Below are 112027 nucleotides of genomic sequence, written 5' to 3'. Positions count from 1 at the left end.
AGCTCGAAGGCGGCCCGGTGCGCGCGCTCGCCGTGACTTCGGCCGAACGCTCCAAGGCGCTGCCTGATATCCCGACTGTCGCTGAATCAGGAGTCCCCGGCTACGACGTCTCCGTCTGGTGGGGCATGCTGGGACCCGCAAAAATGCCGCCGGAGATCGTGGCCAAGCTCGAGGCCGATCTGAAGGCGGCGCTGCAGGATCCGAACGTCGTCTCTACGCTTGGGAAGATCGGCGCAGCCCCGGTCGGCTCCTCTGCCAGGGATTTTGACGCCTACATGCATGCCGAGGCGGTCAAATGGGCGCCGGTGCTGAAGGCCGCCGACATCCGCGCGCAGTGAGGCGCTTCGCATGAGACCCTTCCATCGGCTTCTTTCGCTTACTGCCCTGCTCGCGGCTGTAATCGTCAGCTTGCTCGGCACACCCGCGCGCGCCGACGGCGAAGCAAAGCTGCTGGCCCCGAGCGGCGCCTTGCGCGTCGGCATCTACCCGGGCAGCCCGACTTCGATGGTGACAGATGTGGACGGCAAGCCGCATGGCCTTGCCTACGATCTCGGCGCCGAGTTGGCAAAACGGCTTGGCGTTCCCGTAGACTATGTCAGGTTTCAGCGCGTCGCCGACATCGTCACCGCGATCCACGAGGGCCAGGTCGACTTCACCGTCACCAACGCGACACCGGCCCGCGCCAATGAGGTCAGCTTCAGCCAGCCAGTGCTGGCGATCGAGCTCGGCTACCTCGTTCCCGCGAATTCGCCGATCAGCAGGATCGAGGATATCGACACATCAGGCGTGAAGATTGGCGTCACCAGGGGCTCGACGTCGGAGCGCACGCTGCCCGCAAAGTTCAAGCAGGCGACGATCGTCCCCGCCGAGAGCGTCAAGGTCGCTATCGCGATGTTCGACCGCGGCGAGATCGATCTCTACGCCACCAACAAGCCGACGCTGTTCGAGATGTCCGACCAGATGCCGGGCGCAAAGATCCTCGACGGCAATTGGGGCGCCGAGCATATGGCCATTGCAGTCCCGAAGGGGCGCGAAGCAGCAATTCCCGTGCTCAACAGCTTCGTCGTGGAGGAGCAATCGTCCGGCGCGCTGGACACGATCCAGCAGCAAGCGGGCTTGCGCGGCGCGAGCAAGGTGACGCGCGAGTAGCTCGCAACAGGGGCGCTTCCCTCACGAAAAGGGCGCGCCGCCAATTGCGCATTCCAAAGGTGCAACTGCCACCGAACCGCGCTAGCTTAGGCCGGTCATGACTCGTCGAACCGGCAGCGCCGATCTTCCTCTCCACACCGGACGGGTTCCGCCGTGGCTGGCAAGCCGCATGGCGTCGCTCGGCGCCATCGTCACGCAGGCCATCGTCCTTCATTACGGCCGCGATGCGTTCATGCAGCGGCTGTCGCATCCGTTCTGGTTCCAGTCGTTCGGCGCCGTGATGGGGATGGACTGGCACTCGTCCGGCATTACGACGTCCGTAATCGGCGCGTTGAAGCGCGGGCTCGGTCCGCTGCAGGATGAGCTCGGCATCTATGTCTGCGGCGGTCGCGGCCAGCATTCGCGCAAGACGCCGGACGAGCTGTTGCAGCTCGGCGACCGCGTCGGTTTCGACGGCGCCAAGTTGACGCGCGCCAGCCGCCTTGTGGCAAAGGTCGACAGCGCCGCCGTGCAGGACGGTTTTGATCTTTATCTGCACGGCTTCTTCGTCACCGCTGACGGCAAGTGGACGGTGGTGCAGCAAGGCATGAACGGCGACAAGCGGCAGGCCCGCCGCTATCACTGGCATTCGGAGGCGATGAAGAGTTTTGTCGAGGCGCCGCACAGCGCGATCGACGGCCCGCAGCAGGGCGAGATCGTCAATCTCACCGACCATCGCGCCGATGTCTCGCGCAGCGCGCAGCTCGAGCTCCTCACCGACCTCGGCCCCGATCGCATCCTCGCTGAATTCGAGCGACTGGCCGGGACTAGGCCAGAGCCGGCGCAAGGCATGCTCCCGCATCTGATCATGCCCGCGCATCACGATGTCAGGCCGAAAGATGTATTCGCGCGCCGCCTGCACGGCACGCTGGCGGCCGCAGCCGAGCGCGGCCCGGTCGATTTCCCCGAGCTGCTGCTGACGCCCGGCGTCGGGGCACGCACCGTGCGCTCACTCGCAATGGTCGCCGAGGTCGTGCACGGCGCGCCCTATCGCTTCAAGGATCCGGCGCGCTTCTCGCTCGCCCATGGCGGCAAGGACCGGCATCCCTATCCCGTTCCGATCAAGGTCTATGACGAGACCATTCGCGTGCTCAAGGGCGCGATCCAGAACGCAAAGCTCGGACGCGACGAAGAGATGCGGGCGATCAAATGCCTCGACGACCAGGCGCGGCGGCTGGAGCGCACCGCAAGCGGGCCTTCGGTCGAAGCCTATATCGCCGGTGAACGCGAAGCCTCGCCCGATCTCGACGGCCGCTCCGTATTCGGCTGGGAACGCGATCTTGTCGCGTCGCGCAAATCGACCGGCTGACGATCGGACGCGATGACCGGCAGTCTCGCGATCGCGCGAAGGCCCGGCCGTTTGCGCCAGTGAATCTGCGATGGATCGACAGCAAGTCGAAGCCGCGGCCAGCGCGTGAACAGCGCCTGCAGCGCGCAGGCGCCCTCGATCCGCGCCAGCTGATGGCCGAGGCAGAAATGAATTCCCGTGCCGAAGGAGATGTGGCGATTTGGCTTGCGTTCGAGATCGAGCTGCTCCGGCCGTTCGTGCACCGCCGGGTCCATGTTCGCGGCGGCGAGCATGACCATGATGCGATCGCCCTTCTTCAGCGGCACGCCATCCAGCTCGACATCCCGACGCAGATAACGCGGTTTTGAAAATTGCACCGGCGAGACAAAACGCAAAAACTCCTCGACCGCGAGCGAGGCGCGGTTCCAGTCTTCTTCCAGCCAGTCACGCAGGCCAGGATTTCTGAGCAGCTCGAAAACAGAGCCGCTGATGAGATGCGTGGTGGTCTCCGAGCCGGCCGCAAGCAGCAGGAACACCATCGAGACCATTTCGTCCGGCGTGATCTCGCCGCCCTCGCGTTCGACCTGGACGAGCTCGGCAATCAGGCCTTCGCCGCCGTGCTCGCGCGCGATCTGCAATTGCTGTTCGAGATAGACGCGCATCTTGCGGAACGCGAACAGCAGGCGAAAGAAGCTGACCACGCCCGTCAGCGACGACATCGCATTGGCCCAGGCGATGAAGCGCGGGCGATCGGCCTGCGGCAGGCCGAGCAGCTCGGAGATCACCGAGAGCGGCAGGATGCGCGCGTAGCACTGGACCAGATCGGCCGGGCTGCCCTTCGCGAACAGCTCATCGGCAAGATCATCGGCGATGGCGCGGATGCGCGGCTCCATCGCGACGATGGCGCGGCGGCGAAAGGCTTCATCCACGATGCTGCGCAGACGGGTGTGATCGGGCTCGTCCATGGTCAGCATGTTGTTGGCGATGGTCCTGACCAGACCCGGCATCCACCAGCGCAGACCCGCCACCTCGCCGTCTTCCTTGCGCAGCGTGAAGATCGTGCTGTCCTTCAGCACTTGCGCGGTGGCATCGTGGGTGGTGGTGATCCAGACGTCGCCAACGAGGGGGAAACGCGTTGCGACCACAGGACCTTGCGCGCGCAGGGCCGCAATGGCCTTGGGCGGATCGCGAAAGAAGGCCTCGCTGGTGAAATCGAGGCGCGGTGCCATAGGATCACCGGAGTGGTTGGTGGCGCCTCAACCAGATGGTGTGCGATACCGGAGGCGCAAGGGCTGGAACCGGCCCTTCACGGGCGCTAGCCGCGCCCCGGCGTACGCGGCCCTGCCTTGCGCTGCTGCGTATAGGCGTCCCAATGGCTCCAGCTGCCGTTGCTCAAGCTTTGCAGGTCGGTGCCGAGCGGACGGCGCGTGCGCTTGTCGTGATCGCCAATCACGCGTTCGGACTGTGCGATCTTGCGCTTGAGGTCGGCGAGCGTCTTCTGGGTCTGGCCGTTGCGCTTGGAGGACGCGATCTCGCCCATCGTGAAGCGCGCGGTCTCGAGCGCCTTCAACTCGGCGCGGTTCTTCTTCAACTGGACCCGGTGCCAGGCGATGTTGCTGTCGCTGTCCGCAACCATGTGGGAACTCCGCTGATTCGCTCCCACAGTGTATCAAGCGCCGAATCGGCGGGGCAACGCCCGGGCCGCGGCGAAAATGCGGTCTTATTGGGCAAGAAGGCCGAGCTTAGCGCTCGGCAAACGCCTTCTCGACCACGAACTGGGCCGGCTCGCCATGATTGCCTTCGACGAAGCCGCGCTCGCCGAGGAGCACCCGGGTGTCAGCGACCAGCGCCGGGCTGCCGCAGATCATGACGCGGTCGTGAGCGGCTTCAAGCGCTGGCAGGCCGATATCGGCGAACAGCTTGCCCGAGGTGATGAGGTCGGTGATGCGGCCGCGATTGCGGAAGGGATCGCGCGTCACGGTCGGGTAATAGATCAGCTGGTTCTGGATGTACTCGCCGAGCATCTCGTCCTTCGGCAAATGCTCGGTGATCATCTCGCCATAGGCGAGCTCCTTCACGTGACGGCAGCCGTGCAGCAGCACGACCTTCTCGAACCGCTCGTAGGTCTCGGGGTCCTTGATCACGCTCAGGAAGGGAGCGAGGCCCGTGCCGGTGCCGATCAGGTAGAGGTTGCGGCCCGCTTCCAGATTGTCGATGACGAGCGTGCCTGTGGCCTTGCGGCTGACGATGATTTCGTCGCCTTCCTTCAGGTGCTGGAGCCGCGAGGTCAGCGGACCATCAGGCACCTTGATCGAGAAGAACTCGAGGGTGTCCTCGTAGTTGGCGCTGGCGACGCTGTAGGCGCGCAGCAGCGGCTTCTCGCCGACCTTGAGCCCGATCATGGTGAACTCGCCGTTGCGGAAACGGAAGGTCGGGCTGCGGGTGGTCTTGAAGGAGAACAGCGTGTCGGTCCAATGGTGGACGCTCAAAACGCTTTCCTGATTGAAATTGCTCATCTCAGCTTCCCTGTCGCGTCATCAGCGGTTCCGAGGCCGGCAGCTATGCGTCGTTTGTACACGATCATTCGTATACTAATGAATAATCCTGCTTGATCCCGCGGTCAAGGCTGCCCAAGATCGAAAGCGTTGCAGTTAGGAATAAGGAGCCCCTTCCATGGCGCATGACGCACCCCAGGCCACCGGACCCTCGAAACTGGTGATCCGCAATATCGGCCTGATCCTGTCCGGCGCGCTGGAAAAGCCGATCCTGGACGGCGACACCATCGTCGCCGAGAACGGCAAGATCACCGCAATCGGCCGCTATAAGGATCTCAATACGGAAGGCGCAACCACCATCGTCGATGCCAATGGCACGACGGTCACCCCCGGCCTGATCGACAGCCACGTCCACCCTGTGGCCGGCGACTGGACGCCGCGCCAGAACCAGATCGGCTGGATCGACAGCTCGCTCCATGGCGGCATCACCACCATGATCTCGGCTGGCGAAGTGCACATGCCCGGCCGCCCCCGCGACGTCGTCGGCCTCAAGGCCATGGCGATCTTCGCTCAGCGCGCGTTCTGGACCTTGCGTCCGGGCGGCGTGAAGGTTCACGCCGGAGCGCCCGTGATCGAATGCGAGATGGTCGAGGAAGATTTCAAGGAGATGGCCGCCGCCGGCGTCAAGCTGCTCGGCGAAGTCGGCCTTGGCGGCGTCAAGGACGGTCCCACCGCACGCAAGATGGTGGGCTGGGCGCGCAAATACGGGATCCAGAGCACGATCCACACCGGCGGTCCCTCGATCCCCGGCTCAGGCCTGATCGACAAGGACGTGGTGCTGGAGGCCGACACCGACGTGGTCGGCCACATCAATGGCGGCCACACGGCGCTCCCCGACGATCAGATCCGCTGCATCTGCGAGGGCTGCAAGCGCGGGCTCGAGATCGTGCACAACGGCAATGAGCGCTCGGCGCTCTACACGCTGCGCATCGCACGCGAGATGAACGAGCTGCATCGCGTCATCCTCGGCACCGACGGGCCGGCCGGCTCCGGCGTGCAGCCGCTCGGCATCCTGCGCATGGTCTCGATGCTGTCCTCGATCGGCGAGCTGCCGGCCGAGATCGCCTTCTGCCTTGCCACCGGCAACACCGCGCGGATGCGGCAGCTCGACTGCGGCCTCATCGAAGTGGGCCGTGCCGCCGATTTCGTCATCATGGACAAAGCACAGCACTCGCCAGGCAAGACTATCCTGGAAAGCGTCCAGCTCGGCGACCTCCCCGGCATCGGCATGACCATCATCGACGGCATAGTGCGCACGCAACGCAGCCGCAACACGCCGCCGGCAGGGAGGGTGCCGGAAATCGTGGCGAAATGACGCAGCCGCAAATGGGCATCAGCATCGAGTTGCAGACCGACCTCAACACCATGCCAGGCGAAGTGAGCTCAGCCGCCTTCCATCGTGATGGCGACCAGCCCATGATTGCATGGCAAGGTTGAGCTCGCGTTTCGGACCTCGCACCGGCAACTCGCCGTCACCATCCAGGGCCAGCCGAGCCGAATTTATCCGATCGATCTGACCGCCTGGGCGCCGCATACGCCTGAGTTCGGCACGTGGCGGCGGCTTACTGACGGCAGCGATATCCGCTATCGGGCGAAGTGGCCGGGAAAGCCGTAAGCGCTCAGCGCTTCTTCGCGATTTCACACCGCACATAGGTCTGGCGCTTGGCCTGCCCAACCGGACCATTGTCCATCACCAGCTTGCCGTCCGCCGCGATGGACACCCGGGGATTGGAGCGATACTTCTCCCCCTCGCCTTCGCAGGCGAGCTTCATTGTCCAGCCAAGCTTGCCCTCAGGGGTGATCTGGCTGGCGCGGCACCGCGTCTCGTACCAATAGAAGCGGTTGCCGCCTTCAATGCTCATGCGGTTGGCGCTGTCCTGATCGCGACAGTCCTTGTGGGTCGATGCCCAAAAACCCTCGTAGGGCTGCGCCGCCCAAGCGGAAGCGCACTCGCCTGCCAGCGCCGCGCCAAGACTCAAAATCATCGCAACTTGTGTCGCCGCTCTCATACCGCAAACCTCGATGGCATCTTCACCGAGGTTAGTCGCGCGACACTGCTGCTTGTTCAACAGGTCGCGTAGGGTGGGCAAAGGCGCGAAGCGCCGTGCCCACCGATCTTTCCTGATTGAGAAAAATGGTGGGTACGCTTCGCTTTGCCCACCCTACGAGACCGAACTCACCGCAGCTTGTTCAACAGCGCCATCAGCAGCTCGCGCTCCTTAGGCTCCAGCGGCGCGAGCGTCTCCCGCGTAATCGCGATCGCGTTGGGCGCGACCTTCTCCGCAAGCTGCTGACCGGCCCGCGTCAGGCTCACTAGCAGGCGCCGTCCGTCCTCGGGATCCTGGCTCGTCTCGGTCAGGCCGCGCGCCGTGAGGCGATCGATCACCCCCTTGATGGTGGCGACGTCCATCGCCGTGAGGCGTCCGAGCTGGTTCTGCGAGCACGGCCCGGTCTCTGCGAGCTTTGACAGCGCGGCCCACTGCGTCGGCGTCAGGTTGGTGCCGATGTCGCGCGAGAAGATCGAGCTGTGGCGCTGCCAGACCTGACGCAGGATGAAGCCAACCTGCTCGTCGAGCACGTAAGGCGGTTTGCCCTGCTTCACACCCTTCTTCGCCGTGACGCCTCTCGCCATTCGTCCACTGCCCTTCCCTTTGCTCTCACAACGACAGATGCGCGTCGCGGATGTCCGGACGCGCGTCGAGCTCGGCCATGGTGCCGCCGAAGCAGATACGGCCGCGCTCGATGATGTAGGCGCGATCGGAGATCAGCCGCGCGAAGTGCAGATTCTGCTCGGAGACGACGATGCTGACGCCCTCCTTCTTCATGGTCAGGATGGCATCGACCATCTGCTCCACGATCTTTGGCGACAGGCCTTCGGACGGCTCATCGAGCAGCACCAGCGATGGATTGCCCATCAGCGTGCGCGCAATGGTCAGCATCTGCTGCTCGCCGCCGCTCATGCGGCCACCTGGGCGATTCTTCATCTCGCCCAGGTTCGGAAACAGCGTGAACAGCTTTTCGCGATCCCAGTGCGGCGCATTCGGACGCTTTGGCTGGCGACCGACCTCGAGATTCTCTTCCACGGTCAAATCCGTGAAGATGCGTCGCTCCTCCGGCACATAGCCGAGGCCTTCGCGCACGATCTCATGCGTCGGCTTTGCCGAGACGTCCTTGCCCTCGAACATGACCCGGCCGGTGCGCTGCGCGACGAGGCCGACGATCGAGCGGAACGTGGTCGACTTGCCGGCGCCGTTGCGCCCGAGCAGCGCAACCACCTCGCCCTCGCCGACCTCGAAGCCGATGTCGAACAGGATGTGCGCCGGGCCGTAGTGACTGTTGAGGTCTTGCACCGTGAGCTTCATGCCGAGGCCCCTTCGCGATGCCCGCTCTCGTAAAGCAGCCCCTCGCCGAGATAGATCGCCTGCACCTGCGGATTGCCGCGCACCTCGGCCGGCGAGCCTTCGGCGATCATCGTGCCGCGATTGAGCACGATGATGCGGTCGGCATGCTCGAACACGACGTCCATGTCGTGCTCGGTGAAGAGCACGCCGATCGACTTCTCCTTGGCGATCTGCGCCGTGAGCCGCATCAGCTCGACGCGCTCGCGTGGCGCCATGCCGGCGGTCGGCTCGTCCATCAAGAGCAGTTTTGGATCATTGGCGAGCGCCACCGCCAGCTCGAGCCGCTTGAGGTCGCCATAGGCGAGCTCGCCGCAGGGCCGATCCGCGTAGCCGCCCATGCCGACGAGCTCGAGCAGCCGGCCGGCCTCGTTGCGGTCGACGTCAGGCGCCGAGCCCCAGAGATTGAAAAGCTGCTTGCCGTGCGAGATCAGCGCGACCTGCACGTTCTCGCGCACGGTCATGGTGGCGAAGGTCGCCGTGATCTGAAATGTCCGCCCGACGCCCATGCGCCAGATCTCGCGCGGTTTCTTGCCGGTGGTCTCCTCGCCGAGCAGGCGCACGTGGCCGCTATCAGGCCGGTTCTGGCCATTGAGCATGTCGAAGCACGTGCTTTTCCCCGCGCCGTTGGGGCCGATCAGCGCCAGGATTTCGCCTGATCGCAGCGAGAACGAGACGCCGCGCACGGCGTGGATGCCGCCGTAGGATTTGGTTAGACCTTCGACCGCGAGAAGTGGGGGTGCGAGGCTCATTCGACAGACCCGATCGGCTTGGCCAGCAAAGGTGATCCCGGCGGCGATGACTTCCTTCGCCGCTGCGCCAGCACCTCCAGCATGCCGACGATGCCCTTGGGGAAGACGACGACGATCAGCACGATGAAGCCGCCGAGCACCAGTTTCGACAGATCGGTCTGGCTCACCAGCCAGATATTGAGCGCCTTGTAGACGATGGCGCCGATCACAGCCCCTGACACGGTCTCGACGCCGCCGAGCAGCACCATCACCAGCGCATCGACTGACAGCGAGATGCCGAGATTGTCCGGGAAGACGCTGCCCTTGAGATAAGCAAACAGCGCGCCGCCGATGCCGGCGGTGGTGCCCGCGATCACGAAGGCGGTCCACTGGATGCGCTTGGCGTTGATACCCACGGCCTCACTGCGCAACAGCGAGTCACGCGTGGCGCGCAGCGCGTAACCGAACGGCGAGAATACCGCGATGCGTAGCGCAACGGTCACGAGCGCTGCAATGCCGAGCGCGAGCCAGTAGAAATGCGACGGGCTCGCCGCCCAGCTCGCGGGCCAGACACCCAGGATGCCGTTGTCGCCGCCTGTCACGCTCACCCACTGGAACGCGATCGACCAGACGATCTGCGCAAACGCAAGCGTCAGCATCGCGAAGTAGACGCCGGAGAGCTGAACGGCAAAGAAACCGAACACCGCCGCGCCCATGCAGCCGAGCAGCGGTCCGAGCAGCAGGCAAACGATCATCGGCAGCCCCGCCATCTTGGCGAGGAAGGCGACGCCATAAGCACCGAGCCCGAAATAGGCGGCATGGCCAAAGGACGCGAGCCCGCCGACCGACATCAGGAAGTGCAGGCTGACCGCGAAGATCACGAAGATCGCAATCTCCGAACCGACGGTCAGCGCGTAATTGCCGGCGAACAGCGGCAGCATGGCCGCGATGACGAGGGCCGCCAGCGACGCCAGCCGCTCGTTCGACGTCAGCGGCCGCCAGGGATTGACTGTGAGGCCTGGCGTCTTGCGCGCGGCCGCCTCGGGCTTGCCGAACAGGCCCCAGGGCCGGACGATCAGCACCACCGCCATCACCAGGAAGACCAGGATGATCGAGATCTTCGGAAAGATCAGGATGCCGAAGGCGTTGAGCTCGGAGACCAGCACCGCCGCAACGAACGCACCCACAATGCTGCCGAGCCCGCCGATCACGACGACGACGAAAACTTCGACGATGATGCGCAAATCCATGGCGTGATGCACGGCATCGCGCGGAATCTGGAGCGCGCCGCCGAGCGCGGCGAGGAAAACGCCAACCGCGAATACCGACGTGAACAGCCATTTCTGGTTCACGCCGAGCGCCGCGACCATGTCGCGGTCCTGCGTGGCGGCGCGCACCAGGACGCCCCAGCGTGTGCGCTGGAACAGCAGCCAGAGAATGCCGAGCACGACGGGGCTGAGCACGATCAGGAACAGATCATAGCTCGGGATGTTCTGGCCGAAGAAATCGACCGCCCCCTTGAAGCCGGGCGCGCGGCGGCCGACGAGATCGTCGGGGCCCCAGATCAGCACGACGAGGTCCTCGACCATCAAGGTCAGGCCGAAGGTGCCGAGCAGCTGGAACAGTTCTGGCGCATGATAGATCCGTCGCAGCAGCACCATCTCGACGAGGACGCCGATCAGCGCGACGGCGAGCGCCGCCGCGACCACCCCGCCCCAAAAGCCGAACGCGCCGGAGAAGCGCTCGGTCAGCGTGAAGGCGATGTAGGCGCCGATCATGTAGAAGGCGCCATGCGCGAAATTCACGATCCGCGTCACGCCAAAGATGATCGACAGGCCCGAGGCCACCAGGAACAGCGACGCTGCGCTGGCAAGACCTGTCAGAAACTGTACGACGTAAAAGGCCATCGGCGGTCCGGGTTAGAAAGTCTCAATTCTGGGCATCATCCTTCGAGACGGCGCTCGCGCGCCTCCTCAGGATGAGGTCCGGGACCCTCATGGTGAGGAGCGCGGCAACGCCGCGCGTCTCGAACCACGAGGCCCCGGTCTCTCGTCGTATCAATCCTTCGGCCGCAGCTTCTCGACTTCGGCGTCGCGGGGCAGATAGTCCGCGCCCTTCTTGTAAGACGTGTCCACCATCACGCCCTTGCCGTCCTTCTGCGCCGTCTTGCCGACGAAGGCCCCTAAGGTCGACTGGTGGTCGATCTTGCGGAAGGTGATCTCGCCGAACGGTGACGGCATCGAGATGCCTTCGGCCGCAGCGATCATCTTGTCGGTGTCCGTCGAGCCGGCCTTGGCGATGATCGCCGCCGCCGCCTTGATGGTCTGGTAGCCGACGATCGAGCCGAGGCGCGGATAGTCGTTGTACTTGGCCTGGTAGGCCTTCAGGAACGCGTCGTGCTCGGGCGTCTTGATCGAGTACCAGGGGTAGCCGGTGACGATCCAGCCCTCGGGCGTCTCGTCCTTCAGAGGATCGAGATACTCAGGCTCGCCGGTCAGGAACGACACGACCTCGCGCCCCTTGAACAGGCCGCGGGTGTTGCCTTCACGCACGAGCTTCACGAGGTCAGGACCGAAGGTGACGTTGAGGATCGCTTCAGGATTGGCCTGCGCCACCGCCTGCACCACCGGACCCGCATCGATCTTGCCCTGCGGCGGCCACTGCTCGTCGACCCACTGGATGTCAGGACGCTTCTCCGACATCAGCTTCTTGAACACCGCGACTGCCGACTGACCGTATTCGTAGTTCGGCGCGATCGTCGCCCAGCGTTTTGCGGGCAGCTTGCTGGCGGCTTCCACCAGCATCGCGGCCTGCATGTAGTTGGAGGGGCGCAGGCGGAAGGTGTACTTGTTGCCCTTCGCCCAGGTCACGGCATCCGTCAGCGGTTCGGCCGCGAGGAAGAACACCTTCTTCTGGTTGGCGAAGTCAGAAACCGCGAGACCGATGTTGGACAGGAACGTGCCCGTCAGCATCGCGACGCCTTCGCTGGAGACGAGCTCATTGGCCGCGGTCTGCGCATCCGCAGGCTTGCCGCCGTCGTCCTTGGAGACCACGACGAGCTTCTTGCCGTTGATGCCACCAGCGGCGTTGATCTCCTCGACCGCGAGCTGCCAGCCCTTGCGGTAAGGTTCGGTGAAGGACGGCAGCAGCGAGTAGCTGTTGATCTCGCCGATCTTGATGTCCTCCGCCAGGGCCGAATGGCCCATGCCGGCAGCCAGAAGCGCAAAGGCCGCGCCGACGACGTAATTTCTTGCTCGCATCCCAACCTCCAGTTTTGGACTCTCTAGCGTCTTCTATCTCAACCCGTCTTCGCCCTTGATCTCGGCAACCGTCAGCCCGCCGACGCGCGGCAGCGGACGGCCGCTGTCGGTGACGGCAACCGCGACCATGATCTCGTTGGCGCGCGGGGCATCGTTGATCTGCACCTCCATGCCGTCGAAATGACTGCGCACGAAGGCTGCGTCCTTGTGGCCGAGCGGAATGTCCAGCGTCGTGCCGGGACCGCTGCGCTTCTTCGACGAGGGAATCAGCGCCGCGCCCTTGCCCAGCACCTTGCGCACCGGTGCGCCCATCTTGGGGTGAAGGATCGCGGCGGCATGTTCCAGCTCGCCATTCTCGCCGACGGCCGCGGCCTTGCCATAGCTCTGTGCCTTCGCACCATCGATCCCGAGCGCAGCGACCGCGCGCTTCGACAGCAATTCACCGAGCTCCTCACCGATCGCGATCAGCGGCGAAAGGTCCTCGACATATTTTCCGGCAAAGGGATTTTCGATGACGGCGATGGCCGCCGCGCGCCGGGTCGGGGGCGAGACCTGGCGGCCCATCTCCATCTGCGTCTCTTCGACGACGGTGACGATCTTGCGGATGATCGCGCTCATGCTTCGCTTCCCTGTTCAGGCATCGACCGCGTTCTCCAGCACGAGCGGGCGCGGATGTTGCTCTTCTATATCCTTGGTTCCGATGACAAGCATATCACCACAAAGCCTGAGCACGGCACCCTCGATCAATCCGCGATCGAATAATTGCCGTGCACAATCCGCGCCAGATTCGAGCGCTGTCGCGATCTCTTCTTGCGACAATTTACCGACCTCGCGGGTCACCGGCCGCGCGCCGAGATCGCTGTCAGGCTGAAGCGCGTTGGCGGGCTGCCTGACGATGGCGGGATGCCCGGGCAGATCGACGGCGTTGGCGATCACAGTCGCTGCCGCATCGGCCTGCGAGGCCGTCGCCGCCAGCACCGTCACCGCATCGGCAATGCCGAGCGAAAAGCTGCGGCCATGGCGTCCGCTGGTCGCGATGCCGCGGACCGGATCATCCGCATCGACCCTCATGACACGCATCACGCCATTGCTATCCGGCCGATCCATCAGGCCGACGGAAAAATGCTCGCCTACGCCAAGGTGCAAGGCGATGTCGCCACCATTATTGACATAGGCCTGATCGAGCGTCGCGACATGAAGCATAGCGCCGAGAATTTCCTCGGCCACGCTGCCCGCCACCGCGGCCATCGGCGTGATGAAACGATCCCAGGCGTAGGGAGTAACGGCAGCATACATGCGCCGGGCGACCGTGCCCGTCAGCGAACACGCGGCCGGCAGCGCCGCCCGCCGGAGTTCCGGCAATTCCGCACAGAGCTCATCGAGCAGCCCGGCGAAGCGGCGCGCCGCGGCCTCATAAGCCACGCGGACTTCGTCCGCACGCCCCCTCGCCTCAATGATCAGATCAATCGGTCCATCCTGCAAATGCAGCCGCCGGCCATCAGACAGCAATGCGATTTGCGGAAGCCGTGTCATGTCCGCGGTCCCGGGATCGGGTGCTGCCAGGGCAGCTGGCGGACATCGTCGCCACCCCTCACCTCGGAAAGCGGCTTGACGTAGTCCATGTGGCCGCCGAGCGCAGCATAGTCGGACAGCTTCATCGTGAATTCGATCGGCGCGACCAGCGCCGGCGTCGGCACATAGCCGAACGCGCCCGCCGGCATCTGCGTCACGTCGACCATGTAGGTGATGCCGCCGCCCGGCCAGACATAGACCGCCGCTCCGCCGCTGGTGACGCGGGTCAGCGCATCCTTCACCGAGCGCGTCAGCCGCACCGGATTATCGGTGACACCGGCGCGCAAGGAACCGCCGGCGCCTGCCATGAACAGCACCGTGCACAGCGCCGGCTCGCAATTCTCCTGGATGCGCTCGACCGAGAATTTCAGATCGGCCGGCATCTCGGTCTCGACCGGCTTCAAGGCCTCATCGAGGACGTAGTAAGAGGAGTGCTCGCCTGTCGTGGACACCATCAGCATCGAGAGACCAGGCTTGGCCTCCTTGGCGTCGAACGGACCGAGAATCGCGAGCGGATCCGAAATATTCGTGCCGCCCCAGCCCGTACCGGGATCGGCGACCTGGAAATAGCGGCCGGGCGTCGAGCGCCGCCCTTTCATCTTGATCCCGGTGTCAGGGATATCGAGCAGCTTGCCAGCCTGATGCTCGCTCAGCACGCCGGTGATGTGGTCGTCGACCACGACGACCTCGTCGACCTTGCCATGCCACTGCTTGGCGAACATGCCGATCGTCGCCGAGCCGCAGCCGACACGCATGCGCTCTTCTTTCACGCCATTCACGATCGGGGGCTGGCCGGCCTGCACCACCACACTGGCGCCGCCGTCGATGGTAAGCTCCACTGCCTTGCAATTGGCGAGATCCATCAGCGTGTCGCAGGTGACGCGGCCCTCTTTCTTCGAACCGCCGGTGAGATGATGCACGCCGCCGAGCGACAGCATCTGCGAGCCATATTCGCTGGTCGTGACATGGCCGACCGCCTCGCCCTGCGCACGCACGGTCGCGGTTTCGGGTCCGAGATAACGATCTGTGTCGATCTTCACCTTGACGCCGCAATAGGAGAAAATGCCCTCGGTGACGACAGTCACCATGTCGACCCCATCGACCTCGGAGGAGACGATGAACGGCGCCGGCTTGTAGTCCGGATAGGTCGTGCCCGCCCCGATCGCGGTCACAAAAGTAGAAGGCTCGTGGACGATCTTGCCGTCCCAGTCTTCGGTGCGGCTGAACGGAACGAGCTTGCCGCCGTGCTCGACGGTGCGCTCCAGGATCACATGCGGGTCGACGCGGACGAGCTTGCCGTCGTCGTTGGCGTAGCGGTCGCAGGCGCCTGCCGCGCCCGGCTTGATGTAGCACATCACCGGACAGGCATCGCAGCGGATCTTGTCGGTGGCAGCGCTCGTTGTTTCCATCACCATGTCAAAGCCGGCGGACACTGCGGTTATCATTCGTATACGAACGATGGTGCGCGCGGTCCTGATAGCTGTCAAGCGGCGCCACGCGCGAAAAGATGCGCCTGCCGAATAAAACCTCATTTGCCTCCCGGCCTTGTTCACAAAGCGGGCAGTTGCGCTGCACTGCGGCATGACCGCTTGCACGTTTGTGTACAAACGGTATCGTCGCGACGTAGAATTCTTGCCATCGCAGAGTCTTGGGCTTGGGAACGAGGATGACGCAGGCACCGATCCGCCTCACCGTGAACGGCAGGATCCACGAGGTCACGGCAGAACGCCAGACGCCGCTGCTTTATGTGCTGCGCAATGATCTCGGACTGAACGGCCCGAAATACGGTTGCGGCTTGGGTGAATGCGGCACCTGCACCGTCCTGATTGACGGCACGGCCGCACGCTCCTGCGTCATTCCGATCGGCGGTTGCGCCGGGCGCGAGGTCGTGACGCTCGAAGGGCTCGGCACGCGCGAAAAGCCTGACGTCGTGCAGCAGGCCTTCATGGACGAGCAGGCGGCGCAATGCGGCTACTGTCTCAACGGCATGATCATGACCACCAAGGCGCTGCTCGCAATCAATCCCCAACCGACTGAGCAGGAGGCGCTGGCAGCACTCCGCTACAATCTCTGCCGTTGCGGCACGCATGTGGAAATCCTGCGCGCGGTGATGCGCGCAGCGGGTCAGCTCGCCGAGGCCCGTGATTGATGGCCTCCCCTGTTTCGAACGGAGTTGAGCGGGGCTCGCTCGTCGTCGCCCGCACGGTGGACGAGGTCACGTCTGAAACCTTCATCCGCATCACCGCGGACGGCGCGGTCACCGCTTATAACGGCCATGTCGATCTCGGCACCGGCATCCGCACCGCACTCGGGCAGATCGTTGCCGAAGAGCTCGACGTGTCCTTTGCACGCGTCATCGTCGTGCTCGGCGACACCGCCGTGGTGCCGAACCAGGGCGCGACGATCGCCAGCGAAACCATTCAGATCACCGCAGTGCCCCTGCGCAAGGCTGCGGCGCAGGCGCGGCACTTTTTGATTGCGCGCGCGGCCGAGCGCCTGGAGCTGCCCGCCGATGCGTTGAAGATCGAAGACGGCCTCGTCCGCGGCCACGACAACCGCAGCGTCAGTTATGGCGAACTCATCGGCAGCGAGACCGTCCGCCTCGAGCTTGCAGATGACGTCGCGGTCAAGGCCGTCGGCGACTACGCCATCGTCGGCCAGTCGATACCGCGCGTCGATCTTCCCGCGAAAGCAACGGGCGAGCCGACCTTCGTCCACGACATCCGCGTGCCAGGCATGCTGCATGGCCGTGTCGTCCGCCCGCCCTATTCCGGCGTCGATGCCGGCCCGTTCGTCGGCACCAGCCTGATCGCGGTCGACGAATCCTCGGTGCGCGACATTCCCGGCCTCGTGGCCGTCGTCCGCATCGGCGATTTCGTCGGGGTCGTTGCCGAGCGCGAGGAGAATGCGATTCGTGCGGCCGAGCAGCTCAAACTGAGCTGGAAGCCGACGCCCACACTGACCAATCTCGCCGATGTCGAGACTGCGCTGCGCACCCACCCGTCGATCCCGCGCACGCTGATCGACAAGGGCGACGTCGATGCGGCCATTTCAGGCGCGGCCAGGTCGATGCAGCGCACTTATGTCTGGCCGTATCAGATGCACGCCTCGATCGGCCCGTCCTGCGCGGTCGCCGACTTCCAGGACGGCAACATCCGCGTCTGGTCCGGCACGCAGAACCCGCATGTGCTGCGCAGCGACCTCGCGCTGCTGATCGAGCGCCCGGAGAGCGAGGTCGAGGTCATCAGGCTCGAAGCCGCCGGCTGCTACGGCCGCAACTGCGCCGATGACGTCACGGCCGACGCGCTGCTGCTATCGCGCGCGGTCGGGCGACCTGTACGCGTACAGCTGACGCGCGAACAGGAGCACGCCTGGGAGCCCAAGGGCGCCGCGCAGCTCATCGATGTCAATGGCGGCCTCGATGCCGATGGCGGCATCGCTGCTTACGATCTCGCCACGCGTTATCCCTCGAACGCCGCGCCGACGCTGGCGCTGCTGTTGACCGGTCGCATCTCGCCCGAGCCCGCCGTGCTGCAGATGGGCGACCGCACCGCGATCCCGCCTTACGATTACGACCACATGCGCGTCGTCGCCCACGACATGGCGCCGATCGTGCGCGCGTCCTGGTTCCGCGGCGTCTCGGCGCTACCGAACACCTTTGCCCATGAATCCTACATCGACGAGGCCGCGACCGAAGCCGGCGTCGATCCCATTGAATATCGGCTGCGCTATCTGAAAGACCAGCGCGCCGTCGATCTCGTCAATGCGGTTGCCGAACGCGCGGGCTGGACGCCACGGCCGGTGCGCGAGGAGAAGGACGGAGAAATCGTCCACGGGCGCGGCTTTGCCTATGCGCTCTACGTCCACAGCAAATTCCCCGGCTATGGCGCGGCGTGGTCGGCCTGGGTTGCCGACGTTGCCGTCAACAAGACCACCGGCGATGTCAGCGTCACCCGCGTTGTCGCCGGACAGGATTCCGGATTGATGATCAATCCGGACGGCGTACGCCACCAGATCCATGGCAACGTCATCCAGTCCACCAGCCGCGCGCTGATGGAAGAGGTCTCGTTCGAGCGTGGCGCGGTGGCGGCACGTGAATGGGGCGCCTATCCGATCATCCCCTTCCCCGACGTGCCGGAGATCGACGTGCTGATGCTGCCGCGGCAAGACCAGCCGCCGCTCGGCGTCGGTGAGTCCGCGTCGGTCCCCAGCGCAGCGGCGATTGCGAATGCGATCTTCGATGCCACCGGCGTGCGCTTTCGGGAGCCGCCGTTCACGCCGGAACGCATCTTGAAGGGGCTGCACGGCAACACGGCGCCCGTGCCGCAAGCCCTGCCCGCGCCCGCAGCGACAAAGCCATCCCGCATCTGGGAAAATCCGTTCGCCAAACGCGCCGGCATTTTCGCGACGATCGCAGCGGTCTGCACCGCCGCGATCGGCATCGGTGCCGCACTCATGCCCGGGCGCGCCATCGTGCCGATCCCGCGGCCCGACGCATCGGTCTATTCGGCCGCGACCATCGCGCGCGGCGAGCGGCTCGCAGCGCTCGGCAATTGCGCGGAATGCCACACCAGCCTCAATGGCGTGCTCAACGCCGGCGGCCGCGCGCTGGAGACGCCGTTCGGCACGATCTATTCGACCAACATCACGCCCGATGTCGAGACCGGCATCGGCGCCTGGTCCTACCCGGCCTTCGAGCGCGCGATGCGCGAGGGGCTGCATCGCGATGGACGGCAGCTTTATCCCGCCTTCCCCTACACGCATTTTTCCAGGACCAGCGATGCCGACATGCAGGCGCTCTACGCCTATCTGATGGCGCAGCCTGCGGTGCGGACGACCGCGCCTGCGAACACGCTCGCGTTTCCCTTCAATCTCCGCCCGCTGCTCGCGGGCTGGAATGCGCTGTTCCACCAAACCCAGGAGTTCAAGCCCGATCCCTCTCGATCCGAACAGTGGAATCGCGGCGCCTATCTCGTCGAGAGCCTCGGCCATTGCAGCGCCTGCCATTCACCGCGTAACGCCCTCGGCGCCGAGCAGCGGCAGGCCTATCTCGCCGGCGGCATTGCGGAAGGCTGGGAAGCGCCGCCGCTGACCTCGCTCTCGCACGCGCCGATCCCGTGGAGCGAGGACGAACTGTACGCATACTTGCGCACCGGCTATTCACGCTATCACGGGGTCGCCGCCGGCCCAATGGCGCCGATCGTGCGGGATCTCAAGGCGCTGCCCGATCAGGACATCCGCGCAATGGCGGACTATCTCGGCTCGTTCAACGACGCTGCTGCCGACGCGCCCGCGCTGGCGGCGAGGCTCGAGAGCGCAACGCAAGTCACCGTCGCCTCGTCCACCGGCGCCCGGCTCTACCAGGGCGCCTGCGCCGTCTGCCACGAGGTCGGTGGGCTGCCGCTGTTCGGCAGCCGCCCCTCGCTCGCGCTCAACAGTAATCTGCACAGCGCAACGTCGGACAATCTCGTGCAGGTGATCCTGCACGGTATTACCGAGCCGGCGTCGAGCGACCTCGGCTACATGCCGGCGTTCGGGAATAGCATGAGCGACGCGCAGGTCGAGGACCTCGTCAGCTTCCTGCGCAGCCAGTTCGCCCCGGATAAGCCGGCCTGGACCGGCATCCGCGAAACGGTCGCGCGGGTGCGATCGTCCCTGCATTGATAGAAGCGCGCAATCACGCGTGCTTCTTCGTCTCCACCGGCGGCGTGCCGTGGGTGTGGAAGGACTCGATCGTCTTCAGGCCCCAGGCCTGGCCCTTCTTGCGCTCTTCCTCCGTCCACACGATCGGCTTCCAGTCCGGCGCGAGGATCAGGCGTGCGCCGGCGTTGGCGACCTCGACGCGGTTGCCGCCGGGCTCGTAGACATAGAGGAAGAAGGTCTGCTGGATCGCGTGCTTGTGCGGCCCGGTCTCGATGTGCACGCCATTCTCGAGGAAGATATCGGCGGCGCGCAGAATCTCCTCACGGCTATCGAGCGCGTAAGTGACGTGGTGGAAGCGGCCGGGCGTGCCGGAATGATCGAGCGAATAGGCGAAATCGTAGCTCTTGTTCGACATGGTCAGCCACATCGCCGCTTCCCGTCCGTCGTTCAGCACGATCTGCTCGGTGAGGCGGCAGCCGAGATAATTCTCGAAGAACTCCCGGTTGGCCTTGATGTCGACGGCGAGGCAGTTGAGATGATCGAGCCGGCGGACATTGACGCCGCGCGCGGGAAAGCGTTGCGCCTGGTTCTTCAGCGCCGGCTTCAGCTCCGGCGGCGCCTGATACCATTCGGTCTCATAATACAGTTCGACGATGTGTCCATCCGGATCCCGGCAGCGGAACGTCGGTCCCTGCCCCATGTCGCCGTCGATCCAGCCGATATCGAAGCCCGAGCCCTTCAGCGCGGCGACGCGGCGCTCCAGCGCCTGCTGGCTACGTGCCCGCAGCGCCATGTGCTCCATGCCTGAGGTCTTCGAGGCCGTGAGCTTGAGCGAATAGCGCTCGTAATCGTCCCAACCGCGCAGATAGACCGACTCGCCCTTGCGCCCGCTGATGGTCATACCCATCACGTCGACGAAGAATTTCAGGCTCTCGTCGGGCTTCGGCGTCAGCAATTCCATGTGGCCGAGATGGGCGAGATCGAGGATCGGTTCGGGCTGCATGGGGTCCTCCAGAACTTGGTCGCGATCGCCGGACCGGATCGCGTATTCGAACGCAGAGCCGGCAAGAGGCTCATGCATCCGGGGCGGCGCCGAGGCCGCGGGTTCATTTGTACCAATGTACAAATGATTAGGTCCCGTCAACAAACTCCTGCGGCGGGGCTTACCCGGGTACGGTCGGCAGCGGCCGGATCACGCGGGTTACGCGGACATCGCACCCGGCTGCCCTGCAAACCCGACGCGCGACAATGAGGCTCCAGCCTGGGCTGATCTTGACGACAACCGCTATCTAAAGGTGTACTAGAAGCCTGCGCCGCGCGACGATCGGCGCGCCGGGAGTTGGGAGAGCTCGATGGCCAGACAATCCGGGAGCACGCAGCCGGCGGGCAATTCAGCGTCAGGACATATCGCCATGATCCGCGCGCTCGGAGTGCCCCCGACGTCCATCGACCATCCCGAGCGGCTGCCGCGCCTGGCACAGGAATGGGCCTATCTCCTGCGGGTGCGCTCGCGATGGGCGTCCGATGTCGAGTTGCGCAAGTCCATCGCCAAGCGCGCAGTCGACGACCTCAAAAGCGTCGGCGTATCGCTCGACCGGCTGCGTGCGATGGCGCAAGCGGATCGCATCGAGATCGAGCTGCACGACTGGGATCGTCAGGACGCACAGGCCTGCGCGATCCATGAAGCAGCCTGCGAGATTCCCTGGGAATATCTGCTCAGCTCCGGCACGCGCTCGGAAGGCCGCTACAAGAGCGTCTTCATCTCGCGCCTCTTCGACAACGGGCTGGCGCGGGTCAAGCCGCATCCACCGGCCAACGTTCTGTTCGTCGAGAGTGCGCCCGGACGTTTCAAGGACAAGTACGAATTCAAGGACGAGGAAGATCGGATCAGCGCCGCGGTCGGCGCCGCCAACAAGCCGGATGACGACGATTACCGGAAGATCCTCCGCACGCCCCAGAGGAGTGAGCTCGTCGATGAGGTTCGCAAGAACTGGGAGGCGATCCATGTCACGGGAATAGACACCCATCAGGCCGGATGGGTGATCGACGACTTCTACGTGGACATGAAGGACAAGAACAAGCCGCTGTTCGAAAGCCTAATCGATTCCGACGGCCGGCTGGTCGATGGAATAATCCTTCGCCAGGACCACGAGAGCGAGCTTCCCGTTCGCTACGACGAGCTGGCCAGGATCCTGGTGAGCCCCACGCCGCCGCGGATCGTGACGCTCAATCTCTACTATTCCGGCGCACGCATCGCGCGCGAGCTGGTCAGGAACAAGGCCCATGTCGCCGTCGGATTTCTCGACGAGATCGACGACGAACTGGCGGAGCTGTTCTTTCAGGCCTTCTACTGGAACTGGTGCGATAGAGAGAGCAACAAGATCTTCTCGATCCCGGATGCCTTCGTGAAGGCTTGGAAGGCGATGCCCATGGACAAGGCGCACGGCACCTCGATCGTGATCTGGATGGGGCGCAGCATCTTCGAGCCCGGCAGCGAGTCCATCAGCAAGACGGCGTCGAGATCCTCCGCAAGGAAGAAGGCGTCTCCTCGAAAGAAAAGGGCAGCCCGATGAACCCGATCCAGGTCGACCTGGAAGTGCCAGAGGCGATCAACTACTCCCTGCTGCACAACAACAGGCCCTTGCTCGACAAGCTGACGCTAACGCGGCTGGTTCGCAACACCGTCCATGCCATCACGATTCGGGTCGAGCTTTGTGTGGGCGCCGAGAACTATCCCTACCGCAACACGATCACCGAGATGGAGGAATTGCAGCTCCCGCTGTCCTCCGACGTGATCATCCCCCTCACCGCCAGCCTGACCCGTTCGCTACACGAACGTGTGCAATCCGCCGTCTACGTCAAGGTGACTTGCGGCGGGATCACAGTGTTCGAGGATACCAGGCGCGTCACGTTGATCCCGGTGGACGAATGGCTCGACGACACCGAGAACAATCCCTGGCTGCCGTCCTTCGTGCTGCCGCGAGATCCGGCCATCCTGCAGATCATCCACGTCTCGCGGCGCTACCTGATCGGCATCCTCGACGATCCCGGCGCAGGGTTCGACGGCTACCAGCAGGGCGTCCAGCGTGCCGTCGATCGCCAGGTGCAGGCGATCTGGACCGCGCTCGTGAACGAGTACCGCCTGCAATACATCAACCCTCCCCCCGCCTACTCGGAGCAGACGCAGCGGCTCCGCACGCCGAGCGAGATCGTCGCGTCCAACACCGGCACCTGCATCGACCTCGCGCTGCTGCTCGCCTCGTGCCTCGAATACGTCGGCATTTTCCCGGTCGTGGTCCTGCTCACCGATCACGCCTTCGTCGGCTACTGGCGGTCCGAAGAGGCGCATGACGACTTCAAGGGCGTGGTGAAGGTGCCCGCCACGGTGCCGGCAGTCGGCGATGCCGCGACCCGTGATGCGGGACTATGCTACGTCGACCCCTATGGCTGGCGGCTCACCAGGATGAGCTACACCGAGGTGATGGCCTATGTGGCATCGGGCGATCTGGTGATGCTGGAAGCCACCTATTTGACGGGGGCTTGGGGCTTCAAGGACGCGCAGAAGGAAGGCCGGGCCAATCTGCGCAGCCAGAAGGAGTTCGACAGCCTGCTCGACATCCAGCGCGCCCGCGAATTGAACGTCACACCGCTTCCGATCATCAACGAATGACGGCATCGATCATGTCACAGCTAGCCGCGGAAGATCCCAGGCGTTACCTGTCGCTGATCAAGGCGGCCGAGGATCACGACGACCTGTTCCAAGCTCTCTATGTCGACCATGATGACGAGATGGACTCCGTGTCTGGCCTGCGACGCCGCCGGCGGCGCGCCTCCAACTCGCCCGACAGCACCATTCTCGCAGCGTCACTCGTCGAGGAAAACGGCGTGCTGCGCTGGTATGACGGCGTTCCGGCCCGGGAGGACGCGCCGCAGCGACGCCGCCGCCGTGCACGACGCGCCGGGGCACCACCGCCGCTTCCGGACCAGACCGTCGTTCTGACCAAGGAGTTTCCAAGGCTCCAGCCCAACAAGGCCGCCGCCGCCGTCGGCGCCATCGACATGCGCCTCAATTCCGCGATCGGCGTCACGCTGCAATCCCACCTCAGGCAATTGCAACGCGGCCCGCAAGGGTTTGCCATTGGCGTCGACGTCCGAGGACCATTCAAAGGCCGCACCCTGTTGTTCGTCCACGGAACCTTTTCCAACGCCGTCAACATGATCGGCGAATTCCAGGCAACGCCCGACGGCCAGGCATTTCTCAGCGCTGCCTTCGAGGGCCCCAACAAGTACGATCAGATTCTTGTGTTCGAGCACGCGACGCTCGCCGTGAGTCCGGTGCTGAATGCGCTCGAGCTCGGACGCGCTTTCGGCAACAGTTCAGGAGAGCTCCGCGTCATCGCTCACAGCCGTGGCGGACTGATCGTGCGCTGGTGGCTGGAGGCCTTCGGTGCAGCGCTCACCGCCGAGACCCGCGTCGTCTTTGCGGGCTCACCGCTCTACGGCACCTCGCTGGCTGCGCCCGACAAGCTCCAGCACGCGTTGAGCCTGATTTCCAATATCGGGACGTTTGCCGAGAAGACACTGCTGCTCGCCGGTGGCGCCAATCCGTTCCTCTGGGTCGCGGGCAAACTTGTCGAGGTGGTGATGACCGTCACCGGCACACTTGCCAACACGCCGCTCCTTGACGGTCTCATCGCGCTCATTCCAGGACTGTTCGGACAGTCCCAGATATCCAACAACTACGAGCTCAATTTGCTCCGGCTCGGTCCGTGCACGACGCGTCCTGTCTATTTTGCTGTCAAGGCGAATTTCGCGACAGTAAATCCTGGATGGCAGTTCTGGAAGAACTTCAGAGCATTGAGGGTCGGCGACCTTGCCGCCGATCAGATCTTCCCGGGCGACAACGACCTCGTGGTCGATACGGCCTCAATGACCAATCTGGGAGAAAAGGACTTTCCGCTCAGCATCAGCGACGTCGAGGATTTTGGCGACGCACCTGACGTCTGGCACTGCAACTATTTCCGCCAGCAGCGGACCATCAACTTCATTCGGTCCAAATTCTAGCCTCCCAGCACCGACAGCTTCGCCGCATGCTCGCGAAACAGCACCCGCAGCTTTCGCCGCAGCGGCAGTAGCGGCTTGGACGCCGCGCCGAGCTTGCTCGATGGTGCGATCAGGTAGGCCTGGGTTTCGTCCTCGATGACGTGCTGCGCGTAGCCGGCCTTTGCGATCTGCCGCCCCAGCGTGCGCGTATCGTAGGAACGCATCGCCTCGCGCACGCCCTTGCGATAATCGGAATCCGTGAAGAACAGCGCGTGCGCGAGCTCGTGCGTCAACGTGCTGCCGCGGCCCTCATAGATGCCGATGACATAAAACCTTCCCTTCAGCCCCGCGAACAGAGCGAGCAACCGCCTCTCCTTATGCGTGAGCGGATCGAACGCGCCGGCATAGAACGGCGCGAACGCGGTGGACGGCACGTTGAAGCCGGACCAGTCCTGATAGTAGGTGAAATTGCCATGCCGCGCGGCGTACCAGTCCATGTACTGTTCGAGCGAGAAGACGCGCCCGTGAAACTCGGGAGACTCGTAATGCTCTTGCACGCGCAGGAAGGTCGATGTCAGTTCGTATTGCGTCTTGAACCGAAGCACGTAGATGCCCGGGCCGACCCGCCGCTTGACGATCTTTCCCGACATTCCTCGCGCCTTCCCATTGTCGATTCCCGCCGTCGCGCAGCTCTTCGGCCTATGGTAAATTATTTTTTAACCGGCGGCAGCCTCATCGGCCCAACAAAGCAGCATTTTCCGGCCGATTCCGCCCCAAAGTATGCATCGGGAACAAATCGCCTCACCGAATTACCGCGGATTTAACAAAGCCGGCGCGCCTGCCGTTTAACCGTTTGTGCAGCGACGACCCGCATAGTTGGAGAAACAGTCTGACTTTTCAGGTTCATCCATCGTGACATCCTTTGGACGCGTGATTTCGGTACGCGGTTCGCTCGCCCGGGTCGGGCTTCTGGCGGAAAGCCGGATGCCGATCTCGGAGGTGCGGGCCACTGTCGGCCGCTTCGTCAGCATCCGCTGCGACAGCTCGGTCATCGTGGCGATGATCACGGAGGTGTCCTGCGAGAATCTGTCCAGCACCGACAATTACATCGCGATTGCCTCGGTCGACCTGCTCGGCGAGATTCTCAACGCCACCGACAAGCCGAAATTCCAGCGCGGCGTCACCAATTACCCGACCATCGGCGATGCCGTGGACCTGATCACCAGCCAGGAGCTGCGCACCATCTACGCGCCGACCGGGTCGGACCAGATCAATGTCGGCTTCCTCCAGCAGGACCGCTCGGTCATCGCCTATGTCGATATCGAGGAGATGCTGTCCAAGCATTTTGCGGTGCTGGGATCGACCGGTGTCGGCAAATCGACCGGCGTGTCGCTGCTGCTCAACGAGATCCTGAAGGCGCGGCCGAACCTGCGCATCTTCCTGCTCGACGTGCACAACGAATATGGCCGCTGTTTCGGCGACCGCGCGCTGGTGCTCAACCCGCGGAACCTGAAGCTGCCGTTCTGGCTGTTCAACTTCGAGGAAATCGTCGACGTGCTGTTCGGCGGCCGCGCCGGTGTGCCCGAGGAACTCGACGTGCTCGCCGAGGTCATTCCGATCGCCAAGGGCATCTACACGCAATACCAAAACACCGACCGTCTTGGCCTCAAGCGCATCGATCCCAAGCAGATCGGCTTCACCGTCGATACACCGGTGCCGTACCGCCTGGTCGACCTGGTCTCGCTGATCGACGAGCGCATGGGCAAGCTGGAAAACCGCTCCTCGCGCATCATCTATCACAAGCTGATCTCGCGCATCGAAGCCGTGAAGAACGATCCGCGCTACGCCTTCATGTTCGACAACGCCAATGTCGGCGGCGACACCATGGCCGAGGTGATCAGCCATCTGTTCCGCCTGCCCGCCAACGGCAAGCCGATGACGGTGATGCAGCTGGCCGGCTTCCCGGCCGAGGTCATCGATTCGGTCGTGTCGGTGCTGTGCCGCATGGCGTTCGATTTCGGCCTGTGGAGCGACGGCGTCTCGCCGATGCTGTTCGTCTGCGAGGAAGCGCACCGCTACGCCTCCGCCGACCGCAATATCGGCTTCGGGCCAACCCGCAAGGCGGTCTCGCGCATCGCCAAGGAAGGCCGCAAATACGGCGTCTATCTCGGCCTCATCACGCAGCGCCCGGCCGAGCTCGACGCCACCATCATCTCCCAGTGCAACACGCTGTTCACCATGCGTCTTGCCAACGACCGTGACCAGGCGCTGCTGCGTGCGGCGGTGTCGGATGCGGCCGCGAACTTGCTGTCCTTCGTGCCGTCGCTCGGCACCCGCGAGGTGCTGGCGTTCGGCGAAGGCGTCGCACTGCCGACGCGCCTGCGCTTCAAGGAAGTGCCGCCGCATCAATTGCCGCGCGGCGAAGCCACCATTTCGAGCGTGCCGTCGGTCTCCGCCGGTCACGACATGCACTTCGTCGGCGCCGTGCTCGAGCGCTGGCGCGGTGCGACCTCGCAGCGCGACGTGCCGAACGACCCGGTGTTCGCCGCGCCTCCCGCCAAGACGCTCGCGCCCGCCGAAACGCCGATGCTGCAGCCCTCGATGGGCCTCGATCCGGATCGTTTCTCGCTGCTGAAGAAGCCGTTGCGGTAAGCCCTTCTCGTGTCCCGGACGCGCCGCAACGCTCTGGAAGCGCTGCGCTGCGACCGAGGCACGAGACCAGCACATTGAGGCCGCCTGCCGCATCGACTATGGTTTCCAGACCCCAAGCCGGAATCCATGCCCATGACAAAGCCTGCGCAACGCTTCCCCGCCCCCGCCATCGACAGCCTGCCGGAGGACATCCGCACGCGCCTGCTCGCCGTGCAGGAGAAGAGCGGGTTCGTGCCCAACGTGTTCTTGACCCTGGCCTACCGGCCCGACGAATTCCGCGCCTTCTTCGCCTATCACGACGCGCTGATGGAGAAGGACGGCGGTCTCACCAAGGCCGAGCGCGAGATGATCGTGGTCGCGACCTCGGCGGCCAACCAGTGCCAATATTGCGTGATCGCCCATGGCGCGATCCTGCGCATCCGCGCCAAGAACCCGCTGATCGCCGACCAGGTCGCGATCAACTACCGCAAGGCCGACATCACGCCGCGGCAAAAGGCGATGCTCGATTTCGCGATGAAAATCTCGGCCGACGCCCAGCGCATCGCCGAGGAAGATTTCGCCGCGCTTAGCCCCCATGGCTTCAGCGATGGCGATATCTGGGATATCGCGTCGATCTCGGCCTTCTTCGCACTGTCGAACCGGCTCGCGAATTTCACCGGCATGCGGCCGAATGACGAATTCTATCTGATGGGACGTTTGCCCAAGAAATGACCAGTGCTCACGACCCCAGCGACGTCTCGTTCGCAGGTGACGTCACGTTCGACTTTCGCGAACTGTCGGCGCGCGACAAATACAAGCTGCTGATCGGCACCGTCGTGCCACGGCCGATCGCGCTGGTGACGACGGTCGATCCCGACGGACGGATCAACGCCGCGCCGTTCAGCTTCTTCAATTGCCTGTCGGCAGATCCGCCGATCCTCGCACTCGGCGTCGAGAACCATCCGGACATGCGGTTCAAGGACACCGGTCTCAATATCCGCCTGACCGAGGTCTTCACCGTCAACATCGTCTCGCACGCGATTGCCGAGGCGATGCATGTCTGCGCTGTGCCGTTCGCGCCTGACCATGATGAGCTGAAGGCGGCCGGCCTGACCGCCATGCCGGGTAAGACCGTCGCGTCGCCCTGGATCAAGGAAGCGCCCGCCGCGTTCGAATGCCGTCGCCACATCACGCTGGAGCTCGGCAAGTCGCGGCAGATCATCATGGGCGAGATTCTGTTCGCGCATTATCACGCCGACGTCGTCGACGCCGAGCGCCTGCACATCGACCCTGCCAGGCTCGATGCCATCGCCAGGCTCGGCGGCAGCACCTGCTCGACCATCCGCGACCGTTTCGACATGGCGACGCCGACGCTCGAGGACTGGAACGAAAGCCAGTCATAGCCCGATCACAACGTCGGGGACTGGTGCAGATAGCGGCGGTCGAAATCCGCAAGCTCCAGAAATCTCGGTTCGTCGAGCACAGTGACGCGCCCCCGTTGCAGCTCGACGATGCCCTCCTCGCGCAGCTGCCTGATCACCCTGTTGGCGTGCACGGCGGTGACGCCCAGGGCTTCGCTGATCTGCTCCTGGGTTAGCGGCATTTCGAAGCTGGCCCCGTCGACACGTCCGATGATCCTCAGGCGCTCACGCAGCTCGATCATGACATGGGCGAGCCGCGCCGGCGCGGGACGCTGGCCGACATTGACGATCCATTCGCGGAACATGGCAGCGTCGATCAACGTATCGCGCCAGAACATCTCGGCGACGACAGGCCTGCGCCGATGCAGTTTTCGCAGCGTCTCGTGGCTGATGAAGCCGAGCGTCGCCGGCGTCAGCGTCGACAGATCGTGGTCCATCACGTGCAGGAACAGGCTCATGAGATCCGGGATCTCGCCGGGAATGTGCAGAGACAGGATCTGCCGCTTGCCGTTTGCGATCGTCTTGGAGCGGGCGCAGAAGCCGTCCGCGATCAGGCAGCAGTCGGTTGCGCGCTCGCCATCGCGCACCACCGCCGTTTCGGCGGGAAACTGCCGCACCGAGATCGGCAGGGCCTCGATCTCCTTGATGTCTTCCTCCGCAATTCCGGAAGAAACGCGCAGACGCCTGATGAGCGCTGCGCGGATCGCATCGCTGGACACTTGTTTGGCTCCGGTGTGGAGATGGAACTCAAAGCGCCGCAGCGCCGTCAGGTCAGAACCCGCTATCGGGTTGCCCGGTTCCAACAAAAGTTAAGGACGCGGCTTGCAAGCCTGTGGTTGGCTCGGCCTCGAAAGGCCAACCATGACCAAGAAACGCAACCGTACGCGTCCCGCCCTGTCGCTCCAGGAACGCCTGAGCAAGTTCACTGAGGACGCTCGCGCCGCAGCCAAAAGGCTGCCGGCCGGCGCCGAGCGGCACACGCTCCTGCAAAAGGTCCGCGACGGCGAAGCCGCCGCCGACATGGATCGCCTGCTGTCCTCATCCGGCCAGCAGAGCCCGACTAATTCGCGGGCGAACCGCTAGTGCTTGACCATCAGCGGAAGCGCCGGCGCGAAGCGCTCCTCGAAGGTCAAAGTCCTCGCCTGGTGAACTGCGGCAAACGATGCCGAGATTCCAGCTGACGCGACCGCGACCAAGGCAATTGCGAAAATCAGACGACGCATGTGAGCCTCCTGTTATGAGCTCCACCACCCTATGTGAGTGCGCTCGCTCTGTTTCAGGACGGTTTCATCGGCGCGGAAAATGGTTGCGTTCAAGCGGCTGTGATGAGGTCCGGCTTATCGGATCGTGCGCCGTCACCAACTAACAGATGTTGCAGCTGTCTTGCAGCGGGCCGGAACGATATCGGGAATTTCACGTCCGCAATCTCGATCGTGAATCGCAAGGCTGTCGCAACGGGCAGGAATTGCTTGCGTGCAGCGTCGTCGAGGAACACTCAAATGAAAGTCGTCATCCAAAGGCTCAATGGTTTGTGGCACCTCATCGTCGGGTCTTACCGGATCCGAACGCCGTTCCTGGCAACTCAGGACCGCGCGCTGGTCGTGAACTACGCCAGGCGTGCGTATCCTGGCGCCAAGATCTTCCAGCGCGACTGATGTGAGCATGCGCCTTCCATCGAGATCGCTCGACGATACTGTGCGTCGCGAGGAGCCGATGGCGGCGCTATCGCACCAGGTCCAGCTCGAGCCCGGGATGATCTCCGGGCAAGACCGAACTCAAGATCGCCTTGGCGAGCGGCATCCCGGCCTCAGACGAGGTCAGCACGACGACCGCATCGCGTGATTCCAGATCGGCCATGGCGAGCGAACGAAAGCCGGGATTGCTGCCCCAGTGCCAAATCGCGGCTGAACGCCCTCTCTGCTCGATCCCCCATCCCAGTCCCCAGAAGAGATTTGGCATCGGGAGCTTCACCGGATCGCGCGTGATCAGCGCCAGCAATTGTTCATCGCCGAGCACGGCGGCCACGAAGCGCGCGTAGTCATTCGCCGTGGTGTAAAGCGAGCTGGCCGCGATCTCATAGGGAAAGCGGAGTTGGCGAGGCGCCCCCGAAACGAGGTTTGGTTGTATCGCCGGGGTGAGCTTGAACGCGGTGCCTGTCAGTCCAATCGGAGCAAACACCTCCTGCTCGGCAAGTTGCTGGAGAGGACGCTCGGTCACGACTTCGAGCATGCGCTGGAGCAGCACGTATCCCTCGCCTGAATATTGCCAGCGCGCAGCTGGGGCAAAACTCGGCGTCAGCGGTCCCTTGGAGGCCCAGTTCGGAAAGCCGGCACTATGAGACAGCAGTGCCCGCGGTGTTACGGTGCGCAAGACTTCGACGGGAACCGTGTCGACGTTAGGAGCTTCCTTCAGCGCGAAGATATTTTGGCGGTGCAAATAACCGTTGGGAAATATCTCGCTGAGCGGACTGTCCAGCGACAATTTTCCGCGCCGCGCCATCTGAAGCACGATGTAGGCCACGACCGGCTTCGACAATGACGCGGCTTGCAAAACAGCGGCTGGGCCAGGATCGGTGCCGCAGCCGGACACTGATAGTTGTCGTGCCTGGTGTCCGTTTCTCAGGACGGCCGCGGACACCGCACATATTTTTGCCTCGGTCGCCAGCCGGACCGATAGGTCGTCAAGGTCATCTGCGTAACCTGGCTTCGACAACGCCATTGCGGCGCAAGACGCCACCAGGAATGAGCGCCGGTCCATCAACACTCCACACCCACCCGTGACATCAGAGCGATGCGACGCGCCTCAATCGTCCGATGCCGGCCCGCACCAGCCGGGCAGATAGATCGCATCCTTGCTCTTGGCCGCGGCCAGAGCCTTCTCGAGCGACTTGTCGAAATTGGCATCGACCGCCTTGCGCGTCAGCTTGCGGCGCAGGAAATCAGCCCACAGGAATTCGGAAAACGGCGTGGTGTCCTTGGCGAAGCCGCCCATGCGGCGAAGCTCGCCGGCAAGGCTGCGGAACGGATCGTCCTTGAGGTCGACGACCGACTTCGGCAGATCGCGGAACGGACGCCGCTCGCCCTTGCTGTCGTAGGGATAGACCCAGCGCTTGTTGTCCATCACGCCCCAGAACGCCTCTTTCTCGACCATGCGGAGATCGCCGACGACGGTGACCAGCACCTCCTTGATGCCCTCGTCGTGCAGCGCGCGGCCGAGATGGTGATGGTCGATCACGTAGTAGCGCCCGTCAGGCCCGAAGACGACGGGGATCATGTGGGTGCCGAGCAGGTCGGACTGCTTCTTCTTGTCGTGCTCGCGCCAGCGCTTGCGCTTCTCCTTGACCTCACGCATGCCGACCGTCATCTGCGTTGGCCGAAGCGACAGGATCGGCACCGGGTGCACTCTCGGCTCGCGCGCGTTGGGGGTCATGATCGAAGCGCCTCTCAGTTGATTGCCAAGGCTGGTGATTGCCAAGGCCGGTGATTCCAAGGCTGGTGATTCCAAGGATGGTCCAACGGCTGGGCCAGGGTTCCCGATTATGCCATCGGCCCCGTCGCGGCAACATGCGTTCGAAGCGGACGGCGCCCTTGTCCAAGCGATTGCTGCAACGCAACCCGGACGTCCCTGACAGCGCGATGACAACCGGCTTCGAACATCGCTTGCGGCGATGATGAAAGATAATGCGAACGCGCAATGCATGTGCGCGTTGAGAAGATTTTCTGCACCCGCTGTGTCGCCTATGCTATCTAAAAATCGCTGCTTCGGAGTAATCCCCGCCTCATGAAATCCCAGCGGCCCATAACCTCGGACGACGAGCACCGGGTGCTCCAGTTCAGGCCGCGCACGACGCCCTCTCCCGTGATCCACCGGGGCAGCGGTGTCGTCCAGAAGCTGCATGCAGCGGCGCCCGAACCGCTCGACCTGTCGCGCTATGAACAGCCGCGCGAGGAGCCGGACGACTACCGCCATCGCATGCTCGCCAATATCGCGGCGCTCGCCTTCACCATCGCCCTGACTGCGATCGGGATCTGGCTCGCCGTCAGCATCGCCGATTTGCGGCGGACCCAGGATTGCGTGCTGATGGGTCGGCGGGACTGCGTCAAGATCACGACCCCGCACATCTAGACCCGGCCTCCCCGAGACATCTTGCGAGCGGAAGGCGAAGTCAGGCAGAAACCCGCCGCCGGGGCGGCGTCCCCAGCCCTCTCCCCACCCTGTCCGGCTCCATTGAACTCAGGGCGGCGCTCCGATATACGGGCTCTCGACCCGTCCAGAGGGGGGTTAGAGGGCGTCATCAGGGGCGCGATGCCCACCCACCGTGCCACTCTGGGATACCTGATAAATATCCGCAATATATCAAAGGCTTAGTGATGTCCTCCACATTCGATCAGGTCGCAACGATCATCGCTGAAACCTGCGACATCCCGCGCGACACGATCACGCCGGATAGCCATGCCATCGATGACCTCGGCATCGACAGCCTCGATTTCCTGGACATCGCCTTCGCGATCGACAAGCAGTTCGGCATCAAGCTGCCGCTGGAAAAGTGGACGCAGGAAGTCAACGACGGCAAGGCGACCACCGAGCAGTATTTCGTGCTGAAGAATCTGTGCGCGCGCATCGACGAGCTGGTTGCCGCCAAGGGCGCGAGCGCCTAATCGGGCGACCATGCAACTCGAATACTTCCACATGATCGATCGCATCGTCGACCTCAAGGTCGACGAGAAGACGATCGTCGTCGAGGCCCTGGTTCCCAAGGAGAGCACCATCTTCGAGGGGCATTTCCCGGGCTATCCCCTGATGCCCGGCGTGCTGCTGATCGAATCGATGGCGCAGGCTTCGGGCTTTCTCCTGCTGGGCGTCTTGAAGTTCGAGCGCATGCCGATTCTCGCTGCCGTGAAGGAAGCCAAGGTCCGCGGCTCGGTGTTTCCGGGCGACCTCATGACGCTCGAGGCGAGCGTCGCCCATGAGGGCTCGGGCTACGCGATGACCGAGGCGAAGCTCCGGGTTGGCGGCAAGCTCCGTGCGAACTCGAGCCTCACCTTTACGCTGATCCCCTTCCCCAATTCGGATATGCGCGGATACATGGACGCGGTCGCAGCCCGCGTCGGTTTTCCGCAACAGGCCGTCTCGCCATGACTGACACCGCTTCGAAGCCCGGCCAGACGGAAGTCTGGATCACCGGCATTGGTCTTGCCACCTCGCTCGGCGAAGGGCTCGACGCCAACTGGGCCGCGCTCCAGGAAAAGCGCATCAATGTCGACGAGAAGGGCTTTGCGCCCTTCATCGTGCATCCGCTGCTGCCCGTCTCCTTCGACAGCCAGATCCCGAAGAAGGGTGACCAGCGCCAGATGGAAGCCTGGCAGCGCATCGGCGTCTATGCTGCGGGCCTTGCGCTCGACTCGGCCGGCATCAAGGGCAACAAGGACATCCTGTCGAAGATCGACATGGTGGTCGCCGCCGGCGGTGGCGAGCGCGATCTCAACGTCGACACCGGCGTGCTGAACGCCGAAGCCAAGGGCGCCAACGCGCCCGGCTTCCTCAACGAACGGCTGATGAGCGATCTCCGGCCGACGCTGTTCTTGGCGCAGCTCTCCAACCTGCTCGCCGGCAACATCGCCATCGTCAACGGTCTCGGCGGCACCTCGCGCACCTTCATGGGCGAAGAGGTTGCGGGCGCAGACGCGCTGCGCATCGCGCTGTCGCGCATCGCCTCGGGCGAGAGCGACATTGCGCTGGTCGGCGGCTCGCATAATGGCGAGCGCAAGGACCTGCTGGTGCTCTACGAATTCGGCGACTTCAACCTGAAGGACAAGTTCGCACCCGTCTGGGCGCGCAAGGACCACGCCGGCTTCGCGCTCGGCTCGGCCGGCGCCTTCCTGGTGCTGGAGTCGAAGGCGCATGCCGAAGCGCGCGGTGCCAAGCCATACGCAAAACTCTCGAGCGTCGTGACCGATTTGGCCCGGCGCAAGCAGACCGGCGACATCAAAGCGACGCTGGAAAAGCTATGGGACAAGCTGCCCAAGCACGCCGGCAAGGGCGCGATCATCTCGAGCGCGACAGGCGCGGAGCCGGCGACGTCGGAAGAGCGCGACTTCCTGAGGAAGCACGCTGATTTCCCGGTGCGTGCGACCGGTACGATGTTCGGGCACACCATGGAAACGCAATTCCCGCTCGGCATTGCGCTCGCGGCGCTCGCGATCTCGCGGGGGGCGCTGTTCCCACCGAACGATTCGACCGGGACCGAGATTGAAATGCAGGGGGCGCCCACCCAGATTGTGGTGGTGGGAGCCGGACACTGGCGCGGCGAAGGCATGGCGCTGGTCGAGGCAGTAAGCTAAAGCGCGCCGCGCTTTAGCCGGTTGTTGTTTTGAGCATGATCTGGTCGGAAAACCGCGTCACACTTTTCCGGATCATGCTTTAGCTCTATCGGGGGACGATCGACATGACTGCACCACGCGACAAACTCGGGCGTCCCGTTGTCGTCGTCACCGGCATGGGCATCACGACTTCGCTCGGTGCCGGTAAGGCCGACAATTGGTCCAAGCTCGTTGCCGGCGAATCCGGCATCCGCACCATCACGCGCTTTCCGATCGACGGCCTGAAGACCACCATGGCCGGCACGGTCGATTTCGTCAGCGTCGATCCGTTCTCCTCCACGGGCCTGTCCGAGCGGATGGCTGAGCTCGTCACCCAGGAAGCCCTAGAGCAGGCCGGCATCGGCGCCAAGGGTGACTTTCCGGGTCCCCTGTTCCTCGCGGTCGCGCCTGTCGAAGTCGAGTGGCCGCAGCGCCGTGAGCTCGGCCGCGCGGTCGGTGCGCCCGATTTCACCTATGACGATTTGCTGCGCATCTCCGGCGGCGGCAAGTACAGCGCCTATCATCACCGCTTCATGTTCGGCTCGGTCGCAGCCCACCTCGCCGAGACCTTCGGTACCAAGGGCTCGCCGATCTCGCTGTCGACGGCCTGCGCGTCGGGGGCAACCTCGATCCAGCTCGGCGTCGAAGCGATCCGCCGCGGCGAGACCGATGCGGCGCTGTGCGTCGCCACCGACGGCACCGTCAATCCGGAAGCGCTGGTGCGCTTCTCGCTGCTCTCGGCGCTGTCGACCCAGAACGATCCGCCGCAGGCAGCCTCCCGTCCCTTCTCCAAGAACCGCGACGGCTTCGTCATGGCCGAAGGCGCAGGCGCGCTGGTGCTCGAAAGCTATGAGGCGGCCACCGCGCGCGGCGCAAAAATTCTCGGCGTGATCGCCGGCTGCGGCGAGCTCACCGACTCCTTCCACCGCACCCGCTCCTCGCCCGACGGCAAGCCGATCATCGGCTGCATGAACAAGACGCTGGCCGATGCCGGCATGACGCCTGACCAGATCGACCACATCAACGCGCACGGCACCGCGACGCCGGAAAACGACAAGATGGAGTACAACACGACCTCGGCCGTGTTCGGCGATCTCTTGCAGAAGATCCCGGTCACCTCCAACAAGTCAATGGTCGGCCATACCATCTCGGCCGCCGGCGCGGTCGAAGCGATCTTCTCGCTGCTCACGCTCGAACATCAGCGCATTCCGCCGACCATCAATTACGACAATCCGGATCCAACGATCCTGTTCGACGTGGTCGGCAACAAGGCGCGCGATGCCCGTGTTACCGCCGTCATGTCGAACTCATTCGGCTTCGGCGGCCAGAACGCCTCGCTGATCCTGACCCGCGAACCGGCCTGACCGGACGCATGGCGCTGATTTCTATCGGCACGAAGATTCGCGCGCGGAATGCAGCGAAATCGATCGGCGGCGCCCTGATCGGCGCGGCCACCGTCGGCATGCTGCGCACCACGCGCTATTTCGATCCGGTCAAGACTTCGGACTTTTTCGCGCGCGTCACCAAGATGATCGGTCCGCGCCTGCGCGAGCATCGTATCGGCCGCGCCAACCTCACGGCTGCATTTCCCGAGAAATCGCCGGAAGAGATCGAGCAGATCCTGATGGGCGTATGGGACAATCTCGGCCGCGTCGGCGCCGAGTTTGCCCATATGGACCACGTCTGGGACTACGATCGCGAGCATCCGGAACGCAGCCGCATCGAACTGCCGCCGCGCACCGTCGAGTTGCACGACCAACTCAGGGACGACGGCAAGCCGGCGCTGATCTTTGCCTCGCATCTGGCCAATTGGGAATTGCCGGCGCTCGCCGCTGTCGCACATGGACTCGACACTGCGATCCTCTATCGCCGTCCGAACATCGCCTCCGCCGACCGCATCATCCAGGAGATGCGCCAGGTCAACATGGGCACGCTGATCCCCGCGGGCCGCGATGCACCCTTGCGGCTCGGACAGGCGCTCAGGGACGGCAAGCATGTCGCGATCCTGATCGACCAGTATCTCACCGGCGGCGTCGAGGTCACCTTCTTCGGCCGCAAGACCCGCGCCAACCCGACGCTGGCGCGCTTGGTGCGCCAGGTCGAGTGCCCGATCCACGGCGTGCGCATCATCCGCCTTCCCGGCTACCGCTTCCGCGCCGAGCTGACCGAGGAGATCCCGCCGGTGCGCGATGCCGACGGCAAGATCGATATCCAGGGGACGACGCAGGCGATCACCAACGTGGTGGAAGGCTGGGTGCGCGAATATCCCGAGCAGTGGCTCTGGCTGCACCGGCGGTGGCGGTAAAGGCTCTCGCGCTTAGCTCGGGACCGCAAGCGATCCCGAGCACCGCGCCACCGACCTCACTGCCCCGTCGCCGCCTTCACCGCGCGGAAGAACGAGTCGTGGCCCCTCACCGCGGCGTAGAGGTTGAGCCGGCCCCAGCCATCCCAGGTGTTGCCGTCGAGCAGAGCGAAGCCCGCCGGCAGTGCCGTGCTGCGCAGGATCTCGGTGCGCTGCTCGTCGGTCGCATAGGGGAAACGGGTCAGCAGCAGCACCTGCGCCTGCACCGGGACGGTCTCAGGCAGTTTCATCGATGCCGCGAGCGCGAGCCCGTAGGTCATGCGATAAGTGTAGCCCCTGATATCGTCTGGATCGAGGTTGTAGTCGAACCCGTCGCGATCGTGATCCCACCCGTCCCGACGGTCGCGGCCATCGCGATGATCGCGATCGTCGTCGTCGCGATGACCGCCCGTCCGCTTGAGGCACTCTTCCACCGTGCTCGTGCCGCAGGACTGCGCCAGGTATTTCTGGGTCTTCATGTGGGCCTGGTAGATCGCATAGGCGGAGGCGTTGGCGGAATTGGTCCAGTCCAGCCGATTACCAAAAGGACCGTAGAGCGCGCCGTAGATGTTGGTTGCGACGATGGCCGTCGCCTCGATGCGGCCGCCAATCACATCCAGCGGCGCGTGCATGCCGGCAAAGATGCGATTGTTGCCGAGGTCGGCAGCGCGGACCAGCAGGCTTTCGAATTGCTGCGGCACCAGGAAGGCCAGGCCCAGCGCCTGGTTGTAGGCCAGATTGGTGTGGCCACTGACGAAGGCGCCGTCACCGTAGGGATTGGTGCCGTTCGCGATCTGCCACAGCAGCGTGGGGACCTTGACCTTGGTCGACAGCCGGAACGGGCGCGGCGCGGTGCCGATGCCCGGAACGAAGTCACCCGCACCGAACTGAACCGGCGTGAAATTGCCTGACGCATCGAAGCTTCCGACGTCGGGAACGGTGATTGGCTGGCCGCCATTGGCGGCAACCAGAGCCGGCGTCACCGCGAAGCCGCGCACCCAGTTCAGCGTGTTGTAATAGGCAACCGGGACTGCGAAGCTGCTGAAATAAGTGGGAACGACGAACTGCGCGGTGTCCGCGACCGAGAGACCGGCCTTGTTGCTCACGGCGTTGTAATTGCCGTAGCGCGCATCGAGCGGGCTGATCACACCCGAAGTGATCGACGCGGGATTCACCACCGGTGTGGTCGAGCCCATATAGCGCTCGAAGGTGCGCTTCGGCGGTTCGGTCGAGGCGTTGTTGCGGATGGTGGTGTTGAGGAAGGTCGCGGCTTCGGCCAATGGCGTCGCGGTGCCATCACCGAAGGCGGTGAAGCCGATGGTGGCGCTGTTGAGATAGTTGATGCCGTGCGCACTCGCATCGTAATCCTGCAGCGTGGTCACCTGATACGAGGTCGGCGTCAGGCTCGCAGGCGGCGTCGCTGTCGTGGACGAGCCGATGCCCGTCATGAAGGACGACGTCAGCGGGCCGAGCCCGTTGAGGACGCTGTAGGGCTGCGAGGTCCGGTCGTCGTGGATGGCGGCGAGCGTCTGCGCCGGCGTGCGCTCCTGGGTCATCCTGACGACGGTCAGGTAATTCTGCTCCATGACCCCCGCGCCGTTGCGCAGCCTGGGATCGGCCTGCATGAGATGAGTATAGGAATCCAGGATGTTGACGATCGTGGATCCGACCGACGCGCTCGAACTGTTGGTGAAATTCACCGGCGGCGTCGACGGAATGGAATCGGCGTGCGCCAGTGACGGCAGCAAGGCCGCGCCAAGCGTCGCATATTTCCAGAACTTCGGAGATGTCATTTAAGCAGGCTCCTGACCCGGACGTGCAAAATCCACCCGGCGCTCCTGCGCGCGGGTGAGGACGTCCGCGACGAACTGCTGCCATCCCCGCGCCTCACCTATTTATCGTTCATTACAGAATGATAACGTTAGTCTAACATCATCGTGCGATGCGCGCGGAATAGCCTGAATTTGATTCGTCGCTTCGTTGCTAGCAATGACGGAGCCAGTCGATCAGCTGGCAATCAGCTTAAGAACGTAATGGCGCGAGTGCACCTCGCCGCCGGCATCCCATGCAGCTGTGAGCTGAAAGCCCATCCTTTCGTAAAGCCGATGCGAGGCCGTCAGCGCGTTGTTGCTGGCCAAGCGGATGCGATCATATCCCGCATTCCCGGCAAAGCTGACGAGGCGATCGGCAATCGTCCGCGCGATCCCGCGGCCTCGGTAGACGGGGGCGACGAACATGCGAACCATTTCGCACTCTCGATCGTCGAACCGCTTGATTGCGCCGGTGCCGACGATTGCGCCTTCGGCGATCGCACACAAGAACAGAGCCCGGTCGGCGTAGACGCTGTCTGCGTTGTCGACGTCCGACAGACGGGAATAGATGAAGTCCCGGACGAATGGGTCCGGGTGATCTTGAAAGTGCTCACACCAGACGGATTCGATGAGCCGCCGGACCTCCGGCGCGTCACCGCGCCGGAACGGCCGAATTGTCCAGTCTGGATCGAGGTGTGTTGGCATCACCACGCGCATCTCCTCCGGGGATCGCGAGCCCGGAGCTCGCTGGATTGCTGGAGAGCGTCAGGCGCCGGCGAGTTCGGCGCGTCGAAGGCTGACCTGGACGCCGACCAGGTTGATCGCATGAGCAATCGGCGGACTGGACTTCGCAACGGCGACCGTCACGCTGTCCATGACGAAGAAGCGTCGCAGCAGTCCTGCAGCGATCGTCTCGCCAAGTGCTTCCAGGGTCTGGAATTTGCCGGATGCCGCGATCTGCACGGCTTCGTCGACGACGGCGTCATAGCGCACCGACGAATCCAGATCGTCGCTGAGGTGGGTCCGGACTTCCTGCAGGTCGGCAAAAATATCAAAACTGAATTTTTGTCCGAGCGTTCGCTCCTCCTCGAACAGGCCGTGATAGCCGTAAGTCTGCAGTCCGGTGATCTTGATCGACGTCAGCATGGGCCGCTCCAAATGAAGCATTTTGATCGGGGTTGTTCCCCCAATCGCCCAGGCGAGCGGCAGATGCCCCGCGCTTCCCGATGGTGCTCCATCCGATGTCGCCAGTCACGCGAGGTCTTCACCTCTATCAGCTTTCCGCAACACCGACAATGAACATCGTGTTGCGGCTCAATTCGCGCGGCGGATCGGATGATTGCGCCCGCCGGCCGATAAACCCAATCAACATGAGGACTTAACGACCGCCGCCGTCGACAACGCGGCAGAGACAGCTCTACTGTGCATGGGGTTGTTTTGCGGGTTTGAGTTGCCGGATGGTCCTGCGATCGACCGCGGCCCCGCTACCGTCCCGTCTTCACCTTGGTCCAAAGCCGGTTGATGATCCGCTGCGTCGCCGGATCGCGCGCGGTGATGACGAAGAGTTTCGCGAGCGTCGCCTCGTCAGGATAGATGTTCTTGTCGTTCAGAATTTTCGGATCGACCAGCTTCTCGCTCGCGAGGTTGCCGTTGGCATAGGACAGGAAGTCCGAGTTCTTGGCGGCGACCTCCGGACGGTAGAGATAGTTGATCAGCTCGTAGGCTTCCCTAACGTTCTTGGCATCCGCGGGGATCGCGAGATTGTCGAAAAACATCTGCGCGCCCTCCTTCGGAATGGCGTAGCCGATCTCGACACCGCTCTTGGCCTCCGCGGCGCGGGCGCGGGCTTGCATGATGTCGCCGGACCAGCCGACCACGAAGCAGATCTCGCCGGTCGCGAGCGCGCTCAGATATTCGGACGAGTGAAATTTTCGCACCGAGGGACGAACCTTCGCCACGACGTCGGCGGCCTTCTCGAGGTCGGCCTGCTTGGTCGAGTTCGGATCGAGCCCGAGCCAGCTAAGCGCCGCCGGAAAGATGTCGTCGGCGGAGTCGAGCATGTGCACGCCGCAGTCTTTGAATTTCGCCAAATTCTCCGGCTTGAAGACGATGTCCCAGCTATCGACCTTCGCGTCCGGCCCGAGGATCTGCTTCAGCTTGGCGACGTTGTAGCCGATGCCCGTTGTGCCCCACATGTAGTTCGCGGCGTAGACATTGCCGGGATCGTAGGTGCCGAGCCGCGCGGTCACCACGCTCCAGGCGTTGGCGAGGTTCGGCAGCTTCGCCTTGTCGAGCTTCTGGAAGATGTTCGCCTTGATCTGGCGCTGCAGGAAATAGGCCGTCGGCACCACGACGTCGTAGCCGGACTTGCCGGCCATCAGGCGGGTCTCCAGCGTCTCGTTGGCATCGAAGGTGTCGTAGACCACCTTGATGCCGGTCTCCTTGGTGAAGTCCTCAAGGACGCCGGGTGCCATGTAGTTCGACCAGTTGTAGAAGTTGACGACCCGCTCCTCGGCCCCGGCGGGAGCGGAGAGCAACGTCAGCGCGGCGGCGATTGCGAGGCCGAGGCGGAACCCCGGGCGGCTGACGTTCGTCATCTCTGTCTACCTCTTGCGTGCGCGTATCGCGTCCGACAGCCGCTCGAGTGCAGTGTCGAGCGTCTGGTCCTTCTTGGCAAAGCAGAAGCGGACCACCGAGGTCACGGGGTCCTGCTCGTAGAATGCGGAGACCGGGATCGCGGCGACCTTGTAATCCCTGACGATCCGCCAGCAGAACTCGGCATCGCTCTCGTTCAGCCCGAGCGGCGACAGGTCGACGGTGAGGAAGTAGGTGCCTTGCGACTTCAACACCGGAAAGCCGAGGCTCTCCAGCCCCTTGGTCAGGCGGTCCCTGCTCCGCGTCAGATCCTTGCGCATCGACAGGAAGTACTCGTCCGGCTTGCCGAGGCCGTAGGCGACGGCGGCCTGGAGGTTCGGCGCGGTGGTGAAGGTCAGGAACTGGTGCACCTTGGCAGCAACACGCAAGAGCGGCGGCGCGGCGCAGACGAAGCCGACTTTCCAGCCCGTCAGCGAGAAGATCTTGCCGGCCGAGCCGACCTTGATGGTGCGCTCGCGCATGCCGGGAATGGTGATCAGCGGGATGTGCTTGTGCTCGTCGAAGGTGACGTGCTCCCAGACCTCGTCGCAGATCGCGATGACGTCGAACTCCTGGCAATAGCGCGCCAAGAGTTCGAGATCCTCACGCGGATAGACCACCGCGCTGGGATTCAACGGGTTGTTGAAGAGCACCGCCTTGGTCTTTGAATTGAAGACGCTTTTCAGCATGTCGTCATTCAGTCGCCAGCCCGGCGGCTCGAGCCGGACCAGGCGCGGAATGCCACCGGCCTGGCGGATGATCGGCAGGTAGGAATCATAGACCGGTTGGAAGCAGACGACTTCGTCGCCCGGCTGCACCACCGACAGGATCGCCGAGGTCAGCGCCTCGGTGCCGCCTGACGTCACCATCACCTCGCTCATCGGATCGAGCTTGAGGCCGTGCCAGTGACCGTAATGGGTCGCGACCGCCTGGCGCAGCTCCGGGATGCCCATCATCGACGGATACTGGTTGTAGCCGTTCAGGGAGGCCTCGGCCGCGGCACGGCGGATGTCCTCGGGGCCGGGATCATCAGGGAAGCCCTGGCCGAGATTGATGGCGTTGTTGTCGCGCGCGGCCTGCGACATCGCCTCGAAGATGGTGACGGGAAGGTCGGCGAAGACCTTGTTCAGCGAGGAGCTCTTGGTCGTCATCGCTGCCCTTAGCCACCGACCTTGCTGGGAAGACCCGCCGCCTTCCAGCCGAGCATGCCGCCGGCCAGATGCTTGTCGTAGGGAAGGCCCGCGGCCTGGGCGGCGAGCGAGGCGGTCACCGAGCGCTTGCCCGAGCGGCAGGCGAACACGACCTGCTTGCCTTGGGGATCAGGGATCGCCTTGGGATCGAAGGTCGAGAGCGGCACGACCACGCCGTAAGGATAGGCCTCGGCCTCGACCTCGTTGGGCTCGCGGACGTCGACCAGCAGGTAGCGGCCCTCCGCGACACCCTTGGAAACCTCGTCGGGGGTCAGATCCTGTACTTGATTTGCCACTTCATCCTCCAACGTCGCGGGTCGCTCGCCGGGCGATCCCGGCCGGCGCGCAACCTCGCCTCTCGGCATGCGAAAATCAAGCGCTACAAAGGCTTGAGCTGCCTTGCGCAAGTTAAAGCTAAATCGCAGCGACTTGAAGTGCGGCTTTGGTTTGCCTGCCTAGATGGTCACCTGCGTGCCGACCTCGACGACGCGCCCCGAAGGGATCTGGAAATAGTCGGTGGCATCGTTGGCGGAGCGGCTGAGCGAGATGAACAGGCGGTCCTGCCAGCGCGGCATGCCCGAATGGGCCGCGGGCTTCAGCGCCCTCCGCGACAGGAAGAACGAGGTCGACATGATGTCGAACTGCCAGCCAAGCTTGCGGGCGATGGCAAGCGCCTTCGGCACGTTGGGCGATTCCATGAAGCCGAACTTCAGCGTCACCTTGGAGAAGGTCGGGCTGATCGCCTCCAGCTTCACCCGCTCGGCCGGATCGATGCGCGGGGTCTGCGCGGTTTCGATGGTGAGAATGACATTCTTCTCGTGAAGCACTTTGTAGTGTTTCAGACTATGCATCAGCGCGGTCGGCGCGCTCAGGGGATCACTGGTCAGGAACACGGCGGTTCCCGGCACCCGCTGCGGCGGCCGCTTCTCCAGCATCGCCACGAGGTCAGCGAGCGGGAATTCCAGCTTGCGCGACTTCTCGAACAACAGCCGGCTGCCCCGCCGCCATGTGTACATCATGATGATCATGAGAGAGCCGAGCGCCAGCGGCACCCAGCCGCCCTCGAACACCTTGAGAAGGTTCGCAGCGAGGAAGGTCAGGTCGAGGAACAGGAACGGCGCGATCAGGGCGGCCGCCCCCAGCGGCGACCACTTCCAGGCCTTCCAGACCACGACAAAGCCCATCATGCCGGTGACCACCATGGTGCCGGTCACGGCGATGCCATAGGCCGACGCCAGCGCGCTGGAGGAGCGGAACAGCAGCACCATCATGATCACCGCCACCAGCAGCAGCTGGTTGATGCGCGGGATGAAGATCTGCCCCGAATGGGCTTCAGACGTATGGCGAATTTCGAAGCGCGGCAGCAGCCCGAGCTGGATCGCCTGTCGCGTCAGCGAATAGGCGCCGGTGATGACGGCCTGGCTCGCGATGACGGTGGCGGCCGTAGCCAGCACGACCATGCTGCCGCGGACGAAGCCTTGCGGGAAGAGCTGGAAGAACGGGCTCTCGATCGCGGCGGGATCGCCGAGGACGAGCGCGCCCTGCCCCAGGTAGTTCAGCGCCAGCGACGGCAGCACGATGAACAGCCAGGCGGTCTGGATCGGCCGTTTGCCGAAATGGCCGAGGTCCGCATAGAGCGCCTCGGCGCCAGTGACCGCCAGAAACACCGCGCCCAGAGTGACAAAGCCGATGATGCCGTGGTGGAGCATGAACGACATCGCATAATAGGGGTTCAGCGCGAGCAGCACCTGCGGCTGCTGGATGATCGGAACGATCGCCGCGGCCGCAATCACGCCAAACCAGACGCACATCACCGGTCCGAAGAACGCCGCAACGCGGGCGGTGCCGCGCGATTGCACGGCGAACAGGACGACCAGGATCACCACGGTCAGCGGTACGATGTAGGGCTCGAAGGTCAACGTGACGTCCTTCATGCCTTCGAGCGCCGACAGCACCGATACCGCCGGCGTGATCACGGCATCGCCGTAGAACAGCGCGCCGGAGATGATGCCGAGCATGACGATGGTCGACCCGCCGGTGCCGACCGCGCGCTGGGCCAGCGCCATCAGGGCCAGTGTGCCGCCCTCGCCGTTGTTGTCGGCGCGCAGGAGGATCACGACGTATTTGAGCGTCACCACGACGATCAGCGCCCACAGGATCAGGGACACCACGCCGAGGACAGCCATCGGCGTCGGCGCGCCTTCCGCACCGGACGCCGCCATCACCGCCTCGCGGAACGCGTAGAGCGGGCTGGTGCCGATATCGCCATAGACCACGCCGATGCTGCCAAGCGTCAGCGCGCCGAAACCGGCGGTGGTGTGGGCATCGCCATGCCCATTGGCCGCCGCCGTTTCCGGGGCGGGAACTGCTACGTCACTTGTCATGGGAGAGCCTGGTGGCCTCTAACAATGCTTCACTGCACAACGGCTGAAGAGAGCGCGCGGCTTATAGTCCTGCGCTGCCGGCATAGCCTAGCCCGATTCTGGGCCCTTGGCATGCAAAATCTGCATGGGTCCGCTCTTGCGTCCCAATTGATCCCTCAGATGGTGACTTGGGTTCCGACTTCAACCACGCGGCCGGTCGGAATCTGGAAATAGTCGGTCGCATCGTTCGCAGACCGGCTGAGCGCGATGAACAGATGGTCCTGCCAGAGCGGCATGCCTGATTGCGCCGACGCCTTGAGCGATCGCCGCGACACGAAGAACGACGTCGACATGATGTCGAACTGCCAGCCCTGCTTGCGCGCGATCGCCAGCGCCTTGGGCACGTTCGGCTGCTCCATGAAGCCGAAGCGCAGCCGGACCTTGGAAAACTTATCGCTGATCTTCTCCATCTTGAAGCGCTCCGAGAGATCGACCCGCGGCGTGTGCGCGGTCTCGATGGTCAGGATCACGTTGTGCTCGTGCAGCACCTTGTTGTGCTTGAGATTGTGCAGCAGCGCGGTCGGCACGAAAGCAGGATCGCTGGTCAGGAACACCGCCGTGCCCTTGACGATGTGCGGCGGTCGTTTTTCGAGGCTCCGGATCAGCTCGTCCAACGGCACCTCGATCCGGCGTGTCTTCTGGATCAGGATCCCCGAGCCGCGCCGCCAGGTCCAGACCGTCCCCGCCATCGCGGCGCCGAACAGCAGCGGCACCCAGGCGCCTTCGAGCAGCTTCAGCAGATTGGCACTGAAGAAAGTTATGTCCACCATGACGAAGGGCAGGATCACGGCTGCTGCGGTCGCGGCCTTCCAGTTCCACAATTTCCAGATCACCACAAAGCCCATGATGCCGTCGGCGACCATGGTGGTGGAGACCGCGATGCCATAGGCCGACGCCAGATTGCTGGGCGTGCGGAACAGCAACACCAGCAGCATCACCCCGATCAGCAGCAACCGGTTGACGCGCGGCAAATAGATCTGGCCAGCATGCGTTTCGGAGGTGTAGCGCACCTCAAAGCGCGGCAGGAGGCCGAGTTGCACCGCCTGATAGACCAGCGAATAGGCGCCTGTTATCACCGCCTGGCTCGCGATGACGGTGGCCGCGGTCGCAAGCCCGACCAGCGGCAGCACCAGATGCTCGGGCACCATGCGGTAGAACGAGTGCTCGATTGCGCCTGGGTCGGACAGCACAAGCGCGCCCTGCCCGAAATAGTTGATCAGCAGCGACGGCAGCACGAAGAACATCCAGGCCGACTGGATTGGCTTGCGGCCGAAATGGCCGAGATCAGCATAGAGCGCTTCGCCGCCGGTCACCGCCAGGAATACGGCGCCAAGCGTCACCAAGCCAATCGTGCCGTGCGACAGCAGGAATTGCAGCGCGTAGTAAGGATTGATCGCAGCCAGCACCGACGGATCGTCGGCGATGTGAATGACGCCCAGCACCGCAAGGACCGTAAACCAGATCACCATCACCGGCCCGAAGGCCGAGGCCACCAGCGCGGTCCCCTTGCTCTGCACCGCGAACAGCAGCACCAGGATCAGCACCGTGAGCGGCACGACATAGTGCTCGAACGCAGGCGTTGCGAGCTTGAGGCCGTCGACCGCCGACAGCACCGAGATCGCCGGCGTGATCATGGAATCGCCGATGAACATGGAGGCGCCGACCACGCCGAGCGCCAGCAGGGGCCAACTCCGACGTCCCAGCGCGCGCTGACCGAGCGCCATCAGCGAGAGCGTGCCGCCCTCCCCATTATTGTCGGCGCGCAGCAGCAACAACACGTATTTGGCGGTGACGACGATCAGCAGCGCCCACAGAATCAGCGAGAGCACACCGAGCACCATGATCCGCGTCACCGGCGCGCCATGAGCCGCGCCCCTGACCGCCTCATGAAACGCGTACAGCGGCGAGGTGCCGATGTCGCCGAAGACGACGCCAATGCTCCCGAGCGTCAGGGCCCAAAAACCTGATTTGACCGGCCCGTCCTGGGTCTCGGTCGATGTGATGCTCGCCGTCATGCGGGTGGAAAACGCTTCGTCCCAGGAATTGATCCGGCGCTCTCGACACTTCCGGGGCGCCTCGGCCCGTCACCATAGCAGGCGCCACGGCAGATGCTGTGACGGCGCGGCCACGCTGGACGCCATCGCGACCGACAGCCTCAGGTAAAATGGTAGCTCAGGGAACTTAGGGCTTCAAGTTCGGCGGCAGCGGCGGATCTTCGCGCATCAAGGTGATGGTCACACGGCGATTCGCGGCGAGCGACGGATCGTCCGGAAACAGCGGCTGGGTGTCCGCCTTACCGGAGACGGCAAAGATGTGCGACGGCGGCAGACCTTCCCGTTCGAGGATCTGGCGCACGGCGTTGGCGCGGTCAGCCGACAAGTCGAAGGCGCCGTAATCGCTGCGCGTCGGCACGAAGCCCGCAGCGGTGTGACCGGCGATGGAGACGCGCAAGGGCGTCGCCTTGAGCGGAACGGCGAGCTTCTCAATCAGGCGACGGGTGCGATCGTAGGGCACCTTGGATCCGTCAGCGAACATCGAGCGGCCGTCCTGGTCGACGATCTCGAGGTTAAGGCCCTGCTTGGTTTCCTCGAACATGATGTGCTTGGACATCTCGGTCAGTTCCGGCATGTCCTGCAACGCCTGACGCAGCGAGGCTGCGGCGAGCGCAAAATTGCGGTCGATCTTCATCTTCGCGCCCTGCGTGCGGTCGCGATCCTCCTGGTCCGGCGTCGGCGTGTTGGAGGCGTCCTCGGGCTCGATGTGATCGACGTTCTTCAGCCGCGGCCGGGTCGGCAAACCGTCGGACTCGACGATGCCGGCGTAGCGAGCTTCGCTCTGGACACCGAAAGCATCACGCATGGAGCCGGCGACGACCTTCAGCTTGTTGGCATCCTGCGTCGAGAACGCCACGAGCATCACGAAGAAGCTCATCATCAGGCCCATCAGGTCGGCGAAGGTCACGAACCAGCCGTGACCGCCTCCGTGAGCATCGCCGCGCTTCTTCTTGGCCATCTCTCAATATCCCGGCGGACGGGCTTACGCCGGCACCGGCTCACCCTCGGCGTGGCGATGCTTTTCCGGCAGGTAGGCCAGCAGCATTTCACGCACGAGCGTCGGGCTCTTGGAGTCGCGGATCATCAAGATGCCGTCGATGATCAGCGTTCGGTTGGTCTCTTCGTCGAGCAACTTGCCATGCAGCTTGTCGGCGATCGGGATGCAGAACAGGTTGGCGACCAGCGCGCCGTAGAGCGTCGCGAGCAGCGCGGTCGCCATGAACGGGCCGAGCTTGGACGGGTCGGTCATGTTGGCGAACATCTGCACCATGCCGATCAGCGTGCCGACCATGCCGAAGGCCGGGGCGCAATCGCCGACGGCACGATAGATCTTGCTGCCCTCGTCCAGATGCATCAGGAAATTGTCGCGATCACGCTCGAGATTGTCGCGGATGAAATCGAGGTCGTAGCCGTCGGCGACGTAACGGATGCCCTTGGCGAGGAACGGCTCATCGGTCTCGACCTTTTCGAGGCCGACCGGGCCTTGCTTGCGGGCGATTTCGGCAATGCGGGCGAGCTCGTCGACGAGATCATGAGCCGACAGACGGCTCATTGTGAAGGCGAACTTGGCGCCGAGCGGCAGGCCGTGCATCAGCGCCGACAGCGGAAAGCGGATCATGGTCGCGGCGGTCGATCCACCGAAGATGATGATCATCGCATGTTCGGAGATGAACATGTGGAGATCGCCGCCGAGCAGCATCATCGTCGCGATGACGATAATGCCCGCCACGAGGCCGACGCTCGTCATGATATCCATGGGAGACTCCAACGCATACGCGACAACGGCCGTCCTGGCCGGTGGTGCGGCCCAACCCCGAACCGCATCGGAAACCCTAGAGCGCCGCCCTTAAAGCCGCGTAAAGGTTAAGTTCAGCCGATGCGACGGAGCGGCGCAGCGCGTAGAAAGAACGACGGCTTTGCCGTTCTGCGACATGAATCTCAACGTTTTGCTAACCATAAATGAGGCCGTCAGGACGATAATCCTGTCAACTCCAGGCTGAGCGCGCGAAGGCGCCTGCGCGCGTCGGCATCATAGGCCTGGGGATTGGCGCGCGCCTCGTTCATGCCGTTGAAGAACAGGCCGCTCCTGCCGGCGACGTCGTCGCCTTCGACCAGATGCAGGATCGCCGCGCCGCCCTGCTCGACGGTCGACATCGGCGTGATGCCGCCGGCGCGGACCATGGTGGTGTTCATGTAGGTCGCTGGGTGTAGGGAGTTCACGGTGATACCGGTGCCTTTCAACTCCTCGGCGAAGTCGATCGTGAACATGATCTGCGACAGCTTGCTCTGCGCATAGGCGCGCGAGCCGCTATAGCCCTTGGTGATCATGACATCGTCGAAATCGATCGGGTGCTGGCCGAGCGAAGCAACGTTGACGATGCGCGACGGCGCGGCGGCTTTCAACAACGGCAGCAGCAGATGGGCGAGCAGGAAGCCCGAGAGGTAGTTCACGGCAAAGCGCAGTTCGTGACCGTCGCGGCTCTCCTGCCGATGCGGCCCGTCGTTCTGCGAGCCGATGCCGGCATTGCTAACGAGAACATCAAGACGTCTGTGATCACGGATCACGGCCGCGGCGAGCTCACGCGTACCAGCCATCGACGACAAATCGGCCTGATAGAAGGTCGGCGCGGCGTGCCCGGCCTTCACGATGTCGTCGATCAACGCCTTCGCGCGCTCGGCACTCCGGCCATGGATCAGGACGTTTGCGCCTTCGGCGGCAAGGCGGGTTGCAACATAGCGCCCGACACCATCGGTCGAGCCCGTGATCAGCACCGTCTTGCCGCGCATGTCCATGGCGTTACTTAGTGAATCTCCGCCGAGCGCTTCAGCGCAGCCTTGAGCTTTTCCAGCGAGAAGTCGGGACTGCGCGCGATATCGAGGATCGGCGTCTCGCGGCGGCCGCAGAGTTCGGCGGCCTCAGGCAGTTTCGCAGCAACATCGATCGGAATCACGATCGCGCCATGCTGGTCGGCGTGGATCAGATCATCCGACTTCACCGTCATGCCGGCGACGCGCACCTCGCCGCCAAAGCTCTCCGCATGCACCCAGGCATGGGACGGGCCGATCGAGCCGGCCAGCGCCTGGAAGCCCGGGGCCCATTGCGGGATGTCGCGGATCGAGCCGTCGGTGATGACGCCGAGGCAGCCGAGCGCCTTGTGCACATTGCTCTGCACCTCGCCCCAGAACGCGCCATAGCCGACGTCGGGGCCGTCGATGTCCTGGATCACCGAGATGCGCGGGCCGTGGCCGGTGCCGACATATTCATAATAGTCGATGCGGCGCTTCGACTGCTCTTCGGCTGATAGCGAGGACTTCAGCACCGAGCGGATCGCAACCGTGCGGGCATAGCCGACGATCGGCGGCAGATCAGGGAACGGGCAAACCAGCTGCTTGGTGGTGTAGCCGATCAGGCGGCGCTCGGGCGCCACGATCTCCATGGCATTGCAGATCGTCGGCGTATCATAGCGGCCCAGCGCTTCGAGGACGGAAGCGGGCAGCGGCCCGGTCGCGGAATTGGTCACAGCGTTCTCTCCCAGATTGGCGGCCGCTGTTGGCGCGGTGCCGCCGTCACAGGCGATATAGCCGAGATTAGGCCTCAACCCAACTCAGGCGCCCTCATGGCAGATATCCGCGATGGATCGCTCAGTGCAGCCGCCCAGGCCGGTCATCGTCATGCGGCGGCTCGGACAGGTTTGCCAGCGTCGGCGCCGAGGGCGGTGACGGGACTTCGCCTCCTCCCGCGGCCGCACTGGCTTCCATCGCGCGTGCCTGGTCACGATAGGATTTGAAACCGAACGGGAGGGAGGCCAGATACAGCACCGTGCCGATCGAGAGCACGTACCAGGGATAACTGATCAGCAGAGCGATAAAGAAGATCACCGCAACGAACGCGAGCAGCACCAACTCGGGCGGCACCCGCATGCGAATGCTCTTGCCCGAGAACACAGGCAGGCGCGACACCATCAGGAAAGCGATGAGCAGCGTGTAGCCGGCCGTCAGCGCCGCAGGCCAGCGCCCCAAGTCGAGGAACGCCGCATAGATCGGCAACATCACGGTGATTGCACCCGCTGGCGCCGGCATACCCGTGAAGAAATTGGCGGCGAAGGCCGGCTTGTTCGGATCGTCCAGCGTGGCGTTGAAGCGCGCGAGCCGCAGGCACATCGAGATCGCGAACACCATCGCGGCGATCCAACCGGCATTGCCGAGTTCGTGCAGCTGCCAGAAGTACAGCATCAGGCCGGGGGCGACGCCGAAATTGACGAAATCGGCGAGGCTGTCGAGCTCGGCGCCGAATTTGGACTGGCCCTTGATCAGGCGCGCGACGCGGCCGTCAATGCCGTCGAGCGCGGCCGCGAAGACGATGGCGTAGACGGCAAGCGTCATCCGCCCCTCGATGGACAGCCGGATCGCCGTAAGCCCGGCACAGATCGCCAGCAGCGTGATGACGTTGGGCACCAGCATCCGCACCGGGATCGGGCGGAACCGCCGGCGGCGGAGTTCGGGGTCTCTCACATCATAAGGCGTCATGGCTTGTCCTTACCTCGTAGCGAGATATAGCAAGCCGCTTCTGCCTCCGCCATCGCGGCAGAACCTCGACTTAATGGTTAACTGGCGCGGTAGGCGCGGCTCGGATCGTCGCCGGTGAGATCAGCCAGGATGGTCTCGCCGGCAATCGCGGTCTGCCCCTCCGAGACCAGCGCCTTGGTGCCGACAGGCAAATAGACGTCGAGCCGCGAGCCGAAGCGGATCAGGCCGAAGCGCTCACCGGCGCCAAGCGCCTGGCCCTCCTTGACGAAGCAGACGATGCGCTTGGCCACGAGGCCGGCAATCTGGACCACGCCGATGCGCCCCTGAGGCGTCGAGATGACCAGCGAATTGCGCTCATTGTCCTCGCTCGCCTTGTCGAGCTCGGCATTGATGAACAGGCCGGGCCGATAGGCGATGCGGTCCACCCTGCCCGCGACGGGAGCGCGGTTCACGTGGCAGTTGAACACGCTCATGAAGACCGAGATGCGCGGCAGCGGCCGGTCGCCGAGCCCGAGTTCGGCCGGCGGCAGCGCCATGGTGATCATCGAGACGCGCCCGTCGGCGGGCGATATCACGAGCCCGTCGCGCTGCGGCGTCACGCGCACCGGATCGCGGAAGAACAGCGCGCACCACACGGTGAGGATCGTGCCGATCCACCCCAACGGTGACCAAAGCCAGAACAGGATCAGGCTTGCCAGCGCAAAGCCGCCGATGAAGGGATACCCTTCCTTATGGATTGGCGGGATCTGACGTTGGATCGAATCGAGGATGGACATCGCTATCTGCCGCTCGGGTTATGGCACGGGTCGTCGCGGGCCTGTTTAGGCCAGAGTTGGGACCGGAGACAAGCTCACTCCGCGGCCGCCTGCGCCGTCAGGGCATCCTCGACCGGCGGCGGCTCCCGGTTGGGCGCCTCGCTGCTGTCGGCCATCCGGGCCAGTTTCTCGCGCGCAGCCTCGGCCTCGCGCTGCCTGTTCCACATGCTGGCGTAGAGACCGTCCTGTGCGAGCAGGCTGGTATGGGTGCCGCGCTCGGCGATGCGGCCCTGGTCGAGCACGATGATCTCGTCGGCACCGACGATGGTCGAGAGCCGGTGCGCGATCACCAGCGAGGTGCGGTTCTTGGCCACGCGGTCGAGCGCGCCCTGGATCTCGTGCTCGGTGTGGGTATCGAGCGCCGAGGTCGCCTCGTCCAGCACCAGGATCGGCGGCGCCTTCAGCACGGTTCGCGCAATCGCGACGCGCTGCTTTTCGCCGCCGGACAGTTTGAGGCCGCGCTCGCCGACCTGGGTCTCGTAACCCATCGGCGCCATGCGGATGAATTTGTCGATCTGCGCGAGGCTCGCGGCTTCCTCGACCTCGGCGTCGCTGGCGTCCCAGCGGCCGTAGCGGATGTTGTAACGGATGGTGTCGTTGAACAGCACCGTGTCCTGCGGCACCATGCCGATCGAGGCGCGCAACGAGGCTTGCGTGACCTCGCGGATGTCCTGGCCGTCGATCAGTATCTTGCCGCCGGAGACATCGTAGAGGCGGAACAAGAGTCGCGAGATCGTCGATTTGCCCGCACCGGACGGGCCGACGATCGCAACCGTCTTGCCGGCCGGCACCTCGAAGCTGATGCCTTTGAGGATCGGCCGCTTCGGCTCGTAGGCAAAGCGCACGTCCTCGAAACGCACCGTGCCGGCGGAGACGACGAGCGGCTGCGCGTTGGGCAGGTCCTTGATCTCGGCCACGCGGCCGATCACATCAAACATCTTCTCGATGTCGATGATCGCCTGCTTGATCTCGCGATAGACCATGCCCATGAAATTCAGAGGCTGGTAGAGCTGGATCATCATGGCGTTGACCAGCACGAAATCGCCGACCGTGTTGGTGCCGTTGCGCACGCCGATCGCGCACATCAGCATGGTGGCGGTCAGCCCGAGCGTGAAGATCACGGCCTGCCCCGTGTTGAGCACGGCAAGCGACGTATAGGCGTGGACGCTCGACTCCTCGTAGCGCGCGACCGAGCGGTCGTAGCGTTGCGCCTCGCGCGCCTCGGCGCTGAAGTACTTGACGGTCTCGTAGTTGAGCAGTGAGTCGATCGCCTTGGTGTTCGCCTCGGTGTCGGAATCGTTCATCTTGCGACGGATGCCGATCCGCCACTCGGTCGCGACATAGGTGTAGTACATGTAAACCGCGACCGTGATCAGCGTCGCGACCACGTAGCGCCAATCGAATTGCCAGAGCAGCACGGCCATCAGCAAGCTCACCTCGACGATGGTCGGGATCAGTTGCAGGATCACCATGCGGACGATGACCTCGATGCCCGAGCGGCCGCGCTCGAGCACGCGGGTCAGGCCTCCGGTCTTGCGCTCCAGGTGAAAGCGCAGCGACAGCTCGTGCATGTGGACGAAAGTGATGGTGGCGAGCTTGCGCACGGCGTGCATGGCGACGCGCGCAAAGATGCCGTCGCGCCATTGCGTCAGCACCGCCATCACGATGCGCATGACGCCGTAGCTCGCAGTCAGGAGCAGCGGCGATGCGACTACCCAGAGGTGCCAATTGTTGGCCTGCACCGGCGCGGTGTTGGCGCCCGTCAGTGCGTCCGTCGCCCATTTGAAGCTGAACGGCACCGCCAGCGTGATCAGCTTGGCCGCGAGCAGCAGCACAACCGACCAGACCACCCGCATCTTCAGGTCGACGCGGTCGCCGGGCCAGATATAGGGCCACAGATGCGCCAGCGTGCCCATCAGGGTGGCCCGCTCCAGCGGTCCGGCCGCGGCAGCAGGAACGTCGGGCGAATGCGGAGGGCTCATGAAGAAACCTGGAGGGCCCGCCGGATGCGGGCGCGTTGCGATTAACTGTTTTCGCTCGTCATATAGAAGCTTCGAGGCTCGAGCGCACCCCGCCAGATGGCGAATCTTCGATTGTTTGTCGCCATTTACCGGTAGATTTCCGGGTAGTCCGAATCACCTGAGGGGCTTGACGCCCCCTCGCTGCAATGCATCATGGCACCAATGAGCACGATCAAAACTGTCTGTGTCTATTGCGGCTCCGGTCCCGGAACCAATCCCCACTTCACCGAAGGCGCCAAGGCGTTCGGCAAGGCGCTCGCCGAGAACAACATCCGCCTGGTCTATGGCGGCGGCTCGCTGGGCCTGATGGGCTCGGTCGCCACCTCGGTGCTGGATCACGGCGGCACCGTCACCGGCATCATTCCCGAATTCCTGCGCAAGCGGGAGAACGCGCTGACCCGGGTGCAGGAGATGATCGTCACCCCCGACATGCACGAGCGCAAACGGCTGATGTTCGAGCGCTCCGACGCGTTCGTGGCGCTGCCGGGCGGCGTCGGCACGCTGGAGGAGCTGGTCGAGCAATTGACCTGGAAACAGCTCGGCCGTCACGCCAAGCCGGTGCTGCTCGCCAATATCGACAATTTCTGGGAGCCGCTGTTCTCGCTGCTGTCGCATATGCGCCAGACCGAGTTCATCCGCGCCGGCCTTTCGGTCGATATCCTCAAGGCCGATCGCGTCGAGGAGATCCTGCCGAAGCTGAAGGCGGCGGTGGCCCAGATCGCCGAGGCGGAAAAGCAGATGGCGCCGGAAGTCGCGCGGAAACTGTAATCACTCCTGCGGAAACGTCACCGCCTCGATCCGGTTGCCATCGGGGTCGAGGACGAAGGCTGCATAATAGCGCACGCGGTCGTGTGGCCGGATGCCCGGCGCGCCATCCGATGCGCCGCCGGTCGCAAGCGCGGCAGCGTGGAATGCATCGACTTCGGCCGTTGTCTTCACCCGCAGGCAGATGTGCACGCCGCTCTCCGGCAGGACGCGCGGCATGGCTTCGCGTAAGTTGATCCAGAATTCGGGATAGGCCTTGCCGAAACCGACTGTGCGCGGGCGTGTGACGAGGCGCGTGAGTCCGAGCGCAGCGAGCGTGGCCTCGTAGAATGCGGCGGAGCGTTCGAGATGACTGACGCCGACGGAGATGTGGTCGATCATGCCCTGCTCCCTCCTCCTCCTACGCGGGCGCGCCCGATTTCACGAGCTTGTAGATCACCGAATCCATCAGCGCCTGGAACGAGGCGTCGATGATGTTCGGGGACACGCCGACCGTGGTCCAGCGATCGCCGTTCTCGTCCTCGCTCTCGATTAGCACGCGCGTCACCGCGCCGGTACCGCCGTTGAGGATACGGACGCGATAGTCGATCAGCGTCAGGCCCTCGATGTATTTCTGGTACTTGCCGAGGTCCTTGCGCAGCGCGACGTCGAGGGCGTTGACGGGGCCGTTGCCTTCGGCGGCGGAGATCAGGCGTTCGCCGGCAACGTCGACCTTGACCACGGCCAAGGCGACGGTGACGCGCTCGCCATGCGAATTGTAGCGCTGCTCGACATTGACGTCGAATTGCTCGACCTCGAAATAATGCGGCACCTTGCCGAGCGTGCGGCGCGCCAGAAGGTCGAACGAGGCGTTGGCGGACTCATAAGCATAGCCTTGCGCCTCGCGCTCCTTCAACTCCTCGACCAGCCGTGTCAGCTTCGGATCGCTCTTCTCGTAAGCGATGCCGGCACGGTCGAGCTCGGCGATGACGTTGGAGCGGCCGGCCTGGTCGGAGACCAGCACCTTGCGGTGATTGCCGACGGTCTCCGGCAGCACGTGCTCATAGGTCTGCGGATCCTTCATCACGGCGGAGGCGTGGATGCCGGTCTTGGTGACGAAAGCGCTCTCGCCGACATAGGCCGCATGACGGTTCGGCACACGGTTGAGCATGTCGTCGAGCGTGCGCGAGACTTTCACCAGCGTCGCCAGCTTCTCCGGCGTCACGGAGATCTCGAACGCATCCGAAAACTCCTTCTTCAATTTCAGTGTCGGGATCAGCGAGCAGAGATTGGCGTTGCCGCAACGCTCGCCGAGACCGTTCAGCGTCCCCTGGATCTGCCGCGCGCCAGCGCGGACCGCAGCCAGCGAGTTCGCTACCGCCTGCTCGGTGTCATTATGGGCGTGGATGCCGACGTGATCGCCGGGAATGTGCTTCGTCACCTCGGCGACGATGGCCTCGATCTCATCGGGCATGGTGCCGCCATTGGTATCGCACAGCACCACCCAGCGCGCGCCGGCCTCGTAGGCGGCCTTGGCGCAGGCGAGCGCGAAGCTCGCATCTTCCTTGTAGCCGTCAAAGAAGTGCTCGCAATCCAGCATGACTTCGCGGCCGGCGGCCTTTGCGGCTGCGACGCTATCGCGGATTGAGGCGAGATTCTCTTCCTTCGTCGTCTCCAGCGCGACGCGCACCTGATAGGCCGAAGACTTTGCCACGAAGCAGATCGCGTCGGCCTTGGCTTCCAGCAGTCCGGCGACGCCGGGATCGTTGGAGACCGAGCGCCCTGCCCGCCGCGTCATGCCGAAGGCGGTAAAGCGCGCATGGTTGAGCTTCGGCTTGGAGCCGAAGAACTCGGTGTCGAGCGGATTGGCACCGGGATAGCCGCCCTCGACATAGTCGATGCCGAGCTCGTCGAGCATCCCCGCGATGACCTGCTTGTCCGTCAGCGTGAAGTCGACGCCGTTGGTCTGCGCGCCGTCGCGCAGCGTGGTGTCGAACAGATAAAGGCGCTCTTTACTCATTGCGGCGCTCCGAGCGTCTTTTTCATGGTGGTGTTGGCGAGCCATTCGTCATTGATGGTGACGCTGTTGCGCTGCTGGGCCGTGTAGCCGCGCTTGGCGAAGAAATTCTGGGCGGTGTCGCTGGCCTCCACCGTGAGGGCCGCGGCGCCACGGCTGCCGGCGAGCTTCTCCAGCGCGTCGACCAGCATGGTCGCGATGCCCTGGCGGCTGACGGCCGGATGCACATAGAGCATGCGGATGTGATCAGCACCGCGCAGCGAGGCGAAGCCGACGGGCGAGCCGTCGAGCGTTGCGATCAGCGTCAAATCGGCGGCCAGCCGCTTGCCGAACTCCTCGGTCTCGGCCGCCGACATCCAGGCTTCCTGCTGCGCCTCGCTGTAATCGTCGCCGGTCAGCTCCTGGATGCTGGCGGCGAAGATCGCGGCCAGCATCGGCACATCGGCCGGCAGGAACGGCCGCAAGCCGGGCTTGGGATGCGCCTGTGCCATCACGCCAGCTCCCAGGTCGTCACCGGCTTGCCGTCGGCGTCCTTGCCGTCCTTGATCACGACGCCTTTGGCCGCGAGCTCGTCACGGATGCGATCGGATTCCTTAAAATCCTTTCGCGCGCGCGCAGCCGTGCGCTCCGCGATCAGGCGGTCGATCTCGGCAGCGTCGACGCCGCTCGCCTGCTGCTTTCGGCCTTCCCATTGTGCCTTGCTCTCGGACAGGAAGCCGAGCAGACGCAGCGACGCCGAAAGGCCGGCCGCGTCGGACGCATTACGCAGACCATGCAGCGCCGCAATCGCCTGCGGCGTGTTGAGGTCGTCGAGCAGCGCATCGACGACGGTCGTCGCCGGCCGGGACGGCGCAACGTCGGCCGCAAAGCGGTACCAGTCGTTGAGCGTCTTTGCGCTCTCCTCCAGCGACTTCGTGGTCCAGTCGATCGGCGAGGTGTAGTGCGTCTTCAGCATGTTGAGGCGCAGCGCCTCGCCCGGCCAGTCCGCGAGCAATTCTCGGATGGTGATGAAGTTGCCGAGCGACTTCGACATCTTCTCGCTCTCGACCTGCAGGAAGCCGTTGTGCATCCAGTAGTTGGCCATGCGCTGCTGGTGGAAGGCGCAGCAGGTCTGCGCGACCTCGTTCTCGTGATGCGGAAACACGAGATCGATGCCGCCGCCATGGATGTCGAACTGTTCGCCGAGATGCTTCCAGGCCATCGCCGAGCACTCGATGTGCCAGCCCGGGCGCCCCTCGGCCTTGATACCGGCCGGCGACGGCCAGGACGGCTCGCCGGGCTTCGACGGCTTCCATAGCACGAAGTCGGTCGAATCCTTCTTGTAGGGCGCGACGTCGACGCGGGCGCCGGCGATCATCTCGTCGAGCGACCGCTTCGACAGCGCGCCATAGCGCGGCAGTCCGTCATTGGCCGCGTTCATCGCCTGCGGCGAGAACAGTACATGATCCTCGGCGACATAGGCGAAGCCACCCTTGACCAGCCGTTCGATAATCTCGCGCATCTCGATGATATGCTCGGTCGCACGCGGCTCGACGCTCGGTCGCAGCGCGCCCAGCGCATCGACGTCGGCGTGAAACTGCTTGCCGGTCTGCTCGGTGACCTTGCGGATCGCCTCGTTCAGCGGCAGGCCGGGAAAGTCCCGCGCGGCGCGGTCGTTGATCTTGTCGTCGACGTCGGTGATGTTGCGGACATATTTGACGTGGGCCTCGCCATAGAGATGGCGGAGCAGCCGGAACAGCACGTCGAACACGATCACCGGCCGGGCATTGCCGATATGGGCGAAGTCATAGACGGTCGGTCCGCAGACATACATGCGGACGTTGTTCGCATCGAGCGGCACGAACGGCCGCTTCTCCTTCGTCAACGTATCGTAGAGGCGCAATTCCATATGGACACCCGTCGGCTGTTGGCCGGGCGTCCAGTGCTCTCAATGTGGTTTGAGAAAAGACGGCTCCAGCCAGCGAATCGCTAGCTCGTAATCTCGCGGCAAATAATGCAGATGGCGAGGAGACCGTTCATGCCGGTCATATGGGCTATGAGGCCGCCTTCCGTCAAGAGAGCCGCGAAAATGCCGCTTTATTTCCGCAAAGCGCGGCCGCCCCGCCCTGATGGTTCATCATCCTTAACCATTTGAGCCCATTCTGGAACCGGCAACTCCTCCTTTTGCCCCAAGGTGATTTCATGCGGCCCTTGCTCGCGCTCATCTCCTGCGCCTCCCTCCTTGCGGCTTCCAGCGCTCTCGCCGAGACCCGCGTCTTCATCATCGCCAACCCGGCGGATGGCTATGGCGTGGATCAGTGCCTGGCCAAGGGCGAGAAATGCGGCGCGCAGGTCGCCCGCACCTATTGCCAATCACGGGACTTTGCACAGGCATCCGCCTACCGCCGGGTCGATCCGGACGAAATTACCGGCTCTGTCCCCAAATCCGGCGCAAACTGCTCCCATGGCCATTGCGACGAATATGTCGCAATCACCTGCCAGCGCTGAATTCGCTCGGAACTGGCGGACCTTAGGACCCATCTTCGGCCCCTGAAACGACGTGACGATGCCGCAGGAAGCGGCTATGGGAGGGCGCGCTTCGGCCTCCCGGATCACTGTTGGCCGTGACCTCGCTAGAATGGCGGATATGCCTGAATTTTTGTCTCTGTCCCGTCCCCGCTTCCTCCTTGCCTGCACCGTGCTTCTCAGCGTCGTGCTCGCCACCGGCGCGTTTGCCCAGGCTGGGCCTCCGGGCGCGCCGCCGCCTCCGCCGGCCCAGGGCGGCCTCGGGCCGAACCCGATGTGCTCGCGGCTGGAGGGACAGCTCGCCGCGCTCGACCGGGGCGGCAGTAGCGACCCCGCACGCGACGACCAGATCCGCCGCTACCAGGATTCCCAGACCAAGCAGCAGGCCGAGCTCGACCGCGTCACCATGCAGGCCAAGCGCATGGGCTGCGATTCCTCCGGCTTCTTCTCGCTGTTCAACGGCCAGTCGGCGCAATGCGGTCCGGTCAACACCCAGATCCAGCAGATGCGCGCCAATCTGGACCAGATCACCGGCAATCTCGAACGCCTGCGCGGCGGCGGCGGCGGCAGCCCCGAGCGCGACAGCCAGCGTCGCTCAGTGCTGGTTGCGCTCGCGCAGAACAATTGCGGCCCGCAATACGCCAATGCCGCGCAGTCGCAGGGCGGCGGCAACTTCCTGAGCAATCTGTTCAACGGCGGCAACAACAATCCGTCGGGCGCACCGCCCTCGGATCTCGGCCCGCAATCCGGCACCTACCGCACCGTGTGCGTGCGCACCTGCGACGGCGCTTATTTCCCGATCTCGTTTGCGACCGTGCCGGCGCGCTTCCCCGATGACGAGAAGACCTGCAAGGCGCTGTGCCCCGCCGCCGAAGCCGTGCTCTACGCCCACCGCAATCCCGGCGAGGACATGAGCTCGGCCGTCTCCATCAGCGGCCAGCCCTACTCGGCCCTGCCGACCGCCTTCAAATTCCGCAGCGAGTTCAACCCGTCCTGCTCGTGCAAGGCGGCAGGCCAGAGCTGGGCTGACGCACTGAAATCTGCCGACGACAAGGCCGCGGTGGAGCAGCAGGGTGACATCATCGTCACCGAAGAGAGTGCCAAGAAGATGCAGCAGCAGCGGCTCAACAAGGGCACGCCTGCGAATGCAAAGAAGGGCGCAGCTCCGCTACCTGCAACCGCCGCCGCACCGGCCTCGACGCCGCCTGCGGATGCAAGTGCGACGACCGGGTCAGAGAACAAGCCGATCCGTTCAGTCGGTCCGGCCTTCCTGCCGCAACAGCAGAAGTAAGCCTACCCCTCGAACGCGTCGATCGAGGCCTTGCTGCCGCGCGAGACCAGCGTGTCGTCGGGCGCGGTCAGCTTCTCGCCCCGGTCGCGAAAACGGTTGGTGATGGGATAGCGGCGGTCGCGGCCAAAATTCCTGGCCGTGACCTTCACGCCAGGCGCGGCCTGGCGGCGCTTGTATTCGGCGACGTTGAGGAGGTGATCGATGCGGGTCACCGTCTCGCGGTCGAAGCCCGCGCCGATGATCTGGTCGAGCGGCTCCTCGCGTTCGACCAGCCGCTCCAGGATCGCATCGAGCACGTCGTAAGGTGGCAGCGAATCCTGATCGGTCTGGTTCTCGCGCAATTCGGCCGTCGGCGGCCGCGTGATGATGTCGGGCGGGATCACCTCGCCCGCGGGTCCGAGCGCGCCTTCCGGCTTCCAGCTGTTGCGCAAGCTTGCCAGCCGAAACACCTGCGTCTTGTAGATGTCCTTGATCGGATTGAAGCCGCCGTTCATGTCGCCATAGAGCGTGGCGTAGCCGACCGACATTTCCGACTTGTTGCCTGTCGTCACCACCATCAGCCCGGTCTTGTTGGAGATCGCCATCAGCAGCGTGCCGCGGGCGCGGGCCTGAAGGTTCTCTTCGGTGATATCGGGCGGCAGGTTCTTGAAGAGGCCGGACAATATGGTCTCGAAGCCGGTCACGGCTTCCGCGATCGGCAGCACTTCGTAGCGGATGCCGAGATGGCCGGCGAGCTCGCCGGCGTCGGCAATCGAGTGCGCAGCCGTATAACGATAAGGCAGCATCACGCCATGCACTTGATCGGCGCCGAGTGCATCGACGGCAATCGCTGCGCACAGTGCGGAATCGATGCCGCCGGAGATGCCGAGCAGCACGCCGGGAAAGCCGTTCTTGGTGACATAGTCGCGCAGGCCCAGCACGCAGGCCGCGTAATCGGCCTGGTCGCCCTCGGGCAGCTCTGCAATCGGTCCTGTGCAGCGCCAATCGTCACCGTTGCGTGCGAAACGCAAGGTAACGATATTCTCCTGGAACGCCGGCAGTTGCGCCGCGAGCGAGAGATCGCCATTAAGCGCGAACGAGGCGCCGTCGAACACGAGCTCGTCCTGGCCGCAGACCTGGTTGAGATAGACCAGCGGCAGGCCGCTTTCCGTGACCCGCGCGACCGCCACCGACAGACGCACATCGTTCTTGTCGCGGGCATAGGGCGAACCGTTCGGGACCAGGATAATCTCGGCCCCGGTCTCCGCCAACGTCTCGACGACGTTCTCGTAGTCGTCGGACTCTTCCAGCCAGATGTCCTCGCAAATCGGCACGCCGATCCGCACGCCACGCACGGTAACGGGGCCCGCTGCAGGGCCGCGCACGAACAGACGTTTCTCGTCGAACACGCCGTAATTCGGCAGATTGCACTTGAAACGAAGCGCCGCGATGCGTCCGCCGTCGAGCAGCGCGCAGGCATTGTAGAGCTTGCCGTCCTCGACCCAGGGTGTGCCGACCAGCATGGCCGGGCCACCGTCAGCAGTCTCGCGCGCGAGCGTCTCGATCGCGGAGCGGCAGGCGGCCTGGAAGGCCGGCTTCTGCACCAGATCCTCCGGCGGATAGCCGGCGATGAACAATTCCGGAAACAGCACGAGATCGGCGCCGTCGGCGATCGCGCGCGCGCGTGCGACGCGAACCTTGGCGGCATTGCTCTCGATGTCGCCCATCGTCGGATTGAGCTGGGCGAGCGTGACCGCGAAGGTGCTGAGACGTTCGGTCATGGCCGCCGTCCTCGGGCTAGAGGAATCCCAATCGCTCGATGATGGCAATGATCCAGAACGCGCCGGCCATCAGTAGCGCAACGCCGACTGCGGCCGAGCCCATATCCTTGACCCGCCCGATCTGCTTGTCGTGATCCATGGTCAGCCGGTCGGCGAGCTTCTCGATCGCGGTGTTGAGCAGCTCGACCACCAGCACGAAGGCGACCGAGCAGACCAGCTCGACCGCGCGCGTCGCGCTCGCCGCGACGAACCACGCCACCGGAAGCGACAAGATCAGCGCAAAGATCTCCTCGCGGATGGCCTGCTCCGAACGGAAGGCAAATGCCATTCCGTTGCGGGAGTTGATCGTCGCCTTCCAGATCCGCAGCAAGGTGTTAGAGCCCCGCTGCGGCCGGCATCGGCCGGACCTTGCCGGCGCGTTCCTGCTTCAGCAGTTCCGCAACCAGGAAGGCCATGTCGATGGATTGCTCCGCATTGAGGCGGGGATCGCAGACCGTGTGGTAGCGGTCGTTGAGATCCTCGTCGGTGATGGCGCGGGCGCCGCCGATGCATTCGGTGACGTCCTGGCCGGTCATCTCGAGATGCACGCCGCCCGCATGGGTGCCTTCGGCCGCGTGGATCGTGAAGAACGACTTTACTTCCGACAGCACGCGGTCGAACGGCCGCGTCTTGTAGCCTGACGTGGAGGTGATGGTGTTGCCGTGCATCGGATCGCACGACCAGACCACCACCCTGCCCTCGCGCTTCACGGCGCGGATCAGGCCCGGCAGATGATCGGCGACCTTGTCGGAGCCGAAGCGGTTGATCAGGGTCAGCCGGCCCGGCTCGTTGTCGGGGTTGAGCACGTCGATCAGCTTCAGCAGTTCGTCCGGCTTCAGCGACGGGCCGCATTTCAAGCCGATCGGGTTCTTGATGCCGCGGAAATATTCGACATGGCCGTGATCGAGCTGGCGGGTGCGGTCGCCGATCCAGATCATGTGACCTGACGTCGCGTACCAGTCGCCGGTCGTGGAATCGACCCGGGTCATGGCCTGCTCGTAGCCGAGCAGCAGCGCCTCGTGGCTGGTGTAGAAATCGGTGGCGCGCAGCTCCGGATGGCTTTCGAGATCGAGACCGCAGGCGCGCATGAAGTTGAGCGCGTCCGAGATGCGGTCGGCCAGCTCCTTGTAGCGGCGGGACTGCGGAGAATCCTTGAGGAAGCCGAGCATCCACTCGTGCACGCTGCCGAGATTGGCGTAGCCGCCGGTCGCGAACGCGCGCAAAAGGTTCAGCGTCGCAGCCGACTGGCGATAGGCCATCAGTTGGCGCTGCGGATCGGGAATGCGCGCGTCCTTGGTGAAGGCGATGTCGTTGACGATGTCGCCGCGGTAGCTCGGCAGCTCGACGCCGCCCACCTTCTCGGTCGGCGACGACCGCGGCTTGGCAAACTGGCCGGCGATGCGGCCGACCTTCACCACCGGCACCGCGCCGGCATAGGTCAGCACCACCGCCATCTGCAGCAGCACGCGGAAGAAGTCGCGAATGTTGTTGGCGCCGTGCTCGGCAAAGCTTTCGGCGCAGTCGCCGCCCTGGAGCAGGAAGGCATCGCCGGCCGCAACGCGGGCCAGCGCCTTCTTCAGGTTGCGCGCCTCGCCGGCGAACACCAGCGGGGGAAAGGTCGCAAGCTGCGCCTCGACGTCGGCCAGGGCCTTGGCGTCGGGATAATCGGGCACCTGTAGCACCGGCTTGCTGCGCCAGGACTCGGGCGTCCACCGCTCGGACATCGCAATCTCTCCGTGAAGCAAAAAGTGCAACCTGATCTGTGGGTTGCGAGGGCCGCCTTATACACAGGCTGGCGCGACACCGCCAGTTGTAAATCCATTTCGCAATGCAAACCCTTGCGGGCAAAGCCGAATTCGCATTTGCTAGGAAGCACAGAGGAAACCGGCAAGACACCTTCTATCCATGGACGCGCCACTGGACGACGTTTTCATCGACGAGATCAGCTTCCCGGCGACCGACGGGTATGCGCTGACCGGCACCCTGTTCCTGCCGCGCGGTGCGAAGCGTCATGCCGTCCTGATCAACTCGGCGACCGCCGTCCCGCGCAAGATCTACAAGGGCTTTGCGTCCTATCTCGCCCATCGCGGCTGCGCGGTGCTCACCTATGATTATCGCGGCATCGGCGACTCCCGGCAGCCGGCGATGGTCGGCTACAACCAGCCGAAATCGCTGGTCGGCTTCAAGGCCTCGATGTCGGACTGGGCGGCGCAGGATGTGACCGCCGCGGTGCGCTGGATGCGCGAGCGCTATCATGGCCTGCCTCTCGCTTACGTCGGCCACTCCTTCGGCGGCCAGGCGCTCGGGCTGATCGAGAACAACAGCGAAGTTTCGCGCGCGGCGTTCGTGGCCTCGCAGGCCGCGACATGGCAGCTGATGACGTCGCCGGAGAAATATCGCGTGTTCGCCTTCATGAACCTCATCGGCGTGCCGCTGGTCCACGCGCTCGGCTATGCACCGGCCTGGGCCGGCATCGGTGAGGATCTGCCCAAGGGCGTTTTCCTGCAATGGGCCGACTGGGTCTCGAGTCCGCGCTATCTGTTCGACTCCAAATTGCCGGCGCTGGAGAACTTCGCAAAATTCAAGGGCGAACTGCGCGCGCTGTGTTTTTCCGACGATCCCTGGGCGACGCGGCCGGCGGTCGAATTGCTGACGTCCGGCTTCACCGCAATCAAGCCGGAGGTGCTGACGGTGAAGCCGTCCGATGTCGGCGCCAAGGCGATCGGCCATTTCGGCTTCTTCCGCCCCGAGCACCGCGACACGTTATGGCGCGGCGTTGCCGAATGGATCCAGGGGGAGTGAGAATCAAGCCGCCACTGCGGGTAGCCTGACCAAAACCCGCAGTCCGGTGCATCCATCATCGGCAACGTTCACAGCCTCGATCGATCCGCCAAGTCGATCGACGATCCGCTTGACGATCGACAGGCCGAGGCCAACACCATCTCCTTCCGGGCGCTGGCCGCGAAAGAACGGCTCGAAAATCCGGCTGATCTCCTCGGGCGCAACTCCCGGCCCGCTGTCCTCGATCTGCAGGATCGCTGCGCCGCTGTCGCGATAGACCCAGGCATCGATCCGTCCGCCCCGCGGTGTGAAGCGCAGCGCATTGTCGAGAAGATTGCGGGCAAGAGCGGCGAGCATCACGGCTTCACCACGGATCCATGCGGGTTCGAGGCGGGCAAAGCCGAGATCGATACCGCGATTGGCAGCCTCGGGCAGAAGGCCGGCGACGACCTCTCTCGCGATCTCGTCCAGCTTCACGACGGACATTGTCGTGGTGTCATCCTGCCCCGCATCCTGCCTCGCGAGCGAGAGCAGTTGATCGAGCAGATGTCTCGTCCTGCCGATGCCCTGCCGGAGCGTTGCGACACGGTCGCGCGCGCTCTGGGATAGATCGACCGGATCAAGATTCTCCACCTGCAAGCTCAGCGCTGTGATTGGTGTGCGCAATTCATGGGCGGCGTCCGCAACCAAGCGGCGCTGCTGATTCATCAGGAGATGCTCCCGCTGCAACAATCCGTTGATGGAGGCGACGAACGGATGCAGCTCGCTCGGCATCTGCTCGGCTGGCAGCGGCGTCATGTCATCGGCACGACGTCGATCGAGATCGCCCGCCAAACGAACCATCGGCCGCAACGAGCGCGCAATGACGATCGCGGTTACCAGCAGCAGACAGGGAATGAGCGCCGCTATCGGCAGCACCGTGCGGAAGGCCATGTCGCTCGCGATCTCGTCGCGCACGGAGGTGCGCTGCGCGACAGCGAACCTGGTGCCATCCGGCCGGGTCCGCAGCAGCACGCGGATCGGCCGTCCCTGTCGGGTCGCCAGCGCGAGGCCATCCTTGAGGCTCCAGAGGTTTGCGTCATCCTCGGATGCCTGGTCGATCAGCCACACCTCGGCGTCTTTGTCCACACCACGCAGCTCCCGGCCGCCGGTAAGACTGCCTGACAGCACGAGACCTGCGATCTGGATCAGGACCGAGTCCTGCATCTCGATCGCCTCGTCGAACGCCCAGTGATAGGCGAACAGACCGCCGACCAGTCCCGTCAGCAGGATGATCGCGGTGAGACCGGCGAAGAGACGGCCGCGCAAAGACCTGATCATGAACGGTCCACCATCCAGCCGACGCCGCGTACATTACGGATCGCATCGGCTCCGAGTTTCTTGCGCACCGCGTGGATCAGGAATTCGATTGCATTGCTCGCGACCTCCTCGTTCCAACCGTAGAGATGTCGTTCCAGCTCGGCGCGCGACAGGATCGCGCCGGGTCGTGCGAGCAGCGCCTGAAGCAGCGCGAATTCGCGGGCGGTCAGCACCGCGGATTTCGTCAAATACGAGGCCTCCCGGCTCGCGGGGTCCAAACGGAGCACTCCATTGCCAAGCAGAGCCGGCGCGCCGCTGGCTTCGCGGCGCGTGACCGCGCGCATCCGCGCCAGCAATTCGCGGACTTCGAACGGCTTGACGAGGTAATCGTCAGCGCCGAGATCGAGCCCCTCGATCCTGTCGTCGATGGCATCGCGTGCCGTCACGATGATGATGGGAAGCTTGCGGCCGTCCGCACGCAGCCGCCGCAGGATGTCGCGGCCGTCCACGTTCGGCAGGCCGAGATCGAGCAGCAGCACCTCGTAGGACTCGCTTTGCACGGCAAGCAGCGCGGTTTCGCCATCGCGAACCCAGTCCACGGCGTAAGCGGCGTCCTTCAGCGCCTGCTCGACGGCCGCGCCCACCATCCTGTCGTCCTCGATCAGCAGCACGCGCAAAAATCGATCCCCAGGCTACGCCGGACCATCCGGCCGTCACATCCTGTCCACCACGACTTAGCGCAGAGTTAGGAAGCGCCAGCAGGCCCAAATTGCGGCGAAGGCCGCGCATTCAGGAAATTTCTCGTCCCTAAGTCGGACCTAAGTCCGCGGCGCGACGGTCCCGCATCGCTTCGGCCTTGGGAGATTTCGCGTGTCGCAATATCAGGGATCTGGCGCAAGACAGATGCTGAACAAGGTTCCGGAGGTCACCGCGATCTTCTGGGCCATCAAGATTCTCTCCACGACGGTCGGAGAGACCGGCGCCGACTATCTCGCGGTGCATGTTGGTCTCGGCGCCGGCTGGACCACAATCTGCATGACCGGCTTGCTGGTTGCCGCACTCCTCGCGCAACTGAGCCGTCGCGCCTATGTGCCCTGGATCTACTGGCTCACCGTCGTTCTCGTCAGCATTGTCGGCACGCAGCTCACGGACCTTCTGACCGACAAGCTGGAAATCAGCCTCTACATCAGCACCGCTGCCTTCGCCGTCGCGCTCGCTGCGACCTTCGCGGTCTGGTACGGCGTCGAGCGCACGCTGTCGATCCACAGCATCGTCACGACGCGGCGCGAGCTGTTCTACTGGACGGCGATCCTGCTCACCTTCGCGCTCGGCACTGCTGCCGGCGATCTCGCCACGGAAGCACTTGGCCTCGGGTTCCAGCTCGGTGTCGTCGCCTTCGGCACGCTGATCGCGGCTGTCGCCGTCTCCTACTATGTCGGCGGCAATCCCGTCCTCACCTTCTGGCTCGCCTACATCCTCACCCGCCCGCTCGGTGCCTCGCTCGGCGATCTGCTCTCGCAGTCGCGCGAGTATGGCGGCATCGGCCTCGGCACGATCCAGACCAGCATCGTCTTCCTGACCGTCATCGTCGGCCTCGTCGCCTGGGTGACGTTCGAAGGCGACGGCACACGCCGGGCCGATTCGGCTCTGTAACACCGATTTCAGACTTCAATTCATCCCACCAGGAGAGACCAAATGAAACTCATCCCCGCCCTCGCCGTTTGCCTCGTGACGACGTTCGCTGGCGAGCCCAACATGCATGCAAGCCAACACATCACCTTCGTGCCGCTCGCGGAGGCGGCGACCGCCAAGCTCGGCGACCTTACGCCGTTCCGCAGCATCGTCGTCGATGTCGCAGGACTGATCGACAAGGGTGACCTGTCAGGCGCCAAGACCAGGATCAAGGACCTCGAAACCAAATGGGACGAGGCCGAAGCCGGATTGAAGCCGCGCGCAGGGGCCGACTGGCACACCGTCGACAAGGCGATCGACCATGCGCTGGAGGCGCTGCGGGCGGGCACGCCGGACGCCGCAAAGTGCAAGCAGGCGATCACCGACCTGCTGGCGATCATGGATAGCGTCGCCAAGGCCTGAGCCTTCCACGCATCGCTCCCCGCCGGTCGCGAACGACGTTTCGCGACCGGCGCAGCAAAGAGGACATCATGGACGATCATACAAAGAGCAGCCTCGTCAGTGAGAGCAAGGTCCCCGAAGTCACGCTCGGCTTCTGGATCATCAAGATCGCCGCGACGACACTCGGCGAGACCGGCGGCGACACCGTCACGATGACGCTGAACTGGGGCTATCTCGCAGGCACGTGCCTGTTCCTGGCGGCGATGATCGTTCTCGTCGCCGCGCAAATCCGTGCGCATAAGTTCAATCCGGCACTCTACTGGGCGACCATCGTCGCCTCCACCACCTTCGGCACGACGATGGCCGACTTTGCCGACCGTTCTCTCGGCATCGGCTATGCCGGCGGTTCGACCTTGCTGCTCGCCTGCCTCGTGCTGGTGCTCGGCCTCTGGTACCGCTCTGAGGGAACGATCTCGGTCAACAGCGTCAGCACGCCCCGCGTCGAAGCGTTCTATTGGGGCACGATCACCTTCTCGCAAACGCTGGGTACCGCGCTGGGCGACTGGATCGCCGACACTGGAGATTTGGGCTATCGCGGCGGCGCGCTGATCTTTGCGGCGGGACTGGCTATGATCGCGGCACTGTTTGTCTGGACCCGGGTCTCACGCGTCACGCTGTTCTGGGCCGCTTTCATCCTGAGCCGACCGCTGGGCGCAACCGTCGGCGATTTCCTCGACAAGCCGCTCGATCACGGCGGGCTCGCGCTCAGCCGACCATTCGCCTCCGCCGTCATCGCGCTGTTCATGGTGGTGTGCCTGCTGCTCGTCCCGCAGCGCGCGGGGCAGCATCCGGGCAATCACGCAGCCGAGCTTAACGGATGAACGTCGTCAGCGACGAGTAGCGCTTGTTCGGCTTGGCCTCTGCCGCGGAGAACTGCGCAAAGGCGTCGCTGACGCGGGTCGCCGGCGGCGTATCGCCGGCGAAGCGGAATTCCTGCGGCTTCGGCGCGTAGAAGCTGGCGCTGTAATAGGAATCGTCGAAGCGCGCCTCGCCGACCCCGAACATGGTGTCGCAGACGAACAGGAGCGCGTAGACTCCGACGACCGCGACGATGACCTCCTTGAGAACTGACATGCTGATGCCCCACCCTTTTGCCGTGAGGATGCACGCCGGTTCCGAAGCGGAGGTTTAAGGCAATCCCCTTCTTGTCCGCATGGTTTGCTGCCAGCGACCAAATTGCAGACAATTTTATCGATCCCGAAACAAGAGAACCGACCTGACCTTGTTCGTGCTGGGTAAGGATGGCAGTCTTGGTTGATGAGTCATTCGAGAGACCGTCTCATGCCGCGCCCGAGCATCGCACCATGCTGCTGATCGGGGTCAATCGCTCACCATTTACGCGACGCGTCGCGATCACGCTCAATATCTACGGGGTGCCGTTCGAGCAGCGCCCGCTCTCCGGCTTCGGCAACCGCGCCGAGGTCAGGGCCAGCAATCCGCTCGGGCGAATTCCGGCGCTCGTGCTCGACAGTGGCGAGACCCTGATCGACAGCGATGCCATCATCGATCATCTCGATGAGGTCTACGGCGGCGAACGGCCGCTGACGCCGCGCGACGGCGCCGATCGCCGCACTGTGCTGAAGGTCGCGGCGATGATGATGGGTGCGTGTGAAAAATGCCTTCATGCAGCCTATGAGGGCAACCACCGCCCGCCGGAGAAGGTGCACCAGCCCTGGATCGACGATTGCATGGCTCAGGCGGCAAATGCCCTTGGCGCGGTCGAAGCGATGATCACCCCAAACCAGCAATATCTGTTGCTTGAGCGCCCGACCCAGGCGGATGTGACTGCCGTCGTCGCCGAACGCCTCGCGCGCGCCCGCGGTATCGATACCGACGCTCGCATGCCCAAGCTCCGCGCGCTGACGAACAGGCTTTCGGAACAGCCATTCTTCCAGCTGAGCGAACCCTAGTTCGGCCGCACCGTCGTCTCAGGGCATCGGCTGGGTCAGCGCTCTGCCGAGCAGGCTCTGCTCGCCGTAGCGAGCCTTCTATTCATCCTTGAGCGCTGCAATCACCTGCTCGCCCGGCGTGGTCAGGCGATAAGTGACCAGCGGGCGGCTCGACGGCGGCTTGCGGTCGATCTCGACGAGATAGCCGCGCACCATCAGCGCTTCGAAGCTGCCATAGTAGCCGTGCATGCTGATCTGGTTCTGCTTGAGCAGCTTGAACTCGCGCAGCAGGCGGATCTCGTTGCCCGAGAGCAGCGAACGACGGACGCGCTGCACGAAGCTCGCGCGCTGTTCGAACCAGGCGTGATCGGGCAGCTCGCGCGCGGATGGCACGGCGTCGCGCTCGCAGGGACGCGCATCGACATCGTCTCGCGCTGCCGGCGGCGACGGTATGCTGCTGCCGACCGCTTCCCTGGCTTCGTCGAGCAGCGCGATCGGCCAGCGCCGCTTGTTGTCGACCATGACCGGCGGCGGCACGACATTGTCGCGCACCAGCTGCTCGAAGCGGCCTGCGGTCACGCCGACATAGGCGGCCGCGCGGCGCCGGTCGACGAGACGGGCATCCGGCCCGTGCTCCGGCTCGCAAGCGATCGTCTCGTTCACCCCAAAATCCCCCACCGCATCTTTGCGGGCGCGTCGCCGCGCGGGCCCGACAGGCCCGTCAGCACATGACACTAGGGTGAAATCAGCGCTCTCAAAAGGCAGAGAATTTCGTACATGTTGCTGCCGTTTCGGCAACAGCTATAGTGGCGCGAGGGTCCAATGCGCTTTCACTCACCTTCCATCCAGTACTTCCATGCCGTCCGCCGCACCGGCTCGATCCGCGCCGCGGCGCGCCTTCTGAACGTCGCCTCTTCAGCGGTCAGCCGCCAAATTCTCAAGCTTGAACAGGAGGTTGGATCACCTCTATTCGAGCGGACCGCGCGCGGCCTGACGCTGACGACGGTCGGCGAGATGCTGGCCCGTCATGTCATGAATGTGCTCCAGGATCTCGATCGCTTCCGCTCTGACGTGGCGTCACTGTCAGGCGCCTGGCACGGCACTGTCAGCATCGCCTGCATCGAGTCCCTCACCGAGTCCGTGTTGCCGGATCTGATCGCCTCGCACCGCGGCCGGGCCCGGCGCGTCAACTTCACCACCGAAGTGATGGGATCATCCGACGTGCTCGAAGCCTTGCGCCGGGGCGAGGCCGATATCGGCATCGCCATCGCGCTCAGGCATCCGCCGGATCTGCGCCAGGTGGCGCTGAAGCGGTTTCGCCTCGGTGCGCTGGTTGCGCGCGAGCACCCGCTGGCGCGCCGCAAGACGGTGACGCTGGAGCAATGCCTCGCCTTCCCCGTCATCCACGCGCTGCCCGAGCTGTCGATTTATCATCTGCTGCAGCCGTTGATCGCGCAGCTCTCCGAAACGCCTGAGCCTGCCATTCAGGCCAATTCGATCGACCTGATGCGCGAGCTCGCCGCGCGCGGCGTCGGTGTCGCCTTCCAGACGCAGCTCGGCATCGGCAGACTGTCGCGCGACGCGCAGCTCGTGTTCCTGCCGCTCGACAATGCCGGCAGCCCGGTCTGGTCGGATCTCGGTATCTATGTCCGCGCCGAGCGTACGCTGCCCGATTTTACCGAGTCGTTCCTGCAGGAGCTCGTGCGCGAACTCGGCGAGCGCGAGCGACGGGAGAATGCGGCGTACCCGCAAGTCGTGTGATGAAGCGCCGCAGTAGTTTTACGGAATAGGGCTGAGGACCTGCCACCTGATACCTTCCGCGTAATTATTCGCGCTCCTCCTGGCACCGCTCGGTATTCAGATATGCCGGTTCATCAGCTTATGCCTTCGCGCATCCTCCGCATCGAGCGCTTCTCGGATTTCGACGAGTTTCGCGCCAATGACGTCCTCGGTCTCGGCGTCAGCACGCCGCTCCGCCCGCACGAGGTCTCCCTGTCGCGAGCCATCCTTCCGCTCCAGGACGGGCTATTCGTGCTCCAACGTGCCTTCGCCCGCCGTCTCGAGGCCGAGGTCGGCACCGACCAGGGCATCGGCCTCACGGTGCCGTTCTCGTTTCACTCGATCACCAACGGGCGTGAAATCGACAGCTCCATGGTGAACGTCGTGCGCGGCAAGGTCCCGATCGACTCCCTCGCACATGGCACCAACACGTACCTGATGATGCGCTTCAACTCGGAGATGCGCCATCGCGGCTGGGCTGACTACACCAGTGGCCTCACCTACTTCCGCCCGCAGGACGCGGCAATGGCACGCCTGCGTGCCGCGATCACGAGCATGTTCAGCCTGGCCTCGAGCCTCGACGACCCCAGGGAGTTCGCGGCGCTCAACCGGCCGATCCAGGAGACGCTGCTCGCCTGTTTCGACGACACGCTGGTGTCGGCCGAAAGTCTCAGGGCACGACGAGGGTCATTCGACAAGCACCGCAAACTGATTGCGCAGCTCGATGAAGTTGCAGCGACCTACGGCAGCCGCCCGCTCTACAGCGAAGACCTCGCCGCAGCGCTCAACATCTCGGTGCGCACACTCCAGACCGCGACGCATGCGGTGCACGGCGTCAGCTTGCACCATTATCTGCGGCTCAAGCGGCTGTGGTCCACCCGCATCCAGCTCATGTCCGGCTTCTCCGGCTTGAGCGTCAAGGCCGCAGCCCTCGACAACGGCTTCTGGCACCTCGGCGACTTCTCACGCGGCTATAGAGTGGCGTTCGGCGAGATGCCCTCCGAGACGCTGGCACGGAGCCGGCGTCTCTGGTCAGACCGGTCCACGCGTTGAGGCGTGGCCGTTCTCCTTGCGGTGCCCATTCTCGCTGAGGCGGTCGACCCATGCGATGCCGATCGCGGAGATGATGAAGGTCAGGTGGATCAGCACCTGCCACATCACGCCGGTCTCGGTGAAATTGCTGCGCGTGGTGCCGAGATTGCCGGCCTCGATGAAGGTCCTGAGCAGCGAGATCGATGAGATGCCGACGATGGCCATCGCCAGCTTGATCTTGAGCACGCTGGCATTGACGTGGCTGAGCCATTCCGGCTCGTCGGGATGGCCGCGCAAATTCAGGCGCGAGACGAAGGTCTCGTAGCCTCCAACGATCACCATGACCAGCAGGTTGGAGATCATGACGACGTCGATCAGCCCGAGCACGACGAGCATGATCTGCTGCTCGCTGGCGTCGAAGGAGTGCGCGACCAGGTGCCACAGTTCCTTCAGGAACAGCAGCACATAGACCGCCTGCGCGACGATGAGGCCGACATAGAGCGGCAATTGCAGCCAGCGCGAGCCGAAGATCAGCCGCGGAAACAGGCCGATCGGCGGATTGGCCAAAGGTGCTTTGGGTTCGGACGACATCGATCACTCCAGGAAAGCCGAGGCGGGGCTCGAAGGCGGGACTTAGAGACTTGCGATGACAGGCGCGATCTCGAGCGAGCCGCGGTAGATCATCTCGAAGGCGACGTAGACGATGATGGCGAGGCCGACATAGGCGATCCAGCGCTGCTTCTGGAGCACGCGGCCGAGCAGATCGGCGGCAACGCCCATCAACGCGACTGACAGAACGAGGCCAAAGGCGAGGATGTAAGGATGCTCGCGCGCAGCGCCCGCGACCGCGAGCACGTTGTCGAGCGACATCGAGACGTCGGCGGCAACGATCTGCAACGCGGCTTGCCCAAACGTCTTGCGCGAGGCCGGCGCACCGGTCACGCCGCCGCCATGGCTGAAAGCAAGCTGGCTGGAGTGCGCAGCCTGCTCGCGCAGCTCCCGCCACATCTTCCAGCACACCCACAGCAGCAGCACGCCACCGGCGAACAGCAGGCCGATCACCTGGAGGAGCTGGGTCGCGACACCGGCAAAGACGATACGCAGCGCGGTCGCGGCCACGATGCCCACGACGATGGCGCGGCGGCGCTGCTCGGCCGGAAGGCCGGCCGCGGCAAGGCCGATGACGACGGCATTGTCGCCGGCGAGCACGAGGTCGATAAGAACGACCTGGAGCAGCGCGGTCAGCGCGTCGGCGGTGATGAATTCAGTCATGATTGGTCGTTCTTCGGAGCCGACGGGTCCAGCCAGTGCGGCTTGCGGCGCTCGATCCAGTCAAAGACCTTCGAGCGTGACGCACGCAGCGCCGGCACGTCCTCGGCGAGCAGCGCCAGGCCGAGCGGCAGCATCCAGACGCCGAGCACCGGCAGGAAGGACAGCACGCCACCGACGACGAGCAGCATCCCTGCGGGAATCCGCACCCAGCGGCTAGACGGTTGCAGGAGATAATCGACGCTGCCGGCAAGGCGCGGCGGCAGCCGATTGACGAGCGCGTCGAGCCGCGGGTCGCCGCCGGCCGGTTGGCCGGTGGTCCCCTGGTGTCTCGTCCTTTGCTCGTCCGAAGCTGCGCTCATGCTCGCGCCTTGGCGGCCGCGGCAGGCCCGACCGGCTTCGCGCGCGGCAGCACCAGCGTCAGCAGGCGCAACAACTTGATCGCCTGCACCTCGTGCGGATGCACGTCTTCGTCCGCGGCCGCGACGCGCTCCGACAACTCGATGAGATGGGACGAGAGCGGCAGATCCGACACCGGCCGCAGCGTCTCGATCACCACATTGGCGAAATCAGGCTCCTCCAGCCGTTCAGCCAGTTCGTCGAACATCGACGACAAGCGGTCATCGCTGGTGTGCGGCGCCAGTCCGCGCTCCCTGATGAAGCGGATCACCTCGTCACGCTCAACCGGCGACACGCGGCGGTCGGCGACCGCAACGAGCGCGCCTGATATCACCAGCGCCGCCGCAGCCTGCTCGCTGAAGCTATGCGGCTCGGTGATCTCGAGTTCGATCGGATTGGAATATTCGGCGTCAGACATCGTCGCTCCTCGTTCTTGCGAAATGGCCGCACGAAGCCGCGATGGGGACGATTAGGTCGGAGGGAACAGAGAAGGCCCGACGATCGGCCAATCCATCGCATTCGCGCGGGACAGGTCATCCGACATCGCGAGGTTTGCTGAGATCATCAGCGTCCTCGCCAGAGGGGCCCGGATTCTTGTTCTCTTCAGAGATAACGCCGGGCGAGCCGGAATCAAGGCGACACGACTGCGACCAGCCGCCGCAGAACGGTTCCGTCCGCGTCGTCGTTGCGAGCGCTGCGCTCGCAATGACTGAGAATGCCGATCTACCCCACCCGCTCAACCAGATGCGCGCGCGTAGGCGATGGGTCGAAGCGATCACTGAAATATTGCGTCTCGTGCGCCACCATGCCGTCGCGAAATTCCATGATGCTGACGACGTAGGACGGCACCCCGTCATATGTCAGCACGAATTCGCTCACCCAGAGATCGCCGCGACCGATCATCCGCCGCACCGTGAAGCGCTTCCTGTTCGGCTGCGCGAAGCGGCTCTGTTGAATGTTCCGGCGGCCGCGGATGCGTTCGCCGGACTGCGGATAGTCGAGCACGGCATCCTCGCGATAGATATCATGCTCGGCCTCGAAATCGTTTGCGTCCGAAGCGTCCCAATGGCGCCGGAGCGCCGTCAGCGTGGCCTGATCGTCCATCTCGGTCTCCCGCCTTGCAGTTTCTGCGCTCTAGATCGGCGTGCAGGCAGACGAGGACAAGGCGGTCTCGCAACGTCTAACAACGACTAACAGGTCAAAAAGCCGGCGAGGATGCAGATTGACGCTGCGGCGATCCGAATTCGCCGTGCCAATCGCACCGAGGAACGAGTATGGCACGATTGCTGTCCATCAATGTCGGCCTTCCGCGCGACATCGCCTGGCAAGGCAGGACGGTCCATACTGGTATCTGGAAGGCTCCCGTCGAGGGCCCGCGCAGGGCGCGCCGGCTCAATATCGAAGGCGACGGCCAGGGCGACGTTGCGGGTCACGGCGGCGAGCAGCGCGCCGTGTACGTCTACCAGGACGAGTCATATCGCTACTGGCAAGAGCATCTCGGTCGGTCGAACTTCGTCCGAGGTCAGTTCGGGGAAAACTTCACCGTCGCAGGCCTTGCCGATACCGAAGTCTGCATCGGAGATCGCTACAGGATCGGCTCTGCCCTGTTCGAGGTCACGCAGCCGCGCGTGACCTGCTACCGGCTCGGCATTCGTATGGAGGAGTCCGATATGGCTGCGCTGCTAGTCAAGCACGGCCGCCCTGGTTTCTATTTTCGTGTGATCGAGGAAGGTGACGTCGAGGCCGGCGATGAGATCGCGCGGGTCGCCAGCGGCCCTGAAAGCATGAGCGTGTCTGAGATCAACGCGCTGCTTTATCTGCCGCCTCACCCACGTGAAAGTCTCGAACGTGCACTGCGGATTCCCGCACTGAGCCGCGGCTGGCGTCGTTCCTTCGAGGCGTTGCTCGCGCAAACAAACAATCCGGCTGGAGGAAATGCCGGGCTCGGCCCGGCCGCGAGCGCCTCGCTGGCCTGGCGCGGCTTCCGCCCATTTCGCGTCTCGCGCAAGATTGTCGAAAGTAGCAACGTCACGTCGCTGATTCTCGAACCGGCGGACGGACATCCAGCTGCCGTCGCCCTACCCGGTCAGTTCGTCATCATCGGGCTCGGGCCTCCTGCGACCCCTGCGATGGTGCGCAGCTATTCACTATCGAGCCATGGCGACGCAGCGTCCTATCGCCTTAGCATCAAACGCGACGAGCACGGCACCGCCAGCACATACGTCGCCGACGAGCTCCGACCCGGCGACGTCGTGCAACTAGGCGCGCCGCGCGGTAGTTTTACGCTACGACAAGATACGCGGCCCGTCGTCCTGTTGAGTACCGGCATCGGTACGACGCCGGTGCTCGCCATGCTTCACGCGCTCGCGGCGGAAGGATCGTCGAGAGACATCTGGTGGCTGCACGGTGCCCGCAACGGCCGCGAACATGCCTTCGCATCCGAGGTGCGCGAACTTCTGGCCAAGCTGGCTCACCATCACAGCCATGTCTGCTACAGCAACCCTGATCCCGGCGATCGGCTAAAGATGGATTTCGACAGCGCCGGACATCTGGATGCGGCTCTGCTCCTGCAACTCAACGTGCCGCAAGATGGCGACTTCTATCTGTGCGGATCGGCCGCCTTCATGAGCAACCTCACGACCGGCCTCCGCGCATGGGACATCGCGCCCGATCGCATCCACACTGAGTTGTTCAGCGCCGGGCCGTCGCTGACGCCAGGCATCGCGGCTTCGCCGAACAGGCCGGCGCACGCGCCGCCAGGCCCACCCGGCATCGGGCCTATGGTGTCCTTCGCTCGCAGCGGCCTCAATGTCCGCTGGGGACCGTCATACGCCAGCCTGCTCGAGCTCGCAGAGGCCTGCGAGGTTCCCGTGCGCTGGTCATGCCGGACGGGGGTTTGTCACAACTGCGAGAGCGGGCTCGTTGCCGGGGACGTCAGCTATCGACCCGGTCCGCTCGACGCGCCCGCGGACGGAAATGTCCTGATCTGCTGCGCTCACCCGCAAAGCGACGTCGTCATCGATCTCTAAGACACGGGAGAGAGTCCTATGCGAAGTGACATGATGCCGGGAGCAACCTTCCCGGATTACCAACTCAGCGACCATACCGGCAAGCACCGCAAGCTCTCTGAGCTGCAGGGCATCGATCCCATGATCGTCGTCCTCGGGCGCGGCGGCTTCTGCCCGAAGGACCGCCGTCAGACTGAGGGGCTGGTGCAGCTCTATCGCGAGATGGAAGTCGGCTACTGCCGGCTGGTCACCATCACCACGGACAACATCACCCAGACCAACGAATATCGCAGCGGCGCCGGCGCGCACTGGCCCTTTCTTTCCGATACCAGGCGCATCATCCAGAAGGACCTCGATATCGCCGAATACACCGATCCTGTTCACAACCCGATCATCCCGCATATCATCGTGCTGGAGCCAGCCTTGCGCATTCACAAGATCTACAACGGCTACTGGTTTTTCGGTCGCCCAACCATTGAAGAGCTTCGCTTGGATCTCAGAGCCGTCAGCATGATCTGCCGCCCGGATTGGGACATCACGGCACCCGGATTCAGCGCCCAATGGGATCAGGGTAGCAAGGAGCATTTCTATCCCTACGGCAAGACTTACGTCGAAACGCTCGGCCAACAGGATTAGAAACACATTCCGACGTCGCCGGTTCGGACAGAACGCCGGCCTGGAATGTGGATGATGCAGAAGAGAACCAATCCCACTCGCATGGGCACGCGCCAGGGTCGCCGAACTGGACTGACAAAGTCGTTCGAAACTGGCGGTTTATGACAGGCCAGATTTCGGCTATCTCCGACACCAGAACGGAGACACGCCATGTATATCCCGCCGGCTTTCAAGGACGACGACGTCGCGAGCATTCGCGCGACCATCCGCGATGCCCGCCTCGCGAGCCTCGTCACGGCGACCAGCGAAGGTCCGGTCGCCACACCCTTGCCGCTGTTCCTCGACGAGAGCGAAGGCGAGCATGGTGTGCTGTACGGGCATTTGGCGAAGGCCAACCCGCAATGGAAGCTGCCGCCGATCGGCGATGCGCTCGCGATCTTCTCAGGTCCCGACGCCTATGTGACGCCGTCCTGGTACGCGACCAAGCTGGAGACTGAAAAGGTCGTGCCGACCTGGAATTATGTCGCTGTCCACGCCTACGGCCCGGTGGAATTCTTCCAGGAGCCGGAGCGCCTGCTCGACATCGTGACGCGGCTGACCAGGAAGCACGAAGGATCGCGCGCCAAGCCCTGGGCCGTCAGTGACGCGCCCGCAGACTTCATCGCCGCGCAGCTGCGCGGGATCGTCGGCGTGCGCATCCCCGTGGTGCGCTTCGAAGGCAAGCGCAAGATGAGCCAGAACCGTCCCGAGGCCGATCGCATCGGCGTTGCGGCTGGTCTCGCGGCGAGCGAGAACCACGCAGACCGCGAGGTCGCGCCGCTGATCCCGCTGCCGGGCTAGCGAAACGTCCCGCGTCAAACCCTCGCCACCAGACGTGGACGGAACACAGACTCAACAGTCGGCGCGGACATAGCGGCCAGCCTTCGTGCCGACCGGCGGCGCGGGATGAAGAAGCTGTTGACGAGGATCGGCTCAAAGTCGCCGAGCGCAGTCCGCTCCTTCACCAGCAGACTCATGACCGAGCGCATCTTGATGACTTCCTGCGCAACGAAACTGCAGTCCTCATCGCGATTGATCTGCTCATGCATGATCGCCTCGGCCTCGCGCATGCTGACGCGGAGCGCTTTGATCGTTCTGCGGAGTTCGTTGATGCGGTTGTCCATGTCTGCCTCCATCTCGGTTGCAGCATAAGAACAAAACATGAACATTCTGTCAATCGGCATCGCGCCCAATTGCGACGTCAGCGCCGATCAGAGGGAGCCCTCACTGCACGCGCACTGGCGAGCTTGCTGACAAATTAGACAAATGACGTCACAGTCCCGGGCGCACGAAGCTCGGCTGCAGTGCCGGGCGATCGGACCAAGCCGCGCTCTAACTTCCCGTGCAGCCATCGGATTTCTTCCTGAACCGGCTCGCCACATCGGGGCATGAAGCGCGTCTGCCGCTCCGCAAACGAACTGGCCCAAAATTCGCAATGATTTTGCGAGCTGGCAATGGCGCAGAGCGGAGAACGTCATGAACGTGCATGCTACGGGCGATCTCAAGACAACCGGCCTCACCCACCCGAACGGCGCGCCGCTCCGCCTCAATACCCAGGACTTCGTCGCGATCGATCGCGACAAGAACGCGAAGTTCGAGGCGACGTACCGTCCGCAAGCGCTCTACAACCGCGCCAACGAAGGCTTCCACGCCAACAACGAAACCTTCCTGCTGCACGAAGTCGCGACCAATTTGCCGATCTATCGTCCCGACACCGGCCCCACCGATTTCCATCTGCATCTGCCGCCGGGCGGCTTCCAGCTCGTCCTGGTCACCTCGGGCGCGTTCACCTTCGACTATGACGGGCGCTGGTACAATGTCGGCCCCGGCGCGGTGATGCTGCAAAGCGCGATCGTACACCGGCAGCTGTTCTACACCTGGTCGGGCCTGTCGACCGAAGAGAACCTGAAGACGCCGCAGACCGTGGTACCGGATCCGATCTCGATGGGTTACTCCGGCAAATTCCTCGAAGCCTTCATCACCGATCCCACCACCTTCCCGAACCCGACCATCGTCGGACCGGATCAGATCAACGAAGACGAAACGCCGCGCGTGGCCTGGAGCCATCCGCTGCATGACCGCCCCGCCGATGCCGGCTTCTGGCTGCAGGATCCGCTCGCGCTGGATGCGCTCTACAAGCCGCTCACCGACGGTTCGGTCAAATCGGCGAAGCAGGTTTACGTGCGCGACATCGGCATCGAGATTCCGAGCGGGCATCTCGTGACCGGCCACATCATCGCAACGGATCCGCACGGGCACGCGCTGTTGCCAAAGAGCACGTCTGCCGCCACGGACGCGACGAGCTTTGCCAAGGGCGAGGTCGTGATCTATCGCGTCATTCGCGGCACAGCCGAATTCAAGAAGAAGGCCGGCGAGACCTTTGAACTCTCCGCGGGCGATGTGGTGACGGCGGGCAAGGACTCGATCAGCCTCGTCGGCCTCGGCGAAAATACCCAGGTGCTGCGGCTCGGTCTGCTCAAGGGCATGAACGAACTTCGCAGCTGGACGCCGACACAGCGCGACGAGATCGACGGCCTCGCAGGGCAGATCATCACGCACAAGGACATTCGTCCGCTGCGCACCGAAGGCAACCCGGTCGGATATCTGTACGGCTGAGCGCGAGGGACGCAGCGGCGCCGCCCGCTGCCGCTCTTGCCTGTCCGCAAATGATGCTGGTAGTTCGTAGGCGATCGAGATGCGCCTGGAGCACCAGCTTCGCCCGTGAGCCGCGACATCACCAGAACCTGCGGAAGCTGCACCGCCTGCTGCGATGGCTGGCTGCAGATCGAGGTGCGCGGTCATGCGGTGAGCAAGGGCCATCCGTGCCCGTTCAGCGTCGCGCATCAATGCTCGATCTATCCGGAACGCCCGCAGCATCCCTGCCGCGAATTCGTCTGTGGCTGGCTGGTCGCGTCGAGCCCGCTGCCGGATTGGATGCGACCGGACCAATCCAGCATGATCATGCTGGCCGCCAATTTCTTCTGGCGCGGCATCCCTGTCGACGTCGTGGTGCCAGTCGGTGTGGCGCCAAAGAAAAAGGCGCTGGATTGGCTGACCCGATTTTGCGCCGAGAACAGGCGACTACTGGTCTACCAGATCGGCGATGAGTGGTTCGCGTTCGGTCCGCCGGTGTTCCAGACCGATATAGCCGATCGTCTCGGTCGCGGCGAAACGCCGTGGGCCGATTGAAGCAAGCCCGACGAGAGTCCAGGCAAGCTCAGGAATCCATTCGCCTTTTGACGCGGAATCGCCTTAGCGCACCGCAATGCGGCAGATCGCCGCGCGACGCATTTCCTGAGGAATAGTTGCCCATCAGACACACTCGCCCGGAAAGTGAGTAGCATTACACCAATCATATTGTATATGGCATCTGGCATACAATAAATTCCGCTTTATCCCGGACCCACCTGAGAGTCCGCGGCGATAGAGGGGAAACCAATGAGGAAGGCCTTTCTGCTCGGCACGGGCGTTGCGGCCCTTTGTGCAACTACAATTAGCAATCCTATCAAAGCCGCAACGATAGATGATGTCGTTGCCCGCCTCGACGCTCTCGAACGCAGCAACGCCAAGCTCGCGAAGGAGAACGCGCAGCTCCGCGAACGCGTCAATCACATGGCCGAGCCGAAAGCCGCGGTGACCGCTGTCGCGCCGGCCTCGCCCAAGGGCAATCCCGTTCTGCATGCGGCGGTCGCACCCTCACCGTCCCCCGTGCCGGCGCCGGAGCACGCCGTCGTCAGCATTGGCGGCGCGCCGCTCTACAGCAAGGCGCCCGGAAGCAATCCGTTCATCGACAACACCACGGTGACACTCTACGGCCATGTCGACCTCTCCGGCGACATCTTCAATGCTGGCGTCTACGATCAGGGCACGAAGTTTGGCGTCGCCAGCAATCTCACCTATTTCGGCGTGCGCGCGCGGCACAATCTCGATCCTTATGGCTATCCCGGCTGGGCCGCGATCGCGCAATTCGAGTCGCTCGTCGAGGTCGCAGCCGTGCCGACCGAGCGCGCCGCATTCGGCACGCGCGACAGCTTCCTCGGCATGGAGACCCCCTGGGGCACGATCAAGGCCGGCAAGGCGGACACGCCCTACAAGAAGGCGACGGCGAAGTTCGATCCGTTCTCGGCCACGCTCGGCGACTACAACTCGATCATGGGCAACACCGGCGGCGATCTCCGCGCCGAGTTCGATTGGCGCGCCGCGCATGCGATCTGGTACGAATCGCCTGTTTGGAACGGCTTCCAGGCCACCTTCATGATCTCGCCGGGACAGAACACGGCGAAGGACAACAGCGACTTTGCCCTCGGCGATTTCAACTGCCCTGCCACATCGGCGCGCGGCAGCGGCTCGGGCTTCCCGCTGACATCGGCGCCGGAGGGCTGCAACGACGGCTCATACGGCAATCTCTACAGCGCATCGCTGACCTACAATCAGGGTGGGTTCACGGGCGTTGCCGCTTACGAGCTGCACGAGGGCACCAACCGAACCGGCGACGAGGCCGTGACGCCCCTTAGCAATGGCGGCGTGCTCGTCGTGCCACCCGGCTCAGTCGGCATCGCGAACGAATGGGCCGCGAAGGTCGGCGCGGGCTACAAGTTCAACGACGTGATCGGCAGCCTCCAGCTGTACGGCATCTACGAGATCATGCGCCGCCAGAACACGGTCGCTGCCTTCAACGAGCGTTCGCGCGACGGCTACTTCCTGAGCGCGACACAGACGATCGACAAATGGGACGTCAATGCGTCATGGGCTCACGCCAACGCCTCGCCTGGCTCGCCGGGCACGGGCGTCCTGAACGCCTATCCCGTCGCGGGTGTCCCAGTCTCGGCTCCGGCGGGTGCGGCTGACTTCGCGCTGAACACGGTGGACTCCAGCGCAGATCAGTACGCGCTCGGCGTGAAATACCACTTCAGCCCGTTCGTAAGCTGGTACCTGGTCGGCAGTTACTTGCGCAATGGACCTGGCGCGCATTACTGCCTCGGCGTCAGCGGGCACGGCTACGGCGTCTGTGGACGCGATGCCAACAACAACGTCGTCGCCGGCAACAAGGCCGAAGCGGTCACGACCGGCATGACGTTCGACTTCTGATCACAAGAGAGAATAACGGGGAGCCGGTCACGGCTCCCCGTGATTTGGCGCCCTACTCCGCCGCCTGGCGCACATGGCGCGCGGTCGGCGTGCGCATCGTCACCAGCTCTTCGGCCGCGGTCGGATGCAGCGCGATGGTTGCGTCGAAATCGGCCTTGGTCGCCTTCATCTTCACGGCAATCGCGACCACTTGCGTCACCTCGGCGGCGCAATCGCCGACGATATGGCAGCCGAGCACGCGATCGGTCGCACCGTCGACGACGAGTTTCATCAGCACGCGGGTGTCGCGGCCGGACATCGTTGCCTTGATCGGGCGGAACGTCGTCTTGTAGATGTCGACGTGGCTGAACTGCGCGCGCGCCTCGGTTTCCGTCAGACCGACCGTGCCGACCTCCGGCTGCGAGAACACCGCGGTCGGAATGGTTGAATGATCGACCTGCACCGTACGCTTGCCGAACACGGTGTCGGCGAAGGCATGGCCCTCGCGGATCGCGACCGGCGTCAGGTTGAAGCGATGGGTGACGTCGCCGATCGCATAGATGCTGTCGACCGAGCTCTTCGAGAAATGATCGACCGCGATGCCGCCGTTCTTGGGATTGATGGCGACGCCGGCCTTGTCCAGGCCCAGATTGGCGACGTTGGGGTGGCGGCCGATCGCAAACATCACCTGGTCCGACGCGATGCTCGACCCGTTCGACAGATGCGTGGTGAACTCCTCGCCATGGCGGTCGACCTTGTTCACCGTGCAGCCGGTGAGAATGGAGATGCCCTGCTTCTCCATCTCGCTGCGGACGTGGGCGCGGACGTCCTCGTCAAAACCGCGAAGGATGTTGTCGCCGCGATAGATCACGGTGACGTCGGAGCCGAAGCCGGCGAAGATGCCGGCGAACTCCAGCGCGATATAGCCGCCGCCCTGGATCACGATCCGCTTCGGCAGCTTCTTGAGGTGAAACGCCTCGTTGGAGGAGATCACATGCTCGATGCCGGGAATCGAAGCGCCGTGGTTGGGCGCGCCGCCAGTGGCGATCAAGATATATCTTGCGGTGATCTTCCTGTCGTCGGCGAGCAGCCGAATGGTGTGCTTGTCCTCGATCACCGCGCGGCTCTTGACGATTTGCGCGCCCGACTTCTCGACGTTGGTCGTGTAAGCCGCTTCCAGACGCGCGATTTCCTTGTCCTTGTTGGCAATCAAGGTCGGCCAATCGAACGTCGCGGGCGGAACGGTCCAGCCGAAGCCCGCGGCATCCTCGAATTCGTGACGAAAGTGCGAGCCGATCACGAACAGCTTCTTGGGCACACAGCCGCGGATCACGCAGGTGCCGCCCATGCGATATTCTTCCGCGATCATCGCGCGGGCGCCGTATCCGGCCGCGATGCGGGCGGCACGCACGCCGCCCGAACCGCCACCGATGACAAAGAGGTCGACGTCGAATTCAGCCATCGTCCACTCCGACCCCATTCAAGGATTATCTGGACAGATAGGTACTGTCAGATTTCCTTGCCACGCTTCTTCATCTCGGCACGGAAGGCGCTCGCGACGACCTCGGAGAAGTTCTGTGCCCAGGCATTCATCACCTGCATGCTGAGATTGATGGCCTTGGGCTCGTTGGTGAGCAGCTTCTGGCCGAGCGGCGACTTGTAGAACGTGACGAGATCCTTCAGCTCCTGCTCGGTAAACTCGCCGGCGTAGACCCCCACCATGCCGTCGCCGATCTCCGACTCACGGCCTGCCAGCTGCTTGGCAACGACCGGGGCAAGCTCGTTGAGGTCCTTCTGGTAGTTGAGGTTCTGGCCGATCAGCGTGGCCTTGACCTTCTCCACCATGCCGGGCACGGCGCCGGCGTACATCGCGCTGGCATTCTTCAGCGTCAGAATTTCCTTCGCCGCGGCAATCGCCCCGGGCGTGGGAGCCGCCGCTGCCGGCTGCTGCGCAGTCGCAGGCGCTGCCCCCAGTGCCAACGCGATGGCAAGGCAGGCTGCTGGCACGATCTTCAAAACGCTCTTCATTCCTGGTCTCCTTTTGGCGGCTTATCGCCGTTCAATCACGCGGATTCCCTCGCCACCCGCCAAAACAGCCGAGCTGGCCAAGCCGATAAATAACCCATGTTCGACGACGCCGGGGATCGCACTCAATGCCTTGGCGAGGCTTGCGGGATCCGCAATACGTCCAAGCTGGGCGTCGACGATCCAGTGGCCGCCATCGGTGACGAAAACGTGGCCGTCCCTGGCCCTGCGGACCGCCATTTGCCCGGAAACGCCGCATTCCGCAAATGCCTTTTCGATCGCCCGCCGGGTCGCCCCGAGCCCGAACGGGATCACTTCGACCGGCAGCGGAAAGCGGCCGAGCGTCGGCACCCATTTGGTGTCGTCGGCAATGACGATCATGCGATCCGAGGCCGCCGCGACGATCTTCTCGCGCAGCAATGCGCCGCCGCCGCCCTTGATCAGGTTGAGCTGGGGGTCGATCTCGTCGGCGCCGTCGACGGTGATATCGAGATGGTCGATCTCATCGAGTGTGGTCAGCGGCACGCCGCAGCGCATCGCATCAGTGCGGGTCGCCTCCGAGGTCGGCACACCGATCACGTTGAGCCCGGCGGCGACGCGCTCGCCCAGCAGCTCGACGAAATGCTTGGCGGTCGAGCCAGTGCCCAGACCAAGCTGCATGCCGTCACGCACCTCCTCGAGGGCGCGTGCCGCTGCCTGCCGCTTCAACTGGTCCATATCCACGTCCGCGCCCGCCTCTCAAAGTCAGGAATGCCGCCGGCAGAGTCGCCTTGCGGCGGCCTATGTAGCCTCGTTTTTCCCCCGCGAATAGGGTCTGGGAACGCTCCCATAAGGTGATCTTATGGCCCCGCCCCTTGCGCCGGCCCGGCCGGACCGATAGCGGTTTTTGCATGAACTCCCCCTACACCCTCGTCTTCGATCTCGACGGCACGCTTGTGGATACGGCGCCCGACCTGATCACGGCGCTCAATTACGTGCTCGACCGCGAAGGCCTGCCGCCGGTGCCGATGGCCTCGGCCCGGAACATGATCGGCGCCGGTGCCCGCAAGCTGATCGAACGAGGCCTGGAGGCTGAGGGGCGGACAGTCACGCCTGCCGACATGGACCGGATGACGGCGGATTTCATCGCCTATTACGCCGATCATATCGCGGTCGAATCCCGCCCCTTCGAGGGGCTGCTGGACGCGCTCGACCTGTTCGCGGCGCAGGGCCATCGGCTCGCGGTCTGCACCAACAAGCTGGAATGGCTGTCGAAGCGGCTCTTGGACCAGCTCGACCTGAGCCGCCGGTTCGCCGCGATCTGCGGCGCGGACACGTTTGGCGTTCAAAAGCCCGATCCGACCATTTTCCGCGAGACCGTGGCGCGGGCGGGCGGTGCGGTCAAAGCCAGTATCATGGTCGGCGATGCCGGAACCGACGTCGGGGTCGCCCGCCGCGCCGGGGTGCCGGTGATCGGGGTCAGCTTCGGCTATACAGACGTGCCGATCGCCGAGCTGAAGCCGGACCGGCTGATCCATCACATGCGTGACCTGCCGGCCGCCGCCCACAGCCTGATGACCCTCCAGGCGTCAGACAAGGCCCTGAAATAGCTCGGCTATCCCGCACAACCCCGCGTTAACCATCTATTAACTATGCAGTGCCCGCCGGTTGCTTGCCCGGAACGACGCTCCTAAGGTCGTCATGGGGTTATGTGGCGGTTCGTCGCAGTAGAGTGGATGGTCATGCGTCGTGTCATCGCGATTGCGTTCGCCGGAGTGAGCCTGGGTGGCTGCTCCTCATTGTCTTGGGACATGTTCAAATCGACGCCGCCGACCGCGCAGGTCCGGCTCGAATCCAACCCGCCGGGTGCTGAAGCCACGACCTCGCTCGGACCGGGCTGCAAGACCCCCTGCTCCGTCTCGGTTCCCGCCCCCGAAGCGCCGTTCACGGTCTCATTCGCGCTGCCCAGGTACCTGCCAGCGACGGTGCCGGTGAACATCATCAGGAACCCCGGCGATTTCACTACGCCCGCTACGGTCACGACCGATCCGAACCCGGTGTTTGCAGAGCTCCAGCCGGCCGTGCCGCCGAAGCCTGTGAAGAAGAAGCCGCACCGGCCGAAGCAGCCGAAACCGGCCGCCGCGGCGCCGGCCGATGCTGCAGCGCCCGCGGCCGGCACAGCGTTCCCCGATCCGAATGCGGGCAAGCGCTAATCTGGGTATACCACCCGATTGTCTCAGCCGCGTCCGATGCTTACATTGCATTTCAAGCACCGCTGAAGCAAAGGTGCGACCGTCGCCGTAAGTGACAGGGCAGTTGGTATGAACGGATCTCCCGCGACTTCTCGCGACGCGCTGTCGAGCGCCATGACCGATCCGTTCGGTCGCACCATCTCCTATCTGCGCGTCTCGGTCACCGATCGGTGCGATTTGCGCTGCTTCTATTGCATGTCGGAAGACATGACGTTCCTGCCCAAGGCCGACCTGCTGACGCTGGAGGAACTCGACCGGCTGTGCTCGGCCTTCATCGCCAAGGGCGTGAAGAAGCTGCGGCTCACCGGCGGCGAGCCACTGGTCCGTCGCAACGTCATGTCGCTGGTGCGCTCGCTGTCGCGCCATCTGGTGAGCGGTGCCCTGGGCGAGCTCACGCTGACCACCAACGGCACGCAGCTCGCAAAACAAGCGCAGGAGCTTGCCGATTGCGGCGTCCGCCGCATCAACGTCTCGCTCGACACGCTCGATCCCAGGAAGTTTCGCGAGATCACGCGCTGGGGCGAGATCGACAAGGTGCTGGAAGGCATCGAGGCCGCGCGCGCCGCTGGCCTCGCCGTGAAGATCAACGCGGTGGCGCTGAAGAATCTCAACGAGGACGAGCTCCCTGATCTCTTGCGCTGGGCCCACGGCAAGGGCATGGGGCTGACTCTGATCGAGGTGATGCCGATGGGCGAGATCGGTTCTGGCCGCATCGACCAATACCTGCCGCTGTCGCTGGTGCGCGCGCGCCTCGCCCAGCAATTCACGCTGACGGATCTTGCCGAGAGCACCGGCGGACCGGCACGCTATGTCGGCGTCGCCGAGACCGGCGGCAAGCTCGGCTTCATCACGCCGATGACCCACAATTTCTGCGAATCCTGCAACCGGGTGCGCATCACCTGCACGGGCACGCTGCACACCTGCCTCGGCCACGAGGATGCCTCCGATTTGCGCAAACCTCTGCGTGCGTCCGACGACGACACGCTGCTTGCCGCCAGCATCGACCGCGCCATCGGGCTCAAGCCCAAGGGCCACGATTTCATCATCGACCGCCGCCACGATCGCCCCAGCGTTAGCAGGCATATGAGCGTGACGGGCGGCTGAGGATTCGCCCCCGCCCGCCAACCTAAGCTTTTGAGCTGGCGTCAATTTGCCCATTTTCCGATTGACGGCGCACAAGCCCGCTGATTTGGTGCGACCGCCTTTGCTTGCCCGGCAGCCATAAGCCGGCCCGCCCCGTTGGCGGTCGCGGTCAAGACGACAAGGCACGAGGGGAGGACTGACGCCGCAATCGCTTTCGGAAAACGATCCGTGCGGTCGCGTGCATTTTGCACGCAGGCCAGGTGATGTGCGCTGATGCCTCCTGCAGAAGTGTTAGGCCGCGACGGAGAGAAAGTAAGATGCGTCCACTGCTGGCGGTGAGCAACGCCATCGACGCCCTCAATGAAAAGATTGGGTACGTCTGTAACCTGCTCGTGCTCTTCGCCTGTCTGGTGAGCGCGGCCAACGCCATGATCCGCTACGCGTTCAGCTACTCGTCGAACGGGTGGCTGGAGCTGCAATGGTACATGTTCGCGATCCTGGTGATGTTCGGCGCGTCCTACACCTTCAAGCGCAACGAGCATGTCCGCGTCGAGATCATGTATTTGATGCTATCCGAGCGAGGCCAGCTCTGGCTCGACCTGATCGGCACGCTGTTCTTCCTGATCCCCTCCTGCCTCCTGCTCGCCTATCTGTCGTGGCCGTTCTTCATGCAGGCCTATAACGTCGGCGAGATGTCGGGCAATGCCGGCGGCCTGATCCGCTGGCCCATCAAGTTCGTGATCCCCGCCGGCTTCGTGATGCTGGCATTGCAGGGAGTTTCCGAAGTCATCAAGCGTATCGCGGCTCTCCAGGGCTATGTGACGATCGACGCCAAGTACGAGAGGCCGACTCAATGATCACGCTGGAGATGATGCCGCCAATGATGTTCGGCGGCCTGGTTCTGGTGATGCTGCTCGGCTTTCCCGTGGCGTTCACGCTCGCGGCAGTCGGCCTCTCCTTCGGCTTCCTCGCCATCCATCTCGGATTCTTCGACCTCAACTTCCTGCAGGCGATCCCCGGACGCGTGTTCGGCAGCGTCCTCTCCAACGAGCTCTTGCTCGCGATCCCGTTCTTCACCTTCATGGGCGCAATATTGGAGAGATGCGGCCTCGCCGAGGACATGCTGGATTCGATGGGCCAGCTGTTCGGCCCGGTCCGCGGCGGTCTCGGCTATTCCGTCATCATCGTCGGCTTCATCCTCGGCGCCATCACCGGCACGGTGGCGGCGCAGGTCATCGCCATGGCGCTGATCTCGATGCCGGTGATGATCCGCTACGGCTACAACATGCGCTACATCACCGGCGTGCTGGCGGCCTCCGGCACCATCACGCAGCTGGTGCCGCCCTCGCTGGTGCTGATCGTGCTCGCCGACCAGCTCGGCAAGTCGGTCGGCGACATGTATCTCGGCGCCTGGGGCCCCTCGGTGTTCCAGATCATGCTGTTCGCCGGCTACACCTTCATCCTCGGCCTGATCAAGCCGGAGCACGTGCCGCCGGTGCCGAAGGACGCGCGCACGCTGACCGGCTGGGCGCTGTGGAAGAAGTGCCTGATGGGCATCATCCCCTCCGCCGTGCTGATCTTCGTCGTTCTCGGCACCATGATGATGGGCCTTGCGACGCCGACCGAAGCCGGCGCCATGGGTGCGGTCGGCGCCATCGTGCTCGCCGCGATCCATCACAAGGACTTCACTTCGACTGATCGCAAGATCCTGATAACAGGCGTGATCGCCGCCGGCATCGGCACCATCGTTGCGATGCTTTTCACCGAGAATTTGATTTTCAAGCTCGCATTCGCGGTGACGTATCTGGCGGTGGCCTGGATCTGCATCCAGGCCGCGCGCATCCCCGACCTGCGCGACCTGATCAAGCAGGGCTACGAGACCACCATGCGCATCACCTGCATGGTCACCTTCATCCTGATCGGCTCGACCTGCTTCTCGGTGGTGTTCCTCGGCGTCTCCGGCGGCGTCTGGCTCGAGCACATGCTGACCTCGCTGCCCGGCGGCGTCTGGGGCTTCCTGATCTTCATCAACCTCTTCATCTTCTTCCTGGCGTTCTTCCTCGACTTCTTCGAGATCGCCTTCATCATCCTGCCGATGATCGCGCCGATCGCGCAGAAGATTTTGGGTCCCGTCGTCGGCGACGGACCGGCACTGATCTGGTTCGGCGTCATGCTCTGCGTCAACATGCAGACCTCGTTCCTGCATCCGCCGTTCGGCTTCGCGCTGTTCTACCTGCGCGGCGTGGCGCCGAAGGAAGTGAAGAGCTCGGACATCTATTGGGGCGCGATGCCCTGGATCGGCCTGCAGATGATCATGGTGCTGATCGTGATCGCCTTCCCGATCACGGTGACAGGCCTGTTGGACAAGCCTGTCAATGTCGACCTCGACAAGGTCAGGATCGAAGTGCCGCAGATCGACCTGCCGCCGCTGGATCTCGGCCCGCCGCAGAAGTAGCGCCTCTCGCCATCATGCTCCGCCCCCCCGGCGGAGCTCGATGCGCGTGACACGCGCGGCAAACGCGGGCATACCGGACGTTTCCCAAACTGACGGAACGCTGCGCATGCCCCGATTGCACCCTGCTCCCTCGCTCGCCGGTTCGCTCATCGCCTCACTGTGGCTGGCCTGCGCCACGACGATCGCGCATGCCGAGCCCAATGCGAATGTCATGGCCGACATTCATGCGCTGGCGCAGAAGGAGCAGCAGCCGCTGCTCGACACCCTGCGCGATCTCGTCAGCATCGAGACCGGCAGCGGAGATGTCGAGGGCCTGAATGTGATCGCGGGCCGCGTGGCCGACCAGCTCAAGCAGCTCGGCGGCGAGGTGGAGATCCTGCAACCCACCGACATCTATCGTCTCGACGACACGCCCGCGAAGATCGGCCCGGCCGTGCACGCGACCTTCAAGGGCACCGGCACCGCAAAGATCATGCTGATCGCCCATATGGACACGGTGTACCTGAGGGGCATGCTGAAGGACCAGCCGTTCCGCATCGACGGCGATAAGGCCTACGGCCTCGGCATTGCCGATGACAAGCAGGGCGTCGCGCTCATTCTCCACACCGTGGCGATGTTGCAGAAGCTGAACTTCAAGGACTATGGCACGCTCACGGTGCTCAGCAACAGCGATGAGGAGATCTCATCGCCCGGCTGGCGCAGCACCATCACCAAATTCGCCTCCGATCAGGACGTGGTGTTCTCGTTCGAAGGCGGCGGCACCGACGGCTCGGTGCGGCTCGCCACCAGCGGCATCGGTTCGGCCTATCTCACGGTGACAGGCAAGTCGTCTCATGCCGGCGCAAGACCCGAGGGCGGCATCAATGCGCTCTACGAGCTCGCGCACCAGCTGCTGCAGATGAAGGACCTGTCCAAGCCCGAACAGGGCTTGAAGCTGAACTGGACTGTCGCCAAGGCCGGCACCAACCGCAACGTGATCCCGGCCGAAGCCACCGCGCAAGCCGATGCGCGCGCGCTCAAGGTCGCTGATTTCGATGATCTCGAGAAAGCACTCCAGGAGAAGATCAAGAATCGCCTGCTGCCGGATTCCAAGGTTGAGCTGAAGTTCGAGGTGCGGCGCCCGCCGCTCGAGGCCAACGATGCCTCGCGCCGCGTGGCGACCTACGGCAAGACGATCTATCAGGAACTCGGAATGTCCATGAACGTCGCCGAGAAAGCGACCGGCGGTGGCACCGATGCCGCCTTTGCCGCGCTCAAGACCAAGGGCGCCGTAGTCGAAGGCATGGGCCTGTCGGGCTTCGGCGCGCACTCCAACGATGCCGAATATGTCAAGCTCGACACCATCGTGCCGCGCCTCTATTTGACCACGCGCATGATCATGGATCTGTCGACCGGCAAGGTGAAATAACGATCAGCTTCGGCCAAGGGCGGAGGCCCCTTCCTCCGCCAGCCTGAACCGCAGCGTGAACTCGGCGCCGCCGCCGGGCAGATTGTCCACCGCAACCGTTGCGGCGTGATCGTCGGCGACGCCGCGCACGATCGAAAGACCGAGGCCCGCGCCGTCGCTGCGCTGGCGATCCCTGCGCCAGAAGCGCTGGAAGATCAGCTCACGCTCGCCTTCCGCAACGCCGGGACCGCAATCGCGCACGCGCACCGAACCATCGTCGCTCACCTCGATATCGACCGACGTCTCCTTCGCGGTGAACTTGATGGCGTTTTCGGCGAGGTTGAAGACCGCGCGCTGGAGCATCTCGGAATTGCCGTGGATCAGCACGGGCGCCTCGGCACCCTTGAGCGCGATGTCCTTGTGCTGCGCAATCGCGAGCGGCGCGATCGAACCGACCACTTCGGCGCAGACGGCGCGCAGGTCCGCGGTCTCGCCGGGATCTAGCACCAGCGTGTCGAGCTCGGCGATCTCCAGCAGCTGGGCGACGATCCGGCTCATGCCCTCGATGTCGTCATGCAGGACCTGCCTGACAGCGCGGTCGCCGAGCGTCTCGATCCGCGTGCGCAGGATCGCGAGCGGCGTACGCAACTGATGGGCGGCGTCGGCCGTGAACTGGCGCTGCACGCGAAACCCGTCCTCGAGGCGATCGAGGGCCTGGTTCACCGCGGTGACGAGCGGCACGATCTCGCGCGGAATCTGCTCCGTCGGCAGGCGAATGTCGGTGCGAGCAGGGCCGATATTGCTGGCCTGTTCCGAGGCCTTCAACAGCGGCGCGATGGCGCGGCGGAAGATGAAGATGTCGATGGCGAGCAGGGTCAGAAGAATGGGAATGGTGATCCATCCGACCCGGCGGAAGAAGTTGGAGACGATATCGTCGGTAATGACGTCGCGATGCGACAGGTCTTCCCCGACCCGGATGTGGAAGGTGGAGCTGTCGATCGTCCGCGTCACATCGGCGCCCGAAATCGTGTCCGACCGCGCATCACCCGTCTTGCGATGCGACGAGAACAGCAGGCGCCCGTCATCATCGCGGATGTCGTACTGGTAGCGGCCATAGGCTTCCGAATAGAGACCGCGCAGACTGTCCGGCAGATTGAACGTCACCTTGCCGTCGCCCTGGACAGCGATGCGCTCGGCCAGCGTCTCGGCCTGGGCCTGCATCGCGGCCCGATGCAGCTGGTCGATCTCGGAGTTCAGCAGCCAGAACAGGACCAGCGGCAGGAAGATCGCCACCACCGCGACTGCGATGATGTGCAGGAACACGATGCGCGAGATCAGCGATTTGAACGACGCTGCCCGGACTTTGGATCCGGTCCATGCCCCGATCTGGAAGCTGCGCCGGGCCACGCTATTTCTCCTCGGCCATCATGTAGCCGACGCCGCGGATGGTGTGGATCACGACCCTGGCGCCGTGCTCGGCGAGCTGCTTGCGCAGCCGGGAGACATACACCTCGACCGCATTGGAGGCGACCTCGCCCTCGAGCCCGAAGATGTGATCCTCGACGTTCTTCTTCGGCACCACCCGCCCCTGCCGGCGCAGCAGGATCTCCAGCACCGAGGTCTCGCGCGACGAGATGATCCGCGGCTTGTCGTCGACGAAAATCTGGCGGCTCTCGGTGTCGTAGACGAGATTGGCAAGCCGCAAGGAACGACCGAGCAACTGGCCGGGACGGCGGAGGATCGCCTCCAGCCGCGCCACCAGCTCCTCCATCGCGAACGGCTTGGCCAGGTAATCGTCAGCGCCGCTGCGCAGGCCGATGACGCGGTCCTGCACGCCGCCGCGCGCGGTCAGCACCAGCACCGGCAGCGGCTCCATCTGCCGGCGCAGCTCGCGCAGCACCGACAGGCCGTCGCCGTCGGGCAGGCCGAGGTCCAGGATCATCGCGGCGTAGCTGACATTGCGCACCGCCTCGCGCGCCTCCTCGGTACTGGCAACGATATCGCTCTCATAGCCTGCTGCTGCCAGCCCATTGGCAACGAGCCGCGACAGCTCGGCATTGTCCTCGACGATCAGAAGGCGCATTTCATTCCTGCCGGCTACCCCGGTCCACCCTGCGGCCCGCACCGCATTCCTGCTCTCTTCCACCATTCGCGTGATTTCAGCCAGCAAAAAGGCGGGCGTTGCCAGCCCCCTTTTACGCGTCATCAAGGCCTTCGTCAGCTTCGTGTAAGCTTCTCGTGCCGACGGGAACGCGCCGCGTGCGGACGCGTCTGCTGCACGGCAACCTGCCGGTTCTGGCAGTCCGATGGAGCGCCATGGTCGTGTCAGTCCGCGGGCTGAATCGCCGGCGCGGGGCAGCCATCGCAGGCCTATCGCTTCGCTTTGCGCGCAAGGAATTTCTGGAACGCCGCCACCGCCTCGGGCGAGCGCATGCGCTCTGCGAAAAAGTGGTTCTCCAGTGCGATCCGGCGCTCGATCTGTTCGGTTGGAGGCTTCAGCAGCTTGCGCGTGACCGCGACTGCATCGGCCGGCAAGGCGCAGATTTCGCGGGCGACCTTCAGGGCCTCGACCTCGACATGCCCCGGCGCAACGATCTGGTTGACCAGTCCCGCCTCTCGCGCCTCCTCTGCGCTCATCTCACGCCCCATCAGCAGCATCGCAAACGCACGCTGATGCCCGACCATATGCGGTACGAGCAGGCTGGTGGCGCCATCCGGCACGAGACCATACTGGATGTAGGGCGAGGAGAATGTCGTCGTCGTGCTTGCAAGCACATAGTCGCAATGCACGACCATCGTCATTCCGATTCCGATCGCGATGCCGTCGACCGCGGCGATGATCGGCTTCCTGTTGTTGACCAGCGACTGCAGGAAAGTCACTGAGTTGCGAGGCCGCGCAAGATCTTCGGCCTCGGTCGCGGCCTTCAGGAAATCGCCGATATCGTTACCGGCGGTGAAGACTCCGGAGCGACCCGCCAGGATCAGGCAACGGATCGCGGGATTGGACTGGGCGGCGTTGATGGCGTCGCTCATCGCCAGATACATGTCCTGGGTGAGCGTGTTCTTCTTCTCCGGACGGCGCATCGTGATCATGCGGATGGCGCCGCTGTCGGTGACGATGATGTGCTCGATCATGACGCTGTCCTCGCGGATTTGCGCGAACGAATCCCGGCCGGCCCCTGGTTCGACGTCTTGGGCGGCTTGGCTCAGTCGGTCGCGCGCGCCCCGCCCCACGGATCGTACGTCGCGGTGGGTACCGGAATCCTGTCGAGAGCCGCCTTGTACGCCTTTTCGTCCACCTTCGGGGGATTTTTGGTCGGCAGCCCCGACAGGCCGGGCTTCGACCGGCTTGCCTTCCGCAACGAGCTTAACGCGGCTGCACTGGCGTTTTTTGCGAGCACCTCTAGCGGTTCGCCTTGAAAGCCGCGCGCAGGATCGGCGAACGCCACCGGGCAGAGCGTTTGGTCAGCCATCTTGTCTTTCTTCCTTGCCACCAATTTTGATCGGCTGACGCGATGCAGACTGGCCCGGGCGGCTAACGACGTCTCACAAACCCTAACGGGCGTTTCCCACGCTTTGGCGGCATGATCTGGGATGAAACGCCAAGGCACATCCCAGGCAAAGGAAAGCTTTCATGACGACGCTCATCAGGCCGCCGGCCGCCGCTGCGGTGCCAACTTCCGCCAGCGAAGCTGTTGATCACGACAGGCGCAAGCTCCTGACCACGGCGGCGACGGGCATCGCGGCCGCCGGTGTCGCGACCCTGCTTCCGATCCATCCGGCGCCTGCCGCAACCCGCGACGCGATCCGCCCCTTCAAGATCAACATCCCCGACAAGGCGCTCACTGATCTCCGTCACCGTCTCGCCATGACGCGTTGGCCCGACAAGGAGACTGTCGACGATGACTCGCAAGGCGTGCCCCAGGCGACGCAACAGGCCCTCGTCCGTTACTGGCAGACCGATTACGACTGGCGAAAGGTCGAGGCACGGCTCAACGCGCTGCCACAGTTTCTGACCGAGATCGACGGCCTCGATATCCACTTCCTGCATGTCCGCTCGAAGCATCCGAATGCCCTGCCGATGATCGTGACGCACGGCTGGCCCGGCTCCGTGATCGAGCAACTCAAGATCGTCGATCCCTTGACCAATCCGATTGCGCATGGCGGCAGCGCCGATGACGCCTTCGATCTCGTCATCCCGTCGATGCCCGGCTACGGATTCTCGGGCAAGCCGACCACCACGGGCTGGGATCCGCAGCGCATCGCGCGGGCCTGGGTCGTGCTGATGAAACGCCTCGGCTACAGCAAATTCGTCGCACAGGGCGGCGATTGGGGCTCGCCTGTTACGAACGAAATGGCCCGGCTCGGCGCGCCGGAATTGATCGGCATTCACGTCAATTTGCCTGGCGTCGTGCCGCCGGAGATTCTCAAGGCGGTGGCGTCGGGCGACCCTGCGCCGACCGACCTGACGGACGAAGAGAAGCACGTCTTCGCCCAGCTCAAGCTGCAGTTCACGAAGCGGCGCGCCTATGCGCAGATCATGGGAACGCGGCCGCAGACGTTGTCGGGGCTTGCAGATTCCCCCGCCGGCCTTGCCGCCTGGCTGCTTGATCACGGCGACGGCTATTCTCAGCCGGCCTCGGCGATCGCCTCGGCCGTCGCCGGGCATACGGTCAATGGACATTCCGCGGGCGCCCTCACCCGCGACGACGTGCTCGACAACATCTCGCTGTACTGGCTGACCAACTCGGCAATCTCCTCGGCTCGCCTGTACTGGGAGAACAAGATCAATCTCTATCTGCCCGCCAATGTCACGATCCCGGCCGCCGTGACGGCGTTTCCCGGCGAGAGCTTTGTGGCGCCGAAGAGCTGGGCCGAGCGGGCCTATCACAAGCTCATCTACTTCCATCAAGCCGAGGCCGGCGGGCATTTCGCGGCATGGGAACAGCCCTCGATCTTCAGCCGTGAAGTCCGCGACGCCTTCCGGTCCTTGCGCAGTTCGACCTGACCGCAACGACGGCGCGCGCGTAGCGGCCGCTCACGCGAGATAACCCGACACGCCGTCCCACAACAGCTTCAGCGCGGTCACGACCAGCAGACCGTAACAGGCGCGAAACACCTGCTGCTGGTCGAGCCGCGCATGCAGGCGCCAGCCGAGCCAGACACCTGTGGGAATCGCAAGCAGGCAGATCGCCATCACGATCCATTCATGGCCGGACGGCCGCGTCAGCAGCAGCCACGGCACCGCCTTGGTGGCATTGCCGACGGTGAAGAACAGGCTCGTCGTTCCCGCATAGACTTCCTTGGTGAGGCCGAGCGGCAAGAGATACATCGCCAGCGGCGGTCCGCCGGAATGCGCGACCATGGTCGTGACACCGGACGCGAGACCGGCAGCGACCGCCTTCGGCGTCGAGCGCGGCGCAATGATCACCTTGGGATCGCGGAAGAACCACAGGGCGACGAAGATCAAGGTCACGACCGCCATCACGATCGCGACGGCGCGATGGTCGAGCACGCGAAACAGCAGATAGCCAAATCCGATGCCGGTCACGAGCCCGGGCAACAGCAGCACGAGGTCGGGCTTCGACCAGGTCGAGGGCTTCCAGTAGCGCAGCGCGAACAAATCCATCGCGATGAACAGCGGCGCGAGCAGGCCGCCGGCCGTCACCGGGTCCATGACGAAGGACAGCAGCGGAATGCCGACGATCGAGAAGCCGCCGCCGAACGCGCCCTTCATGAAGCAGATCAGGAACACGCCGGCGAAGGCGATGAGGATGGTGGTGAGCGTCAATTCCATATCGGCATCTCCGGCGCAGTCTGGCTTACCCAGCCTCGGCTTCGCTACGGAGCCCGTCCGCGCGTCGTGTCCTCTCTCCGGAAAAACACGCGCGGCAGCGCCGAGGGCACGCCGAACGACAATCCGATGAAAGCGAGGAACAATTCGAAATAACTGGGGTGCATGGTCGTAACTCCGTGCTCCCGGGCGAACCCGGTGCAATTTGCTAATTGGCCGGAATATGCTCCGATGAAAGTATCAGTACAATAATTACATTGATCTCGGTGCAATTCGATCGGGCGGTTTGCGCGAGCAGATCGCCGAACCCGCTGAAAATTTGTGAATGACGTTCCATTTCCGCGGAAACTGAAGATCAGACATGCGCTGGAACCGGGTCCGGCCGGGCTCGGCGCCTTGCGGTGACGTCACAGATCCGCAATCCTGAGGCCCTCTTTGGGATGACCGAGACGGGGATTGGATCATGACCGAAGCCATTCGCAGCGATCTCGCGCGACGCAACCGCCTGCTGGAGGCAGCCCAGCAGGAGCTGGCCAAATTCGAGCGAAGCGAAAACGAATTCTGCAGGAAGGATCGCGAAGAGCGCGCCACAGCGCTTCGCCTGCCCTTGAACGAGATCAAGGTCCACTGAGCGGCTGCGGATTCGTGTCGGTTGTTCCACGGTGCGTTCAGCAACGGCACGGCGCTTTTGAACCGCCACTCTGATTTCAGCAACGGCGAAGGAGTGGCGGAGCCTATGGAGTCCAACGCTCTCACGGTCTGCTGCAAGGACCTCGCGACCGCGCTTACGTTTCCGGCTGGCCGGCATTTCTTTGTCGAGAACGGACAGCTCAAGCTGCTGGTCGCGAGAACGCCCATGCAGGGTGGCGGCGAGGCCGACCTCGAAAACGTGATCCGCTTCTGCCCCTTCTGCGGCACGCCGCTCGCTGACATGTTCAAGAGATCACGGCGCTGACCAAATGATTTCGTCTGGTCTGTCGCGGACGCTTAACGGCAATCGGCCCCACGTCTGGGTGTGACCCCATTGCGGACGTTGTAGAATATTGGCATCGTCGCGCGATGGTCAATAATCGGCTTTCCGATATGCGAACATGGGCTGTCTGTTTTGGAGCATACTTCATTGCTTGCGCGAATGCATTGGCGTGCATCCCGAGCACAGAACGAGGCATCTTATTCGAGCATGTCCCGACTGACATCGACGTGCCGGTCGTCGTCGAAGCGACAATCTATGAAGAGACGCAAGTGGGCGACGCCCTCGGTAATCAGATTATGCTCATGACTGCGCGGGTTGATCGAGTGATCAAAGGATCAATAGAAGCCAAGACCTTGAAGATTTTTGTTGGCATCGGAGGCTGTACCCGCGCTGGCATCGGACAAGGCATCGTTCTCGGAACGCTTCGAGATGACCCTCTGCGTGGGGTGATGTTGGAAGCCGTTGAAGGGGCCAAATTGCGAGGGCAGTCCAAGAAATTTTTGCAAAAGCAAACGGACCTCCGGGATACGGTAAAATGCGTGACAAATGAACTCGGCTTACGGGAGTGTCGCCTCAATACCGTCAGATGAGGTGCCGCCCGAAAGCGACCCTGAGTTCAGCCAGTTGCTCCCTCGTTGCCCCCTGCTCCGCCTCCGCCCGATCTGTCGGCAAGTCCGCGTAAGCGATCGGTTCATCAAACTGACTGGCCGTGAAGTCGTACCGTCGCCCTTCGATCCTGTTGTAAAAATGATCGCCGGCCGGCAGCGGCGTCTTCAACAAATCGCCGCCGAAGAGTTCGTGAATGAGCAGCGCCGTGACGTTGCATTGCCCGGCCGCGGGATTGTCCGCCGTCCATTGGCTCGCCGTCGACAGCGACCACGCCTTGCGCAGCGCGATTTGAACCGCATCGGGATCGAAGCTCATCGTCATGTCATGTCTCGTGAGGCTCCTTCAAGCAAAGGCCCCGGAGCCTTCGCCCCGGGGCCTGTCATACCACGCTACGCTCAGCCCTGCGCGTGCCGCGCCATGAAGACGTCGAAGCCGACCTCGGCGACCTGGAACCAGGCGTAACTGTCGCTCGAGAACTTTGCGAGGGAGTCGTGCACCTTCTTGAAGTTGGCGTTGGTCGCACCGACTTCGGCGTGCAGCTCCTTCGCGGCCTTGTAGCAGGCTTCCATAATCGGCGGCGAGAACGCGTGCAGCTTGGTTCCGCTCGCGAGCAGCTTCTTCAGCGCCAGCGGATTGGCCTGGTCATAACGCGCCATCATGTAGTTGTTGGCGGTGTGGCCTGCCTGCTCCAGCACGCTCTGGTAATATTTCGGCAGCGCGTTCCATTTGTCGAGATTGACGAAGGCGAGCAGCATCGGCCCGCCTTCCCACCAGCCGGGATAATAATAGTGCGGCGCGATCTTGTAGAAGCCGAGCTTCTCGTCGTCGTAGGGACCGACCCATTCGGCGGCGTCGATGGTGCCCTTCTCCAGCGCCGGATAGATGTCGCCGCCGGCGAGCTGCTGCGGCACCACGCCGAGCTTCTGCAGCACGCGACCGGCGAAACCGCCGATGCGGAATTTCATGTTCTTGAGATCATCCGGCGTGTTGACCTCTTTCCTGAACCAGCCGCCCATCTGGCAGCCGGTGTTGCCGGCCAGCAGCGAGATGACGTTGTAGCTCTTGTAGAACTCGTTGAGCACTTCGCGTCCGCCTCCGAGCAGGTACCAGGCCTGGTTGATACGCATGTTCGGACCGAACGGCACCGACGAGCCGAAGGTGAAGGTCGGGTCCTTGCCGAAATAATAATACGACGCGGTGTGGCCGATCTCGCAGGTGGCGTTCTGCACGGCGTCGAGCACCTGCAGGCCAGGCACGATCTCGCCGGCGGCAAAGGTCTGGATCTGGAATTTGTTGTCGGTCGCTTCCGCAACCATCTTGCTCATCATCTCGGCGCCGCCATAGAGCGTGTCGAGCGATTTCGGCCAGCTCGTCGGCATGCGCCATTTGATTTCCGGCATCGATTGCGCGATCGCGGGAGCCGCAAGCGTCGCGGCACCGGCTGCGCCAAGTCCTGTGACCTTGATGAAGTCTCTTCTTTTCATGGTTTCCTACCCTGATGGATGATGATTGTGGGCCTTCTTGCCGAGGCTTGGGGAACAGCATGGCGCAAGGGCGAAACGAATGCCATCGTGATCGCACTGCGGCATGGAAAAAGCCCGGCCGCGAAAGCGAGGCCGGGCGATTTGGTCTTCGACTTAAGTGTTAGTTAGATCAGGCGCCGCGGCGCTCGACCCAATTATAAAAACGCTCGCCGCATCGCGCATTTCGGATTATTCGATTATCGCTTTATGCCACTGTTTTGCACGACGAGGCAAGCCCAATTCCATCCGCCCGTCATTGCGAGCCACAAGACGATTTCTCGGCGCCTGCTGTCGTACACACTGGCGCAATGATCCAAGTTTGCACGACCAATGCGCCGTCTCACCGATTTGCCACGACCCGTCAGCCTGTTGGCAGCATCCACTGCGCGACATACCCACACCCCGCCTCTACTGTGCATGGGGTTGTTTTTTCGGTTTTGAATGCGCCCTCCACCTCCCGGCAAAGAAAAAGCCCGGCCTCGCGAACGAGACCGGGCCCTGTCGTCTTGCGACTTGCGCGTAGATCAGCCGCGGGTGCGCGATTTGATCATGAAGCTGTCGAAGGTGTATTCGGCGACCTGCCACCACAGATACTGGTCGGAGCGGTAGGCCTGCATGGCGTCGATCGACTTCTTGAAATCGGCGTTCTTGGCCGAGATCTCGGCCCACAGCTCGTTGGTCGCCTTGAGGCAGGCTTCCAGGATTTCGTTGGTGAAGGGACGCAGCTGGGTGCCGCCGGCAACCAGACGCTTCAGCGCCGACGGGTTCTGCATGTCGTAGCGCGCGGCCATCCAGGCGTTGGCATTGGCCATCGCGTTGGTGAGGATCGCCTGGTAGCTCTTCGGCAGCGAATTCCACTTGTCGAGATTGGTGAAGGCGTGGACGGTCGGACCACCCTCCCAGAAGCCCGGGTAGTAGTAGTACTTCGCGACCTTGGCGAAGCCGAGCTTCTCGTCATCGTACGGGCCGACCCACTCGGCCGCGTCGATGGTGCCCTTTTCCAGCGCCGGATAGATATCACCGCCCGCGAGCTGCTGCGGCACCACGCCGACCTTCTGCAAGACCTGGCCGGCGATACCGCCGATGCGGAATTTCAGGCCGGAGAGGTCCGCAACGGTCTTGATCTCCTTGCGGAACCAGCCGCCCATCTGGGTGCCAGTGTTGCCGCAGGGGAAGCCGATCACGTTCGACTTCTTGAAGAACTCATTGCCGAGCTGCTCGCCGCCGCCCTGATACCACCAGGAGTTCTGCTGGCGCGCGTTGAGGCCGAACGGCACCGAGGCGTAGATCGCCCAGGTCGGGTCCTTGCCGACATAGTAGTAGGAGACGGTGTGGCACATCTCGACCGTGCCGTTCGAGGTCGCATCGAGCGCCTGCAGGCCGGGGACGATTTCGCCGGCCGCGAACACCTGGATCTGGAACTTGTTGTCGGTCATCTCGGCGACGTACTTCGCCACCTGCTCGCCGCCGCCATAGATGGTGTCGAGCGACTTCGGGAAGCTCGAGGTCATGCGCCACTTGATCTCGGGCGAGGACTGCGCAATTGCCGGCGAGGCTACCGCGGCTGATGCCGCCGCGCCTGCGGCCGACACTTTCAGAAAATCACGACGCTTCATCTTCAGGTCTCTCCTTGCTGGGGCGTTTCCCCTAACTTCCTCTTTGCTGCCGCTCGTTCCGGCGACGCGATTTGGGGCCGCGTCGAACCGAAGGGGCTTTGCTGCCGTGGCGTTTAACACGGAAGCACCTTTCGCGGAACGCGCCATTGGCATGACGGGGGTCGACAAAAGTCGCATGTCCCCTGACGTGAGGCTCAAGCGGCTGCGATGACGCCCTTGAGCTGATCCCGGACCTGTCCCGCAATGGCGCGATAGATCGCCGCATGGGGCCCGTCAGGCTCGCTGTCCACGACGGGATTGCCGGCATCGGACGTGGCGCGAATCGCCATGTGCAGCGGGATCTCGCCCAGGAACGGTACCCCAAGCTTCTCGGCCTCGTGGCGCGCGCCGCCATGGCCGAAGATGTCCGATTTCGTGCCGCAATGCGGGCACTGGAAGTAGCTCATGTTCTCGACGATGCCGAGCACGGGGACGTTGACCTTCTTGAACATGGCAAGCCCGCGCCGCGCGTCGATCAGGGACAGGTCCTGCGGGGTCGAGACGATCACGGCGCCCTTCAGCGGCACGTTCTGCGCCAGCGTGAGCTGGGCATCGCCGGTGCCCGGCGGCATGTCGACGACGAGCACGTCGAGCGTGCCCCATGCGACATCGCGCAGCATCTGCGTCACCGCCGACATCACCATCGGACCGCGCCAGATCATCGCAGTCTCCTCCTCGACCAGGAAGCCGATCGACATGATGGCAAGGCCGAAGCGCCGGAGCGGAATCATCTTGCGCTCGCCGTCCAGCTCCGGCTTCTCGTGCAGGCCGGTCAGCCGCGGCACCGAGGGGCCGTAGATGTCGGCATCGAGCAGCCCGACCTTGAGGCCGAGGTCGCGCAGGCCCAATGCCAGATTGAGCGCGGTGGTCGACTTGCCGACACCGCCCTTGCCGGAGGCGACCGCAATCACGGCGGCGACGCCCGGGATCTCGGACTGCCGCGCCATCGGCGATTGGGCGCCACCCTGCGGCGCCGGCTTGTGAGCATGGACCGGCTGCACGCCCGGCGTGCCACGGCTCGGCTGCGGGGGTGGCGGAGGCGTGCTGCCAGCCTTGCGCTCGGCGGTCAGCGCCACCATCACGGTGGTCACGCCGGGAAGGCCGCGCACGGCAGCCTCGGCTTCGGCCCGGACGGATTCCCAGGCCCGCGCCTCGGCAGCATCGACATTGATCGAGAAGAACACCTTGCCGTCGGACGCGCTGATCGCGCTCAGCACATTGGCATTGGTGAGTGCGACCCCGCGGGGCGACTTGATCTTGGCGAGGCTGTCGAGAACTTGTTGCTGCGTTACGCTCAAGGCGCATCTCCTAGAGGGAGCATGATCCGGAAAAGTGTGAAGCGGTTTTCCGACCAGATCATGCTCAAGACATCAGGATGCCCCATTAGAGCGGAAACGGCCAAAAGGCTACTGCCTGCCGATATCGTCAGCCATCTCGGTTGGGGCTGCCCCCTGCTCCTGGGCGGCCTCATAATTGAGCTCGATCATGACCCCGTTGGGGTCGTGCACGAAGATCTGCCAGAGGTCGCCGCCCGGCACCTGGCGGGAGTCGAATTTCATGCCTTTTGACGTCAGGCGCTGCTTCATGCCGTCAAAGCCGCGGCTGACGAAGGCGACGTGGTGGACCACGCCGGAATCCGGCTTTTGGACCTCCGAGGTCGGCGAAATATCGACGAGGTGCACCACCGGCTTGCCCTCGCTGTACATCCATGCCCCCGGGAAGGCGAAGTTCGGCCGGGCGCCTTTTTCCAGGCCCAGCACGTCCTCGTAGAAGCGGACAGTCTCGGCCAGATTCCGGGTCCGGATGTTGAAATGATCGAGGACGCCGACGCTTATTCCGCCCATGCTTTCGCTCCCTTGTTTTGAAGTCCTTTAGTCCTGCCATCCTAGCACAGGGGGCGGCCAAACGAAGCCGTTGCCCTCCGGCCGCAAGGGTTTATGGTGCGCCCGTTCCCTTCAGGTGGAACCTTAAGGACCCTCGGCTGGCGCCCCTCGCCCGGCTGCAACCGTAAAACTCAAGCTACGGACACACACATGGCTAAAGTCGCTTTCCTCGGTCTCGGCGTGATGGGCTTCCCCATGGCCGGACACCTCGTGAAAAAAGGGGGCCATGAGGTCACCGTCTACAACCGCACCGCGGCCAAGGCGAAGGAGTGGGCGGACAAGTTCGGCGGCAAGACCGCAGCGACCCCGAAGGCCGCCGCCGAGGGCCAGGACTTCGTGATGTGCTGCGTCGGCAACGACAACGATCTGCGCGCGGTCACGATCGGCGCCGATGGCGCCTTTGCCGGCATGAAGAAGGGCGCGACGTTCGTCGACCACACCACCGCCTCCGCCGAAGTCGCCCGCGAGCTCGACGCGGCCGCGACCAAGGCTGGGTTCAAGTTCATCGACGCCCCCGTCTCCGGCGGCCAGGCCGGCGCCGAGAACGGCGTGCTGACGGTCATGTGCGGCGGCGCGCAGGATGTCTATGCCGGCGCCGAGCCTGTTATCACCGGCTCCTATGCGCGGATGTGCAAGCTGCTTGGGCCTGCCGGAAGCGGCCAGCTGACCAAGATGGTCAACCAGATCTGCATCGCCGGCCTCGTGCAGGGCCTTTCCGAGGGTATCCACTTCGCCAAGAAGAGCGGCCTTGACGTATCAGCCGTGATCGAGACCATCTCCAAGGGTGCGGCGCAGTCCTGGCAGATGGAGAACCGCTACAAGACCATGAACGAGGGCAAGTACGATTTCGGCTTCGCGGTCGAATGGATGCGCAAGGATCTCTCGATCGCGCTCGCCGAAGCCCGCCGCAACGGTGCCAATCTGCCGGTGACCGCGCTGGTCGACCAGTTCTATGCCGAAGTCGAGAAGATGGGCGGCAAGCGCTGGGATACGTCGAGCCTGCTCGCGCGCCTCAATCGCTGACGACCGACGGACGATCGTCTCAGGCTGAACATCATCGCCGCAATCTACGTTGCGGCGATGACCTGCGACAAACTCGCCAAAGCGTTCGTTTTCGCTTTTTGAGCTACGCAATGGCAGGTAACGTCGCAACGTGCGAAACAGGCTGGCGGGACGCCGAACTCCGCCAAATCTCAAACATTTCGGAATTGCCAGGTGGATACGTCGGCCTCAGTCGAGATCGCCAAGCACACGTTGTTGAGTTGCGGGCTGATTCTTGCGGTCGGTACTATCACCGGATTGCTGGCGCAGAAAATCCGGATTCCCGATATCGCGCTGTCCCTGCTCGCTGGAATCGCGATGGGGCCGCACGCGCTCAAATTGATCAACATCCCCGCCGATTCTGCACTTAACCAAATCATACTTCTGTTTGGGGCAAGCTACATCCTGTTCGACGGTGGGGCGGCCCTGCGGCTTGATGTCATCAAGCAAGTGTGGATCACCATCGTGACGTTGGCAACGATCGGCGTCCTGATCACGGCAGCGATCACCGGACTTGCCGCCCATCTCGTGTTCGGCATTCCGCCGATGCTGGCGCTGCTGCTCGGGGCCACGGTTGCGTCGACCGATCCGGCGACGCTCATGCCGATCTTTCGTCAGATCCGAATTCGCGATCGTATTGCGCAGACCGTAATGAGCGAGTCCGCGTTCAACGACGCCATGGCGGCGATCTTCACCTTTTCGGTGCTAGGGCTAGTGATGGGGAGCGGCGTATTTTCGCCCACCGGCGCGCTGTTCGACCTCGTCAAACAGGCCGCGATCGGGATCGCCGCCGGCGTTGCTCTCGGTTATCTGGCTGCACTACTCATCGCGCATGAGCGCTGGGCGGTGCTCGCGGAGTACGCGCCGGTCGTGACGCTGGTTGCCGTGATCGCCGCCTACTTTGCCGCAAGCGGCCTACAGGCATCGGGCTTCATGGCCGTATTCGTTTTCGGCATCGTGCTCGGCAACAAGGAAGCCCTGGGCTTTCGAATGGAGCCGGGCGAGGCGCAGAAGCTTAACGATTTCGTGTTCACGACCGCCTTCATCATGCGCCTGTTCATCTTCACCCTGCTCGGCGCCCAGCTCGACTTTGCCCAGATGGGCCAGCACTGGAAAGGCGGCGTGGCGGTCGCGCTTGCTCTGATGTTCGTGGCACGCCCAATGACGGTGTTCCTCTGCGCCCTGCCGGACCGCCGCGCAGGCTGGAACGTGCGCGAACTCATCTTCATGTGCTGGACCCGCGAGACCGGCGTCATCCCGGCTGCACTTGCCGGTCTCCTGTTGGGGACCAAGGCACCGGGAGCCGACTTGATCGCTTCCGTAACCTTCGTGATCATCCTGATCACAATCCTGATCCAGGCGCCGACGACGGAATGGCTTGGACGCAGGCTCGGCCTCCTCGAAAACGACTTGCAGTGACCGCGGCGCAATCGGCCGGCACTTATGGCCCATTTATATCGCTGGCTGCGACTCCATCTCGAATTTGAATGCGATCGGGAGCACCTTTCCGGCAGTCAACGAATTTCGAGATATGTCATGGAAACAGCTGCTATCGACCCTGAACCGGCCAGCACGAGTCACTCTTTCGGGCACGCGCAGAACTGGGCCACGAGCGCAACTCGGCCCTATTCTCCGCTGGTTTGCCTGTCATTACTCCTCGCGATCGGACTTGCCTTCGAGATCGGCTTCTGAGCCAAAACTCTTTCCGTTCACGTCCGGCTCTGCCTGATTTTATTGGACTTTGATGCTGCTGGCGCTGACGGTCAGCTTTCGCTCGTCCGACAATTTTGCGTCGGCTTTCCGAGAGTTAAGGCGAGCAAATTAACGCCCTGTTAACGTAATTCTTTAGCTCCTTAAGTCACCTCTTAAGGATTTCTTGCCAGAGATAGACAATGCAGAAGGCTCGCGTCCGACGCGGGCAGGAATCGTTGTTGCTTGATGAGTAACCCCTCTGAAAAGCCTGAGGTAGTGCAGCTTCCGGCCGAGCCGGTCAGCGCTCCATCAGCGAGCAGCCGAAGGGCTGCGTCGCAGCGGGTGCGCGAGGCGCGCGATAAGTTAACGTCGACCAGCGGAACCCGGCCGGCGTTCGACGCCGAGATGCTGCGCCAATACGCGCAGACGCGGCTATCGGCCCCCTACGTCGTGATGCTGCTGGTGGTCGCGACCGGCGTGCTGTTCGGGTTGTGGATGCAGCCGATCCCGGCCGCAGCCTGGACCGCCGGCATGATCTGCATCCATGCCGCGATGATCCGCAGTTGCCGCCGTTTCCTCGCCGAGCCCGCCTCGCCGACCGCGACGCGCGCCTGGCGGACCCGCTTTGTCGTGCTCGATCTGCTCTACGGCCTGTGCTGGATGGCGATCCTGATCCATCCCGTGCTCGACACCGTCACGGAAACGCTGATGATGTTCCTGATGCTGCTGGTGATCGCAGTATCGAGCATGCTCGCCGCCAATCTGCCGATTGCAGCGCTCGCCGCCACCGCGCCGGTTGCAGTTGCAATGGCGCTGAGCTTTGCGATGAGCGGTTCGCTCGACAATTACATTCTGGCCGCACTCGCGCTCGCGGCCGAAGGCTATTTCGCGCTGCTGGCGCACCGACTGCACTCGTCGACCTTCGCCACGCTGGAGGCGCGCGCCGAGAAGGACGCGCTGATCGGCGAGCTCGAACAGGCCAAGGCGATCTCGGACGAGGCGCGGCACCGCGCCGAATCCGCCAATGTCGCCAAATCGCGCTTCCTGGCGCAGATGAGCCACGAGCTGCGCACGCCGCTCAACGCCATCCTCGGCTTCTCCGAGGTGATGAAGAGCGAGATTTTCGGCGCGCATGCGGTGCCGGTCTACAAGGAATATTCCGCCGACATCCATAATTCCGGCGTGCACCTGCTCAACCTCATCAACGAGATCCTCGACCTCTCGCGCATCGAGGCCGGCCGCTACGAACTGAACGAGGAAGCGGTGTCGCTGGTCGGCATCGTCGCCGACTGCCATCATCTGATGAAGCTCCGCGCCTCGAGCCGCGGCATCACCATCCACGAGGTGTTCGAGCAGGCCATGCCGCGGCTCTGGGCCGACGAGCGCGCGATCCGCCAGGTCGTGCTCAATCTGCTCTCCAACTCGATCAAATTCACTCCGCAAGGCGGCGAGATCTGGCTCAAGGCCGGCTGGACCGCGTCGGGCGGGCAGTATCTCTCGGTGAAGGATTCCGGCTCCGGCATCCCCGAGGACGAGATCCCAATCGTGCTCGCCTCGTTCGGCCAGGGCTCCAACTCGATCAAATCGGCCGAACAAGGCGCCGGCCTCGGCCTGCCCATCGCCAAGAACCTGATTGATCTGCATGGCGGCACGTTCACGCTGAAGTCGAAGCTGCGCATCGGCACCGAGGTGATCGTCACCTTCCCGCCGGAGCGCGTGATGAGCGCGCTCGCGCCGCTGTCGGAGGAAGCGCCGCCGCTGCAGCCGGAGAGTTCCGTGGTACCCGACGAGAAGCGCCGGCCGCGCCACAAGCCGATCATGAGCGCGGGCACGGGCTCCTGAGCGATGCTTGCACAGATGCCCGACGATCCCACATTATGTCCCGATGAGCAAAGAAACGCCGTGCGTCGCCGTCTGCATGATCGATCCCAAAACCAGGCTGTGCTTCGGCTGCGGCCGGACCTTGCCGGAAATCGCGCGCTGGCACGCCATGGAAAGTGCGGAACGACTCGCATTGATGGCGCTGTTGCCCGCGCGCATGGCCGACGCCGGTTTGCAGCCGATCGCGGGATCGCCCAAACGCGCCTGACCGGTTTGCGGGCCTTCGGAGGCGCGCAATGATCCGCTTCCTGCTAGTTCTCGTCATGCTCGCCGCGACGGCAGGCGCCGTGGTCGCCTATGGCGATCCCGATCAGATTGCGCGCGCGAGTCACAAGGTCTCGCACATGTTCGGCGGCCAGACCGCCGCTCCTGCGCCCGCCGTGCAGATCCAGCGCGGCCAGGGCGGCGAGTTCGCGCTGCGCGCCAAGATCAACGGCGTCGCCACGCCGATGGTGATCGATACCGGCGCCACGTCCGTAGTGCTGACCTGGGAAACCGCGAAAGCGATCGGCCTGCCGCTCGAGATGCTCGAATACGACGTCGACCTCGAAACCGCCGGCGGCCACACCAAGGCCGCACGCCTCACGATCGACCGCCTCGCCGTCGGTCATCTCGTCGAGAAATCGGTGCCGGCCCTCGTCGTGCCGCGCGGACTGATGAAGACAAACCTGCTCGGCATGAGCTTCCTCGATCGTCTGGAGAGCTGGGGCGTGCGCTCCGACACGCTGATGCTCACCGGCTATCCGGAGCTCCAGAGCAGCCACCGCCGCCCGCGCATGGCGGTGGACTAAGCGATTGCGCAGCCGCCTCTTCCGGGCAGCCCGGGGCGAGCCCACCCGATTTTCGCAGCAAGCGAGGGCTCCTCGCAATGACCGAGCAAGCGGCGACATCGCCATCTCCGGCACGCAGTTCAATAGGTAGACACGCTTCCGCAGCCTCGCGGCGCAGATCGCCCGAGCTTTGCCTGGTCATTCCACCCTCCTGACCAAGAGGGTGCAGGGAAGACCGGGTGCCGACCTCGCACCCGCGGTCCGCTGCGCGAAAATGTAGCGCAAAAAGACCGCACAGCAGCATACAGGTGGTGCCGAACACTCGGCCTTCCCTGCGCGATGGTTTGACGGCTTATGCCGTGCTCTCCCGGGAGCCGAATTCCTTCTGGCCTCCCTCGCCTCGCGAATTGACAATGCGCTTCACCCGGTTGGGCTCCCCGCACCTCCGCGACAG

115 protein-coding genes, 1 pseudogene and 1 riboswitch (1 of these 117 running past the window's edge) are annotated in these 112027 nt (G+C 63.9%); of the genes and pseudogenes, 53 read left to right on the top strand and 63 right to left on the bottom strand.

Annotated features, from left to right (window positions below; translation table 11 throughout):
• From M2427_RS12390 to M2427_RS12380, 3 genes are all read left to right on the top strand, one after another.
• Positions 1-338 carry the end of a tripartite tricarboxylate transporter substrate binding protein gene (locus M2427_RS12390; RefSeq protein ID WP_280706598.1) on the top strand. The gene continues 643 nt to the left of window position 1, outside the view, so the window shows 338 of its 981 coding nt (coding positions 644-981); its start codon lies off the left edge, out of view; it ends in the stop codon at positions 336-338.
• 10 nt (positions 339-348) lie between these two features.
• The gene (locus tag M2427_RS12385; RefSeq protein ID WP_280706597.1) at positions 349-1149 is read left to right on the top strand and encodes an ABC transporter substrate-binding protein; all 801 of its coding nucleotides are present in this window, start codon (positions 349-351) and stop codon (positions 1147-1149) included.
• A 97-nt stretch (positions 1150-1246) separates the two neighbouring features.
• Complete coding sequence (locus M2427_RS12380) at positions 1247-2497, top strand: DUF763 domain-containing protein (RefSeq protein ID WP_280706596.1); 1251 nt, start codon at positions 1247-1249, stop codon at positions 2495-2497.
• Here M2427_RS12380 and M2427_RS12375 read toward each other — a convergent pair.
• From M2427_RS12375 to M2427_RS12365, 3 genes are all read right to left on the bottom strand, one after another.
• A complete protein-coding gene (locus tag M2427_RS12375) occupies positions 2398-3705 on the bottom strand; it encodes a cytochrome P450 (RefSeq protein WP_280706595.1) in 1308 nt (435 codons plus the stop codon). The two genes, M2427_RS12380 and M2427_RS12375, sit on opposite strands and share 100 nt — an antisense overlap.
• 86 nt (positions 3706-3791) lie before the next feature.
• Positions 3792-4112 carry a hypothetical protein gene (locus M2427_RS12370; protein WP_280706594.1) on the bottom strand — a complete coding sequence of 107 codons (321 nt, stop codon included), beginning with the start codon at positions 4110-4112 and terminating at the stop codon, positions 3792-3794.
• 106 nt (positions 4113-4218) lie between these two features.
• Positions 4219-4992: a ferredoxin--NADP reductase gene (locus tag M2427_RS12365; RefSeq protein ID WP_280706593.1), complete on the bottom strand. Its 774-nt coding sequence runs from the start codon at positions 4990-4992 to the stop codon at positions 4219-4221.
• Between the two features lie 157 nt (positions 4993-5149).
• Here M2427_RS12365 and M2427_RS12360 point away from each other — a divergent pair, with 157 nt between their 5' ends.
• The 3 genes from M2427_RS12360 to M2427_RS12350 are packed head-to-tail and all read left to right on the top strand — an operon-like array spanning position 5150 to position 6646.
• Positions 5150-6346, top strand: coding sequence for an amidohydrolase family protein (locus M2427_RS12360; protein WP_280706592.1), 1197 nt, complete (start codon positions 5150-5152; stop codon positions 6344-6346).
• Positions 6343-6468, top strand: a complete 126-nt coding sequence (locus M2427_RS12355; protein WP_280706591.1) for a hypothetical protein — start codon at positions 6343-6345, stop codon at positions 6466-6468. Before M2427_RS12360 ends, M2427_RS12355 begins: the two co-directional genes overlap by 4 nt.
• Positions 6452-6646: a hypothetical protein gene (locus M2427_RS12350; protein ID WP_280706590.1), complete on the top strand. Its 195-nt coding sequence runs from the start codon at positions 6452-6454 to the stop codon at positions 6644-6646. Before M2427_RS12355 ends, M2427_RS12350 begins: the two co-directional genes overlap by 17 nt.
• A gap of 4 nt (positions 6647-6650) precedes the next feature.
• On the opposite strand, the gene M2427_RS12345 is transcribed toward M2427_RS12350, so the two are convergent.
• The 9 genes from M2427_RS12345 to M2427_RS12305 form a co-directional block, all read right to left on the bottom strand.
• Positions 6651-7040 carry a hypothetical protein gene (locus M2427_RS12345; protein ID WP_280706799.1) on the bottom strand — a complete coding sequence of 130 codons (390 nt, stop codon included), beginning with the start codon at positions 7038-7040 and terminating at the stop codon, positions 6651-6653.
• A gap of 167 nt (positions 7041-7207) precedes the next feature.
• Entirely contained in the window at positions 7208-7663 is a 456-nt protein-coding gene (locus M2427_RS12340; RefSeq protein ID WP_280706589.1) for a MarR family winged helix-turn-helix transcriptional regulator, read from the bottom strand.
• A 25-nt stretch (positions 7664-7688) separates the two neighbouring features.
• Complete coding sequence (locus tag M2427_RS12335) at positions 7689-8393, bottom strand: ABC transporter ATP-binding protein (RefSeq protein WP_280706588.1); 705 nt, start codon at positions 8391-8393, stop codon at positions 7689-7691.
• A complete protein-coding gene (locus M2427_RS12330; RefSeq protein WP_280706587.1) occupies positions 8390-9181 on the bottom strand; it encodes an ABC transporter ATP-binding protein in 792 nt (263 codons plus the stop codon). The genes M2427_RS12335 and M2427_RS12330 overlap by 4 nt, the downstream gene beginning before the upstream one ends.
• A complete protein-coding gene (locus M2427_RS12325) occupies positions 9178-11067 on the bottom strand; it encodes an ABC transporter permease (protein ID WP_280706585.1) in 1890 nt (629 codons plus the stop codon). The genes M2427_RS12330 and M2427_RS12325 overlap by 4 nt, the downstream gene beginning before the upstream one ends.
• Positions 11068-11217: 150 nt before the next feature.
• The gene (locus tag M2427_RS12320) at positions 11218-12420 is read right to left on the bottom strand and encodes an ABC transporter substrate-binding protein (protein ID WP_280706584.1); all 1203 of its coding nucleotides are present in this window, start codon (positions 12418-12420) and stop codon (positions 11218-11220) included.
• 33 nt (positions 12421-12453) lie between these two features.
• Entirely contained in the window at positions 12454-13038 is a 585-nt protein-coding gene (locus M2427_RS12315) for an amino acid synthesis family protein (protein ID WP_024338309.1), read from the bottom strand.
• A gap of 15 nt (positions 13039-13053) precedes the next feature.
• The gene (locus tag M2427_RS12310; protein WP_280706583.1) at positions 13054-13953 is read right to left on the bottom strand and encodes a UPF0280 family protein; all 900 of its coding nucleotides are present in this window, start codon (positions 13951-13953) and stop codon (positions 13054-13056) included.
• Positions 13950-15407 carry a 6-hydroxynicotinate reductase gene (locus M2427_RS12305; protein WP_280706798.1) on the bottom strand — a complete coding sequence of 486 codons (1458 nt, stop codon included), beginning with the start codon at positions 15405-15407 and terminating at the stop codon, positions 13950-13952. The genes M2427_RS12310 and M2427_RS12305 overlap by 4 nt, the downstream gene beginning before the upstream one ends.
• A gap of 251 nt (positions 15408-15658) precedes the next feature.
• On the opposite strand from M2427_RS12305, the gene M2427_RS12300 reads away from it, so the two are divergent.
• On the top strand, positions 15659-16141 hold the full coding sequence (locus M2427_RS12300; RefSeq protein WP_280706582.1) for a 2Fe-2S iron-sulfur cluster-binding protein: 483 nt from the start codon (positions 15659-15661) through the stop codon (positions 16139-16141).
• A complete protein-coding gene (locus tag M2427_RS12295; RefSeq protein ID WP_280706581.1) occupies positions 16141-19656 on the top strand; it encodes a molybdopterin cofactor-binding domain-containing protein in 3516 nt (1171 codons plus the stop codon). The genes M2427_RS12300 and M2427_RS12295 overlap by 1 nt, the downstream gene beginning before the upstream one ends.
• A 13-nt stretch (positions 19657-19669) precedes the next feature.
• Here M2427_RS12295 and M2427_RS12290 read toward each other — a convergent pair whose 3' ends face one another.
• The gene (locus tag M2427_RS12290; RefSeq protein WP_280706580.1) at positions 19670-20638 is read right to left on the bottom strand and encodes a catechol 2,3-dioxygenase; all 969 of its coding nucleotides are present in this window, start codon (positions 20636-20638) and stop codon (positions 19670-19672) included.
• A 349-nt stretch (positions 20639-20987) separates the two neighbouring features.
• Between M2427_RS12290 and M2427_RS12285 the strand changes: the two genes are divergently transcribed.
• From M2427_RS12285 to M2427_RS12275, 3 genes are read left to right on the top strand one after another with little or no spacing between them, the layout of a single operon-like run.
• A complete protein-coding gene (locus M2427_RS12285) occupies positions 20988-22208 on the top strand; it encodes a hypothetical protein (RefSeq protein ID WP_280706579.1) in 1221 nt (406 codons plus the stop codon).
• Complete coding sequence (locus M2427_RS12280) at positions 22205-23305, top strand: hypothetical protein (protein WP_280706577.1); 1101 nt, start codon at positions 22205-22207, stop codon at positions 23303-23305. The genes M2427_RS12285 and M2427_RS12280 overlap by 4 nt, the downstream gene beginning before the upstream one ends.
• A gap of 11 nt (positions 23306-23316) precedes the next feature.
• Entirely contained in the window at positions 23317-24699 is a 1383-nt protein-coding gene (locus tag M2427_RS12275) for a hypothetical protein (RefSeq protein ID WP_280706576.1), read from the top strand.
• Here the strand turns inward: M2427_RS12275 and M2427_RS12270 are convergent.
• Entirely contained in the window at positions 24696-25328 is a 633-nt protein-coding gene (locus M2427_RS12270) for an ABC transporter ATP-binding protein (protein ID WP_280706575.1), read from the bottom strand. The genes M2427_RS12275 and M2427_RS12270 overlap by 4 nt on opposite strands.
• A gap of 262 nt (positions 25329-25590) precedes the next feature.
• Here M2427_RS12270 and M2427_RS12265 point away from each other — a divergent pair, with 262 nt between their 5' ends.
• The 3 genes from M2427_RS12265 (at position 25591) to M2427_RS12255 (ending at position 28712) form a co-directional block, all read left to right on the top strand.
• A complete protein-coding gene (locus tag M2427_RS12265; protein ID WP_280706574.1) occupies positions 25591-27330 on the top strand; it encodes a DUF87 domain-containing protein in 1740 nt (579 codons plus the stop codon).
• Positions 27331-27462: 132 nt separating this feature from the next.
• The gene (locus M2427_RS12260; RefSeq protein ID WP_280706573.1) at positions 27463-28041 is read left to right on the top strand and encodes a peroxidase-related enzyme; all 579 of its coding nucleotides are present in this window, start codon (positions 27463-27465) and stop codon (positions 28039-28041) included.
• Positions 28038-28712, top strand: a complete 675-nt coding sequence (locus M2427_RS12255) for a flavin reductase family protein (RefSeq protein WP_280706572.1) — start codon at positions 28038-28040, stop codon at positions 28710-28712. The genes M2427_RS12260 and M2427_RS12255 overlap by 4 nt, the downstream gene beginning before the upstream one ends.
• A gap of 5 nt (positions 28713-28717) precedes the next feature.
• On the opposite strand, the gene M2427_RS12250 is transcribed toward M2427_RS12255, so the two are convergent.
• Positions 28718-29449, bottom strand: coding sequence for a Crp/Fnr family transcriptional regulator (locus tag M2427_RS12250; RefSeq protein ID WP_280706571.1), 732 nt, complete (start codon positions 29447-29449; stop codon positions 28718-28720).
• Positions 29450-29591: 142 nt separating this feature from the next.
• On the opposite strand from M2427_RS12250, the gene M2427_RS12245 reads away from it, so the two are divergent.
• Positions 29592-29813: a hypothetical protein gene (locus tag M2427_RS12245; RefSeq protein WP_280706570.1), complete on the top strand. Its 222-nt coding sequence runs from the start codon at positions 29592-29594 to the stop codon at positions 29811-29813.
• Here M2427_RS12245 and M2427_RS12240 read toward each other — a convergent pair.
• Positions 29810-29953, bottom strand: coding sequence for a hypothetical protein (locus M2427_RS12240; RefSeq protein WP_280706569.1), 144 nt, complete (start codon positions 29951-29953; stop codon positions 29810-29812). The two genes, M2427_RS12245 and M2427_RS12240, sit on opposite strands and share 4 nt — an antisense overlap.
• 276 nt (positions 29954-30229) lie before the next feature.
• On the opposite strand from M2427_RS12240, the gene M2427_RS12235 reads away from it, so the two are divergent.
• Positions 30230-30385, top strand: a complete 156-nt coding sequence (locus tag M2427_RS12235) for a hypothetical protein (RefSeq protein ID WP_280706568.1) — start codon at positions 30230-30232, stop codon at positions 30383-30385.
• A gap of 67 nt (positions 30386-30452) precedes the next feature.
• Here the strand turns inward: M2427_RS12235 and M2427_RS12230 are convergent, their stop codons facing one another.
• Complete coding sequence (locus tag M2427_RS12230; RefSeq protein WP_280706797.1) at positions 30453-31448, bottom strand: serine hydrolase domain-containing protein; 996 nt, start codon at positions 31446-31448, stop codon at positions 30453-30455.
• 84 nt (positions 31449-31532) lie between these two features.
• Positions 31533-32159: a ParB-like protein gene (locus tag M2427_RS12225; RefSeq protein ID WP_280706567.1), complete on the bottom strand. Its 627-nt coding sequence runs from the start codon at positions 32157-32159 to the stop codon at positions 31533-31535.
• Between the two features lie 351 nt (positions 32160-32510).
• Here M2427_RS12225 and M2427_RS12220 point away from each other — a divergent pair, with 351 nt between their 5' ends.
• From M2427_RS12220 to M2427_RS12195, 6 genes are all read left to right on the top strand, one after another.
• Complete coding sequence (locus M2427_RS12220) at positions 32511-32855, top strand: hypothetical protein (protein WP_280706566.1); 345 nt, start codon at positions 32511-32513, stop codon at positions 32853-32855.
• 245 nt (positions 32856-33100) lie between these two features.
• Entirely contained in the window at positions 33101-33388 is a 288-nt protein-coding gene (locus tag M2427_RS12215) for an acyl carrier protein (protein ID WP_007592476.1), read from the top strand.
• Positions 33389-33398: 10 nt separating this feature from the next.
• On the top strand, positions 33399-33869 hold the full coding sequence (locus M2427_RS12210; protein WP_280706565.1) for a 3-hydroxyacyl-ACP dehydratase FabZ family protein: 471 nt from the start codon (positions 33399-33401) through the stop codon (positions 33867-33869).
• Positions 33866-35071 carry a beta-ketoacyl-ACP synthase gene (locus M2427_RS12205; RefSeq protein ID WP_280706564.1) on the top strand — a complete coding sequence of 402 codons (1206 nt, stop codon included), beginning with the start codon at positions 33866-33868 and terminating at the stop codon, positions 35069-35071. The genes M2427_RS12210 and M2427_RS12205 overlap by 4 nt, the downstream gene beginning before the upstream one ends.
• A gap of 104 nt (positions 35072-35175) precedes the next feature.
• Positions 35176-36453, top strand: a complete 1278-nt coding sequence (locus M2427_RS12200) for a beta-ketoacyl-ACP synthase (RefSeq protein WP_280706563.1) — start codon at positions 35176-35178, stop codon at positions 36451-36453.
• Between the two features lie 8 nt (positions 36454-36461).
• On the top strand, positions 36462-37394 hold the full coding sequence (locus M2427_RS12195; RefSeq protein WP_280706562.1) for a lipid A biosynthesis lauroyl acyltransferase: 933 nt from the start codon (positions 36462-36464) through the stop codon (positions 37392-37394).
• 56 nt (positions 37395-37450) lie between these two features.
• Here the strand turns inward: M2427_RS12195 and M2427_RS12190 are convergent, their stop codons facing one another.
• The 15 genes from M2427_RS12190 to M2427_RS12120 all read right to left on the bottom strand — a co-directional run bounded on the left by M2427_RS12190 (position 37451) and on the right by M2427_RS12120 (position 54866).
• On the bottom strand, positions 37451-39223 hold the full coding sequence (locus M2427_RS12190; protein ID WP_280706561.1) for a phosphatase PAP2 family protein: 1773 nt from the start codon (positions 39221-39223) through the stop codon (positions 37451-37453).
• A gap of 213 nt (positions 39224-39436) precedes the next feature.
• Positions 39437-39946 (bottom strand): GNAT family N-acetyltransferase, encoded by a 510-nt coding sequence (locus M2427_RS12185; RefSeq protein WP_280706796.1) that lies wholly within the window; start codon positions 39944-39946, stop codon positions 39437-39439.
• Between the two features lie 60 nt (positions 39947-40006).
• Positions 40007-40387 (bottom strand): dihydroneopterin aldolase, encoded by a 381-nt coding sequence (gene folB / locus M2427_RS12180; RefSeq protein ID WP_280706560.1) that lies wholly within the window; start codon positions 40385-40387, stop codon positions 40007-40009.
• Between the two features lie 39 nt (positions 40388-40426).
• A riboswitch (ZMP/ZTP riboswitch) is annotated at positions 40427-40506 on the bottom strand.
• 219 nt (positions 40507-40725) lie between these two features.
• Positions 40726-41838, bottom strand: a complete 1113-nt coding sequence (locus M2427_RS12175; protein WP_280706559.1) for a polyamine ABC transporter substrate-binding protein — start codon at positions 41836-41838, stop codon at positions 40726-40728.
• Between the two features lie 6 nt (positions 41839-41844).
• The gene (locus M2427_RS12170; RefSeq protein WP_280706557.1) at positions 41845-43026 is read right to left on the bottom strand and encodes an aminotransferase; all 1182 of its coding nucleotides are present in this window, start codon (positions 43024-43026) and stop codon (positions 41845-41847) included.
• An 8-nt stretch (positions 43027-43034) separates the two neighbouring features.
• Positions 43035-43361 (bottom strand): rhodanese-like domain-containing protein, encoded by a 327-nt coding sequence (locus M2427_RS12165; protein WP_080138282.1) that lies wholly within the window; start codon positions 43359-43361, stop codon positions 43035-43037.
• 159 nt (positions 43362-43520) lie between these two features.
• Positions 43521-45449: a potassium transporter Kup gene (locus M2427_RS12160; protein ID WP_280706555.1), complete on the bottom strand. Its 1929-nt coding sequence runs from the start codon at positions 45447-45449 to the stop codon at positions 43521-43523.
• 155 nt (positions 45450-45604) lie between these two features.
• A complete protein-coding gene (locus tag M2427_RS12155; protein WP_280706553.1) occupies positions 45605-47503 on the bottom strand; it encodes a potassium transporter Kup in 1899 nt (632 codons plus the stop codon).
• A 166-nt stretch (positions 47504-47669) separates the two neighbouring features.
• Positions 47670-48500, bottom strand: coding sequence for a flagellar motor protein MotB (locus M2427_RS12150; RefSeq protein ID WP_057758401.1), 831 nt, complete (start codon positions 48498-48500; stop codon positions 47670-47672).
• A gap of 24 nt (positions 48501-48524) precedes the next feature.
• Positions 48525-49298 (bottom strand): MotA/TolQ/ExbB proton channel family protein, encoded by a 774-nt coding sequence (locus M2427_RS12145; RefSeq protein ID WP_280706551.1) that lies wholly within the window; start codon positions 49296-49298, stop codon positions 48525-48527.
• Positions 49299-49510: 212 nt separating this feature from the next.
• Positions 49511-50335, bottom strand: a complete 825-nt coding sequence (locus M2427_RS12140; protein ID WP_280706549.1) for an SDR family NAD(P)-dependent oxidoreductase — start codon at positions 50333-50335, stop codon at positions 49511-49513.
• A gap of 8 nt (positions 50336-50343) precedes the next feature.
• A complete protein-coding gene (locus tag M2427_RS12135; RefSeq protein ID WP_280706547.1) occupies positions 50344-51063 on the bottom strand; it encodes an RraA family protein in 720 nt (239 codons plus the stop codon).
• Positions 51064-51184: 121 nt separating this feature from the next.
• A complete protein-coding gene (locus M2427_RS12130; RefSeq protein WP_280706546.1) occupies positions 51185-52069 on the bottom strand; it encodes a phosphatidylcholine/phosphatidylserine synthase in 885 nt (294 codons plus the stop codon).
• Positions 52070-52146: 77 nt separating this feature from the next.
• Positions 52147-52845 carry a phosphatidylserine decarboxylase gene (locus M2427_RS12125; RefSeq protein ID WP_280706545.1) on the bottom strand — a complete coding sequence of 233 codons (699 nt, stop codon included), beginning with the start codon at positions 52843-52845 and terminating at the stop codon, positions 52147-52149.
• Between the two features lie 74 nt (positions 52846-52919).
• Positions 52920-54866, bottom strand: a complete 1947-nt coding sequence (locus M2427_RS12120; RefSeq protein ID WP_280706543.1) for an ABC transporter ATP-binding protein/permease — start codon at positions 54864-54866, stop codon at positions 52920-52922.
• A gap of 201 nt (positions 54867-55067) precedes the next feature.
• On the opposite strand from M2427_RS12120, the gene M2427_RS12115 reads away from it, so the two are divergent.
• Positions 55068-55673: a TIGR00730 family Rossman fold protein gene (locus tag M2427_RS12115; RefSeq protein ID WP_280706542.1), complete on the top strand. Its 606-nt coding sequence runs from the start codon at positions 55068-55070 to the stop codon at positions 55671-55673.
• Here M2427_RS12115 and M2427_RS12110 read toward each other — a convergent pair whose 3' ends face one another.
• The 4 genes from M2427_RS12110 to cysS are packed head-to-tail and all read right to left on the bottom strand — an operon-like array spanning position 55674 to position 59554.
• Positions 55674-56051 (bottom strand): VOC family protein, encoded by a 378-nt coding sequence (locus M2427_RS12110; RefSeq protein WP_280706541.1) that lies wholly within the window; start codon positions 56049-56051, stop codon positions 55674-55676.
• A 19-nt stretch (positions 56052-56070) separates the two neighbouring features.
• Positions 56071-57669 (bottom strand): citramalate synthase, encoded by a 1599-nt coding sequence (cimA, locus tag M2427_RS12105; RefSeq protein ID WP_280706540.1) that lies wholly within the window; start codon positions 57667-57669, stop codon positions 56071-56073.
• A complete protein-coding gene (locus tag M2427_RS12100) occupies positions 57666-58157 on the bottom strand; it encodes a GNAT family N-acetyltransferase (RefSeq protein WP_280706539.1) in 492 nt (163 codons plus the stop codon). Before M2427_RS12100 ends, cimA begins: the two co-directional genes overlap by 4 nt.
• On the bottom strand, positions 58157-59554 hold the full coding sequence (cysS, locus tag M2427_RS12095; protein ID WP_280706538.1) for a cysteine--tRNA ligase: 1398 nt from the start codon (positions 59552-59554) through the stop codon (positions 58157-58159). Before cysS ends, M2427_RS12100 begins: the two co-directional genes overlap by 1 nt.
• 293 nt (positions 59555-59847) lie before the next feature.
• Between cysS and M2427_RS12090 the strand changes: the two genes are divergently transcribed.
• Together M2427_RS12090 and M2427_RS12085 are read left to right on the top strand one after the other, a co-directional pair.
• Entirely contained in the window at positions 59848-60153 is a 306-nt protein-coding gene (locus tag M2427_RS12090; protein WP_280706537.1) for a hypothetical protein, read from the top strand.
• A gap of 130 nt (positions 60154-60283) precedes the next feature.
• Positions 60284-61462, top strand: coding sequence for a DUF2865 domain-containing protein (locus M2427_RS12085; protein ID WP_280706536.1), 1179 nt, complete (start codon positions 60284-60286; stop codon positions 61460-61462).
• Between the two features lie 2 nt (positions 61463-61464).
• Here M2427_RS12085 and M2427_RS12080 read toward each other — a convergent pair whose 3' ends face one another.
• The 3 genes from M2427_RS12080 to M2427_RS12070 are packed head-to-tail and all read right to left on the bottom strand — an operon-like array spanning position 61465 to position 64985.
• On the bottom strand, positions 61465-63222 hold the full coding sequence (locus tag M2427_RS12080) for an NAD+ synthase (RefSeq protein ID WP_280706535.1): 1758 nt from the start codon (positions 63220-63222) through the stop codon (positions 61465-61467).
• Positions 63223-63238: 16 nt separating this feature from the next.
• On the bottom strand, positions 63239-63592 hold the full coding sequence (locus M2427_RS12075) for a diacylglycerol kinase (RefSeq protein ID WP_280706534.1): 354 nt from the start codon (positions 63590-63592) through the stop codon (positions 63239-63241).
• 4 nt (positions 63593-63596) lie between these two features.
• Positions 63597-64985 (bottom strand): 3-deoxy-7-phosphoheptulonate synthase class II, encoded by a 1389-nt coding sequence (locus M2427_RS12070; RefSeq protein WP_280706532.1) that lies wholly within the window; start codon positions 64983-64985, stop codon positions 63597-63599.
• 181 nt (positions 64986-65166) lie between these two features.
• On the opposite strand from M2427_RS12070, the gene M2427_RS12065 reads away from it, so the two are divergent.
• Positions 65167-66063, top strand: a complete 897-nt coding sequence (locus M2427_RS12065; protein WP_280706531.1) for an alpha/beta fold hydrolase — start codon at positions 65167-65169, stop codon at positions 66061-66063.
• A gap of 3 nt (positions 66064-66066) precedes the next feature.
• Here the strand turns inward: M2427_RS12065 and M2427_RS12060 are convergent, their stop codons facing one another.
• Positions 66067-67362: an ATP-binding protein gene (locus M2427_RS12060; protein ID WP_280706530.1), complete on the bottom strand. Its 1296-nt coding sequence runs from the start codon at positions 67360-67362 to the stop codon at positions 66067-66069.
• The gene (locus tag M2427_RS12055) at positions 67359-68018 is read right to left on the bottom strand and encodes a response regulator transcription factor (RefSeq protein ID WP_280706529.1); all 660 of its coding nucleotides are present in this window, start codon (positions 68016-68018) and stop codon (positions 67359-67361) included. Before M2427_RS12055 ends, M2427_RS12060 begins: the two co-directional genes overlap by 4 nt.
• Positions 68019-68244: 226 nt before the next feature.
• On the opposite strand from M2427_RS12055, the gene M2427_RS12050 reads away from it, so the two are divergent.
• From M2427_RS12050 to M2427_RS12040, 3 genes are all read left to right on the top strand, one after another.
• Positions 68245-68994, top strand: a complete 750-nt coding sequence (locus tag M2427_RS12050; protein ID WP_280706528.1) for a hypothetical protein — start codon at positions 68245-68247, stop codon at positions 68992-68994.
• A 102-nt stretch (positions 68995-69096) separates the two neighbouring features.
• Entirely contained in the window at positions 69097-69435 is a 339-nt protein-coding gene (locus M2427_RS12045) for a hypothetical protein (protein WP_280706795.1), read from the top strand.
• A 68-nt stretch (positions 69436-69503) separates the two neighbouring features.
• Positions 69504-70295, top strand: a complete 792-nt coding sequence (locus M2427_RS12040; protein WP_280706527.1) for a hypothetical protein — start codon at positions 69504-69506, stop codon at positions 70293-70295.
• Here M2427_RS12040 and M2427_RS12035 read toward each other — a convergent pair.
• Positions 70285-70548, bottom strand: a complete 264-nt coding sequence (locus M2427_RS12035) for a hypothetical protein (RefSeq protein WP_280706526.1) — start codon at positions 70546-70548, stop codon at positions 70285-70287. The two genes, M2427_RS12040 and M2427_RS12035, sit on opposite strands and share 11 nt — an antisense overlap.
• Before the next feature lie 176 nt (positions 70549-70724).
• Here M2427_RS12035 and M2427_RS12030 point away from each other — a divergent pair, with 176 nt between their 5' ends.
• Positions 70725-71384, top strand: coding sequence for a glutathione S-transferase family protein (locus M2427_RS12030; protein WP_280706525.1), 660 nt, complete (start codon positions 70725-70727; stop codon positions 71382-71384).
• 78 nt (positions 71385-71462) lie between these two features.
• On the opposite strand, the gene M2427_RS12025 is transcribed toward M2427_RS12030, so the two are convergent.
• The gene (locus tag M2427_RS12025; protein WP_280706524.1) at positions 71463-72026 is read right to left on the bottom strand and encodes a hypothetical protein; all 564 of its coding nucleotides are present in this window, start codon (positions 72024-72026) and stop codon (positions 71463-71465) included.
• Positions 72027-72185: 159 nt separating this feature from the next.
• On the opposite strand from M2427_RS12025, the gene M2427_RS12020 reads away from it, so the two are divergent.
• Positions 72186-73124 (top strand): LysR family transcriptional regulator, encoded by a 939-nt coding sequence (locus M2427_RS12020; protein ID WP_280706523.1) that lies wholly within the window; start codon positions 72186-72188, stop codon positions 73122-73124.
• Between the two features lie 120 nt (positions 73125-73244).
• Positions 73245-74195 (top strand): helix-turn-helix domain-containing protein, encoded by a 951-nt coding sequence (locus M2427_RS12015; RefSeq protein ID WP_280706522.1) that lies wholly within the window; start codon positions 73245-73247, stop codon positions 74193-74195.
• On the opposite strand, the gene M2427_RS12010 is transcribed toward M2427_RS12015, so the two are convergent.
• The 5 genes from M2427_RS12010 to M2427_RS11990 all read right to left on the bottom strand — a co-directional run bounded on the left by M2427_RS12010 (position 74175) and on the right by M2427_RS11990 (position 76946).
• Positions 74175-74765 (bottom strand): TIGR00645 family protein, encoded by a 591-nt coding sequence (locus M2427_RS12010; protein ID WP_280706520.1) that lies wholly within the window; start codon positions 74763-74765, stop codon positions 74175-74177. The two genes, M2427_RS12015 and M2427_RS12010, sit on opposite strands and share 21 nt — an antisense overlap.
• A gap of 42 nt (positions 74766-74807) precedes the next feature.
• A complete protein-coding gene (locus M2427_RS12005; protein WP_280706519.1) occupies positions 74808-75446 on the bottom strand; it encodes a TerC family protein in 639 nt (212 codons plus the stop codon).
• The gene (locus M2427_RS12000; RefSeq protein WP_280706518.1) at positions 75443-75805 is read right to left on the bottom strand and encodes a hypothetical protein; all 363 of its coding nucleotides are present in this window, start codon (positions 75803-75805) and stop codon (positions 75443-75445) included. The genes M2427_RS12005 and M2427_RS12000 overlap by 4 nt, the downstream gene beginning before the upstream one ends.
• Positions 75802-76260, bottom strand: coding sequence for a tellurite resistance TerB family protein (locus M2427_RS11995; protein ID WP_280706517.1), 459 nt, complete (start codon positions 76258-76260; stop codon positions 75802-75804). The genes M2427_RS12000 and M2427_RS11995 overlap by 4 nt, the downstream gene beginning before the upstream one ends.
• A 305-nt stretch (positions 76261-76565) precedes the next feature.
• Positions 76566-76946, bottom strand: a complete 381-nt coding sequence (locus M2427_RS11990) for a nuclear transport factor 2 family protein (RefSeq protein WP_280706516.1) — start codon at positions 76944-76946, stop codon at positions 76566-76568.
• Positions 76947-77116: 170 nt separating this feature from the next.
• Here M2427_RS11990 and M2427_RS11985 point away from each other — a divergent pair, with 170 nt between their 5' ends.
• The 3 genes from M2427_RS11985 (at position 77117) to M2427_RS11975 (ending at position 80305) form a co-directional block, all read left to right on the top strand.
• A complete protein-coding gene (locus tag M2427_RS11985) occupies positions 77117-78871 on the top strand; it encodes an MOSC and FAD-binding oxidoreductase domain-containing protein (RefSeq protein WP_280706515.1) in 1755 nt (584 codons plus the stop codon).
• 18 nt (positions 78872-78889) lie between these two features.
• Complete coding sequence (locus tag M2427_RS11980) at positions 78890-79486, top strand: redoxin domain-containing protein (protein WP_280706513.1); 597 nt, start codon at positions 78890-78892, stop codon at positions 79484-79486.
• Positions 79487-79675: 189 nt separating this feature from the next.
• Positions 79676-80305, top strand: a complete 630-nt coding sequence (locus M2427_RS11975; protein ID WP_280706512.1) for an FMN-binding negative transcriptional regulator — start codon at positions 79676-79678, stop codon at positions 80303-80305.
• 14 nt (positions 80306-80319) lie between these two features.
• On the opposite strand, the gene M2427_RS11970 is transcribed toward M2427_RS11975, so the two are convergent.
• Positions 80320-80628: a hypothetical protein gene (locus tag M2427_RS11970; RefSeq protein ID WP_280706511.1), complete on the bottom strand. Its 309-nt coding sequence runs from the start codon at positions 80626-80628 to the stop codon at positions 80320-80322.
• 352 nt (positions 80629-80980) lie between these two features.
• Between M2427_RS11970 and M2427_RS11965 the strand changes: the two genes are divergently transcribed.
• From M2427_RS11965 to M2427_RS11955, 3 genes are all read left to right on the top strand, one after another.
• Positions 80981-82120 (top strand): hypothetical protein, encoded by a 1140-nt coding sequence (locus tag M2427_RS11965; RefSeq protein WP_280706510.1) that lies wholly within the window; start codon positions 80981-80983, stop codon positions 82118-82120.
• A 105-nt stretch (positions 82121-82225) separates the two neighbouring features.
• On the top strand, positions 82226-82693 hold the full coding sequence (locus tag M2427_RS11960) for a hypothetical protein (RefSeq protein WP_280706508.1): 468 nt from the start codon (positions 82226-82228) through the stop codon (positions 82691-82693).
• Positions 82694-82942: 249 nt separating this feature from the next.
• Positions 82943-84592: a porin gene (locus M2427_RS11955; RefSeq protein WP_280706507.1), complete on the top strand. Its 1650-nt coding sequence runs from the start codon at positions 82943-82945 to the stop codon at positions 84590-84592.
• 52 nt (positions 84593-84644) lie between these two features.
• Here the strand turns inward: M2427_RS11955 and gor are convergent, their stop codons facing one another.
• From gor to rpiA, 3 genes are read right to left on the bottom strand one after another with little or no spacing between them, the layout of a single operon-like run.
• The gene (gor, locus tag M2427_RS11950; protein ID WP_280706506.1) at positions 84645-86033 is read right to left on the bottom strand and encodes a glutathione-disulfide reductase; all 1389 of its coding nucleotides are present in this window, start codon (positions 86031-86033) and stop codon (positions 84645-84647) included.
• Positions 86034-86080: 47 nt separating this feature from the next.
• On the bottom strand, positions 86081-86599 hold the full coding sequence (locus M2427_RS11945) for a DUF2059 domain-containing protein (RefSeq protein ID WP_280706505.1): 519 nt from the start codon (positions 86597-86599) through the stop codon (positions 86081-86083).
• Positions 86600-86620: 21 nt separating this feature from the next.
• Positions 86621-87319 carry a ribose-5-phosphate isomerase RpiA gene (rpiA, locus tag M2427_RS11940; RefSeq protein ID WP_280706504.1) on the bottom strand — a complete coding sequence of 233 codons (699 nt, stop codon included), beginning with the start codon at positions 87317-87319 and terminating at the stop codon, positions 86621-86623.
• A gap of 167 nt (positions 87320-87486) precedes the next feature.
• On the opposite strand from rpiA, the gene M2427_RS11935 reads away from it, so the two are divergent.
• The 6 genes from M2427_RS11935 (at position 87487) to M2427_RS11910 (ending at position 93773) form a co-directional block, all read left to right on the top strand.
• Positions 87487-88185: an HAD-IA family hydrolase gene (locus M2427_RS11935; RefSeq protein ID WP_280706794.1), complete on the top strand. Its 699-nt coding sequence runs from the start codon at positions 87487-87489 to the stop codon at positions 88183-88185.
• Positions 88186-88317: 132 nt separating this feature from the next.
• Positions 88318-88788: a hypothetical protein gene (locus M2427_RS11930; RefSeq protein WP_280706503.1), complete on the top strand. Its 471-nt coding sequence runs from the start codon at positions 88318-88320 to the stop codon at positions 88786-88788.
• A gap of 108 nt (positions 88789-88896) precedes the next feature.
• Entirely contained in the window at positions 88897-89931 is a 1035-nt protein-coding gene (moaA, locus tag M2427_RS11925) for a GTP 3',8-cyclase MoaA (protein ID WP_280706502.1), read from the top strand.
• A gap of 296 nt (positions 89932-90227) precedes the next feature.
• Positions 90228-90767 carry a TRAP transporter small permease subunit gene (locus tag M2427_RS11920; RefSeq protein WP_280706501.1) on the top strand — a complete coding sequence of 180 codons (540 nt, stop codon included), beginning with the start codon at positions 90228-90230 and terminating at the stop codon, positions 90765-90767.
• A complete protein-coding gene (locus tag M2427_RS11915) occupies positions 90764-92365 on the top strand; it encodes a TRAP transporter large permease subunit (protein ID WP_280706500.1) in 1602 nt (533 codons plus the stop codon). Before M2427_RS11920 ends, M2427_RS11915 begins: the two co-directional genes overlap by 4 nt.
• 106 nt (positions 92366-92471) lie before the next feature.
• Entirely contained in the window at positions 92472-93773 is a 1302-nt protein-coding gene (locus M2427_RS11910) for a M20/M25/M40 family metallo-hydrolase (protein ID WP_280706499.1), read from the top strand.
• Between the two features lie 3 nt (positions 93774-93776).
• Here M2427_RS11910 and M2427_RS11905 read toward each other — a convergent pair whose 3' ends face one another.
• From M2427_RS11905 to M2427_RS11890, 4 genes are all read right to left on the bottom strand, one after another.
• On the bottom strand, positions 93777-95159 hold the full coding sequence (locus tag M2427_RS11905) for an ATP-binding protein (protein WP_280706498.1): 1383 nt from the start codon (positions 95157-95159) through the stop codon (positions 93777-93779).
• A gap of 1 nt (position 95160) precedes the next feature.
• Positions 95161-95835: a response regulator transcription factor gene (locus M2427_RS11900; protein WP_280706496.1), complete on the bottom strand. Its 675-nt coding sequence runs from the start codon at positions 95833-95835 to the stop codon at positions 95161-95163.
• Positions 95836-96122: 287 nt separating this feature from the next.
• Positions 96123-96887: an enoyl-CoA hydratase-related protein gene (locus M2427_RS11895; RefSeq protein ID WP_280706495.1), complete on the bottom strand. Its 765-nt coding sequence runs from the start codon at positions 96885-96887 to the stop codon at positions 96123-96125.
• 71 nt (positions 96888-96958) lie between these two features.
• Positions 96959-97225 carry a hypothetical protein gene (locus M2427_RS11890; RefSeq protein WP_280706494.1) on the bottom strand — a complete coding sequence of 89 codons (267 nt, stop codon included), beginning with the start codon at positions 97223-97225 and terminating at the stop codon, positions 96959-96961.
• A gap of 161 nt (positions 97226-97386) precedes the next feature.
• Between M2427_RS11890 and M2427_RS11885 the strand changes: the two genes are divergently transcribed.
• Positions 97387-98760: an epoxide hydrolase gene (locus M2427_RS11885; protein WP_280706493.1), complete on the top strand. Its 1374-nt coding sequence runs from the start codon at positions 97387-97389 to the stop codon at positions 98758-98760.
• A gap of 30 nt (positions 98761-98790) precedes the next feature.
• Here M2427_RS11885 and M2427_RS11880 read toward each other — a convergent pair whose 3' ends face one another.
• Complete coding sequence (locus tag M2427_RS11880; RefSeq protein WP_280706492.1) at positions 98791-99549, bottom strand: sulfite exporter TauE/SafE family protein; 759 nt, start codon at positions 99547-99549, stop codon at positions 98791-98793.
• 460 nt (positions 99550-100009) lie between these two features.
• Between M2427_RS11880 and M2427_RS11875 the strand changes: the two genes are divergently transcribed.
• From M2427_RS11875 to M2427_RS11865, 3 genes are all read left to right on the top strand, one after another.
• Positions 100010-100177, top strand: coding sequence for a hypothetical protein (locus M2427_RS11875; RefSeq protein ID WP_280706491.1), 168 nt, complete (start codon positions 100010-100012; stop codon positions 100175-100177).
• 105 nt (positions 100178-100282) lie between these two features.
• Complete coding sequence (locus tag M2427_RS11870; protein ID WP_280706490.1) at positions 100283-100501, top strand: hypothetical protein; 219 nt, start codon at positions 100283-100285, stop codon at positions 100499-100501.
• 245 nt (positions 100502-100746) lie between these two features.
• Positions 100747-101109 (top strand): hypothetical protein, encoded by a 363-nt coding sequence (locus M2427_RS11865; protein WP_280706489.1) that lies wholly within the window; start codon positions 100747-100749, stop codon positions 101107-101109.
• On the opposite strand, the gene M2427_RS11860 is transcribed toward M2427_RS11865, so the two are convergent.
• The 5 genes from M2427_RS11860 to M2427_RS11840 all read right to left on the bottom strand — a co-directional run bounded on the left by M2427_RS11860 (position 101102) and on the right by M2427_RS11840 (position 106150).
• Positions 101102-101443 (bottom strand): hypothetical protein, encoded by a 342-nt coding sequence (locus tag M2427_RS11860; RefSeq protein WP_280706793.1) that lies wholly within the window; start codon positions 101441-101443, stop codon positions 101102-101104. The two genes, M2427_RS11865 and M2427_RS11860, sit on opposite strands and share 8 nt — an antisense overlap.
• A gap of 80 nt (positions 101444-101523) precedes the next feature.
• Positions 101524-102612: a TRAP transporter substrate-binding protein DctP gene (gene dctP, locus M2427_RS11855; protein WP_280706488.1), complete on the bottom strand. Its 1089-nt coding sequence runs from the start codon at positions 102610-102612 to the stop codon at positions 101524-101526.
• Positions 102613-103175: 563 nt separating this feature from the next.
• Positions 103176-104267, bottom strand: coding sequence for a TRAP transporter substrate-binding protein (locus tag M2427_RS11850; RefSeq protein WP_280706487.1), 1092 nt, complete (start codon positions 104265-104267; stop codon positions 103176-103178).
• A 194-nt stretch (positions 104268-104461) separates the two neighbouring features.
• On the bottom strand, positions 104462-105604 hold the full coding sequence (locus M2427_RS11845; RefSeq protein WP_280706486.1) for an Mrp/NBP35 family ATP-binding protein: 1143 nt from the start codon (positions 105602-105604) through the stop codon (positions 104462-104464).
• 108 nt (positions 105605-105712) lie between these two features.
• A complete protein-coding gene (locus M2427_RS11840) occupies positions 105713-106150 on the bottom strand; it encodes a VOC family protein (protein WP_280706485.1) in 438 nt (145 codons plus the stop codon).
• A gap of 165 nt (positions 106151-106315) precedes the next feature.
• Here M2427_RS11840 and M2427_RS11835 point away from each other — a divergent pair.
• The 5 genes and pseudogenes from M2427_RS11835 to M2427_RS11815 form a co-directional block, all read left to right on the top strand.
• Positions 106316-107212, top strand: a pseudogene (locus M2427_RS11835) (NAD(P)-dependent oxidoreductase); the annotation flags it as partial.
• A gap of 192 nt (positions 107213-107404) precedes the next feature.
• Entirely contained in the window at positions 107405-108649 is a 1245-nt protein-coding gene (locus M2427_RS11830) for a sodium:proton antiporter (RefSeq protein WP_280706484.1), read from the top strand.
• A gap of 519 nt (positions 108650-109168) precedes the next feature.
• Positions 109169-110764 carry a HAMP domain-containing sensor histidine kinase gene (locus M2427_RS11825; protein ID WP_280706483.1) on the top strand — a complete coding sequence of 532 codons (1596 nt, stop codon included), beginning with the start codon at positions 109169-109171 and terminating at the stop codon, positions 110762-110764.
• Positions 110765-110807: 43 nt separating this feature from the next.
• Positions 110808-111011: a DUF1289 domain-containing protein gene (locus tag M2427_RS11820; protein ID WP_280706482.1), complete on the top strand. Its 204-nt coding sequence runs from the start codon at positions 110808-110810 to the stop codon at positions 111009-111011.
• Positions 111012-111039: 28 nt separating this feature from the next.
• Positions 111040-111594: a TIGR02281 family clan AA aspartic protease gene (locus tag M2427_RS11815; RefSeq protein WP_280706481.1), complete on the top strand. Its 555-nt coding sequence runs from the start codon at positions 111040-111042 to the stop codon at positions 111592-111594.
• The last annotated feature ends 433 nt before the right edge of the window (positions 111595-112027 follow it).

Origin of the sequence: Bradyrhizobium sp. BR13661 (assembly GCF_029892425.1) — a bacterium.
In the GTDB taxonomy this organism is placed as follows: Bacteria; Pseudomonadota; Alphaproteobacteria; order Rhizobiales; family Xanthobacteraceae; genus Bradyrhizobium.
The sequence above is the reverse complement of the archived record's forward strand: the minus strand, read 5'-3'. Positions and strand labels throughout refer to the sequence as shown.

Coding starts and splice junctions, on each gene's coding strand:
- M2427_RS11870 (WP_280706490.1), top strand. CDS start 100,283: ATGGAGTCCAACGCTCTCACGGTCTGCTGCAAGGACCTCGCGACCGCG.
- M2427_RS11945 (WP_280706505.1), bottom strand. CDS start 86,599: ATGAAGAGCGTTTTGAAGATCGTGCCAGCAGCCTGCCTTGCCATCGCG.
- M2427_RS12380 (WP_280706596.1), top strand. CDS start 1,247: ATGACTCGTCGAACCGGCAGCGCCGATCTTCCTCTCCACACCGGACGG.
- M2427_RS12065 (WP_280706531.1), top strand. CDS start 65,167: ATGGACGCGCCACTGGACGACGTTTTCATCGACGAGATCAGCTTCCCG.
- M2427_RS12335 (WP_280706588.1), bottom strand. CDS start 8,393: ATGAAGCTCACGGTGCAAGACCTCAACAGTCACTACGGCCCGGCGCAC.
- M2427_RS12190 (WP_280706561.1), bottom strand. CDS start 39,223: ATGACATCTCCGAAGTTCTGGAAATATGCGACGCTTGGCGCGGCCTTG.
- M2427_RS11880 (WP_280706492.1), bottom strand. CDS start 99,549: ATGGAATTGACGCTCACCACCATCCTCATCGCCTTCGCCGGCGTGTTC.
- M2427_RS12035 (WP_280706526.1), bottom strand. CDS start 70,548: ATGTCAGTTCTCAAGGAGGTCATCGTCGCGGTCGTCGGAGTCTACGCG.
- M2427_RS11935 (WP_280706794.1), top strand. CDS start 87,487: ATGAACTCCCCCTACACCCTCGTCTTCGATCTCGACGGCACGCTTGTG.
- M2427_RS12270 (WP_280706575.1), bottom strand. CDS start 25,328: ATGTCGGGAAAGATCGTCAAGCGGCGGGTCGGCCCGGGCATCTACGTG.
- M2427_RS11900 (WP_280706496.1), bottom strand. CDS start 95,835: ATGCGCCTTCTGATCGTCGAGGACAATGCCGAGCTGTCGCGGCTCGTT.
- M2427_RS12040 (WP_280706527.1), top strand. CDS start 69,504: ATGGACGATCATACAAAGAGCAGCCTCGTCAGTGAGAGCAAGGTCCCC.
- M2427_RS12375 (WP_280706595.1), bottom strand. CDS start 3,705: ATGGCACCGCGCCTCGATTTCACCAGCGAGGCCTTCTTTCGCGATCCG.
- M2427_RS12205 (WP_280706564.1), top strand. CDS start 33,866: ATGACTGACACCGCTTCGAAGCCCGGCCAGACGGAAGTCTGGATCACC.
- M2427_RS12360 (WP_280706592.1), top strand. CDS start 5,150: ATGGCGCATGACGCACCCCAGGCCACCGGACCCTCGAAACTGGTGATC.
- M2427_RS11825 (WP_280706483.1), top strand. CDS start 109,169: ATGAGTAACCCCTCTGAAAAGCCTGAGGTAGTGCAGCTTCCGGCCGAG.
- cysS (WP_280706538.1), bottom strand. CDS start 59,554: ATGGAATTGCGCCTCTACGATACGTTGACGAAGGAGAAGCGGCCGTTC.
- M2427_RS12085 (WP_280706536.1), top strand. CDS start 60,284: ATGGCGGATATGCCTGAATTTTTGTCTCTGTCCCGTCCCCGCTTCCTC.
- M2427_RS12235 (WP_280706568.1), top strand. CDS start 30,230: ATGAAAGTCGTCATCCAAAGGCTCAATGGTTTGTGGCACCTCATCGTC.
- M2427_RS12260 (WP_280706573.1), top strand. CDS start 27,463: ATGACAAAGCCTGCGCAACGCTTCCCCGCCCCCGCCATCGACAGCCTG.
- M2427_RS12090 (WP_280706537.1), top strand. CDS start 59,848: ATGCGGCCCTTGCTCGCGCTCATCTCCTGCGCCTCCCTCCTTGCGGCT.
- M2427_RS11890 (WP_280706494.1), bottom strand. CDS start 97,225: ATGGCTGACCAAACGCTCTGCCCGGTGGCGTTCGCCGATCCTGCGCGC.
- M2427_RS11980 (WP_280706513.1), top strand. CDS start 78,890: ATGCGAAGTGACATGATGCCGGGAGCAACCTTCCCGGATTACCAACTC.
- M2427_RS12200 (WP_280706563.1), top strand. CDS start 35,176: ATGACTGCACCACGCGACAAACTCGGGCGTCCCGTTGTCGTCGTCACC.
- gor (WP_280706506.1), bottom strand. CDS start 86,033: ATGGCTGAATTCGACGTCGACCTCTTTGTCATCGGTGGCGGTTCGGGC.
- M2427_RS11895 (WP_280706495.1), bottom strand. CDS start 96,887: ATGATCGAGCACATCATCGTCACCGACAGCGGCGCCATCCGCATGATC.
- M2427_RS12245 (WP_280706570.1), top strand. CDS start 29,592: ATGACCAAGAAACGCAACCGTACGCGTCCCGCCCTGTCGCTCCAGGAA.
- M2427_RS12110 (WP_280706541.1), bottom strand. CDS start 56,051: ATGATCGACCACATCTCCGTCGGCGTCAGTCATCTCGAACGCTCCGCC.
- folB (WP_280706560.1), bottom strand. CDS start 40,387: ATGCTGACGTCGATCAAGATCACCGGACTGCAGACTTACGGCTATCAC.
- M2427_RS11995 (WP_280706517.1), bottom strand. CDS start 76,260: ATGTCTGACGCCGAATATTCCAATCCGATCGAACTCGAGATCACCGAG.
- M2427_RS12115 (WP_280706542.1), top strand. CDS start 55,068: ATGAGCACGATCAAAACTGTCTGTGTCTATTGCGGCTCCGGTCCCGGA.
- M2427_RS11860 (WP_280706793.1), bottom strand. CDS start 101,443: ATGAGCTTCGATCCCGATGCGGTTCAAATCGCGCTGCGCAAGGCGTGG.
- M2427_RS11965 (WP_280706510.1), top strand. CDS start 80,981: ATGAACGTGCATGCTACGGGCGATCTCAAGACAACCGGCCTCACCCAC.
- M2427_RS12170 (WP_280706557.1), bottom strand. CDS start 43,026: ATGACGACCAAGAGCTCCTCGCTGAACAAGGTCTTCGCCGACCTTCCC.
- cimA (WP_280706540.1), bottom strand. CDS start 57,669: ATGAGTAAAGAGCGCCTTTATCTGTTCGACACCACGCTGCGCGACGGC.
- M2427_RS12155 (WP_280706553.1), bottom strand. CDS start 47,503: ATGACGGCGAGCATCACATCGACCGAGACCCAGGACGGGCCGGTCAAA.
- M2427_RS11985 (WP_280706515.1), top strand. CDS start 77,117: ATGGCACGATTGCTGTCCATCAATGTCGGCCTTCCGCGCGACATCGCC.
- M2427_RS11915 (WP_280706500.1), top strand. CDS start 90,764: ATGATCACGCTGGAGATGATGCCGCCAATGATGTTCGGCGGCCTGGTT.
- M2427_RS11840 (WP_280706485.1), bottom strand. CDS start 106,150: ATGGGCGGAATAAGCGTCGGCGTCCTCGATCATTTCAACATCCGGACC.
- M2427_RS11990 (WP_280706516.1), bottom strand. CDS start 76,946: ATGGACGATCAGGCCACGCTGACGGCGCTCCGGCGCCATTGGGACGCT.
- M2427_RS11850 (WP_280706487.1), bottom strand. CDS start 104,267: ATGAAGCGTCGTGATTTTCTGAAAGTGTCGGCCGCAGGCGCGGCGGCA.
- M2427_RS11885 (WP_280706493.1), top strand. CDS start 97,387: ATGACGACGCTCATCAGGCCGCCGGCCGCCGCTGCGGTGCCAACTTCC.
- M2427_RS11815 (WP_280706481.1), top strand. CDS start 111,040: ATGATCCGCTTCCTGCTAGTTCTCGTCATGCTCGCCGCGACGGCAGGC.
- M2427_RS12300 (WP_280706582.1), top strand. CDS start 15,659: ATGACGCAGGCACCGATCCGCCTCACCGTGAACGGCAGGATCCACGAG.
- M2427_RS12365 (WP_280706593.1), bottom strand. CDS start 4,992: ATGAGCAATTTCAATCAGGAAAGCGTTTTGAGCGTCCACCATTGGACC.
- M2427_RS12320 (WP_280706584.1), bottom strand. CDS start 12,420: ATGCGAGCAAGAAATTACGTCGTCGGCGCGGCCTTTGCGCTTCTGGCT.
- M2427_RS12000 (WP_280706518.1), bottom strand. CDS start 75,805: ATGAGCGCAGCTTCGGACGAGCAAAGGACGAGACACCAGGGGACCACC.
- M2427_RS12315 (WP_024338309.1), bottom strand. CDS start 13,038: ATGAGCGCGATCATCCGCAAGATCGTCACCGTCGTCGAAGAGACGCAG.
- M2427_RS12290 (WP_280706580.1), bottom strand. CDS start 20,638: ATGCAGCCCGAACCGATCCTCGATCTCGCCCATCTCGGCCACATGGAA.
- M2427_RS12215 (WP_007592476.1), top strand. CDS start 33,101: ATGTCCTCCACATTCGATCAGGTCGCAACGATCATCGCTGAAACCTGC.
- M2427_RS12175 (WP_280706559.1), bottom strand. CDS start 41,838: ATGACGAACGTCAGCCGCCCGGGGTTCCGCCTCGGCCTCGCAATCGCC.
- M2427_RS12150 (WP_057758401.1), bottom strand. CDS start 48,500: ATGGCCAAGAAGAAGCGCGGCGATGCTCACGGAGGCGGTCACGGCTGG.
- M2427_RS12310 (WP_280706583.1), bottom strand. CDS start 13,953: ATGACACGGCTTCCGCAAATCGCATTGCTGTCTGATGGCCGGCGGCTG.
- M2427_RS12160 (WP_280706555.1), bottom strand. CDS start 45,449: ATGACAAGTGACGTAGCAGTTCCCGCCCCGGAAACGGCGGCGGCCAAT.
- M2427_RS12255 (WP_280706572.1), top strand. CDS start 28,038: ATGACCAGTGCTCACGACCCCAGCGACGTCTCGTTCGCAGGTGACGTC.
- M2427_RS11975 (WP_280706512.1), top strand. CDS start 79,676: ATGTATATCCCGCCGGCTTTCAAGGACGACGACGTCGCGAGCATTCGC.
- M2427_RS12020 (WP_280706523.1), top strand. CDS start 72,186: ATGCGCTTTCACTCACCTTCCATCCAGTACTTCCATGCCGTCCGCCGC.
- M2427_RS12100 (WP_280706539.1), bottom strand. CDS start 58,157: ATGGCACAGGCGCATCCCAAGCCCGGCTTGCGGCCGTTCCTGCCGGCC.
- M2427_RS12195 (WP_280706562.1), top strand. CDS start 36,462: ATGGCGCTGATTTCTATCGGCACGAAGATTCGCGCGCGGAATGCAGCG.
- M2427_RS12285 (WP_280706579.1), top strand. CDS start 20,988: ATGGCCAGACAATCCGGGAGCACGCAGCCGGCGGGCAATTCAGCGTCA.
- M2427_RS12225 (WP_280706567.1), bottom strand. CDS start 32,159: ATGACCCCCAACGCGCGCGAGCCGAGAGTGCACCCGGTGCCGATCCTG.
- M2427_RS12080 (WP_280706535.1), bottom strand. CDS start 63,222: ATGACCGAACGTCTCAGCACCTTCGCGGTCACGCTCGCCCAGCTCAAT.
- M2427_RS11955 (WP_280706507.1), top strand. CDS start 82,943: ATGAGGAAGGCCTTTCTGCTCGGCACGGGCGTTGCGGCCCTTTGTGCA.
- M2427_RS12145 (WP_280706551.1), bottom strand. CDS start 49,298: ATGGATATCATGACGAGCGTCGGCCTCGTGGCGGGCATTATCGTCATC.
- M2427_RS12385 (WP_280706597.1), top strand. CDS start 349: ATGAGACCCTTCCATCGGCTTCTTTCGCTTACTGCCCTGCTCGCGGCT.
- M2427_RS12060 (WP_280706530.1), bottom strand. CDS start 67,362: ATGATCAGGTCTTTGCGCGGCCGTCTCTTCGCCGGTCTCACCGCGATC.
- M2427_RS12330 (WP_280706587.1), bottom strand. CDS start 9,181: ATGAGCCTCGCACCCCCACTTCTCGCGGTCGAAGGTCTAACCAAATCC.
- M2427_RS12050 (WP_280706528.1), top strand. CDS start 68,245: ATGCTGAACAAGGTTCCGGAGGTCACCGCGATCTTCTGGGCCATCAAG.
- M2427_RS11970 (WP_280706511.1), bottom strand. CDS start 80,628: ATGGACAACCGCATCAACGAACTCCGCAGAACGATCAAAGCGCTCCGC.
- M2427_RS12120 (WP_280706543.1), bottom strand. CDS start 54,866: ATGAGCCCTCCGCATTCGCCCGACGTTCCTGCTGCCGCGGCCGGACCG.
- M2427_RS12340 (WP_280706589.1), bottom strand. CDS start 7,663: ATGGCGAGAGGCGTCACGGCGAAGAAGGGTGTGAAGCAGGGCAAACCG.
- M2427_RS12140 (WP_280706549.1), bottom strand. CDS start 50,335: ATGGACATGCGCGGCAAGACGGTGCTGATCACGGGCTCGACCGATGGT.
- M2427_RS12005 (WP_280706519.1), bottom strand. CDS start 75,446: ATGACTGAATTCATCACCGCCGACGCGCTGACCGCGCTGCTCCAGGTC.
- M2427_RS11820 (WP_280706482.1), top strand. CDS start 110,808: ATGAGCAAAGAAACGCCGTGCGTCGCCGTCTGCATGATCGATCCCAAA.
- M2427_RS12015 (WP_280706522.1), top strand. CDS start 73,245: ATGCCTTCGCGCATCCTCCGCATCGAGCGCTTCTCGGATTTCGACGAG.
- M2427_RS12345 (WP_280706799.1), bottom strand. CDS start 7,040: ATGAGAGCGGCGACACAAGTTGCGATGATTTTGAGTCTTGGCGCGGCG.
- M2427_RS11910 (WP_280706499.1), top strand. CDS start 92,472: ATGCCCCGATTGCACCCTGCTCCCTCGCTCGCCGGTTCGCTCATCGCC.
- M2427_RS11930 (WP_280706503.1), top strand. CDS start 88,318: ATGCGTCGTGTCATCGCGATTGCGTTCGCCGGAGTGAGCCTGGGTGGC.
- M2427_RS12275 (WP_280706576.1), top strand. CDS start 23,317: ATGTCACAGCTAGCCGCGGAAGATCCCAGGCGTTACCTGTCGCTGATC.
- M2427_RS12130 (WP_280706546.1), bottom strand. CDS start 52,069: ATGACGCCTTATGATGTGAGAGACCCCGAACTCCGCCGCCGGCGGTTC.
- moaA (WP_280706502.1), top strand. CDS start 88,897: ATGAACGGATCTCCCGCGACTTCTCGCGACGCGCTGTCGAGCGCCATG.
- M2427_RS12325 (WP_280706585.1), bottom strand. CDS start 11,067: ATGGCCTTTTACGTCGTACAGTTTCTGACAGGTCTTGCCAGCGCAGCG.
- M2427_RS12070 (WP_280706532.1), bottom strand. CDS start 64,985: ATGTCCGAGCGGTGGACGCCCGAGTCCTGGCGCAGCAAGCCGGTGCTA.
- M2427_RS12355 (WP_280706591.1), top strand. CDS start 6,343: ATGACGCAGCCGCAAATGGGCATCAGCATCGAGTTGCAGACCGACCTC.
- M2427_RS11875 (WP_280706491.1), top strand. CDS start 100,010: ATGACCGAAGCCATTCGCAGCGATCTCGCGCGACGCAACCGCCTGCTG.
- M2427_RS12210 (WP_280706565.1), top strand. CDS start 33,399: ATGCAACTCGAATACTTCCACATGATCGATCGCATCGTCGACCTCAAG.
- dctP (WP_280706488.1), bottom strand. CDS start 102,612: ATGAAAAGAAGAGACTTCATCAAGGTCACAGGACTTGGCGCAGCCGGT.
- M2427_RS12305 (WP_280706798.1), bottom strand. CDS start 15,407: ATGGTGATGGAAACAACGAGCGCTGCCACCGACAAGATCCGCTGCGAT.
- M2427_RS12185 (WP_280706796.1), bottom strand. CDS start 39,946: ATGCCAACACACCTCGATCCAGACTGGACAATTCGGCCGTTCCGGCGC.
- M2427_RS12045 (WP_280706795.1), top strand. CDS start 69,097: ATGCATGCAAGCCAACACATCACCTTCGTGCCGCTCGCGGAGGCGGCG.
- M2427_RS12125 (WP_280706545.1), bottom strand. CDS start 52,845: ATGTCCATCCTCGATTCGATCCAACGTCAGATCCCGCCAATCCATAAG.
- M2427_RS12280 (WP_280706577.1), top strand. CDS start 22,205: ATGAACCCGATCCAGGTCGACCTGGAAGTGCCAGAGGCGATCAACTAC.
- M2427_RS12010 (WP_280706520.1), bottom strand. CDS start 74,765: ATGTCGTCCGAACCCAAAGCACCTTTGGCCAATCCGCCGATCGGCCTG.
- M2427_RS12230 (WP_280706797.1), bottom strand. CDS start 31,448: ATGGCGTTGTCGAAGCCAGGTTACGCAGATGACCTTGACGACCTATCG.
- M2427_RS11920 (WP_280706501.1), top strand. CDS start 90,228: ATGCGTCCACTGCTGGCGGTGAGCAACGCCATCGACGCCCTCAATGAA.
- M2427_RS12295 (WP_280706581.1), top strand. CDS start 16,141: ATGGCCTCCCCTGTTTCGAACGGAGTTGAGCGGGGCTCGCTCGTCGTC.
- M2427_RS12240 (WP_280706569.1), bottom strand. CDS start 29,953: ATGCGTCGTCTGATTTTCGCAATTGCCTTGGTCGCGGTCGCGTCAGCT.
- M2427_RS12220 (WP_280706566.1), top strand. CDS start 32,511: ATGAAATCCCAGCGGCCCATAACCTCGGACGACGAGCACCGGGTGCTC.
- M2427_RS12370 (WP_280706594.1), bottom strand. CDS start 4,112: ATGGTTGCGGACAGCGACAGCAACATCGCCTGGCACCGGGTCCAGTTG.